Here is a 115343-nt window from a genome sequence, read left to right on the forward strand (position 1 = left end):
GCGCTGCTATTAGCCCCGGAAGCATCAGGGTTGGCGATAACTTCTGCGCTAGCGCCGCCAAAGCCTGTGAACTCGTAATTGATATCCGGAGACTCAAAATCCATAGGCAAGTTGTTCTCTGCGCTGCCATCCGTCACTTCTATATCATCAAAGTAGTAGCTCGCGCCAGTGCCATTCGTGCCAAAGTCGAAAAAGACCACTACCCGCTGATAAGTGAAAGAGAAATCTGCTTCCGCAAAATCGAATATCAGCTCTTCCCAGGCATTAGCCGCTGTGTTAGTAACCGTTACTTCGTGAAACAGCTCCCCGCCATTTTCCAGGTTTTCCAGCTTCAGCAAAATCGGTATGCCGGCTTGAGGCGACCAGACTTTCATCCTGATTTTTTGCCCGGCACTAAAGTCAATGGGCTCGCCCAATTCAATAAAAGACCCGGCCCAGACCTCGGAGCCTTCTCCCTTAGCCAGCTCTGCAACCCGGCTGCTGACATTGCCTTCAGATACATCCGGGTTATCGACAACTGCAGTACCTGCCCCTCCAAAGTTGGTAAAGGTGTAGCTGAGGGTAGGATTTTCAAAATCGATCGGCATCAGTACCGGATTGGAGACCGTGATGGTGCTAGATTGTGAAAGGCTTGCTGCCCCGCCGCTCCGCGCAGTCACCGTAATTTCATAAGTGCCCACCTCAGCATAAGTGTAGCGGACGGTTTCCCCTTCCATGAAAGGCTGTGGCACTTCATCCGCGATTTCGCCAAACGTCACCTCGAAGAACGTCTCTAAATCTGCCGTAGCGGAGACATCAAAAGAGAACGGGTCGCCAGGCACAGGCAGGATGTCCACCACCAAGTTTTGGGGCGCCTCAAAGGCTACGGTCAATTCTTGTGTATACTCAGCGACCTTCCCGTTCACGCCCATTGCCATGATGGTCACCGGGTAGCTGCCTTCCGTGTAGACATGCTCAGTGCTCTGCCCAGGGGCAAAAGGCTCAGAAAGGCCGCTGCCGTCGCCATAGTCTACCGTAAACTGCGTGACCCCACGCGCATCAGGCCGTATGCTTACCCGCCCGGAGTTGTCGTTGGCGATGGTAAAAAGGGCGGAGATATTGTCCGGTGCAGGGATCCCCTCCAACTGAGGGATTGAGTTGTCCTCTTCACATGCGGTGCCGAGCAGGCCGAGCAGGAAGAAGAAAGCGATATATTTCAAGATTTTCATAGTGGCTCGTTTTAATAGTTAGGGTTTTGCTGCCAGTTGCCGTTGGAAAATTGGATTTCCTCAAAAGGGACCGGGAACAGTTCGTGCTTTCCGGGCACAAACCCAGGGATAGCACCCGCTGCGCGGCCAGTGCGCACTAGGTCAAAGAAGCGGTGCCCCTCCCCCATGAGCTCCAGGCGGCGCTCGTTGAGGATAAAATCGGTAAGGGCAGCCCCGCTCGCGCTGATGTCATGGTCCATATCGCCAAAGGCCCGGCGGCGCACCTGATTGAGGTACTGCCGTGCCCGCTCATCGCTGATCTGTCCACGGTTCAGTGCTTCTGCAGCCATCAGCAGTACATCTGCATAGCGGATGGCACGGTAGTTATTGGGGTTCGTGAGGTTTTGATCGCCAATATTAGAGTCCCCTTTACGGGCAATATACTTGCGGTTGTAATAGCCGGTGTGCTCGTAGCCAACGCCATAAGTAGCACCAGTCTCCTCAGCCCAGGCTTCAATGTCCAAGATGGATGCGTCCTGACGGCTGTCCCCCACTTCGTAAGCATTGTATGCCTCTTCAACGGGCACGTTGAAGGAGAAGCCCCCGTCATATTCAGGGCCCGAGTAATTGCGGATCCCGTTAAAACCAACCGCTACATTGCCTTCACTGCACTGCAAGCAGCCAAAGCCAGCGCCCTCTGCATCTGAGTATTGTACCTCAAAAACCGACTCTGCACCGTTCTCACCGCTCATCTCCCAGATGCCAGCAAAATCATCTGCCAGCTGGTATTGCCCGGTATTGATGAGGTTTTCCAATATCGTAGCCGCTTCGCTGAAGCGCTCCTGATACAGGTACACCTTGCCGAGCAGAGCACGGGCAGCATTGGCGGAGGCCCGGCCCACTTGCGGTGCGTTTTCCGAAAGGTTCTCTACCGCATAGCCCAAATCGGCTTCTATAGCGGCATAGACTTCCTCTACCGGGGCACGGGGCAGGCTGGCCTCGTCCCCTACCTCAAAGCGGGCATCGCCTTTAAGGGGTATGGGGCCAAACCACTTGACCAATTCGAAGTGGTAATAAGCGCGCAGGAAGCGGGCTTCCGCCAAAATCTGGGTTTTGCCGGGGAAGTCCGTTTTATCGGCAAACTCCAAAATGTAGCTGGCGCGGTTGACCCCTGCGAACATCCAGTTCCAGATATCGCGCAGGTTGCTGTTGACCGGAGTATGCACCATATCGTCGATTTGCTGAAAACCAATAACATCCGTAGCGCTCTCACCACCACAGAGGGTATTGTCGGATGCGATTTCGCCCAGCATGACATTCACGTAAGTGGCCTGCAAGAGATCATAAGCCGCAATCAGGGCGTTGTAATAGTCATCTTCCGCATTGAAGTAGTTCTCTGAATCAATAGAGTAAAGCGGGGCACGGTCAATGAAGTCTTTTTCGCATGCAGTGCCTGCCAAAAGCAGGATAAGCACCGGCAAGATGCGTATAGCTATGATTTTTTTCATGTCTGATACTGGTTTTAAAGGTTCAGGTTAAGGCCGAACATGTAAATTTTCGGGATGGGGTAAAAGCCAAAGTCGATGCCTCCACCTATGGGGGCGCCACTGGAAGCAGCGGGGTCATACCCCTGATAGCGGGTCAGGGTCAGCAGGTTGTTGGCGCTGCCGTACACCCTGAGGGTAGATGCCCCATTTCGCCAAGGCAGGTTAAAGGTATAACCCAGCTGTACATTTTGCAGGCGGACAAAACTGGCGTCTTCCACATAAAAATCCGAAAACACATTATTGGAAGTAGCGGCCGTAGTCACCCTTGGCACTTCGTTGGTAGAGCCCTCGCCTGTCCAGCGGTCCAGCACATAGTTCAGGCGGTTGACATCGGAGAGGCTGCGCTCGTAATTGCGGACCATCTCCTGCCCCAAGGAAGCGAAAGTGTAAGCCGTGAAGTCAAAGCCCTTGAACGAGAAATTCACGTTGAAGCCCATGGTGACCTCAGGGATAGGGTCGCCAAGGTAAGTACGGTCATCCGGCGTAATCACCCCATCGCCGTTGATGTCCACAAAGCGGAGGTCGCCGGGTACAGCTTCCGCACCGAGCGCGGCTTGGGAAGGGTGTGCCTCCACCTCCGACAGGTTTTGGAAAATGCCGTCCGTTTGGTAGCCATAAAAATAGCCGATGGGCTGCCCGACTTCCATACGGGAAGGAGCCAACTGCCCTACGCCAAATGCGCCGCCTTCAATGAAGCCCGTCCCGTTGTTCACGCTGAGGACTTCGTTGGACAGGGTAGTGAAGTTGTAGCCCAGGCTCATCCGGAAATCATCAGAAAAGCGTTTTTTGTAAGTAAAAGCCATTTCCAGCCCCCGGTTTTGAACAGAGCCGGCATTGACGGTTGGAGAGGCCGCACCGGGCGCAGAGGTACCTGTAATACCAGATACCGGGATATTGGAAATCAAAAGGTTGTCACGGGTATTGATGAAGTAGTCGGCTGTAATGTTGAGCTTGTAGTCGAACAGGTCTACATCAAGCCCCACGTCAAACTTTTTAGCCTCCTCCCACTGCAAAGCAGGGTTTGGCAGTACGCCAATCGCTGTACCGTTGACTAGGGCGCCCCCAAAGACATAAGTCGCTTCCCCGCTCAGGGTGCCGATATAGCCGTTGTTCACAATTTGGTCATTGCCCAGTACGCCATAGCTCACGCGCAGTTTGAGGAAATTGAAGTTGCCATCTGGGTTGAAAAAGCCTTCATCAGAGATGATCCACCCGGCAGTGAAGGACGGGAAATAGGCTACGCGGTTTTCTGGGCCGAACTTGGTAGAGGCGTCCCTGCGCAACATGGCAGAGAGGAGGTACTTGCCGTCGTAATCATACTGTGCCCGGGCAAAATAGGACAAACGGCGCTCGTCGTAAGCATAGGAGCCCACGTCTCGCCCACCAGTTGGGCTGGTGCCCAAGGCTAAGGAAAGGTCTGCAAATGCCCAGTCGTTGTTGGGCACATCAAACCCGGAAGCGAACAGCCCCCGCCCAAACTCCTTGAAAACCGTCGTACCACCGGTAAAAGTCAGGTTGTTGCGGCCAAAAGCACTGACGTAGGTGGCGTAGAGGTCGAGCGTGTAGTTGTTGTCATTGATGGTGTTCTGATCTACCCGGCTTCGGGTCACATCAAATACTTTGCCGCCGTAGCTGAGCTCTTTGGAAAAAGTTTTACCCCGGCTGACACTCGTGTTGTAGCCTACCCGCCCGGTAAGGGTCAGCCCTTCTGCCGGCGTATAATCGAGGCTCACCTGCCCGTTGAGCTTGTTCAGGTCATAATCGTTGAAAGTATTGGCAATTTGCGCGAGGGGGTTGATCACCTCGATGCCCAGCCCCGGAGTATTGGGCACAAGCGTAAACTCGCCGCTGTCGTCGCGGACCTGCAGGGTGGGCGGAGCATTGAGCCCGTTGAACAGCACGGAGCCAAGCCCGCTCTCGTTCAGGGCATCCCGGTCTATGTAGGTGTAAATGTTGTTGACCTGCAGCTTGAGGTTGTCTGCCAGATCAATGCCAAGGTTGAGGCGGGCAGTATTCCGGCGGAATGCAGACTTCCTGCCGCCAATGATCCCTTCCTGATCGAGATGAGAGCCACTGAAAGAGTAGGTCACGCGGTCAGAGCCCCCGCTAATGGTCACATCGTGGCTCGACATAGGTGCGGTGCCAAACACCTCAGCCTGCCAGTCTGTGCCCGTGCCCAGGCCGGAAGCGTTGGGGTACGGCAGGTCTTGCCCACCTGCAGCATAACTTTCATTCAGCAACAGGGCGTACTCTGTAGCATTTAAGAGCGGCAGGAGGCGGCTGCTTTCCTGCAAGCCCAGATAGGCGTTGTAGCTGACTTGCGGGGCTTGGTTTTTCCGGCCAGATTTCGTTGTGACCAATATGACCCCGTTGGCGCCAATGGTACCATAAACCGCCGCCTGAGCATCTTTCAGGACGGTGATGGTTTCGATATCGCTAGGGTTAAGGGTGTTGAGGTCGCTCTGATAGCCATCGATAATGACTAAGGGCGCGTTCTGCCCGTTGGTCGATACGCCCCGGATGCGGATATCCAGCCCTGCGCCGGGCGAGCCGGACTGCTGTGTGACATTCACACCTGGGGTGGTCCCTTGCAATGCTTGCTCAATCTTTATCGGCTTGAGCTCTTCAATGGTCTCTGAGCCAACGAGAGAGACCGCGCCGGTTAGGTCGCGCTTGCGCTGCGTGCCATAGCCAATGACCACGACTTCTTCCAGAGATTCCGCATCGGCCAGCATTTCAACAATGATTGGGCCGCCCGTTTCAATAACGGCTTCTTTACGCTGGTAACCGATGTAAGAGAACTGAAGGCTAGCCCCTTTGGGCACATCGGCCAGCTCAAAGCGCCCTTCAAAATCGGTGATCGTCCCTTGGACGGTGCCGTCTGCGGCGGGCAGTACCACATTTACCCCAATCAGGGGGTCACCGTTGGCAGCATCCTGTACCACGCCCGTGACGGTAAAGTTTTGCCCCCAGGCAGTCGATGCCAGAAGCAATAAAGCGAATAAGGTAATCTGTTTCATACACTAATGAGTTTACAGCTGGCTCGTTCTGCCTGCCATTGGGTTGAATCAGGTACGCCAGGAGCAGGAGGGCTGCGCACATCCTTGTCCCTGCTGAATGGTATTGTCTACCGGATACAATATTAAAGATGCCAACCGGCAGGCTTGAAAAATCAACCACAACAAAAAACATACAAGACCAAATAAGTTTCGGAAAGCCCAGCAACTGATTATAAAACCTGACAGATTACAGCCCCCCTAGCCCTAAATGTCGATTATTGGCTAGCAGCAGGCTGTAGGCGGAAAGCGTGGGCATACCTGTGTTGTTGTGGTAATGTTGTGGTAAAATCAGGACGTGTTGTAGGCTGGTCAGATGCCTAAGATGTACTCAACAAGCCCTTCATCATGCTCTAGTTCCATTTTCTTGCGCAGGCGGTAGCGTTTCACCTCTACGCTGCGGACAGAAATGTTGAGCAGGGGGGCAATCTCCTTGGAGCTGAGATTGAGGCGCAGATAGGCGCATAGCTTAAGGTCGTTGGGGGTCAGTGCAGGGTGCCTTTCCTTTATCTTTTTAAAAAACTCCTGATCTGCATTTTCAAAAGCCTCCTTGAAAAGGTTCCAGGTATCTTCTTCGTTGGTATTTCGGTTGATGGTCTTCACCACCGCCCGGATGTTGCGGTTGGCATCCTCACTAGCTTTCAGCTCGTCTTTAATTTGGTTGAGCAGCTCATTCTTCTTGACCAGGCTCATGGTGGAGATGGCCAGCTCCCTGTTCTTGTTTTCGATGTCTTTTTGCAGCTGCTCATTGCGCAGGCGGACCAGCTGCAGTTCATTTTCTTTTTGTTGGCCCTCTAAGCGTTTTTGAGCCTCCTTTTTCAGTTGGGCCTGCTGCCGCTTGTAGTACCCCGTATACGCCCGGTGCGTAAAGAAGGCCAACAAAGACAAAAGTACGAAGTAGCAGCCAAGGGCAGGGTAAGACCAATACCACGGGCGGCTGATGTAGAAAGGGAACGAGAGCTCAGCAGCAGGCTTGCCGCCCCCAAGCCTGCTGCGCACACGGAGCGTGTACTTCCCGAATGGCAAATTTTTAAACTGGGCCTGAGCCTCCTCTGACCATTCGCTCCATCCTACATACCCTTCCAGCTGGTACTGAAACTCTGGCAAATCATATTTTTGAAAAGCAGGCACTGCGAAGCCGAAATTCAGGCTATTGAGACCATAGGGCACCTTTTGCCCAGGCTCCAACAGTAGCCGTACCGGCGCTTTGTCCAACGTATTGGCGCTTACCTCTGTGAGGGTCAGTTGATATGCCGATGGGGACAAGGCTCCGAGGTTGAGCAGCAGGTAGCCATCTGCCGTGCCAATCAGCAGTTGGCCAGGCTGCAAGATGGCAATGTTCTCGTACCCGGGCATGGCATTGATCAGGGACGAGGCGATAGGGATCTGATGAAGCTTTGGGGTAGGCAGCAGAGAGCTGTTGCTGAAATAATTGATGTACTGCCGGGTAAACAGCCATAACCGGCCAGCCGCATCCGCAATCATTTTGCCAGAATGATAATTGCCTTGCTGAATGGGCACACTAAGGCTAGAGTCGCGGACAAACCCAGCCGCCCAATCCTGCATCCGGAAAACGCCGTCCCGTGAGCAGTACAATATTGCCCCATCAAAGCGCTCTAAACTGGAATGCTTCCCTTTTTTGGGCTCAGGGTAAGTTTTCACCTCCACTGCGCGCTGATAGGCTTCGTCTATACGGATACCGAACACCCCTTTGTACTCATGGCTGACCACCAGCTCGGCAGGGCTTTGCCATTCAAAGAAACGGGCCGAATAATCAAACCCTTGCAGGCTGTTGCGGTAGGCCCACCCTCCTCCATTTTTTTCCAAAAAGGCAAGCCCCCGGTACGTGCCCACTGCCATGAGCTGCCCCTTGCCGCCAGGCACCGGCTCAAATTTCCAGGCTCCCACCTCGGGCCCAATCTTGCGGGCCTCCTCCCCTTCAAGCAGGAAGACCCCTTTGTCGTGCCCACACAACAAATCCTCCCCAAACCGGTACAGTGCCCAAACTTGGCCTTTCGTGCCGGGGATCAACCGGAACGGTGCCTGCCCGTACACTGCCCGCTTAAACAGCCCCTGATTGGTGCCCAGATAGAGCTGCCCATTATGGACTTCTGCCGCATACACCGTACCCAGCCGCCCGCTCTCATCGGCAAACCGGCGGATAGGTGATTCCAGATTGATGCAGTTGATGCCATTGTCAGTCCCAGCCCAAAGGTTGTGTTCGTCGTCTTCAAAAAGGGAAAGTACTGTGTTGTTGGCCAGCCCCTCCGATTGCGAAAAATGATAACGCAGCTGCCCATCCGGCCTAAAGAGGAATACCCCGTTTGAGATCGTGCCCACAGCCAGCTGCCCCCCGCTCAGGTGCCGGGCACTGTAGATGCTTTTCCCTTCAAGAGCAACAGCCGCTGCAGACCAGGCGGGGGCCAACGGAGCGGGCCAGCCCTGTACACCTTCACTGGCATCGAGCAAAAACAGCTGCCCGCCCTCCGCCTGTATGTCAATCCAGCGGGTTGAAGGCAGGGCACCAGGCGGGACCAGCAACTGCTGCTCCCCTTTTATCAGCTCATACACCGCTTGCCGGGGGTCTGTGAAGATCAGCCGCCCATCCGTCAGAAATAGCTTATCGACCCCGTGCTCAGGCCGGATGACTTCCATGCCGCCTGTGCCCGGGGTGTAGATGTAAAGCTGGTCAAGCGACTGGAACACAATCCGGCCTTCATATTCCAATATATTCCAAATGTGCTCGTCGGGCACCAGGGCATCTTGGTTTTCTGCACTGACAGAGCGATAAGACAGCTGGCCTTTTGCCCCCCGCTCCCAATAGCCAAACTCCATATAGCAGCCTGTATATACCCGGCCGCCAGCCGGGCGTACAGCCCTGATGATGGTCTCGTTTGGAGAAGGGTAGAGCGTCCACGCCGTACCATTGAACTCCAGCAAGCCTGCATTATTGGCTACATAAAGGAAACGGTCCTGCCCCTGCCCGATCATCCAATTTTGATTGCCCCCCAGGTAGATTTCGGGCTTGAAGCTGCGCACGGGTGGCAGCTCCTGAGCAGCCAATGGGCAGAGAGCAGACAAGGCCCACCACAGCAGCAAGCTGCGGAGAAGGCACCGCCCTTCATCCGTTTGGCGATAAGCCATGTTCAGTCCTCTTAGCATCTTCATCGCATCCAAAGTTACAAACTGGCATGCAAAGAAAGGGTTTCCATTGAATTGCCTGCCCGAGCTGGCATAAGCTTTTTATCTTTGCCCCCCTCAAAAGGTATTCACCAAAACAACACATGGCTCAACCAACTCCTCCTAATTGGCAATATCCCGCAGGCTTTTTCCTGCTCGGGGCGCTGTTTTTCCTGCCATTCCTTGGCGGGGTGCATTTGTTTGACTGGGACGAGGTGAACTTCGCCGAAATTGCCCGGGAAATGCTGATCACGGGCGAGTTTACGCGCGTGTATGTCAACTTTGAGCCTTTTTTCCAGAAGCCGCCACTGTTCTTGTGGCTGCAAGCCGGGGCTATGGCACTGTTGGGCGTAGGCGAGTATGCCGCCCGCTTCCCCAACGCTATTTGCGGGATGATTACCCTCCCGCTGCTCTACCGCCTGGGGCTCAAGCTCCGGGGGCAGCAGTTCGGGCTGTTGTGGGCGGGGGCTTATTTCGGGGCAGTGCTCCCCTTCCTCTATTTCAAATCCGGCATCATCGACCCCTGGTTCAACCTGTTCATTTTTTTGGGGCTTTACCACTTTATCCTGGCCTACTGGCAAAAAAGCAGCCCGGGGCAGGCTGGGCTGAGCAAGAGCCCTCTCTGGTACTTTTTCTGGGGCGGGTTCTGGATTGGGATGGGCATTCTCACCAAAGGGCCAGTTGCCTACCTGATCGCGGTATTGACAATGGGCGTGTATTGGGCAGCGCAGCGTTTCCGGCTATACATCAGTATCCCACAATTCTTATTTTTTTCTTTTGCTGCCAGCCTGGTCACTTTAGGCTGGCTGGGTGTAGAGACTTTGAAGAATGGGCCGGAGTTTGTGCGGGAATTCACCGTTTACCAATACCGGCTGTTCAGTACGCCCGATGCCGGGCACAAAGGGTTCCCTGGTTACCACCTGGCTGTGCTGCTCTTAGGCTGTTTCCCGGTATCAATCTTTGCCATCCGGGCATTTGGCAAAATGCCGGCTGAGGAGCACGCCTACCAGGCCGACTTCAGGAGATGGATGAAATACCTGTTCTGGACCGTGCTCATATTGTTCAGCATCGTGCAGTCCAAGATTGTCCACTACAGCTCTATGTGCTATTTCCCATTGACGTACCTGGCCGCACTGACCCTGGAAGGGATATTGTCTGGCCGCCTCTCCTACAGCAAATGGATGCGCAACCTCCTCTTTGGCATTGGCGGGCTATACGTAGCCGCCACCCTGGCCCTTCCCTTTGTGGGGATGCAGGCAGAAGTGCTCGCCCCACTGTTCAATGACCCGTTTGCTCAGGGCAACCTACAGGCTGAGGTATATTGGAGCGGATGGGAAGTAGTGCCCGGGCTTTTCCTGCTGGCCCTGCTACTGCTGAGCCACCGCCTGCTCATGAGGGCCCCGGCCAAAGGGGTGCGGCTGCTGCTGGGCGGGACTGGGCTGTTTGTCATGCTGGCCCTTGTTTTTTTCATCAAACGCATTGAAGGCTACTCGCAGCGGGCGGCTGTTTCCTTCTTTCAGGAGCATGCAGCCGAAGACGCCCACTACCTGGTCAGCGGGTACAAATCCTATGTGCATTTATTCTATACTCAAGTAGAAGAAGCCGGGCTGGCTTGTTTCCAGGATGAGGTATGCCAACAAGCGCTGTTGGAAGGGCCCATACAGCGGCCGGTCTACCTTGCGGTAAAAGTCCACCGGGCAAAGCCCTATCTTGAGCACCCCAACCTAGAACTGATCCGTGAAAAGAACGGGTTTGTCTTTTTTAGGCGAATGCCAAAGTAAATTTTTTACTTTTGGCTAGGAAACATTCCCCCTTCCCTATGCTGAAGTTTTTCAAAAGCGAACCGTTCAAACACCTCACCGATGAGGAGCTCTTGGCGCGTTACCGCCAAAGAGGGGGGAACCGTGTGCTCAATGCGCTCATAGACCGGTACCTGCACATTGTATACGGTGCTGCGCTGCAATACCTCAAAAACCAAGCTGATGCAGAAGATGCTACCATGGAGATCATGGGCAGCCTGGGCCCTAAACTCCGTAAATACGACATTCAGAACTTCTCCTCTTGGCTTTACGCTGTCGTCAACAATCATTGCTATAAAACAGTAAAAAAGCGGGCAGCCAGCCGCACAGAAGATATCGATGAAAATAATGAGCCCGGGTTTATGGAATTCATGCAGCACAACGCTCTATTGGAAAGAGAAGCCCAATTTGATAAACTGAGCGACGCCATTGACGAACTCAACCCGGAGCAACGTCAATGTATCACCGCTTTTTACTTGCAACAGAAAACCTATAAACAGATCGCAAGCGAGCTTGGCTATACCGAAAACCAAGTCAAGAGTTATATCCAAAACGGCAAACGCAACCTCAGAACCCAAATCGCCAAATGGTATGAAAGCCAAACAAAATAAACAGCCGGAAATCAGCAGAGAAGAGCTCTTACAGCAATTTGAAAAGCATCCGGGCGCTACTGCACAAAAAAAATTCAGCGCTTTTTCTCAGCGGGCCCTCAATGGCATGAAATACCAAGAAGGAGACCTCCGCCAATCCTTAAAACGGCTCGACGGGAAAATCAAGCGCAATAACCGGCCGGCTATCCTCCCTAAGCTCGCCGCAGCTGCCAGTATTGCCCTGCTGCTCGCGCTCAGCTATATCTACTTGCCCTACGCTCAGGAAGCGGGCGCAGGGCAAGGCTACACCGCCTATTTCGACTACCCTGTCTTAGTGCTTTCCAATGTAGAGCGGGGCAAAGCCGAAGCTCCACAAAGCAGCACGGCCTCCTTGCTGAGCCGTGCCGCGCAAACTTACCAAGCCGGATCTTATTCAGACGCAGAGGGCCTGCTAAGGGCATATATCAGCCAAGTGCCTGATGATGGGGAAGCCCAATTCTACTTTGCAGTCGTACTGCTCGGGCAGGACAAAGCTAGCGGGGCAAAGCCAATTTTAGAACGGCTGAAAAACAACCTGCCGGCCCCCAATTACAAAAGGCCAGTAGATTGGTACCTCGCCCTGTCCTACATAGCCGAAGGAGAACCTGAACAGGCCCGGGGGCTTTTGCTGTCGCTCAGCCAAGGGGATGACCGGTACGCAAGGCTCGCAAGGCTTGCCATCAACCAGCTTTTCTAAAGCGGGCGTACAGCCCGATGCTTGCCAATATTGCGGCCGCTGCTGCAAACAGCCCGAGCAGGGGCCAAGTGGGCCGCTTCCCTGAAATAGTTATGGGCTCTCTATTGCCCTGATAAACGAAGCCGCTCCAATAATAAGGATGGGCCAGCAAAGGCTCCTCCCTGATTACCTCCATTTTGGCTTCCCGCAAGGCCTCCGCCTTGTCTAGCCCGCGATTGATGTTGCGGTAAAACGCAGCTACCAAATGTGGGGCAGCCACATCGCCCAATGGCCACAGCGTCATAATGATGTTAGAGCAGCCTGCGTAAGCAAAGGCATGAGACAGGCTGATATTCCCTTCTCCAGCTTGTACTTCCCCTACTCCTGTGTTGCAGCCGCTCAGGAAGGCCAGGTCGGCCACTAGAGGCCAAGCGTATAGCTCATACGCATGAAGGGCTCCGTCTTCCCCCCCGCCGGCGTTCAACACCAGCTTGGAAACAGAAGGGGAACGGGGGTTGATCTCGGTGTGTGTCGCCAAATGCAGTGCGGCTGCCTGACTGCTCCTTCTGTACCATTCCGCTTCACGAGCTGCTGCCCTCCTAAGGAAAATGCCTTTATACCAACCAGAAAGAGAATCTAGCTCAGCCTGCGCTCCGGGCAGGGGCGGAAGCTGTTTTTCTGTACCATCAAACTCAGGAGCAAGGGCAAGGATATGCCCGTTGTGCTTTGATTGGGCAGCCTGCTGCTGCAAGGCGGCACTACCGGATAATAGCTGGCGGAAACTGAAACGCTCCAATAGGAAGGCCGGGCGCCCGCCCGCCAGATCGTAGACCAGCTGATCAAAAGGCACTTGGAACAGGGCTCCGTCCGGGATGATAATGACCTTCTCATGCCCGGCAAGCAATGGCTCCAAAGGTGCAAAAACCTGATGATACAACCTATGGCTCAATTCGTACACTTTGGGTGAGCGGGACCTCAAGGCCTCCGCTAGCGCTTTGGCTTGCAGCCCCCAATCATTGGCCGGTATAGCTCGCATTGCTATCTGCCCCCGGGTAAGGGCTACGGCTAACAAAGTATCGGCCGTGGCAAAATAGCTCACCATCGCTTCCCCCTCATACAATACCTTCTGCTGCAGGTCTTTCAGGCCGGCCTCCTCAATGCTAAGCCTGGCTTTGTAATACCGCGGGTAATCTTCTGCTATCCTGTTTAGCACAGCTTTGTGCTGTCTGATCAGCCGATTGAGCTGGGAAAGGACCTCTTCCCTGACCTCTTCTGCATCGGCCAGGTCTGCCTGCGCTTCGTAAAAGCGTATTTCAGCTCTAAGGTTGCGCTCCTCTTCCACCACATTGTCGGGTATATCATGGAAGGAACGGGCGTAAAGCTCATTAAGGTTTTCAAGGATGGACAGGGACCGGCTCTTTTCCATATACCGCAGGGCAAGGGCGGCGTACCGTTGCTCCCCGGTGCCCTGGTACAGCGCGTACAGGGTTTTGACCAGCTCTTCGTAAATATCTCTTGCCTCTACCGCAAACGCTTCCCGTGCACTTTGCCCCTGCATGTCGAGGCGGTTGTCCTGAATGAGAGAGTCCGCCTGCTGAAGTGCCAAAAGAGACAGCTGCCCATAAGCCAGCGCCCCAGATTGCCGATATGCCGTGCGCAGCGCCCTTCCCTTTAGCCCCCAAAGGGTAATGCCGTAGGGGACCGACTCCAGGTTGGGCCAGGCAGGGTTGGCATAATCGTCTGCCGGCTCATAGCCCTCTACCAAAAAGCGGAATGCCACCTGTATGGCCGCCAGTGCCTCGTCGAGGTCATTGCCCTCAAGTGCAATTTCGGCGCGTACCATTTGTGTGCTGGCATTGACGTCTATTGGTGCAGCCCCCACCGCCGCCGCTTTTTCAATTGCCTTTCGCGCGCACGCAAAGTCTCCAGATTGCAGACATTGCTTAGCCCGGTAGTTGTAAGCGATCTGAAGTGCTGCAGAGCCCTCCCCCACGATAGCCTCCAAGTCCGAGATCAATTGATCAAGGCTGGCTACCGCCTCCTCTGACTGCTCGGCGTCCATCTGTGCCCGGATGATGTTGAGGGTAGTGCGAAAAACGTAATAGTCCAGGCCGCCCGCCAGCCTTTTCCGGATTTCCAGCGCCTTGCCCAGGTACATTAGGGCTACAGTAGGCTCATCAAGATCGATGTAAAAAGAGCCGAGGTTGTTATAGCATTGAGCCATCAGCGCTTCATCTTCCAGCAGGCCAATCGCTTCCTCCAGCTGTATTACCGCTTGCTCCAAGTCACCGGTTTCTGCAAAAGCCTGAGACAGGTGCATGTGGGCAATAGCTTCTGTGCGGGGCAGGCCAGCCCTCTTTGCGATAATCAACGCAGTGTCTGCAAAGGAACGGCAGGTCTCCCATAAGCCACGCCGCCCATACGCTACTGCCACATTGCAGTAGGCATCTGCAGCAAAAGACGAGTAGAGGCCTCCGGTGGCTACGGCTACTCGCTGGCCCTCCTGATAATAATGCAGCTGCGCATTATAATTGCCCCGGCGGCCCTCACATATGCCTAGGTTCATTAAGGTGGTAGAATAAACAGCAGAGGTGTCAGGCTTCAGGAAGCGGTGGAAGGTCTCGCAAGCCAAGGTAGCCTCTGACATGGCCTGCGGGTAGGCCATGTCGTAAATAGACAGCTCGCTGAGCCAGGTAGCCGCCGCCGCATATAGGTAAGGGGAGCTTGATGGAGAGGACAAGGAGAGCACCTCTTCATATACAACACGGGCTTCGGTATAATCGCCTTCCTGCCGCAGAGAGTCTGCTGTCCTTAAGAGCAAGGCTTGCCCGCTGAGCACAGGCTGAGCATTGCTCTGAAGCGATGCAGCAATAACAATTGCCCATAAAGCTACTTTCTTGTGTTTCCCCATTTTCCCAATTCAAAGGTGCACTGCAGGAGCACCATTCTGTAGGGGAAGGTAGGAAAAATATCTTGCCTGTTGGGCCCGCCATCAAGGCATTGTACAAATGCTTGCCCTAACTGTGCCAAATCTATGCCCGAAGTACAAAAATGCAGCCCGAAGCCCAAAAATTTGCCCCCCCTTGAACAGGGCGTAAACCAAAAAGCCGCAGGCGTTGATGCTTTTCGGGCTTTATCGCCTGGAACTGGCCTAGCGCTGCGAAGGGGTGGCAAGCCCGATAGGGCCGAGCGGACAGCGAGCCCCGTAGCATAGCGGCACCTGCCATCGGGCAGGGGCAGGCCCTAAAAAATGACAATCTGGGTTGCCCCCCTTGAACATTATGCCAAGGCTGTAGTTACACTTGGCGTAATAGGTTTTAGTTTATTTGGGGTTGCACACGGTCCATCTGTGTGCAACTTTTTTATTGCCCTTCGAGCTGTTCGCGGCTCCACTTTTCCCACTCTTCCAGGTAGTACGCCAAAAGCGCGGGCTGATCGAGACGATTGGGCTGCAGCCCGGGCAAAGGGGCAGTGTCCTTTGGGAAGTGCATCATAGCCGCCACCACTTCTTCAGACAAGTACCTAACTGGCAAGTGGGTAGAAAATGGAAGTAGGGCGGGCAACTTCCGGCCTGCAAGCACAAACCCCCAATCCCCGAAAGAAGGCACATAAGTGTGGTACGGCTGCACCTCGCCAAAGCCAGAAGCTTTGAGGGTCTCTACGATGCACCAAAAAGCCTTGCGGGTGTGGAACGGGCTCGTAGCCTGCGTCGCCAGTAAGCCGTTGGGCGTAAGCCGCTGCCGGGCCAGGTCAAAAAACCAAGTGCTGTACAGCCGTGCGACAGCCTCATTGGAAGGGTCGGGCAGGTCTACCAAGATGAGGTCGTAATAGCTCTTGGCCGCTCCAAGAAAGCGGGAAGCGTCTTGTGCGACGGTTTTCACCCTGGGGTCGAAAAGGGCCCCCTCGTTGAGTGCTTTGAGCCTGGAGTTCTGCCGGGCCAGCTTAAAGACAGCGGTATCCAGGTCCACAATGGTCAACTGTTTTACCCGCTTGCTTTTCAGGACTTCCCGCGCCAGCAGCCCCTCCCCTCCTCCTAATATGAGGACGTTCTCAGCGTAGGGCGCTACGGACACGGGCAGCACGCCAAGGGCTTCATGGTAGCGGTATTCATCCGTTGAAGAAAACTGTATGATCCGGTTGATGTACAAACGCAGGTCGTCCCGGTTGAGAGTAAGGGCCAGGTTTTGATAAGGGGTCTGCTCGCTGTAAATGATACGGTGCGGGTACGCCCGGCTGTCCCAGCGTTCCAGCAGATGGCCTGATTGCCAGAGCAGGGCAGTGAAACAAAGCCCTACCCCAAACGCAAGGGCCGCCAGCCTGCGGGCAAAACGCTTGGATAGATGCCCTACAAAGTAATACAGCACCCCTATGCCCAGCACGATGTTCAGCAGCCCAAAAGCCACTGCACTGCGGAACAGCCCAAAAAATGGCAACAGCAAAAATGGGAAAAGCAGGGTGGCCGCTAAAGCGCCAAAGTAATCTAGCGCCATGACATTGGCCAGGTTGGTGCGCAGGGGGTAGTACTTCTTCATGATCCTGGCCAGCAGAGGGATTTCAAAGCCGGTCAGCACCCCAACCCCCAGCGTAACCCCCAAGGTGAGGGCCTGAAACCCCTCTGCGCTCAGCTGCGGGAAGGAAAAGTAGAGCAAGGGCACGCTGCAGCCTCCTAGCAAGCCCAACAGGGTCTCCACTCCTATAAACCAGGCAGGCAGGTGGGCGTCGCCCAGCCATTTGCTGAAATAAGACCCTAGCCCCATAGCCGCCATGTAAATGCCGATGATAAGCGAAAACTGGGTAATGCTGTCCCCAAGAAAATAGGAAGCAGTAGTACTGATGAGCAGCTCATAAACGATAGAGCACAGCCCGGCAATGAATATCGCGCCCCCAAGGGCTGCTTTTTCTGAGACCATCCGTTAGCGTTGTGTTTTAGCAGGCTTGCAAACTAAGTGAAAAATCTGCAATCCCCAGTGTCCGCCCAATCGGCCTCTTTGTCTATCTTTCCTAGCCTTTGAGCTCATTATTTTGGACAGCCGTGCAGTTTTCTTACATTGAGACAGATATGCTTCAGCCACCATCAATTCTCCGAATATGAAAATTTATTGGAATATGCTTGCCGGAGCGCTCATCGCCTTGCTGGCCCTGAGCAGCTGCGGTGGGGCAGAACGGGTCGGGCCTACCAGTTATGAGGACGGGCTCGTGACCACCGTAAGGGAAACCAGCGACGGCACCTTCAAAATCGAGGATGAAAAGCCCGTCAGCCAGAAAAGCGCCAGTGCCATTATCGCCAAATATGCTGATAATACCGTAGACACCATCCCGCTGAGCGAAGCTCAGCAGATCATGGCTGATTCTACGGCTCAGGCAAAAAACGACTCGACCAGCAGGCACCACAACAGCCATTACCGCCGCCGGAGCTCGCTTGTGTCTGTCGCCTACTATGGCTATATGGGCTATATGCTAGGCCGGAGCCGTTCTTACGGCCCCAGCCCGGGTGTGTACATGGACCAGCGTACTTATCAGCGGGTCAATAATACAACCGGCAGCCGATTCCGCAATGCCACATCAAGGAGTACGACTTCGAAGCCGAGCAAGTCCAAATCAGGCTATGGCAGTTCCCGCTCAACCCGTTCCTATGGTGGATAGCAGACTCGAAAGCCTGAAGGAGCTCCCGCACAGCGCTTTAGCCAAGCGCGGGCTGGAATGGTTTGCCCAAGGCGACAACCATGATTATCTGGCTCAAGAAGCGATCGGTGTATCCGCCCGAGAAGTCAGTGCATATAGCCAAGCCGCAGCAGCGCTCTACAACCTGCTCCTGCGCACCGCTCAGGCTGTTCATGCCCAAGCGCTTTGGAAAAATGCCGGGGTGCCTGAAAATGCAGTCGAAGCCGTAGCATGGTCTATGCGGCGGGAATGGGGCAACCACCTGATCGGGCGTTTTGACTTTGCGGGAGGGCTAGAAGGGCTCCCCCTTCGGCTCATTGAGTTCAATGCCGATACCCTTTCCCTTATGCCGGAGACGGAGACCATCCAATCCCTATGTACGGGGCAGCTCAGGGGCAGCCGGCCAACATGGGCTGCTCTCCGGGAAGCTATGGCCCGCAAGTGGGCGCAGATTTTGCGGCAGCACCCCGGGCGCGAACCCGCCTTGCTCCTTATTGGGCTTGGGCACGAGGAAGACTGGCTGAACCTTGACGTGGTGGAAATGGCAGCCCGGCAGGCTGGCTTCACGGAAGTACACCGGGCACCACTGGAAGAGGTGATCTTCTCACCGGACGAAGGGGTTTTCCTGGAAATCGAACAGGACGCCTACCTGCGCTACGATTTTGTCTTCAAAATGGTGCCTTGGGACTTCATTGCCCACGAAGAGCCTGAGCTCATGGACATCCTGACACAGATCATCACCCGGGAGCTGTGCGTAGTGTTCAACCCTGCTTATAGCCTACTGCTACAGTCTAAAGCACTGCTCACCCTACCGGCCGAGTTGGGGCTGCAGCACCCTGCTTTGCTGAGGTGCAGCTGGGACAAAGGTGCATTTACCGGCCAACGGTTTGCCGCAAAGCCAATTTTCGGCAGGACGGGCGATAACGTCAGCCTTTTCGATGGCAGCCCTCAGCCTATAGCGCAGAATGCTGGCGACTTCCCGTCTGGCCCCTTTGTTTATCAAGAGCTGGCCCCTTTCAATACCGACAGCGATGGCGCCCGTTATCAGCCCAGTGTTTTCATGAGCGGGGAGGAAGCTTGCGGGCTCGGCATCAGGCGGCAGGAAGGGCTTATTGTAGACGACGACGCTGAGTTCATCAGCCATTTTATAACCGACTAACCCTGAACGACGGCATGGCCAGCCCTATCTTTATCCCTAAACGCACTGCCCTGGGGCAGCACGTACTCTTGGAGCTCAGTCAGTGCCCACCTGGGCTGCTTTCGGATACCGGCCGGCTGGAAGAGGCCATGCAGGAGGCCGCTGAGCGTATGGGGGCCACTATCGTCAGCAGCCACTTCCATAAGTTTTCGCCCTATGGCGCCTCCGGTGTGGTCATCATTCAGGAAAGCCACCTCACTTTGCACACTTGGCCAGAGCACGGCTATGCTGCCGTGGACATTTTCACTTGCGGGGACATCGACCTGGGCACCGGGGCCAATTTCCTGGCCAAAGCGTTGCAAGCGGGCCAATGGGAATGGGCTGCCCACGACCGCGGGCCTTCCTGAAGTACTTACTTCTCCTGGTACATTTCCCAAGCGGGGCTGGCCTGCCGCACCTTGGCAACGGCCTCCCTGACCAATGCTACAGCACGTGCCACCTCTTCTGTTTGAGTAAACCGCCCCAAGCTGAACCGCAAGGAACTGTGGGCTTCGTCGGCTGAGAGCCCCATAGCTGTCAGGACGTGGCTCGGCTCCACCGAAGCGGAAGTGCAGGCTGAGCCTGAAGAAAGCGCAAGTTGCTGCCCGAAACGCATCATTACTGCTTCAGACTCCGCATAAGGGAAGCAGATGTTAGTAGTATGAGGCAAGCGGTGGGCGGAGTGCCCGTTGAGCCGGGCAAGGGGCACCTTCAACAGCTCAGCCTCCAAGCTGGAGCGCAAACCGTTCAGGCGCTCAGCGGTAGCAGCCATTTCTTCCAAAGCGATAGCAGCTGCCTGCCCGAACCCCACAATGCCAGGCACGTTGAGGGTGCCAGAGCGCAGCCCCTGCTCATGCCCACCTCCGTACTGTTGTGCTACGAGCCCTACCTTCGGCTGCCGCCGGCTGACGTAAAGCGCGCCAATGCCTTTGGGGCCATACATTTTATGAGCGGTAAATGCCATGAGGTGGACGCCTGCCTCACGGGGGCTGCAAGGCAGCTTCCCAGCCATCTGTGTGCCATCGCTCATCAAAATCAAGCCATGCCGTTCGCAAATATTGCCAATAGCCTGCATTGGCTGAAGGACGCCAGTCTCGTTATTGGCCCACATAATAGCAACCAATATGGTATCTGGGCGGATGGCCGCTTCCAGCGCTTCCAAGTCTACCTGCCCATCCGGGCGGGGCAAGAGCCGGGTCACGGTAGCGCCCAGCTGCTCCGCCCGGGCGCAAGCGTCGAGCACCGCCTTGTGCTCCGTTGCGAGCGTGATCAAATGAGCACCTTTGCGGCGGTACTGCTCGAGCACGCCCAAAATGGCCAGGTTGTCTGCTTCGGTAGCCCCGGAGGTAAAGATGATTTCTTTAGGATCGGCACCGATGAGGTTTGCGACTTGCCGGCGGGCCTTTTTGACCGCATCTTCCGCCATCCATCCCCAGGCATGGTTGCGGCTGGAAGCATTGCCGGGCTGATCGTAGAAAAAAGGCAGCATGGTTTCAACCACACGGGGGTCGCAGGGGGTCGTAGCGTTATTGTCCAGGTATATCATATGGCGTTTGGCTTAGGTTTTTGGCCAGGGGCAACAGCCCTTTGAACAAAACAACCAAATTTAAGGATTTTCGTTGCCTCGCCCCTTCGTACCACCGGTTCAGTTTTCCTACTTTTGCCCTTCTGCAATCTTAATCCATTCAGGCAGTGGGCCTTTTCCCGCCTGGCAAACCAAATGCTGCTATGTCTATCGTAAACGAATTTAACGACTACCGCGCCCGGATGAACGAAAAAATCCTGGCAGAAGACAACAAGGTGCTGAAGCGCTTCTTCAACCTTGACACCAATGCTTATCAGGATGGTGCGCTGCCCTCGAAAACCAAAGAGCTGCTCGGGCTGATCGCCTCTATGGTGCTGCGCTGCGATGACTGCATCCGCTACCACTTGGGCAAGTGCTTTGAGCAGGGCGTGTCCAAAGCGGAAGTGTATGAGGTGTTCGCTATCGCCAACCTTGTGGGGGGCTCTATCTGCATACCGCACACGCGCAGGGCTGTAGAGTATTGGGAAGCCTTAGAGGCAGAAACACAATCGTAGCCGCCATCACTTTTTTGGTTTCAAACCACCTTCTCAGTTCTTGAAGTAAGCAATAAAGTGTAACTTTAGGTACCTAAAGCCCTTTCTTTCTGTCAAACTAAACGATGTATGAGCAATTACCTGGACGGCCTGAACGATGTACAATACAAAGCAGTAACACATACCGACGGGCCGGTCTTAGTGGTGGCGGGCCCAGGCTCGGGGAAAACCCGGGTACTCACTTACCGGATTGCCCACCTGATTGAGAAAGGGGTTGCCCCTTGGGAAATACTGGCCCTGACCTTTACCAATAAGGCCGCCCGCGAAATGAAAGAGCGGATTGGGAAAGTGGTAGGGCAGCGCGCCAACCGGGTCTGGGCGGGGACTTTCCACTCCATTTTTGCCCGTATCCTCCGCTCGGAGGCGGAAAAAATCGGCTACCCTTCCAGCTTCACCATATACGACTCCGATGACTCCAAGAGCGTAATCAGCTCTATCATTCAGGAGATGAACCTCAACAAAGAGCACTACAACCCCAATGCAGTCCTCTCCCGCATTTCCTCTGCCAAAAGCAACCTCATCACGCCCAAGCTGTATGAAAAAGATGCCGAGCTAAGAGATCAGGACCGGCAGGCCAAGCGGCCGCATATCTATGCCATTTACGCCAAGTATACTGCTAAGTGCAAGCGCTCTGGTGCAATGGACTTTGACGACCTTCTGTACCGCCTTTATGAACTGTTCCAGAAAAACCCTGACAACGTACTCGACAAATACCGGCAGAAGTTTAAATACCTCCTCGTGGATGAGTTTCAAGATACCAACCACCTGCAATACTCCATCATCCGAAAGTTTGTGCAGTACCCTGGCAGTGCCCACAACATCTGTGTCGTAGGCGACGATGCGCAGAGTATCTATGCCTTCCGTGGGGCAACGATTCAGAATATCCTCGACTTTGAAAGCGACTTCAAGAAGCATGACATACAGGTATTCAAGCTGGAGCAGAATTACCGTTCTACAGAGCATATCGTGCAAACGGCCAATGAGATCATCGGCTACAACCGCCGGCAGATCAAAAAGACCATCTGGTCGGACAAAGGCGAAGGGCACCGGATAAAGCTCATCAAAGCCATGACGGATACTGAGGAAGGGCAGCGCATTGCGGATACCATACTCGAACAAAAAAACCGCTACCACCTGAGCAACGGGGAGATTGCCATACTTTACCGGACCAATGCGCAATCTCGGGTTTTTGAAGAATACCTGCGACGGTACAATATTGCGTACAAAATCTTCGGCGGGCTGTCTTTCTATCAGCGCAAGGAGGTGAAAGACATGGTCGCTTACCTTCGCCTGGCGGTCAACCCACAGGACGAAGAGGCGCTACGGCGCATCATCAACTACCCCAAACGGGGCATAGGCAAAACTACGCTCGATAAGATAGCAACTGTAGCCAGTCAGCTGGACAAGCCCATGTGGGAGTGCCTGGGCAAAGTGCAGATAGGCAAGCGGGCAGATGCAGCTATCGCCGACTTTATAAGCATGGCTAAGACTTTTCAAGTCAAAGCACAGCAGGGCGATGCCCACGAAGTAGCGACCTACATTGCCAAACGCTCCGGCATCCTTGATGAGCTCAAGGGGGACAACTCCGTGGAAGGCATGAACCGCCTGGAAAACTTCAACGCCCTGCTTGATGGGGTGAAAGCTTTTGTAGAAGAGGACACCGTCATTGACACAGAAAACATCGAGGACAAGTCCTTGAGCAGCTACCTACAGAATATTGCCCTGCTTACCGATTTGGACACAAAGGAGGAGGAAAATGGCGATTATGTCACCCTCATGTCGGTCCATGCGGCTAAAGGGCTGGAGTTCAAGTCTGTTTTCGTGGTAGGCATGGAGGAAAAGCTCTTCCCGTCATTTATGGCCATGGAGAGCATGGATGGCATTGATGAGGAGCGGCGCCTGTTTTACGTGGCCATCACACGGGCCGAACAATTCCTGACCCTATCGTACGCCAACAGCCGCTACCGTTACGGGCAGATGCGCTACAATGAGCCCAGCCGTTTCCTGCAGGAGATACCCCTTGAGCGGCTCGAAGAGGTCAGCGGCTCGCGCAACCCTACTGTCAGGCCGGGGTTCAGCACTAGCGAGCAGGCTGGCTCCGGTGGGGCCAAGGTTTCGGGGCATTTCCGAAAGCCAGGCCGCCCTGCTGTAGCACCGGGCATCGACCCCAAAACTTTCAAAGCCGATAACCCCGCAGACATACAAGCTGGCATGAAGGTCCTCCACCTGAAATTTGGCGAGGGCAAAGTCCTTGCGGTAGACGGCGCGGCCAGCAGCCGCATCGCCACCATTTTCTTCAAGGATGCAGAAGACCCGCAACAGCGGAAGATCATGCTCAAGTTCGCCAAACTCAAAATCATTGGCTGATGAATGCGACCCCACTAAGCGGGCTGATTGAGGAAGCTCAGCACCTGAAGCGGCAGTGGTTCAAACAGCTACAGGCGCTGGAAGGCACCCCGGCATGGCGGGAAGGCTGGGCGCGGTACGACCACCTTCGCAGCCTGCTCGCCCGTGCGCAAAGTGCACAGGGGGAGGAAGAAAAGGAGCTTGCAGCAAACCTCCTCCGCACCGCCCTACAGCTGCCCAAAGATTTGCTAGGCCCGTCTTCCTAACGCTGCTTGTTGATGGCTGTTCAAAGGCAGCAGCCCGGGGATGCCCCAAGCCACTGCTTTTGAACGGCTTTGCACCCCACGGCTAACGGTGCAGTAAAATTTTGCCTGCGCCCAGCAGCTCCGCTTTTTGGCTGGCAATCCGGTAAAGGTACAGCCCGCCGCTCAGCGCGAAAGGCAAAATAACTTGGGACCGCCCACCTTCAATGGCCTGCTCATAAGCCAACTGGCCGGAAAGGCTGTACACCTGAAGGATGGCAGGCCCGCTGCTGTCGGCCCGCTCCACCCAGAAAGTACCTTCTGTAACTGGATTGGGGTAAACTGTAGACCTCACCTTGTCCGGCGTTTCTACCGTGCTGATGACATCAACTACTTCTGCCGCGCTGATGACTGGCCGGCTCAGATTGCTGCTGTTCACATTGATCAGCGCACCTGCGGCACGGATGTTCGCCATATCGAAATCCTGCGGAATGGCGTAAGAGAACGTCTGTGTATACACCTCTCCCGGGCTGACAGCCCCGGGGATGGCACCAGGCACCCCAAATGGCCCGGAAGGCAGCGCACGGAGGACGTTGTCGTGCACATAGCCTACAATTGGGCTCACCCCTCCGTATTCGTCAGAAAAATTGACCTGATCGTAGCCACTTCCCGTACCGGTCACCCCATCTTCCAGCACCATAGGCACCATACGGAAATCGCCCGCTCCGTAGTCGGTGAAAGTAGTTTGCAAGGCTATATCAAGGGTCCGAGCGCTCTCGTTGACCTGATAAGAAACGGCTACCTGCGCTGGGGAAGGCACCTGCCGGGCGGCCTCTACCGCGCTGCCCCAGCTATCCCTTTGTAGAGGGATGGCCCCATCGTAAGGGCGCCGGTTGATGATGGCCTGGGGGAAAGCAAAGATATTGTAGGCTACCCTCAGCCCTTCCGGAAAATCCATGGCATCTGCATGGTGCACACTAATGATCTCTACCTGATCGCCAAAGCTGGTACGTATGTCATCCAGAATAAGCTTCCCGAATATACAAGCGCCGCACCAGGCACCGGAGAACTCTTCGATCAATACTTTGGGCACCTGGCCTGAGCCCTGCCCCACGGCCACATTGAGGCTGGCCTCATTGTTGCAGCTCTGGCCATCCGCCTGGGCCATGCCGTTGACTTTTTCTATATGCGCAACTACCGTTTTATGCCCTGCAGCCCCTGTCTCGAGCAGCTGTCCGGGGGCAAACGCCATACTTCCCAAAGCCGGCAAGTTGATGCCCTCCACTATAGCCGTTTGGACCGGGCCGCCCTCAAAGCCATAGTGGAGCTCAAAGGATTGGATTGCGCTCTGCCCTTGATTCTTGAGCAGGAAACTGGCTTGCTGCTGCGCCTCACTGAGGTAAAGCGGCAGGTTTATCCCCTGTAGGGAAAGGTCTAGCTCCAGCCCAGCCGGCTGGAAGCCAAACAAGCGGTCGTCCCCTTGGAGGAAAATATCGCTGGAGCCAAAACTGGCCATCCCACTGCCAGCAGCCACCACTGCTTCAGTGCCCTGCCCATTTTCGACCCCGATCACTCCGTCAGCATTATTGCCCTGGTAAAGCCCTACCTCTATACCGCCGCACTCGTACAGCCTCAAGGAGAAGTAGTAGGAGCCGGAAGTCTGATAACTAGCTACAGAGCGCCAAGTAACGGCATGCACACGGTTGGGGGCTTTGCCCCAAGTGCTGGCATACACCACATCTTGGGCAGAGGAATTGCCATTGAGGTAGAAATCGTGCCAGAATGCATAGACTGCAAGGTTGGGGCCTGCAGCTTGTGGAAGGGCAGAGGGGGCGTTATAACTCACTGTAGCACTGGGGTCGAAGGTGATGTAGCCGTTATCGCTGGCAAAGTAGCCGCTGACTGGCTCACCGAAAAAGTTGAATTCGAAAGGAAGGGGCTGCCAGTCGGACAGCACATCATCTTGGCTGCCGGTCAGCAATATGGCATCGAACTGGCCTTGGAAATTATCGGTTTGGCTGCTGCCTGTCCGCTGCACCAGATCGTAAGACTGGGCAAAGGCCGGGGCAAAAGCAAGCACACCCCCTAAAACTAGCAGGAAAGTTTTCATGGCTAAATTTTTTAAAAAAGCGAGCCCCACCCTGGAGCGGTGTGCGCTGAGGCCCAGAACAGGAAAAGGAATAAAAGCTAATAGCTGGGCGCAAACCAAAAATGCCGCCATCTTTTAGGCACTATCATGGCACCGGCCTAGCGCTGCGAAGGGGTGGCAAGCCCGACAGGGCCGAGCGGATAGCGAGCCCCGGAGCATAGCGGCACCTGCCCTTTGGCAGGGGCAGGCCCCCATCTTTACAGCAGGGGCAGGCCAAAAAATGAGGCTTTGGTTTTCGCCCAACCGTATAATGCGCTAGAGCGCCCCGTTGCAAGTGGCGCAATAGGACAGCAAAGCTCAGGCTTGTTTGGAGCTCGTTACAAAGCCACTCCAAACAAGCGCTAAGCCTGGGCTACTGCCGCAGCGCAATTTTGCCTGAGCCGACAGTTTGGCCAGCAGCATTGGTAAGCTGGTAAAAGTAGCTGCCGGCAGTCAGCTGGGCAGGGAGGGAAATGCGCTCCAATGGCCCCACAACAATCTGCTGATGAGCCAGGCGCCCGGCAGTATCAAACACGCTAAGGCCCCACTCTTCTGTACTGTTTTTATCCAGCTGCAGCTCAAATTGATGCCCGGCTACAGGATTGGGGAATACCTTGTGCGCGACCTGCGGCACCTGCTGCCAGCGGGTGCTGACTACAGGAGTGCCGTTTTGGAATAAGTCCTTGTTCTGCAGTGCAGTTTCCAGTTCGCCATCTGCCGAGAAGAAGTAGACGCCAAAATAGTCCAGCCCTGGCATGTAAAAATAATAATGAGTGGCATTGCTCTCACTGCCCTGCGTCAAGCCGAGGGGGGCGAGCAGCGCAGCCGGCAATGGGTTGTTAGCGGCATCCAAGAAGCTGTCCCTGCGGGTATTCTGCTCCGTCACCAGCAAGGTTTCAAACTCCAGGACTTCCTCCGTGTCAGGATCACGCAGCAGTATCGTCCCCCAGCCATTTACGGTAGTAGAAACGGTGCGGTCTATTTGTTGCCTTACCGCAAACCCAGCCAGCCCGAAGGTTGGTGCATTGACGACAAAGTTGATGTTGCTCCTGCTGTCCATTCCCCACTCATCTTCATAAGCCATAGGCAGCTGATAGATGGCCCGTGCAACCGACTCGGCCCGCTCGCCACCAACTATGATCAGGGTATCTGCAGGGTTGCCCGTAGCAGCTTGCAACGGCAGCTCAAGCGATAGGTCTACGAAGCCATCGATAGAAAAACCATCATCGGTAAGGGTAAAATACCGGTTGATGAGTACAGGTACACCTGCATATACAGATTCAATGGGCGCATACAAATTGGAGGACGGGAAAAACTCTGTATCGTTGGCAGAAAAGACGCCGATCTGGCTGCCATTGAAGGTAATATTGGAATAATCCCAAACTTTGTCTTCTCCGCCTTCCGGCAAAAGCACCTCGTTAATCGCCAATCTGGTGTAGTGGATGGTATCCCCATTGGGGCTCATGGTGATGTCGCCAGGCTGAAGGCTGATCTGGGCAAAAGCAGGGAGCGCCAAAGCTAAAAGGAGCATGCTAAGTACTAATGATTTCATGTTTGCTGAGTTTTTAAGTTGTAATGAATGCCTACATATGGGATGGGCAGGCAGGATGTGACACTTGGGGTCAACTTTTTTCTCCTTCCCTTCTTTTTGGGCAAAAAAGCTTAATTTTTAGCTGCATTTGTCACGAAGTGCTATTTCAATTCATAAGTGGGCATTGAGCGATACAATGGAAGAACAGGCGAAGCATGCATTCCCCTCCTACTGCGATCGGCTCCGGGCAAAAGACCCGGCAGCCTGGCAGTGGCTGATGGGGCATTTTGAAGAAAGGGTGAAGCCCTGGCTTTTCCAGAAGGTTGGGGCACTGCCCAAAGGCTATAATATGGCCAGGCAAGACTTTGTAGAGGAAGTGTTCGCCCAGGCTACTTATAAGTTCTACGACCTTTTCCAAAATGGGCACTTTGAAACCCTGGCGGATTTACGGGGCCTGATGTTCCGCGTAACGGAATTTGCCGTCAAGGAAGGCTACCAAAAAGTAAAAAGAGACCAGAAACTTTATTTCAGCGATGAGATTGCCCCTGAATCTATGAACGATATGAACGCAGAAGCCCAAGCTGAGAAACGCAAACAAGAAGCCCTTGAAATCGTCAGGGCATTCATCCGGCAGCTCCCCCGCAAAGACCAGGACATCCTAGGGCTTTATCTCGACGGGCTCTCTTTCCAAACCATCGCGCTGCGCACCGGGCTGACAGAATCCAACTGTAGAAAACGAAAACAACGGGCACTGGAACAAGTCAAGCATTTGTTCTTCAGCCGCTTGCATTGGATAGCAGCCCTAGTGCATGCCCTTGGGGGGCTCCCCTTACAATAACTTTGCTGCTATGGACAGAAACTACATCGACCGCAATAACATTATCGAGCGCTACCTCTTGCACCAGCTCACTGACGAAGAGCGGCACCGCTTTCGGACCGCCCTCTTGTTTGACCCCAAGCTCAGGGAGGAGGTGGAACATACCCGCCTCCTTCACCGTCAGATAAAAGCGAGCATTGCCCGTCAGCAGCCAAGGGCTTGGTACCAAAACCGCAGTTACCTGGGGCTGGGGCTTTTCGCCTTGCTGATGGCTGCCGTGCTCATTTGGCTGGCCCTGCCCGAGCCATCAGCTCCCTCTCCCTCTTCGCCCAGCGCACCCGCCATCCCCAAGAGCACAACAGCTCTGCCCAAACAGCCGGCAGCAGGGGCTGAACAAACAGCAGTGCCCAAACAGCCGGCAGGCCAGGCAGATGTTGAGCAACGAACAATACCCCGGACTAAAAGACAGCTCCCCCCCCCTATGCCTGAAAAGCCACAGCCCATCGCCCAATTGGAGCCGAGCTATGCGCCCCACCCTTACCTCGATCAGTTCACAGATAGCTACAACCGCAATAGCCAGTCTATAGCCAGCTTAACGCGCACCCCCGACAGCTTGTACCGCATCGGAGAGGATGACAGCCTGCTGTTCCAGCTTGGCGGGCGGCTCCGCGTAGAAGGGGCGGTGCCGGCCGAACGGTTTGTTGTACGGATTTTCAGCAATAAGCTGGAGGACTTCGAAAGTTTCCGCCCCCTGTACAACCTTTCTCCCGCCATCAGCATGGGTGAAGGCGAGCCCACATTCTCCGCTGCCGCCAAGCTGCAGCTACAGCCTGGGCTATACTACTACCTGCTAGAAGATAACGAGGCAGAAGACCTCATCTATACAGGCAAATTCATTGTAGAATAAATACCGCTTAACCTATGAAAAAAACACTCTTCCTCTTGGCCAGTTTATGCACGGCTGCAGTTGCCAGTTCTGCACAAATTGAGATCACCGGTGAACAAGGCAGCCCCCCCTTAGGCCAGCCGGTCCCTTACACTTACATCAAAAATCCTGGCACCGGCCTGCCACAGGGCGGTACTGGCCAAGTTTGGGATTTTAGCCATTTTCTACCGTGTGACGATTGCTTGGACGCTTCCCTATACCTGCCTGCCAACGAGCAGGAAGGGCTGCCAGAAGGAACATACCAAACGAAAACCAAGGTCTATACGCTCGGCCATATCACGCCATACACCATCTTCTACCATCAAAATGAAGAAGGGGACATTTACCAAGTAGGCGCCTCTTTCCCAGAGTCCATCCTATCCATGCAAGCCGTTTCGGGCCACCCCATGGACCAGCTCACGCTCACAGCCCAAAGCAAACAAACAGCTATCCTAGAAATGGACTATCCGCTCCATTATGGCAAACAATGGGCTACGGAGTCGAAAGACACCTTTATTTTTTATATCGATGCCCCTTCCATTAACATCAAAAGGCTCCCGCTGCACCAGTGGTCTTCTTACACTACACAATACGAAATCATTGGCAGCGGCCAGCTCACCCTGCCTTATTGGGAAGATGGGCAAAAAAGCACGCATACCTATGAAGCCCTGCTCTTAAAATATGACCCCGTGAGCCGTTTACGGTTTACAAGCCCCGCTATACCTGACGAAGAGCTGGCCCAGCTCCTGAGCCTGGCCGGGGTAAGCCTTGAATCAGAAAACCGGTGCGAGGCTTACAAATTCTACATACGCGAACACCCTCTACCTGTATTGATCTTCAGAGCGTGCAGCGGCAGGGGCACCACAGAAAGAGCCAGCTTACAAACCAGCCTTAGCCAATTCCCACCATTTGCCAAATGAGGAAGACCCTGACTTGCGCTGCCGTTTGCCTGCTGCTGGCCGGGCTTTGCGCACCCTGCACAGGCGCCGCCCAAAGCGAAATCCTGCAAGGCCATGCCTATGCACAGCGGGCCCAGGGGTATATGGCTTACCTGAATTTCCGAGAAGCCATTGACTATTACGAGCAGGCTATTGATATTTTCTTGGACCACCTCGACAGCCAACACCCGCTGATTGCTGCCAATTATGCTGCAATGGGGCAGGCCTACCTGGCTGCTGGCTTTGATGAGCAGGCACGCCTGTACTGTGAGACCGGGCTCAACCGCATCATGGGCAGGTACCCTTCCGGAGCCATCGCCGCCAATTGCCTGGCCTGCCTGGCCGAGGTCAGTGCTCAGGCAGGAGAACCCGCCATTGCCCTGGCCTATTTCAAAAAGGCGCTGGCCATTCATGAAGACCTATGGGGGCCGCTGCACTTAGCCTCCACAGGCTTGTACCTTCAGCTTGGCTATTTCCATATCAGGCAGCAACAGTACCCGGAAGCCATGGGCTTCTTCAGCCAGGCCGCCCAACTGGGGATGGAGGAAAATGCCGCGGGGGTACTGGGGCAGGCTTACCTGGGCATGGGGCAGGCTCTGTTGCTCCAAGAGGAGGTCGGAAAGGGCCTTGGGCAGTTGCAGCGAAGCCTTGAAGCCTTAAAAGAAGTGCATGGGGAAAGCCACCCCGATATTTCCCGTGCCTTTCTAGCTTTGGCGGAGGGGCAGGCTCAAGCCGGAGATACCACCCTCGCACTGTCTACCCTAGACAAAGCAGAACAGCACTTTAGGCAAACTGGCCAACAAACCCTGCTGATAGTAGGCTATGACAGCTGCTCGTGCAACCCTATATTCCTAAAAACAGCAGCCCTCAGAGGAGCGTATACAGAAAAAGCCAACCCTGCCGTAGCCTTTGCCCATTACGAAGAGGCCGTTTCCCGCACGCTGCGCCTTATCAAATATACCGCTAAAAGTGCTGCCCACCGGCAGGCTGTGCTACAAAAGCATAAAGCTACCTTTGTCGATGGCATCCGGCTGGCACACCAGCTTTTTAAGCAGACCAAAGACCAAGGCTATTTTTCAAAAGCTTTTGAAATGGCCAATGCCTATCAAGGGCTCACCCTTCAGATCGCACGGAAAGAAGCCGTTGCCTTTCAGGCCCTGCTGCCCGATACAGATTGGCCACAAAGAAGGCAGCAGATCAGGCAGGGGCTGTCCCTGGCAGAGCAGCGCCTGTACGAGGCCAGGCAAGACAGCACCTCCTCCCTAAACGAGCTAAGGAAAAACTATACTGGCCTGCAGAACGAGTATGCGCTTTGGCGAAATGACTTCCGCCGTACCTACCGCTTTGTAGAAGACGAGGTCTTTGCAGGCAAAAACAACCTGCTCAGCCAGGTACAGGCCGAACTCAAGCCCAATGAAGCCCTGCTCAACTATGTGCTCGACCTGGAGCACCGTGCCGCTTACCTCTTTGCTGTAAAGCCCGGCCGGCAGGCCTTCCTGCGCATACCATTGGATGATGGCTTCTCCGAAAGCGTGAAACAGCTTTACCGCCTTGCCCAAAGCGCGCTGTTGCCCAGAGCTGATAAAAAACAAAAATTCGTCCAAAAGAGCCAGCAGCTCTACCTTCAGCTGCTTGCCCCCCTTTCCGGCCTGACTTCAACCGGGGACCGGCTGATCATCATCCGTGACGATGAGCTGCATTACCTCCCTTTTGAAGTCTTGCTCCCCGAGGCCTTGCCCAGCCTGCCTTTTGCTGAAATGCCCTTCGCTATCCGCAAGCACGAAATGGTGTACCACTACGCTGCTGGCCTTTGGCTGCTTGGCCGGCAAGCCCCAGAAACCCATCAAAATGGGAAACTGCTCGCTTTTGCACCGGTATTCGAAACCGATGAGAATGGCACATCGGCCTTGGCTGACCACAGCCGTTGCTATACCCCGGGCCTGCCCCAAAGCCCCCTGCCCTACTCTGCTGTTGAAGTGCAGGCCATAGCCCGTCACCTGGGGCCAGCAGAAGGCAGCCAGATCTTATTGCGCCAGAATGCTACCGCCAATCAGCTCCTGGAAGCTTTGCAACAACCTTTCCAATTCGTCCATATCGCTTCCCATAGCTTTGCCAATACAGAACAGCCCGGCTTTTCCGGCATCGCCTGCGCGCCAGAGGAAGGATTATCCGACTGCCTGTTGTACCTGACTACCATTGAAAATTTAACCCTGAAGGCCGACCTCGTAGCGCTGAGCAGCTGCGAAAGCGGTATCGGCAAAAGCGTACGCGGGGAGGGCGTCATGGGGCTGAACCGTAGCTTCATGCACGCAGGAGTGCCCAATGCCCTCTTCTCGCTCTGGAAAGTCAACGATCAGCATTCCTGCCAGATCATGCAGCACTGCTACCGCTATATCAGCGAGGGGATGGGCTATGCACGTGCACTACAGCAAACGAAAATCGACCTGATCACGGACGGCTCCTATTCAACCCCCAATACCTGGGCCAGTTTTATCCTGATGGGCCGGTAACCGTTGCTACAGTCCGAAGCAGTAAGCCAAAACCTATAGTGGTCTGTCATGGCTAAAACTAGGGGTTGCCTGCGGCGACTTTTGAGGCTACTCTTCGTTGGACAACCCCTTACGTAGCGCTGCTATGCGCGGGAACATCCGCCTTGATTAGCCTCAAAATCCGCTCCCACTCAACCCATAAATTAACACTTGACAGACCACTAGCGCCCAAACCAGATTGCCCCTACGGTATGTATGGGCCTGCCCCTGCCCGATGGCAGGTGCCGCTATGCTGCGGGGCTCGCTGCCCGCTCGGCCCTAACGGGCTTACCACCCCTCCGCAGCGCTAGGCCGGTCCCTGCCTATTGCCGATAAGGCCTAACCCCATGCGGCATCTTGGCCTCGCCCAACTGGTTTGCAGTAGTCACCGCGCATGGGCCAATGCATTGGCTCGAAGCAACAGCCCTAAAGAAACGCCCCCTTCCGGAAGCTAACCGAGAGGGGGCCGTTGGCAAGGGCGGATAGGGCTACCGCCGCCCACAGATGATAGGCAGGACCGCGTCGTACCAAGTCACCAGAGAGATGGCACGGGCGGTGCGCAAGTCCGTACAAGCTTCGCTATACATCTGCTGATCTAGGTAAGCCTGCCCGCGCATCAGCAGGAACTCCGCGTTGTTGGGGAAAGCTTCGATCGCTTCCGTTAATTTTGCCATGCCCGCCTCGGTTTCTCCATCAGCAAAGAGCTGTGCCCCTTCCTGAGCCCTTTCGTTGGCTTGCTTGTAGCGGGACACCTCCTCCTTGCAGCTGCCGTAGTCGGGCAGGAAGGGCAGGCTGAGGTCGAATGCAGCATTTACCTCCCGCCCTTCGAAGGTAGCCGGCTCCCACCTTCCATAGGTAGATGTGGCCGCGGCTACGGCTTCATACCAAAAGTCGAAGCCCAAATCATTATAGTCGACCAAATCGAGGATGCGGACTTCGCCGCTTGGCCTGACCAGTAGCTGCAGCTCAATGCGGCCCATAATGCAGGTATCTTCGGGCACAGCCGGGTAGCCCAGCTCCGTTTCCAGATACGCGCGCAGGGCATCATCCCCACCTTTGAAATTCAAGGGCGTATCATAGGTGGTATAGATGGTATCCCTGCCATTGAGCACATAGGGCAGCGCTTCTTCCAGCTTAAAACGGATGGGCAGGGTGTACTGATAGCGCACGGGCTTGCCGTCTTTACGGCCAGGCACCCACTTTATGCCGGCTGAATTGATGGCGCCCGCCACCCGTAGCACTTCAAGCCCAGCTCCGCCGCCTATATCTTTCAACACAGCAAAATTGGACAGGCTGCCGTCTTTTTCTACTACGAAAGAGACAACCACCTGCCCTTCCAGGTTCTGCTCGCGGGCTTCTTGAGGGTACCGGATATTATCGTACATAAACTCTAGCAAGGCCTGCTCTGCACACTTCGCCTTAGCGGCCAGAGTCGTATCCAGCTGCTCGCAGGCGGGGAAGCGTGCGGGCTCCTCGAGCGCTTTGTAAATCGTGGTATCGCTCTGCGCTTCCTGAGCCGATAAGGTTGCAGAAAGAGAGAGCCCCAATGACCAATAAATAACCGACCGTATCACCTTCATTTTCTTGGTATTATTTGCGTGGTAAAGATGGCGGCTTACTGCCGAAGCCCCACCGTTTATTTTTTCTCCATCCATCCTTCCAACGTACTGAGCAGGTGCTGACGCTGCTCCTCCGTCATATTCCGGATACGGGCACTGCCGTGGTCTTTGCCCTCCATAACGAACCAAAGGGCATCCACTTTATCAGAAACAGGCACCCCTGTCGCCGTCCAGGTATCGATAGCCCCATAAATGTAGATCATCTTGTCCGCACCGCGTTGTGTCCAGTCATAAACTGCTTTCACCAGATCTGGCTTAAAGCCCATAGGGGCTTTGCCTGGCATGAAAATAGCCGTGGGCTCATCCTCCTTGATTTCCTTGAGCAGGCCTTTGAAGGGTGCCGTATCAAAGCCGTAGTAGCCCATTTCGCTCCCAGCTTGCCAGTAGTGAGATGCATAAGCCTCCATGGCGCCGTCTGCATAAAAATCGAGCCCTACCACACCGATGAAATGTTCCAAAAGGGCTTCTATACCGGCAGCCTTTCCAGGGATGTCAGCAAAGTCGTGGCCCAACTGCCAAAAAGAAAAAGGATATTCCAGCACGGCATACTCAAAAGCCCGTTCAATAGACATATAAGAAAACTTCAGCCCTGCCCCTTTGGCATGCCACCGCAGGAGCGGCAGCACCTCGTCCCGGCTGCGCAGCATGCGCAGCTGCACCTCCCGGATGGCAGCCCTGATGGCCGGGGTGCCTACCTGGCCCAGAAACTCATAAATGCGGTCGTCCGTCAGGTCCAAGTTGAGCGGGGCAACGTAGGGGACGGAAGCGGCAACGTCATCCGGATAGAAATAGCGGTAAAAAATGGTAGTCTGCCCGCCTTTGCTGATGCCTGTGCTGACCCATGGCTGCTCGTAAATGGCCCCAAGCAGTTCACGGATGTGGTGCAGGTCGGCAGTGGCCTGCCGGAGGTTGAGATAGGTATAATCCAAGCTATCGGGCACCGACTGCCCGAAGAAACGGTGCTCCACGTCCACCTGATTTGCACTGAGGTACCCTGTCAGCTCGTACATCCGGTTAGAAGGGCGGTTGTAGCCTTCAGTGGCCATGACCATAGGCGCGCCAAAGCTCCGGTGGGTAAGGTAAGCGCGCTGATAGAAGTAGCCCCGCTCAGGGTTTTCATGATCCAAAGGCTGCTTGATGCGCAACTCGTAAGCCGCAGCATACCCTTCCGGCGCTTTGATGGCTTCGAAGGCAACATCTGGCAATTCAAAAAGCCGCTGTTCCAGTTCGCTGGCCTGAGCAGAGCCGGCAAACGGCAGCAATAAGATGAGACAGCATACGAATAGGTTCCGCATAGGGTGAATATTTGGTGTAATGGTTAGGAATAGCCCCGGCATGCAAGAGCGCAGGAAAGGCCGGGCTCCGGCAAACATATAGCTTTTGGTTAAAATTCACCCCGCTTTTCGCTCCCTTTCCCCTCATCCCATCCTGTATTGAGCAGCTCACCGCAATTGCTTACCTTCATGCAAACCATCAGCCGATGCAACCACAATCTATCCCCGAAGTCCTGAACGCGCTTGACCTCATCATAGCAAGAGCCCTAGCAGAAGAGGATGCAGGGGGGCTTTTTGCCTACCTCTACCGCCGCACTACTGCCGAAATCGCCCGGGGGATAGCCCGGGGCGATTTTGAAGACGGCCCGCGGATGGAGGCTTTCGATGTCGTTTTTGCCAACCTTTATCTTGATGCTCATGCCCAATGGAAATCCGGCCGGGCAGTGCCCGGCTGCTGGGCGCTTGCTTTCGGGCAGGCCGCCCAGCACTTGGCGCTGGCACAGCATCTGCTATTAGGCATGAACGCACACATCAATTATGACCTCGCACTGGCCGGCAGCACCTTCATGAAAGGCAAGCCCCTCTCTTCTCTAAAGACTGACTTTGACCGGGTCAACCTTATACTAGCCAGCCTTGTAAACGAGATTCAGGAGCGGCTGGGCCGGGTATCGCCCCTGCTATTTTTGCTGGACTGGCTTGCCGATGACAAAGACGAGGCTATCGTCAATTTCAGCATGGCCAAGGCGCGCGCTTTTTCCTGGCAGCTCGCTGTTGAGCTCTGGCCCCTGCAGGGGGCCGCGTTGGAGCAGCGCCTTCAACAAGCTGACCGTACTGTCGTAAGCATAGGCAGGGGCATTGCCCACCCAAAAGGCTTCCTGCTCCGAAAAGCCCTTTGGCTCGTCCGCTCTTTTGAAAACCAACCTATGAGCCAGGCCATCGCCCAGATCAAAGCCTGAACATCAGCCTACCTGCCTGCCGCAGCCTCCACCGCATTCCATACCCGCCAGACATTGCCGTAGCAGATTTTTTCTATATCCGCTTCCGAATACCCCCGGCTCAGCAGCTCGTAAATCAAATTGGGGTACTGGGAGACGTCCTTCAGGCCAGTGGGCAGGGTATCCCCTACCCCGTCAAAATCTGAGCCAAAACCTACGTGGCCAACTCCAACAAGCGCTACGACGTGGTCGATGTGGTCAGCGACAGTTTTTACGTCGGCCAATAGCACCTCATTTTCTTCTTGGAATTTTTGAATGACGGCCTCGGCTTCCTCGTCCTCATAGCTCAGCCCTTTCTCCTTGAGCAGGGCATCGAGCTGTGCCCGCTTCTCATCAAAGGCCTTTCGTACCTCCCCGTCGAGAAAAGTAGAGCCAAAGTTGATTTGAATGACCCCGCCGTTCGCTGCCAGCCGCCGGATCATATCGTCGTTCATATTGCGCTCAAAGCCAGGAGTAAACTTCCGGCAGGAAGAATGGGAGGCGATACAGGGCACTTCGGTCAGCTCCATGACCTGCCAAAAAGTGCTGTCAGATACATGCGAGATGTCTACCATGATCCCTACCCGGTTCATCTCCCGGACGACTTCCCGCCCAAAAGGGCTGAGCCCGTTCCAAGTACCTGTGGTATCATAGGAAGAGTCGCAAATGTGGTTGTCCTTGCTGTGAGTGAGGGTGATATAGCGGATGCCACGATCGTACCAATATTGTACATTCTCCAGCTTGCGCTCAATGGGGGAACCATTCTCCATGCCCATAGGAAGGGAGATCAGCCCTTTTTCAAAATTGGCAGCCGCCTCTTGAGGTGTGCCAGCGAGCGCGAACTTATCCGGGTGTGCACGGGCAATGCCTTCCACCATATCGATGAGGGAGTCTGCCAAAAGCTTCGCTCCATTGTCTTCATAAGAAGCGGGGATATAAATGGACATAAAAGGGGCGTCCAGCCCGCCGGCTTTGGAGCGTACATAATCGAAGTCCCCATCTGCAGTCTCCACAGGTATGCCCAAATATTCCCGCTCAAGGCGGAAATTGCGCACTTTCAGGCGGTATGGCAAGTCCACGTGCCCGTCCGTGATCAAGTATTCTTTTGCAAGTTGCCGGGCCTTTTCCCGCATGTCGCTATCCTGTGCAGTCAGGGTGCCTGCCAATGGGGCAGCGCACAGCAGAAAGAGCACAACGTACACAATCCTATTCATGGCTTATTGATTTACAGGCTTTTAAAAGCACCACCCCCTTTTTTTTACACAGGCATTGGCGGTGCAGCGCTGACAATATACAAATTTTGGCGCCCCAGCCAGACTGACAAATAGACCTATATATTTGTTTATATCCTTAGTCTTGATTATATTTATATCTTTGCGCCTTGCTTGGCGCTAAAGCCGCCCTGACTACCCAATGCAGTATTTCGATGAAGACTCACTTTAATGTCCACTTCTTGGAAGACTCTACTGAGACCTTAAGGGCGATTGCTCATCCCATCCGCATTGCTATCATTGACCTGCTCAGCAATAATGGCCAGATGACGGTCACGGATATCTACCAGCACCTGCAGATTGAGCAGGCCATCGCTTCCCACCACCTGCGCATCCTCAAAAACAAGGATGTGGTGGTTGTAGAACGGGACGGCAAGAACTCCCTTTACTCCCTCACCCGGCCAGAGTTCCACGAGATCATCAAGACGTTGATCAAGGTGCTTTAAGGCTTGACTTTCCTTCCCCCGCGCTGCACAGCCCCTTGCGCCAAGCGCCCCCATATTGGCACTGTCCGCCAGCTACCTACCGGCATGCCATGCCCGCGGTGCATCCGGTTGGGCATAGCCCTAGCCCAGGCTTGCCGCATGTGGCCAGGCTCGCACCACATGCTGTACCTATAGCAGAGCAAATGCCCCTCGGCCCATTTTATGCCCACACACTGTGCTCTTAACGGTATCATGAACAGCCCAAATGCCGGAAGCATTGGCTTCAGGTGGGCAGCGGACTAGCGCTGCGGAGGGGTGGCAGCCCGTCAGGGCCGAGCGGATAGCGAGCCCCGCAGCATAGCGGCGCCTGCTTTCAAGCAGGGGCAGGCCCCATAAGAAACGATCATCAGAGCCTGTTCCCGCTAATCGTGCCGTGCCCTCTCCCCCACCTTGCTTAGTGTGTTTTCCACACCAAAGCAGATTTGCCGCCCTCGGCCCTACCGAAAGAAATATTGGTATAGCGCGCTTGGTTTGAAGTAAAATTCTGATGCTGCTGAAAAAAAACAAGCCAAAAAGTTGTAGACATATACATATCTATATACTTTAGCAGAAGTTTCGTTGATTGATTACTTTACAAAACACATCCACAGTTATGAAACGACTGACAAAACTAACTGCACTTTTGCTGCTGCTCATCGGATTTTCAGGGCAGGCACAGGCGCAGGACAAGCCGGAGGTGGACCATTCCTACAAGCCACTGAAGATTGACTTCAGCGAAGACGGGTCCAAGTACCTGCGGTTCATCATTTGGCATCAGCACTGGTCACAGACGAACAACCTGGCGGTTGAGGACTCCAAAACCCAGCTGACCCATTTTGTACGGCGCTCGCGCATGCTGGCGTACGCGCAGATCTCGCCCCGGTTCCTCATACTGACCCACTTTGGACTGAACAACCTCACGCCGGGCAACCTTTCGAGCCTGGGCAATAACGCGGATGCGCCACAGCTGTTCTTGCACGATGCCTGGACGGAGTTCAAGGTGAGCAACGACAACAGCCTCTACCTGGGCGGCGGGCTTCACTATTGGAAGGGGCTCACGCGCATGGCCAATGCCAGTACGCTGAACTTCATGACCATGGACAATACCCGTCCTTTTGTGCACTGGCACTCTTTGGCCGTGACCGATCAGTTTGCGCGCCACTTGGGCATATACGCCAAAGGCCAGCTGGGCAAGTTCGACTACCGCCTGGCCCTGAACAACCCTGGCCGCAACGGGCTGCAGGCCGACCGCAGCAGCAATGGCGTTGGGCTGGAGTACAATGGTTTTGCGGTACCGGATGAGAACGGAGACCCTGTGGGCAATTCTATCATAGAGGGCTACTTCCGTTACAATTTCTGGGATACGGAATCGACTAAGCTCCCCTATGCTGTAGGCACCTACCTGGGCAAGAAAAAAGTATTTGCAGTAGGCGCTGGCTTTTTTGCCCACCCCAACGGCATGTACAATACCACCTCCCAAGAGCACGAAAGCGTGAGCCACTTCGCGGTGGACGCCTTCTTGGATATGCCCTTGGGCGAGGGCGACTGCCTGAACGCCTATGCCTCTTTCATGAGCTTCAATTATGGCGAGAACTACGTCAGCCGTTGGGCGGGCACAGGCTCTGTATTTTATGGCCATGTAGGCTACAAGCTGCCCAACTCCCGCTTCATGCCTTATATAGCATTCCAGACTGGCAGCTACGAAGGGTATGAGGAGAACACACAGGCACTGGATATCGGCCTCAACTACTTCATCAACGGGCACAATGCTAAGCTGACGCTCGAGTACCATACCATCAGCAACGACATCCGCGAGGGCGGCCTGGACGCCAATGGGGAGATACAGGACGTACGGCAGATCCGCCTACAGGCCCATATCTTCTTATAGGCCCGCGGCCTTCAACCACGTTTAGCCGCGGGAAAGGCCTGTGGCACGACCATATCATTCATCACATTTAAAATTCGAGGCTTATGTCTACCGACAACAAAGCGCAAAAGTACTGGAAGGAGAACTTGGGCTACCTGTTCATCCTGCTGGCCATTTGGTTCGTCGCTTCCTATGTACTGGGCATCTTCCTGGCCGAGCCGCTCAACAGCGTGCGCATCGGCGGCGCCAAGCTGGGCTTCTGGTTCGCGCAGCAAGGTTCTATTTATGTGTTTGTCATCCTGATTTTCGTCTATGTACGCTTGATGAACAAACTGGACAAGAAATATGGGTACGACGAATAGCCTTCGGCTTTCCCTTGCCCCGGTATTACCTTAAACATTAAAAATTAGCGATATGAGTGTTCAAACCTGGACTTTCATCATAGTTGGCCTGACCTTTGCCCTCTACATCGGCATTGCGATTTGGTCACGCGCAGGCTCCACACAGGAGTTCTACGTAGCTGGCGGGGGCATCCCGCCCATTGCCAATGGCATGGCAACCGCAGCAGACTGGATGTCTGCCGCTTCTTTCATCTCCATGGCGGGCCTGATCTCTTTTATGGGCTACGATGGCGGTGTATTCCTTATGGGCTGGACCGGCGGTTACGTCCTACTGGCGTTAACCTTAGCCCCGTACTTAAGGAAATTCGGGAAGTTTACGGTCCCGGATTTTATCGGGGACCGGTATTACTCCAACGTAGCCCGGACCGTAGCCGTCATTTGTGCACTGATTGTTTCCTTCACCTACGTAGCCGGGCAGATGCGCGGTGTAGGGCTGGTATTCTCCCGCTTTCTCGAGGTGAACATCAACACCGGCGTATACATCGGCATGGCGATCGTCTTTTTCTACGCTGTGCTTGGCGGCATGAAAGGCATCACTTACACACAGGTAGCACAGTACTGTGTCCTCATCTTTGCCTTTATGGTGCCGGCCATTTTCATCAGCATAAATATGACCGGCAACCCTATCCCTCAGCTGGGCCTCATCGGCAATATGACAGACGGCAGCAATATGGCTTTGCTCGACAAGCTCGATCAGCTGCACCGCGACCTAGGCTTTGCGGAGTACACTAGCGGCACCAAGAGCATGATTGACGTATTCGCCATCACCTTTGCCCTGATGGTCGGCACGGCAGGGCTGCCGCACGTGATCGTCCGCTTCTTTACCGTTCCTAATGTAAAAGGCGCACGGATTTCTGCAGGCTATGCCCTGATTTTCATTGCCATCTTATACACCACTGCGCCAGCTATCGCAGCCTTTGCCCGTACCAACCTCATCACTACGGTGAGCGAGCAGCAGTATGCTGGCATGCCAGAGTGGTTCAAAAAGTGGGAAGAGACTGGGCTCATCAAATTCGAGGACAAAAACAACGATGGCCTCATTCAGTATGTAGCAGACAAATCAGCCAATGAGCTGACTATTGACCGGGACATCATGGTTTTGGCCAACCCTGAAATCGCAGACCTTCCGGCTTGGGTCATCGCCCTCGTTGCTGCGGGCGGCCTTGCCGCTGCCTTGTCTACCGCTGCTGGCTTGCTGCTTGTCATCTCCACGTCCATTTCCCGAGACTTGATCAAAATGCAGATCAACCCTAACATCTCAGAGAAGGGAGAGCTGCTGTCTGCACGTATCGGGGCCGTCTTCGCAGTTATAGTAGCCGGCTACTTCGGCATCCACCCGCCGGGGTTTGTGGCTGCGGTGGTCGCACTCGCTTTTGGGCTAGCAGCCGCTTCTTTTTTCCCGGCCATCATCCTCGGCATCTTCGACAAGCGCATGAACAGGCAAGGCGCTGTAGCGGGCATGATCGTGGGCATCACGCTGATGCTGTTTTACATGATCAAGTACAAGCTCGGTGGCTTTGGCGGCGGCACCGCAGAAGACTGGTGGTTCGGCATATCGCCGGAAGGCTTCGGCACAATTGCCATGGCAGTCAACTTCGTTGTGTCTTTCGCTGTGTCCAGAATGACCCCTCCACCTCCGCAGGAAGTACAGGACATCGTTGAGGATATCCGCCTGCCAAGTGGTGCTGGCGAAGCACATGCCCACTAACACAGATCTCTTTTTAGATAGCCAGGCAGGTGGACAGCCTGCCTGGCTAAATCTATTCAGTAAACTCATCCCTCATGAAAATCCGTATCGGCCGCAAGGCATCCGACTTTATTGTTTCGTTTTACATCATCGGCACGCTTGGGCTAAGGCTATACCTTGAGCCGCAGCTGCATGGCCACTTCCTTGTATCCGTCAGCCTTGGCGCCTTCGGCCTGTTGTTCCTCTGGGCCCTTATCAAAAGCGGCTTCCTCAACCCTGGCTTTTTCGGTATGTGGCCTGGGGAGGAAGAAGAGCAGGCAGCCGCCTGAGAGGCTTACGTAGGCAGCTTGTGCTTTTAGGGGCCATGAAATGCTTACTGCGGCCTAGGCCAAAGCCGGGCCTTTTCAGATCCAGCTATATCCGCTTTGTCCTTTTTATAGCTATTAAAGCAGGCCGTTCAGTTTTTGGGCACGTCGGGGCACCTTAGTTCAGCCCCCCTGCCAACAACACAAGCCACTGCCTTGCACCCGCCGAGCCAGAATAAAAAGCACCTCATTGGAGCTTTGAGCTAAGCACTAGTGCGGCTAGACCGGATTATTTGATAGTATTTCCACGCTTAAGCCTCTAATGCGTGGCCTTTAATTGTCAAAAAATTACGGCTCAATCCACTAGCCAGCCAAAATTGCTATATTAGCCAGCACAGCCAACCCACAGCGCTATGACTGAGCAAGACCGGAGCACCAAACTGCTGGGGCTGTTCGCCTTGGCTTTCCTGCTATTCAACTTTCCGATCATCAGCCTGTTCAGCAACCAAAAATTGTGGAGCGGGCTCCCTGCTTTGTACTGGTATGTTTTTGTGTGCTGGCTCGCCCTGATCGGGCTTACCGCACTAATTGTCAAGCCCCACTCTGCCAAGAACAAGCTCTGAGCCTATGTCAGCTGCCCTCATCGTAATCTGCTCGCTGGCTTATATGGGCCTGCTCTTCCTAATCGCCTGGTGGGCCGAGCAGCGGGAGAAATCGGGCAAAAGCCTGGTGTCCAACTCAGGCATATACGCCCTCTCGCTGGCCGTCTACTGTACCGCCTGGACTTATTACGGGAGCGTGGGCCGTGCAGCGACTAGCGGGCTCGGTTTTCTGCCCACCTATCTGGGGCCTGCTATTACCGCGCCGTTGTGGTGGTTATTGCTGCGCAAAATCATCCTCATCAGCAAGTCGCAGCGCATTACCTCCATTGCTGATTTCATCTCATCCCGTTATGGCAAAAGCGCCTGGCTGGGCATCATGGCTACCCTGATCGCTGTACTGGGCATCATCCCTTACATTTCCATACAGCTCAAAGCCATATCCACCAGCTTCGACCTGCTCGTCTATCAGGGGCAGAGCGGCAGCATATCCCACCACGACACCCCCTTTTTCGCCGACTCTACCCTCTATATCGCTATAGCGCTGGCCATTTTCACCATACTGTTCGGCACCCGCCACCTAGACCCCAACGAACGGCACGGGGGGCTCGTTGCAGCGATTGCGTTTGAATCCGTCCTCAAACTGATCGCTTTTCTGGCTATAGGCGTATTTGTCACGTTCGGGGTCTATGATGGTTTTGGCGACCTTTTTGCAAAAGCAGCTGAAGTGCCGCGCATAAGCAGGCTGTTCACCTTAGAAGCAGTAGGCTTAAATGGGTGGGAATGGTTTTGGCTCATCTTCCTGTCCATGTCCGCCATCATGCTCTTACCCCGTCAGTTTCATGTAGGGGTTGTAGAAAACACCAATGCGGACCAAGTCGCCAAAGCATCTTGGCTGTTCCCGCTCTACCTGCTGCTCATCAACATTTTTGTGCTGCCGATTGCCTTGGCCGGGCTGCTCCTGTTCCCAGAAGGGGGCGTAGAGCCAGACAGCTACGTCCTGAGCATCCCTTTGTCTATGGGGCATGAAGCCTTTGCCCTTTTCATTAGCCTCGGCGGGTTTTCGGCTGCTACCAGCATGGTCATCGTTGCGGTAATCGCGCTGAGCATCATGATAGGCAACAACCTCGTCCTGCCTATCCTGCTCCGGGATATGAGCTTCCGCGAAAGCGGGAATACCGACCTCAACCACCGCTTGCTGGGCATCCGCAGGGTGAGCATCGTCGTTGTGCTGTTGCTGGCCTATGCCTACTTCAAGGCTGTCGGGGAGCAGTACTCCCTCGTTTCGGTAGGGCTGATCTCCTTTACTGCGGTAGCCCAGTTTGCACCTATCCTGATTGGCGGGGTTTATTGGAAGCGGGCTACTAAAAAAGGGGCGATCTGGGGGCTGGCCACCGGTTTCCTCATCTGGGCTTACACCCTTCCCCTGCCTACCCTTACAGAGGCCGGGCTGATAAGCCCTGGCTTCGTAGCAGACGGGCTGGGCGGTATCGCCCTGCTCAGGCCGCATGCTTTATTTGGGCTCGATACTTCGAGCCCTATTGCTAATGCGGCATTCTGGAGCTTACTGCTGAACACCTCCGTTTTCATCATCGTTTCCCTAAATACCAGGCAGAGCCCACTTGAAGCTTCACAAGCAGACCTCTTTGTCAATATCAATAAATACGTGTTCCGCTCTGCTGATTACGAGCTCGTCAAACGGCGCGCCAAAGTGAGGGATCTGCGCATCCTGCTCAACCGCTTCCTTGGCCCTACCCGCGCACAAAGCCTCCTGACCGCCTACGAAAACAGGAAGCGGGTCAACCTCAGTAAACAGGAAACCGCTGGGGCAGACCTTATCAACTATGCGGAAACCCACCTGGCAGGCTCTATAGGGGCCGCTTCCGCTAAAATCATCATCAGCTCTATTGCCAAAGATGACCCCATCAGCCTGGAGGAAATGTTCCGGGTACTGGAGCAGACCCGGGAGGCTGTGCAGTACAGCAAAGCCCTGGAGAAAAAATCTGCCGAACTGGAAAAAACCACAGCCAAGCTCAAGGCCGCCAATGAACAGCTTCAGGAATTGGACCGGCTCAAAGCCGACTTCATCACCACCGTCACTCATGAACTCCGCACCCCCATAACTTCTATCAAAGCCCTCTCTAAAATCATGCTCGAAACCCCAGGGCTGTCGCAGGAGCAGCGGGCGGAATTCCTGGATATTGTAGTGAGCGAAAGCGAACGCCTGACCCGGCTCATCAATCAAGTGCTCGACCTAGAAAAAATCCAGTCCAGCCGGCTGGTTTTCGAGCCGCGCCCCATCCACCTCAATGCCCTGGCAGAGAAAGCGTTCCAAGGGCTGCAAGGGCTGATGAAAGAACAACAGCTGAACGGCCGGCTTTTCCTTCCAGAGCATGAGATCGCTATTGCAGGGCACCACGACCGGCTCACACAGGCCGTGATCAACCTTTTGTCTAATGCCATTAAGTTTGCTCGCTCTGAAGTGCAGCTGCACATCCATATGCTGAACGGGGGCAGCGCAGTCATCGAAGTGACAGACGATGGCAAGGGGATACCCGAAAAGGAGCAGCAACTGATCTTCGACCGCTTCACACAGATCAGCGACCACAAGCATGGCAAGCCCCAAGGCAGTGGCCTGGGGCTCTTCATCACCAAAACCATTGTAGAGCAGCACCACGGCAGTATCAGCGTAGATAGCCAGCCCGGGAGGCACACCACTTTCCGGGTAATCCTGCCCCTTGCCAAAGCGGCTGATATTCGCTGAATTATTTTTTAATTACAGAAAAAACTGTAATTTTAGCTGCTAACCCTGGCACCAGGCAAAGAATATTTTATCCAGGCATTAAGTTATGGACAAACAGAAAACCAAAGTATTACTGGTAGATGATGAGCCTAACATCCTTGTAGCGCTCGAATTCCTGGTCAAACAAGCCGGTTACCAAGTGTTTAAAGCTTCCAATGGAGAAGAAGCCCTGCTCGCTGCACAGCAGCAGGCTCCCCACATCATCATCCTCGATGTCATGATGCCTGGCATGGACGGCTTCGAAGTGGCCCGAAAAGTGCGCAGCCTGCCCGAGCTCGAGAACGCCCGTATCATATTCCTCACTGCAAAAGGGACCCCGGAAGACAAATCCAACGGATATGCCAACGGGGGCGAAGTGTACCTGACCAAACCTTTCGACAACAATGAGCTCATCAATACAATAAATGAGGTCGTAGAATTTGGATAACCGAATCTAATTTTTTTTCTTTACAGATATAAACATCTAAATATCTAGATATTTACTAAGCAAAGCCTTTCAATATGGCCCGACCAAATACAAAGGCTTACCAAAAAACAGATCGCATGACACTTCAGATCAATTCCTTTGACGAATACAAAGAGGTCTATAAGCGCAGCGTGGAAGACCCGGAGGGGTTCTGGGCTGAGCAGGCTTCATCCTTCACCTGGAAGAAAAAGTGGGACAAAGTCCTGGATTGGAACTTTAAAGAGCCCAACGTCAAGTGGTTTGTCGGCGGACAAATGAACATCACAGAAAACTGCCTGGACCGCCACCTCGAAGAGCGAGGCGATCAGGTAGCCATCCTCTTTGAGCCCAACGACCCTGATGCGCCCAATAAGACCTATACATACAAGGAGCTGCATGCCGAGGTAGGCAAAACAGCCAACGCGTTAAAAGCCAATGGCATAGGGAAAGGCGACCGGGTCTGTTTCTATATGCCTATGGTGCCCGAACTGGCTATCGGCGTGCTCGCCTGCGCCCGGATCGGGGCCATCCACTCGGTCGTATTCGCTGGCTTCAGCGCTCAAGCTCTCGCAGACCGCATCAAAGATGCTACCTGCAAAGCGGTCATCTGTTCGGATTATAACGCCCGTGGGGCCAAAAATATCCCGGTCAAGAAAGTCGTTGACGATGCCCTTGCTATGGGCTGTGACAGTATCGAGACCGTTTTAGTACATCAGAACACCGGCGGGGAGGTCCAAATGGAAACTGGCCGGGACAAATGGTGGCACGAAGAGGTGGATGGACAGCCCACAGACTGCCCGGCAGAGCCTATGGACAGCGAGGATATGCTCTTTATCCTCTACACCTCCGGCTCTACTGGGAAACCTAAGGGCGTGGTACATACCTGCGGGGGCTATATGGTTTACACCGCCTACTCTTTCCAGAACGTATTCCAATACAAGCCCGGCGACATTTATTGGTGCACTGCCGATATCGGCTGGATCACCGGCCACAGCTATATTGTCTACGGCCCGCTCTTGTCAGGAGCAACTACGGTCATGTTCGAAGGCGTACCGACTTACCCTGACGCCGGCCGCTTCTGGCAGGTATGCGAAAAACTAAAGGTCAATCAGTTTTACACTGCCCCTACGGCCATCCGTGCCCTTATGGCACAGGGTGATGAATATGTAGAGCAGTACGACCTCAGCTCCCTTTCTGTACTAGGCAGCGTCGGCGAGCCTATCAATGAAGAAGCTTGGGAGTGGTACCACGAAAAAATCGGGAAGAAGAACTGTCCTATTGTAGATACTTGGTGGCAAACCGAAACCGGCGGCATCATGATCGGTGGCCTGGGCAGCCATAGCCCTATGAAGCCCGCCCACGCCGGCTACCCATTGCCGGGCATTCAGCCCTGCCTGTTGGATGCCGACGGGAATGAGCTAGAAGGCAACGGCATAGAAGGCCTGCTGTGCATCAAATACCCTTGGCCCTCTATTCTGCGCACGACCTACGGCGACCATGAACGCTGCCGGCAGACTTACTTCTCTGCTTTTCCGGACAAATACTTTACGGGAGACGGCGCCCGCCGCGACAAAGACGGCATGTACCGTATCATTGGCCGGGTGGATGATGTGATCAATGTGTCTGGGCACCGGATGGGCACTGCGGAGGTAGAAAATGCCATCAATGAGCACCCAATGGTCGTTGAGTCCGCTGTAGTAGGGTACCCGCACGACATCAAAGGGCAAGGCATTTATGCCTACATCATTACTGCCGGCCCGGTCGAAGACGAAGAGGCATTCCGCAAGGAGGTACTGGCTGTGGTCACCAAAGAAATTGGCCCTATTGCCAAGCCTGACAAGATACAGGTGGTCTCTGGCCTGCCCAAGACGAGGTCGGGCAAGATCATGCGCCGCATCCTTCGCAAAGTAGCTTCTGGCGATACTTCCAACCTAGGCGACACCTCTACCCTGCTCAACCCTGAGGTGGTGGATGAAATCAAAAACAACGCCCTGGTTTAATCATGGAAAAACATAACTAATGCATTGTTGATCGGCAGGCAGGCAGCTCGAATAAAGCTGGCCTGCCTGCTTTTTTGACGCAACCTGCATGCCCCTAAAGCATAAACTATGACCTATCAAGCATTCTACGACCGAAGCATGGCCGATCCGGAATCTTTCTGGATGGAACAGGCGCAGGGCATTGACTGGATCACCCCACCTGCCAAAGCGCTTTACAAAGATGGCAACAACCTCTACCGCTGGTACGAAGGCGGGCAGCTGAATACGGCTTACCTGGCTCTCGACTACCACGTGGAAAATGGCAGGGCCGATCAGCCCGCTGTGTTCTACGATTCCCCCGTCACAGGGGTGAAGCGCAGCATCACCTACCGGGAGCTTAGAGATGAGGTGGCGGTGTTCGCGGGCGTGCTCAAAGCACAGGGGGTTGAAAAAGGCGATACGGTCATCATCTATATGCCGATGATCCCCCAAACGGTGGTCGCTATGCTGGCTTGCGCGCGCATTGGGGCCATCCACTCCGTCGTCTTTGGCGGCTTTGCCCCGCATGAGCTCGCTATACGCATCAACGATGCCAAGCCCAAACTTATCCTGGCGGCAAGCGCAGGCAAAGAGATCGACCGGGTCATTGACTACATGAAGATTGTCAATGCTGCTGTAGCTGAAGCAGAACACCAAATAGAAGGCTGCATCGTGTATCAGCGCGATTTCCATCAGGCAGACTTGGTGGAAGGCAGGGACATCGACTGGGAAAAGGCTGCCGCAAAAGCAGAACCGGCCGCTTGTGTGCCCGTTGATGCTGCAGACCCCCTCTATATCCTTTACACTTCCGGCACTACAGGCAAGCCTAAAGGCATCGTACGGGACAATGGCGGCCATGCCGTGGCGATGAAGTTCAGCATGAAGTACGTGTACGGTGTCGAGCCTGGCGAAGTGTATTGGGCTGCCTCTGATGTTGGCTGGGTCGTTGGCCATTCCTACATCGTTTATGCTCCGCTCATACATGGCTGCACTACAGTGGTTTACGAAGGCAAGCCGGTCCGAACACCCGATGCAGGCGCGTTCTGGCGGGTGATCGAAGAGTATAAGGTAAAAGTGTTCTTTACTGCCCCTACGGCCTTCCGGGCCATCAAGAAAGAAGACGCCTCCGCCAGCCTAAAAGCTCAGTACGACACGAGCCACCTCCGCTATCTCTTCCTCGCTGGGGAGCGCTGTGACGTAGCTACCCTGGAATGGTGCCAAGCAGTCCTTCAGGTCCCGGTCATAGATCATTGGTGGCAGACGGAGTCCGGCTGGCCCATGCTCGCCAACATGGCAGGGGTAGAGCTGCTGCCGGTCAAGCCGGGATCGGCCTGCAAGCCGGTATGCGGGTACGACCTCAAGGTGGTAGGCCCGGACGGAGAGCCGGTGCCCCCCAATACAGAAGGGGCGGTAGTGATCCGCCTGCCGCTCGCACCGGGCACACTGCCCAACCTCTGGCAGGATACGACCCGCTTTATTGAATCTTACCTGAGCCCTTACCCGGGCTATTACTTTACCGGCGACGGCGGGTATATAGACGAAGAGGGCTATGTGTTCATCACAGGGCGGATTGACGACATCATCAATGTGGCTGGGCACCGCCTCTCCACTGCTGAAATGGAGGAAGTCGTAGCCGCACACCCTGCAGTAGCCGAATGTGCGGTCATCGGTATTCACGACGACCTCAAAGGGCAGATCCCCGTAGGGTTTGTTGTGCTTAAAGCCGGTGCAGATACCGAAGAAGCTCAGCTCGAAAAAGAGCTGGTCCAAATGGTCCGCGACCGGGTCGGGCCAGTGGCTTCCTTCAAAAAGGCAACGGTGGTACAACGGCTGCCCAAAACCAGGTCGGGCAAGATCCTGCGCCGCATTATGCGGCATATTGTGGACGGGAAGCCCTACAGCCCTCCTTCTACCATAGAGGACATGAGCGTACTGCCTGAGCTGGAGGAAAAAGTCAAGAACCTTTGAAGCAAGCGAACCGCAGGGGAGGCTTTTTCAGCCCCCCTGCGGCAGCCAAAGCAATCAGCAGGAAACAGGCTAGGACTGCCGCTGCATTAGGCTTTCTGAAAGCCCCCAAAGCACCTTTTTGACGGCCTCATCCCCTTTCACTCGCTGCAGGGCTTCGTAAGCTTGGGCCTGGTACTTTGCTTTTAGCGCTTCCGCCCACTGTGGGATATCCAGCTGCCGGAGCAGGGCCGTCACCTCTTTTATTTTGCCGGCCTCATCTTCTGGGTAAGAAGACATCAGCTCAGCCAGGCGCTCCCGGTCTTTGCCCTGCGCAAGCTGCATGGCTTTCAGGATGAGGAAGGTCTTTTTGTTTTGGGCGATATCGCCGCCCACTTTCTTGCCGAATTTGGCAGGGTCGCCAAAAGTATCGAGTATGTCATCTTGCAGTTGGAAAGCAATGCCGATACTGCGGCCAAAAGAGCAGAGCGCGCTCACGCTTTCTGCATCTCCCTGTGCCGCCACGCCACCCATTTGCAGGGCGCCGCCAATCAGGGCAGCTGTTTTCAGCTCTATCATACGGATGTACTCAGGAATGGCCACATCTTCCCTAGTCTCAAAATCCACATCATATTGCTGCCCTTCGCACACCTCTATGGCCACACCATTGAAGATTTCGACCAGCTTGGCAGCCACCTCCGGCTTACCGGCCTCCAAGAGGAATTTGTATGCGTAAATGAGCATAACATCACCCGAGAGGATGCCTGCATTTAAGCCATATACGGTATGCACCGCAGGCTTGCCCCGGCGCAGAGGGGCTTCGTCCATGATATCATCATGCACTAGCGAAAAGTTGTGGAAGACCTCCACGGCCAGCCCTACGGCCATGCCCTTTTCCAAATCGCCCCCAAAAATCTGGCAACCCAGCATAGCCAGCACCGGGCGGACCCGTTTGCCGGTGCTTTTCATGATATAGTCAGCTGGCCCGTACAGCCCTTGGGGCTCCTGATTGAAAGCGCGCGCCTGCAGGTATTTCTCAAAGGCCTGCTGAAGGGAAGCAATCTGCTGCATAAACGATTGGTAGTTTTGCCAAAGATAGGCAAGCCCTTACGTTTTGCCAACCCAACGCCGTGATGCACTGCAAATTGGCAACGCTTTCTTCCACTGCTGCTAAATAAACCTTACATTTGGAACGGAATCTTCAACACTGCTCCTTTTGCTGGCGTTGACAGATCCCCCATTTACCCTCAGGGCCAAACTGCCCCAGCCATCCCAAAAACAAAATCATTCACGAAGTTCGGCTTTAGAGACGGCCTTGCCTAACTTGCATGGCTTTGCCATTTTCGAAAGCCCGGACCCTGTTCAACTATTTAGGTGACTTATGATCAACCAAGCCAGCATTCATCATATCTTGCTTATCGAGGACAACCCCGGGGACGTCCGGCTCACACAAGAGGCCTTCAAAGAGAGCAAGAACAAAATCCAGCTCGAAGTCGTTACAGACGGCGTAGAGGCCATCAACTATCTCCGTAAAGAGCCGCCTTTTGAGCAAATGCCAACACCTGACCTCATCCTCTTAGACCTCAATATCCCAAAGTGGGACGGAAAGGAGGTGCTCAGCGTCATTAAAGCCGATGATATGCTCAAGCGCATCCCGGTAGTCGTACTGACAACCTCCAATGCAGGGGTAGATGTTTTAAAAAGCTACGACCTGCATGCCAACTGCTTTATTAACAAGCCAATAGACTACGATAAGTTCTTCGATATTATCCATAAAATTGAGGAATTCTGGTTATCTACAGCCATTGTGCCCGGCAAAATCGCCTAACGAGAACAAACACTAGGAATATCGCTAAGATGATTATTCCCTCAAAGGGCCAACCCTTAAAGCGCTAAAGCGGCAGCAATGATCAGCAACCAGACAAAAATCTTAATCATTGAAGACAACCCGGCAGACATTACCCTGATCCGGGCTTACCTCGACGAAGCACGGTTCAAGTACCTGCTCTATGCCTCCGACTCCTTGGGCGAAGGCATAGACCTCTTGTGGGAGCACAACCCGGACCTCGTCCTGCTCGACCTCAACCTACTGGACGTAGAAGGCTTCAAGACTTTACAGCTTTTTAGGGAAAAAGCCCCGGATGTGCCTGTCATTGTAATGACTGGCTTCAAAAATGAAATCATGGGCATCCAATCGGTCAGGGCTGGCGCTCAGGATTTCCTCGTCAAAGGCGACTTTGACTCGAGGAGCCTTGTCAGGACGATCCGCTACTCCCTCCAACGGTTCGAAGCACAGGCCCGGCTACAGGAAAAAGCAGAGGAGCTGATACAGAAAGAGCGCCGGAACCGGCTGGCACACCAAATCGCAAGGTTCGGCCGTTGGGAAATGAACATTATAGACAACTCGATGAAGTGGGAAGATGACATTTTCGATTTCTTCGGGTTCCCGCCCAATAGCTTCTCCCCTTCCCTCTCGGAATACCTCAAGTACGTCCACGTGGAAGACAAAGCCGCTGTAGAACAATTTTTCGAAACAGCTATCAAAGACGGGGAGTCTCACAACATCAGGCACCGCATTGTCATCAATAATACCAAAATCAAGCATCTCCTGGTCAGTGCTCAGGTCAGCTATGTAGAGAAGGACAACAGCGTTGTATTGATGGGCAGCATTCAGGACGTCAGCGGGCAACAGCCGGCAGCACCGCCAAAAGCCAAACAGCCCCTGGCAGAAGAGAAGAAGCCGGAGGTCATCCCCCCCTCCCCTAAGGAGGGCAGCACTGCGCCCGCTCCCCAAAACTTCAACTTCGCTTCCTCCCTGCTCACCCCGGTCTCTGGCGTCATGAACTACCTTCACCTTTTAGGGGACACCCCCCTTAATGAAAGGCAGCAAGAGCTGCTGCAGGGGGCAACCGGCGCGCTCGAAAACCTTACTTTTGCCCTCCACAACTGGACCGCCTTGCATTCCTTTGGCCAGCAAGGCCTCAATGCACGAGTGGAAGCAGCCACATTGCAGGAAATCCTGTCCGCAGTGGAGTTTATCCGAGCTGCTCGGGCTTCGCAAATCAACGCCCCTGTCAAATGGTCGGTTTCTCAAAAATTGCCGGAGTACATCAAAGCGGACAAAGAAAAGCTCGGCCAGATTTTATTCAATCTCGTTGAGATCGGGACCGACTTCGGGCTAGCCGATAAAGAAGTGACTATCAATATCGGTGTTAAAGGCAGCCGGGATGCAGACCTCAAAATACTGCTCAAAGCACCGTTCAATTCCATGGCTTTCCCGCTCAGCCGCCTGCAAGAAATGCAGTGCAGCCTGGCCGCCAATGAAGCAGTAGCCCTGCAGGGCGAAAAGGAAATGCCTTTTGCTGCCATCTTTCAGATTACAGCCGCACTGAAAGGGAAGGTTGAGCTGCTGCGGAAAACCAGCCGCAAGGCGGAAGTACGGCTCGAAGTGCCTATCCTGACTGCAACAACAACTGCCCCAAAGGCGCTTTATCCCCCTTCTTCCCCTACCCGCATCCTTCTGGCGGAAGACCATGAATTATCCCGGCTGACCACGAGGGAAGTCCTGAGCCAGTGGTCTCCGCTCATCAACGTAGATACAGCTAAAGATGGGCAGGAAGCAGTGGAAGCTGCCCAAAGCCAGCTCTATCACCTCATATTGATGGACTTGCAGATGCCTGCCCTCAGCGGCATCGAAGCGGCCATCCAAATCCGGAAACAATCTGACACGCCTATCCTCGCCCTGACGGCTACCGCCTCACAAGAGGAGAGGGACCGCTGCCGTATGGTGGGCATCAACAGCTATCTGGCCAAACCGGTCCGGCCAGAGCACCTGCTGCAAGAAGTCTCCCAGCTTTTAGCCTAGGCGGGCAGAACTCCGCAGCCTTTTGCCTGTTCCATTATAGGCAAGTTTCTAGCAAGGCTTCTTTTTTTTGCATCAAACCCGCTCAGATACATGCAGCAGTACGACCTCGTTATCATTGGTGGAGGCCCTACAGGGCTCAACTGTGCCATTGCCGCTGCCCGTGAAGGCCTCAACTATATCGTCTTGGAGAAAGGGATGCTGGCCAATTCCATCTACCATTTCCCTGACAACATGACTTTCTTTTCCACCTCTAAAAAGCTGGAAATCGGCGGCGTCCCCTTTATCTCTCATACCGATAAACCTACCCGGCGGGAAGCGCTGGAGTATTACCGCCGCATTCAGCAGACATGGGGCATCCCCGTCCGCACTTATGAACCTGTTGTCCGGATGGAACAGCACCCAGATGGCGGCTACCTCATCCACAGCTCCCGGCAACAGTACCGTGCGCACAGCGTGGTTGTCTCTACCGGTTTTTACGATACCCCCAACCTCATGCAAGTGCCTGGAGAAGAGCTGCCTAAGGTCAAACATTATTATGATGACGCACACCCTTATATCGGGCAACGGGTGCTTGTGGTCGGTGCTGCCAATTCGGCCTGCCAAACCGCTCTTGAGCTTTGGAGGAAAGGGGCTGAGGTGAGTATGGCCATTCGGGGCAATGACATCTACAAGGGCGTCAAATACTGGATCAAGCCAGATATAGAGAACCGGATCAAAGAAGGCAGCATCTCGGCTTACTTCAATACCCGGGTGAAGGCTATCCATACAGACGATGTAGTCCTTGAGGGCCCCGAAGGAGCCTTCCGGATCGCCAACGACTGGGTAATGGCGATGACCGGGTATCAGCCCAACTATGGGCTGCTCCAAAAGCTGGGGCTGGAGGTTTCCCCTGGCAAAGAGCGCATACCCGCACACGATGCAGCTAACCTCGAATCGGCCAACCTGCCCAATGTATATCTCGCGGGGGTCCTTTGTGCTGGCATGGAGACCAACCGCCTATTTATCGAAAATACACGGGGCCACGGAGAGATCATTGCCCGTCAAATTGCCAGCCGGGCAGGGCTGCAGCCTGCCTAATGGCTTTCGCACTACATTACCAAGGGGCGCTGACAGACAAGCGGCAGCTTTCTGCTTTCCTTGAAGAAGTTGAGGACATCGCTGCTTCGCTGGGCTGGGGTGTGCAGTGGTACGATGCCCCCTGGAACACCCGCCCTTCCGCACATATTCAGCTCAGCACTTCTGGCCAGCCTGAAGTAGTTGGCAACCTCGGCCTCAAGGGTATAGCCCTAAAAATTGCCAGCGCACGGCAGCCCCTCCTGTTCTGCTTTGGGGCCTCAGGCGTGCTTACCTCCCCCGTGCAGGTCGCGCTCAGTGCCGCCCACAACTATGAGGTCACCCCGACTTGGATCGCAGCACCTACTACAGAGCTGCCGCCCGACAACCACATCGCTATCGTCCACCTCCTGCGCTACCTCCAATCCAAATACCTACACGACTTAGAAGTGGCTGATGAGAGCGGATACTGGAACCATGGCGACGCAGCAGCTGTCTTCGCAGGCCAGCCCGGGCTGGAAGGCTTGGCACACCTCGCACGTCAGGCCAGCTATTTGCGAAAGCGCGACAATTTGGATATTGTAGAGCAGATCGCACTGATTCTGCGCAAGCGCGCTGACTTAGAGTAGCTGAGAAGCAGTTCGCAGCCCATGGCTGGATAACCCCTACAAGCACCGATAGGGCTTGCCTTTGCAAAGGGCCTTCTCCATACCGCCGCCCGTCTGGGCACTTCGTATCCTCCTCTCCCTTTCTTTTTCAAAAATATCTGCGACCTTTACACCCTGAAACCGCCCTCCTGCGGATCAAGCCAGGAAATGACTTGCCAACTTTAGATATGACACAACAACAGAAAGCCTTCCTCATTCTGCTCTTACTGCCAGTCGTCGTAAGGCTGTTGTCTTTTTTCCCTTCGGTCATTGACCACGACGAGTCGACCTACCTCGTTATTGCAGATGCCATCAGCAAAGGGCATACCTATCAGGTAGACTACATAGACACCAAGCCCATTGGGATATTCCTGATCTTCGCTGCCCTCAAACCGCTGCTTGGGCACAGCATATTCGGATATCGGCTCGTAGCAGCCCTTACCCTTGGCCTGACGTCGTTCTTCCTCTACCGGGCCAAGCGGAGCATGGGCAGTACGCATGCGGCCGGTCTGGCTGCCGGCATCCTTTACATTCTGCTCAACTCCATTTATACCCGCTACGGGGTATCTCCGAATACAGAGACCTACTTCAACCTGTTCACCGCGCTATCTCTTTGGATATTCCTTAGCAAGCCCCCGGTATGGGGGTATTTCCTGGCCGGCATAGGCTTGGGGGCCGGCTTCGTCATCAAGTATGTCGTGCTGTTTGACGGGCTAGCCTGGGGGCTTTTCCTCGTGGTTTTGGCGCTTACACGGGAAGGCAATGTAGTCAAAGCCTTAGCCCGTGCATTTGTCATGGCCATTGGCGCAGCCCTGCCCTTCGCCCTAGTCATTTCCTGGTACCTCAAGCAGGGCCACTTCGATACGTTCTGGTTCCACTCCTTCACGGTTGCGGGCCGGTATCCGTCCTCTCGCGGGCTAGGGCATTACCTGGGTTTCTTTTTCCAATTTTTTGCCCGTTTCCTGCCGGCCACCTTACTCTATGTCATCGCCTTACGGCAAAAAGAGCTGCCGGGCGATACCCGCCTATTCGGCATCATCTGGTCAATAGCGACCCTTTGTTCTGTGCTTATCCCGGGCAATGCGTTCGGGCATTACTACATTCAGTTTATGCTTCCGTTCAGCTTCCTTGCCGGGGAGTTTTTCAGCCTGCCTGCCCAACAAACCCCTTCCTGGCTCCGCTGGGCCCGCCGGCCGCGTATCGGGTACCCTCTCTTAGGCCTGCTGCTCATCGGCCATCTGCTGCTGCAGAAAAAGGACTATCTCGACCGCCCCGATAATGTCAGAGCTGCCGCAGCGTATATTGACGCACGCCTGCAACCTGGGGAAGCCATCTACACCCAAGAAGATCAGGCCATCTATTACCTGACCGACCGCCTGCCACTGACCCGCTACGTCCACCCTTCCCTTTTCTGGCTCGACAAGCACATCGAAGCTATGGAAATCCCCCTTGACAACGAAATCCGAAAAATCACAGCCGCCAACCCCCGCTTCATGGTTTTCCGGGTGCCGGTTGAAGATGAGCGCTTTGCTGCCTACCGCACTAAATATTACGAACCGGTAGCAGACATAGGCGGCTACGTACAGATCTTTGAACGCAAAAAATAATTTTTATCATTTGTCTGCCGTAGAGGCTTGCACCTTTCAGCAGAAGGTTTTACTTTTGCCATCGCTTTATAAGAAAGGCGTGATTTACTCAGGGGGTATAGCTCAGCTGGCTAGAGCGCTTGCATGGCATGCAAGAGGTCGTCGGTTCGACTCCGTCTACCTCCACTGAATATCCTGAAAGGGCACCAATAGGTGCCCTTTTTTGTTGCCCCTCCTCCTCAAAAAGCCACAAGCCCACCTTGAAAACCAAGCGGCAAGCTTCAGATGGCTTTTGTACAGCCCTAACCGCACTTCCTTTGTTTATCCACAATGAGTTCGTAATTTCCGAGCGTACCAAAATGACGTACGATTGAGCAGGGCACCCATTGAGATTTTGCGGCAATACTGGGGGTACGAGCAGTTCCGCCCCATGCAGGAAGACATCATACAGTCTGCCCTCGAAGGGAAAGATACACTAGCCCTTTTGCCTACAGGAGGGGGCAAGTCCATTTGCTTTCAGGTGCCTGCCCTGGCCAAAGAAGGCATCTGCATTGTCGTTTCCCCTTTGATTGCCCTCATGAAAGATCAGGTAGAAAACCTGCGCAAGCGGGGCATCAAAGCCGAAGCCATATACAGCGGTATGCGGCACAAGGATATTGACCGCATCCTGGATAACTGTGTGTATGGGGACATCAAGTTTTTGTATCTGTCGCCCGAGCGCCTGAAGACCGATTTAGCGCAGGCCCGCATCAGCCGTATGCAGGTCAACCTTTTAGCTGTGGACGAAGCCCACTGCATTTCCCAATGGGGGTACGATTTCCGCCCGCCTTATCTCGAGATCGCCCAGATCAGAGAGCTCCTGCCCAAGGGGGTGCCTGTGCTGGCCCTGACCGCTACTGCCACCCCCGAAGTGGTGGCCGATATACAGGAGAAGCTGGGCTTCCCCGAAGAGCAGGTATTCCAAAAAAGCTTTTCCCGAAGCAACCTGTCCTATTCCGTGCTGTACGAAGAAGGCAAAGCCCAGAAAATGGTGGATATTTTCAAAAGGGTAAAAGGCAGCGGTATCGTCTATGTGCGCAACCGGCGGAAGACCAAGGAAGTGGCCATGCTGCTGCGCCGCCACGGCATTGCAGCTGATTATTACCACGCTGGCCTCTCTAGCGAAGGGCGCACAGCCAAACAGGAAGCCTGGATGAAAGGGGCCTGCAGGGTGATGGCCTGTACCAATGCATTTGGGATGGGCATAGACAAACCGGACGTGCGGGCCGTCGTCCATCTAGAACTACCGGACAGCTTAGAGGCTTACTTCCAAGAAGCTGGGCGGGCTGGGCGCGATGGGCAGAAATCCTACGCAGTGCTGCTTTATCAGCCCACTGACGGGGAGCGCCTCCTACGGCAGTTTGAGCAGTCCTTCCCTCCCTTGTCAGAAGTGAGGCGGGTATACCGGGCACTGGGCAGCTACCTGCAGCTGGCAGTAGGCAGCGGTGAGGGGCAGAGCTTCGACTTTGACCTGATCGCTTTCGCTCAAAACTTCCAGCTGGATATTTTCCAGGTTTACAGTGCCCTGCGCATTCTGGAGCAATCTGGCTGGATAGCCCTGACTGAGTCCGTCTTTGTCCCTTCCTCCCTCTTCATCAAGGTGGGCAAGGAGGTCCTTTACGATTATCAGCTGCGCAACCCAAAATTGGACAAACTGCTGAAGCTCATCCTGCGCACTTATCAGGGAGCTTTCAACTTTACCATCCGTATTCGGGAAGGGCAGCTCGCTGCAGCGCTGAAACTGCCCAAGGGGGAGCTGATCAAGATGCTGCGCAAATTGCATCAAGACGGGATTGTGGTGTACGAAGAACAGAAAGATTCCCCTCAGCTGCTTTTCCTTAAGGAGCGGGTAGATGCCGACAACCTCTTGCTCGATCATCAGCTGCACAACTTCCGTAAAAACCGGCAGTACGAGCGCATCCAACAAGCTATCCGGTACGCAGAGCTGCCACAGTGCAGGCCCCAACAACTGCTGGCTTATTTTGGCGAAACTTCAAGCGAGCGCTGTGGCATCTGTGATGTGTGCACCGGCCGCAACAAAGCAGCATTGAGCCAGGAAGACTACAAGCGCTATCAGGCGAAGATAGAAATGGTCCTCGTAAGGGAGCCCTTGAACGTGAATCAGCTTATGGAGTCTTTTCCGCCCAACCGGCACGAGCAGGTGCTGCGTGCCCTAGAGTACTTGCTGGATGAAGGCTACATAGATAAAACAGAAGATAAGCTGCATTGGAAAAAATAATCTGCACGGTAACCAATGACCTCACCTACGATCAGCGCATGATCCGCATTTGCAGAAGCCTGAGCCGTAGGGGGTATGAAGTGGTGCTAGTGGGCAGAGTGCGCACAGCCTCCCGCCCGTTGTCTAAAGAGCCCTTTCGGCAAATCCGCCTGCGTTGCCGATGGCAATCCGGCAAGCTGTTTTACCTGGAGTACAATATCCGGCTGTTCCTATGGCTGTCCGTACAGCGCTTTGATGCGCTGTGCGCAGTAGACTTGGACACCTTGCTGCCAGCCTGGCTTTGGTGCGCCCTTAGGCGCAAGCCTTGTATTTACGACGCTCACGAATACTTCACTGAAGTACCGGAAGTGGTGCGCCGGCCAATAGTACAACGGGTATGGGAAGGCTTGGCCCGGACACTGATCCCCCGTATCCAATATGCCTATACCGTAGGAGGTGAGCTGGCAAGGGTTTTCCAAGCGCGGTACGGGGTGCCATTTGAAGTGATCCGGAATGTGCCCCTCCCCCGGCCTGTGCCCGCAGTGCTCCCCCGCCCAGAGCCCCGCATCTTGCTTTACCAGGGGGCCTTAAACGAAGGCAGGGGGCTGGAAGTTGCGATTGCAGCCTTGCCCCACTTGCCAGGCACCACTCTTTGGCTGGCTGGCGAGGGCGATTGTTCAGATGCCCTCCGTCAGCAGGCCGCTACCATGGGGCTCAGCGGGCGGGTACGCTTTTGGGGCTACCTCACCCCTGATGCCCTAGCTGAGCTGACCCCTAAAGCGAGCATAGGGCTCAATCTCTTGGAAAATAAAGGGCTCAGCTATTACTTCTCCTTGGCCAACAAGACCTTTGATTATATGCAGGCGGGCTTGCCAGGACTGCACATGGCTTTCCCCGAGTACAAGGCCCTTTACAAACAGCACCCCGGTTTTGTACTGCTTGAGCAGCTTACCCCTGAGGCCATAGCTGGTGCAGTACGGCCTTTGCTGGACGACACCGCTTGGTATGAAAAAATACAGGGTGCAGCGCTGCACGCGGCCGAAGCCCTGCACTGGGGCAAGGAAGAGGAAAAACTATTCCGGTTTTACGATGCCGTCTTCGGGCATTGAAGTTGAGCTGCCCCAAAGGCATGAATAGTATGGCTTCGCTTTGAGGCAACGCCTATTTGCTGGGCGTAGCCCCCAATACCGAAGGCGCCTAGGACTCATCGGCTATACGATGGGACCGGACTAGCGCTGCGGAGGGGTGGCCAGCCCGATAGGGCCGAGCGAAGAGCGAGCCCCGCAGCATAGCGGCCCCTGCCATCGGGCAGGGGCAGGCCCCAAAGAAACAACGGCCCCATTCCCGCCCATTGGTGGCTATTGCCGTTTCACTTCCAACCGTATGCCTTGAGCATGGCTGCTGAACTCTGGCGCATACAGGCATTGAATTTGTGCGGTACCGTTGGAGAAATTGCCTTCATGGACTGCCCTAAGCGCGTATTGGAAAACGTGAGTGCCCTTTGGCAGGTAGTCCATGAAAAAATCCGTAGACGCATCCTTAGTCGTCTCGTAGTACCCTAGCCCGCCCTGCCATTTGTACTGGCTTAGGACGTTTTCAGGCTCAAGCCCGCTGCTCCGCATATCCTGCAGGTGGACAAACTCCATCGGGCGGTCTACGCGCAGTTCGATACGGGCCACGACTTTATCCCCAGGCTGTACTGTAGCCCCCTCGGATAATGCTTGCAAGCGCGGCCCTTCATCCGTATTCACCTCTAGGAAAAGCTGTTTGTTCAGCTTCAGAGGGGTGTCTTTGAACTCCTGAACACGGTCCAGTTCTTCAAAGTACTGATAATAAGCTGCCCCCCAGGCAATACCGGAGTTGGGGTTGGCCACCTCGATAGTAGCTAGTGATGGCGTGATGTCGGAAGCCGCCCAATTGGCCCGGAAGTAGCCGGTGCCGGCTTCTGTTTCAGCCATAGCCATTTCAAGAGCCCCCTGCGCCTGCCTTCCCCCTTTCGGGAAACGGATCTCTGCGGGTTGGGATTCAGCGAGCCAGTTGGGGCCAAAGCGGAGCAGCGCATAAACCGCATCGGCGGTAGCTTTTCCGGTCTTCCAATGGTTGGTTTGCTTGTGCCGCAGCAGCCAGGTTTTCATTTGGGCTATTGAAACCGTATCTGTAGGCGCTACCTCAGCAAAGGCCTCCATGAGCATAGCATGGGTAGCGATAGGCAGCTCGTGCCAGTGGTAGCCGCCCTGCTGCTTCCAGTACATTCCAAGCTCTTTATCCCACAGGGCCCTTTCCCGCAGGCTGTTCACTATCCCGGCAGCTTCTTTTTGCCAACCTTGGCGTTGGAAAACGAGGGCCAACATCGCTTCTTCGTACAGCCCCTGCTTCAGCCACTCCCCCTTGGCAAGGTTGAGGTAAGCATCGTAAGCGGTTTGTGCGCCCTTTGCCAGAGGGGCTTCCTCAAAAAAGCCCCGGGTATAGAGGTAGTGCACCATAATTGGGGAAAGGGAGAGCTGCTCCTCCTTCAACTGTCGCTCGTAAAAAGCTTCGGCCTGCTCATCCAGGAAGCGCAGGGCCTGCGGGAGTGCGTCAGAATGGGCAAGGGAGTGTTGGCTGCCCGCACCAAATGCTTGCAGGCGGGCAATGCCTTGAACAAGCGCCTGTGTGATGTACCAATTGGAGTAGCCGCCGGCAAACCAAGGGAAGCCGCCGTCGGGGTTCTGCAGCTTTGCAAGCTCCCGTACTGCAGTCTCCTGCTCGTAAGCCATACGGTTGAGGTCGAACAGAAGCGCAATGCGCTTGCGCTGTTCCGTTCCCCCCTGCGCATCCCTCAACCAAGGCGTCTGTTCGAGCACCAACTGTTTGAGGTCTTCATTGCGCTCCAGTTCGCTGAGCAGGGCATCACTTGCCCGCCATTGGTCAAAAACCCGCTGCAAGCCCGGGGTCTGTTGTGCGAGCGTACTGGCTAGCGCATTGGCATAGTAACGGTTGAACAAGAACTCCGTACAGGCATTGCCCTGCTCCATTAGATAAGGCAAAGCTTTAACCGCGTACCAAGCAGGGTTGGGCGTGTACTCCAGGCTGAATTGATGAGGCGTAGCGGTAGTGGACTGCATGGCGGCCTCCATGCTTTCAAACCGGAAGGAGCGCTCTTCGGAGCCGCCCAAGGGGAGCGGCATAGATTCCGTGACGAGCATGCGGTTGGTCAGAACAGGAAGATATTGTTCTTCCCCATCGGTAAACGCCCCAGCCTGAGCGGTTATGCGGTGGACGATGGCCCCGGCGCTGCCTTTGGGCACAGCCAAGTCCCAGTACAATGTCTGAGAGCCCTCTGCCTCCAGCTGAAAGCCCTTCTGAGGGGCCAGATTGCCCCACTCCAGGTCTATGGGCTGCATCGTCAGGGCATCGAAGAGCTCCAGCCGGGCCTGGCCTTTTATGGCTTTCCCGGATAAATTGCTGACTTTAGCCGGAAGGCGCAGGCGGTCGCCCTCGCGCACAAAACGGGGAGGGTTAGGCAGCACCATCAGTTCCTTTTGGGTTACGACCTCCCTTGCTGAAGAAGCATAAGAAAGGTCTTGGGTATGGGCGAGCACTTGGAATTTCCAGCGGGTGAGCGCCTCGTTCATACGGAACTTCAGGATGACGCGCCCATCCGCATCTGTACGCAGCTCTGGGAAAAAGAAAACCGTCTCCTTGATGTTGGTGCGGGGCGGGGGCGGCGGCAACGCTTCCTGCCCGGAATAGCCCGTTTCTTCAGGTGGCTGCCCGCCGCCTGTTGCTTCTGCTTTTTTAGCGCCCGGAGCGAGCATGACAGTAGCGGCCACTTCCTCCATAGCGGCAGCGCTGTCCATCATAGGGGCCATTTCGGGCTGTGGCATATTGCGCTGCTGCACAGCCCCCCGGTAATAGTAATTCCCCCAACGGAACCAATTGAGCTGAGGGTAAGTACGGGCACCTGGCCCGGGGGCGATGCCAGGCTGTTGGTAAGCAATGCCGTAAATGCCGGTAAAAGACTGTGCAGACCAGTAATTGCGGCTATAATTAGAGGGGTAAGGCGATAGCCACCACGAGTTGGGCCGGAAGACATCGAGAGAGGCATCGTACATGGAGGCCAGCACCTCTGCGGAAACTGCTTCTCCTCCGGGGCCTTCAATGATGAGCGACCATTCTTCTTCACTTCCAGGCTGCAGTTTATCCCGGAAGGTGCCGTAGCTGATTTGCAGCTTTTTATTGCTCCAAGGCACCTCTACCCGGTGCTGCCAGGAAAAGGCCCTATTGAAGCGAACGGCCTGGAAATGCAGGAAAGCGCCGCCCCGGTCTGCTTCTGTCAGAGGTAAGGTGTATCGGTACCAAGAGGCTCCCTTGAGCCACTCTCCTACCTGTTCCCCGCCACTTCTTTCAGATTCTGCCCAGATGTGCCATTGGCCGCCCGCAGAGGCCAGCAGCACGGATGCGGCCTCTCCGGGCTCTAAGGGGTTCGGGGTTTCGGGAGCCATCCACGCCGCAACAGCTTCGCTGACCTGCCGGGCCTTGGCATCATAGAGATGCACGATAGCCTGCGTGCGGACCGCTTTCCCGTCAGGGCCGATGAAAGCTGCTTTTATTTTGTAATAACCTGGCGCCCAATCTTGTACAGGAATAGACAGGGAATCACTGCCTTTGGTCTCCATCTCTGTTTGGTAAGCCAGCTGCCCTTCGGGCCAAAAGGCGGGCTCGGACTCCTGTTCATAAGGAAGGTTAGGGAACTGCTCCGCAAAATCTTCCCGGCTCAGCAGAGGCAGATCAGGCCGGGGCCAATAGCGGTTGACCATAGGCCGGCCTGGCCCTTGCAAGGCATAAACCTCTACCTGCCCTTGCGCTGCTTGCGGCTGGCCGTCTAGATTTTGGGTGGCCACCCCAATAGAGAGGCTGCCGGCAGATCGGTCGGCTTGAGCCGCCACCTGTAAGCTGGCCTTCAGGCGTAGGTAAGCCAGGCGTACCGTACGGACGGCAGCCTGCGTCTCTCCTGTACCATCAGTAACTTCGGCCTGGACAGCATAGGTAAATTCAGGAAAGGCCGTTGCAGGCACCGTAGGGTCCGGCAGAGCCGGGAAGGTGATTTCGAATGCTCCATCCACAGTAGTCGCCGTTTCGCCCTGAGCGATTTCCTGTTCCTCTCTCCCGTAAGGCGGCAAAGGGCGCCACCAATCCCACCACGGGAACCGGGTTTGCCGGACAACCCGGTAGCGTACCGTAGCCTGGCCTACTGCTGGGCCAGCATAATCTTGAGCTTTCCCTTGTATGGCAACCGTATCGCCCAAGGATGGCGTGCCAGAAAGCGGCAACAGGCTGACTTCAAACTTGGGCCTTTTATAAGACTCCACCGAAAAAGAGATGCTGCCGCCTACATCAGCTTGCAGTTGCATTTGCCCTTGCAAGCCATTAGAAGGAGCGGTGAAACTGCCCTGTACCGTCCCGTACTCGTTGGCCCTCAAGTTGAGCTTAGCTGCTTCCTGATAGTTCGCATCTCTCAAGGTGACGACAACAGGTTGTTTCGCGGCGACTTGGGGCAGCCCGTCCTTGTCCCGTTTCATGACAAGCGCCTTGAAGTATATGGTTTGCCCGGGGCGGTAGATGGCACGGTCCAGGAAAAACCGGGCCTCCAAACCAGACTGATCGGCCTTGGAATTAGGGTAGAACGACAAACTGGAGGGCAACAGGATATCCGTCTGCCCTTCCTTCAGCATCAGGTAGGTGCCCCGGCGGCCATAGGCTGTCAGGTCAAGGAACCCGTCGGGGCCAGATTCTCCCTGCCCGATTTTCTTCCATTCGCTTTGCCGTTTTTGGGGGTTGTACTCCTGCCGGTAAAAAGCAGCCGGTATGCCCCGCAGCGGCTCGCCAGTCAGGCGGTGGGCAAGAAGGAGCTGCCCTGTGCTCTGCTGGTAAAGGGCGCCGGCTTGGGTGACGGTAAAAAAGAGCGCGCCAGAGAGCGCTTCCTGCCCTTCAAATCCGGGGTTATCGCTGTAGAGCATAACATAGTGCCCGGCTGCCGGTGCGGGCAGTGCAAACTCCGTACGGTGGTGCTGATAGTCGGCGGGGCTGGGCAAGGCTATAGCCTTTTCAAATTGTGGCTCCTGCCGAGCCAGCTGCTGCAAGGCTTCACTATTCCGGAAAGACTGCTGTTGTTGCCACTCCATAGCTGGCAGCACAATCAGCCGGGTGTAGAGCTTGGGCAGGTTTTTGTAATGTAGCCCAATGAGCACAGGCTGCCCGGGCAATACCACTTGTTCGCCGTGTACGGTCAGGGAAGGCTGTCGGATCTGGCTGATGAGGCTCTCGCACTGTTTGGCGCCATAGCTCTCTGGGAAATCTGCTATCGCCTGTTGGGCGGTTTTCAGCGCCAGGGCAGCCTTCCAACGGTAGGCAGTGTCCTGAAAGGGCTCATAAGACAGGCTTTGTTGATAATAAAACCGGGAGAGGGCGTGCAAGGCCATGGCCTGCTCAGATGTTTCAGGGTAGGCCTGCACTGCCTGGGACAAGGCCTTCTCGTATTGGGCTTCTTTATCCGGGCCGGTATATTGCTGATAGACGAATTGGAGCCGTTTGAGGTCAAGATCAGCCAAGGCGGAAGGGCTGTTGCCCGATAGCCTTAGCCGGAGCCCTTTCTGGAAGAGCTGTAGGGCCCTAAGGCTCAGCGCGGAAGTATCCTGAGCAGCCCAAGTGTGGCTGGCAAATGCCCTGGCCGGAGCAAATGCGGCGCTATCCCGGAGGACGAATTGGTAAACCGGCTCAGAAAGGAAGGACCGGTCATTGGAGAAATAATCTACCGCGCGGTGCAGCAGAAAATCATAAAGCGTAGGGCGCAGCGCGACCGCTTCTTCCTCCAACTGCATAGTGATCGGGCGCCACTCGGTGATGGGTATATTGAAAGTGGAGGTATCTTCTACGGATGCAAGGTAGTGAGCAGCAGCAGCATCGAGCAGCTGTGGTATGTCCCAAAGTTTTATATCATCTGGCCGCTCGCCCGTTACCGGGGTACGGCCGCGCAGCTGCCAATACCGCTCTTGCAGGTAGCGGCTGTAGAGCTCTCCTAACAGGCTGTGGACGACCGGTTTGAGCGGGGCCGGGGCAGCTGCTGCTTCACCTTCCATCCGTTTGATGGCTTTGGCCATGCCATCTTCTTCCAGCTGGCTCTGGTACTTGTTTTCATAAATAATAGCACGGGCAATATGCGGAAGGGCTTGGTCCTCGCGCAAGCGTTCGCGCAATGCTTGCACCTGTTCTAATGCAGATCTTACAAGCCCTTGATTTTCGAGGGAGTCGATGGCCCTCCAAGCTTGCTGATAGCCGGGGTCTTGAGTTGGCATAGGTATGGGGTTGGGGTTGGAGCTAGGCGCTGTTGTCGGCAGCCCCAAAGCGGCAGTGAGCACAATCGAGATCAGCGCAGAGAAAATATTGGGTAACATAGTATTGATTTTTGGCAGCATAAAAGCCCGTTATGTCCTAAGACGATGCATCAGCCGGGCGGATTGCACAAACCACAGGTATATTTTCTTCTTTCGGAAAAGATAGGCATTAAGCGTTTGTCTGGAGCGGTTCTATTATGAAAAACAAGGATTTACGCCTACCTGCAGTGCCAGCATAGCCAGATGGTATGGGGCCTGCCCCTGCCTGAGGGCAGGCGCCGCTATGCTGCGGGGCTCGCTATCCGCTCGGCCCTACCGGGCTTGCCACCCCTCCGCAGCGCTAGGCCGATGCCATCATAAAGCCAATAACGAACTGCCCCCTGCCTGCCATGATAGATGACAAACAGGGGGCAGCTAAAGCATAATGCTTTTTTACCGGTAGGGCACTAAGGCAGCTGTTCTCTGAAGGTAAATGTAGCCGCGCCAGCCCCATTGGAAGGGTTGAGAAGGACCGCATTAAATATCAGGTCTACCTCGTTGGCTGAACCAGAATACTTGGCGACGCCGTCCATGTTCAAATCAAAGGTCAGATAGCCTGGCACTATAGCGCTTTGACTGCCATTTGGATTGGAAGGGTCGTTGACAATGGCAGCATAGACCCCATCGGAAGAGTTGTTCTGCCCAATATAGCTGACCTGGCCGAGGGTACTGCTGATTTTCCCGCCCCATAGTGCCGCTGAGCCGCCTCCAAGAGGGTAGCGCTCTGCGCCGTCTACATTGGCACTGCGCTCGTATACATCGAGCCCCGCATCTGTGAAGTCGATAGGGACCGAAACCTCGCTGAGGGAAAGCGGGGATTTAGTCATCACGCCCAGATGGTTTCGGTGCCTCACCGCTACCTGGTAACTGCCAGGGCTGACATTGAAAACTACTGGGGAGGCCCCATCCACATCGACAATATCGCCATCGCGCTGCAAGAGCGCAGCCCGGGTAGCGAGTATGGTGGCGGGGCTGCCGGGGTCCCTGAGCTCAACGAGCACCCAATCCACTATGGCATCATTGCCGGTTTGGGAGAGCACAAGCGGATCGGTGATCTCCTCTGCCCCAGAATGGTTCAACCCGGCTATAGCAGCATACGGCTGCGCCAGGGGTATCCTGCCAGCAACGCGCAAGTCGTCTTTCATGAGCACAGGGTTGCCGGGTGATAAGAGGTTGATGCTGCCCATCAGCAGAGCCTTGGGGCTAACGAGGACCTCATCCGTAGGAGCCTCGATACAAAAAGAAGTAGACTCCTCCTCATCAAATGCTCCGCCGGCAGCGATGATGGCCCCACTGCCGTCTATGAGCTCATAGGAGCCACTGCCAAAATTACAGCAAATGCCATCGCCAAAGGTATCCGTGATGGTAAAGGTATAGTCACCGCCCGGCAGAGTGATGTTCTCGATAATGGTAGAGCCGTCAGGCTCGCTTCCGTAAGTACCGCCAGAGGCTACTACTGCAGCTGAGGCATCGGTGATCTCCCAAGCCGTTTCCTCAGGGTAATTGTCAAAGGTGATAGTGAGGGTCAGGTTAGCGTCATTGCAAGGGCAAGGGGCACAATTGGAGCCGCCACAATCTACGCCGGTCTCATCGCCATTTTGAATACCATCGTCGCAAGTGGGCGGCACTGGCGGGTTGCAGGCGGTGGAGTTCAGCAAGCTGGCGCGGGGGCCGCCGGGCTCGAACAGGGCGCGCATGCGGGCTTTCTGCCCTTCAGTGAAGAGGTTCATGCAGCCATCGTCGGAATAGTCCATGTAGTTTTGGAACATATCCGGCTGATCGCCTGCGCCTTCATCACAGGTATTTGGGCCGGGGAAAGAGCAAGGGGCCCCGGTGTAGTTCGGTGCGCCGGCAAGGGGCGTATCTGCTACCAGGTCGTCTACACCACAGCCGCCGTCTCCCCATACATGGCGAAGGTTGAGGTAATGCCCCACCTCGTGAGTGCCTGTACGCCCAAGGTCGAAAGGAGGCGTAGCTGTGCCAATGGTGCCAAAATACTGGTAGTCAATGACCACGCCGTCGGTTGCAGCAGGGCCACCGGGGAACTGTGCGTACCCCAAGATATTGCCGCTGATGTTGCACACCCAAATATTGAGATAAGCTGATGCCGGCCAGGCATCTGTACCTCCCGTTGCACTAAACTTCATGTTGTCGTTCGTGGGAAAGGAAGTGGTTGAAGTGAAAGTACGGGTGATGCCATCTGTGGGGTTGCCGTTGGGGTCTGTGGCGGCCAGGCAAAACTCGATCTCCACATCCGAGGCTACGCCTTGGAATATAGCCGGGGTGCTAGATGCGTCACCGTTGAGCCGGCGGAAATCGTCATTGAGCACATCTATCTGAGACTGTACCTGTGCGGCGCTGACATTTTCAGCCGGGGCATTGTAAATCACATGGACCACGACAGGGATGGTGATGGTGCCATTGACGGCACGGGACTGCCGCTGAAGCACGCGCGCGGTATGCTGCTCGATAGATTGCAGCCGCTGAATGCGCTCGGGGTGTGTCAGCTCTTGCTGATGCAGATGGTCCATAGTAGCACAATTGCGCTGTGCCTGCACCGAAAATGCAGACACTAGGGCTAGCGCACACAGCAAAATTGTAATCGTCTTTTTTTTCATACGGATCAGGAGTTAGTTACATAGTAGATAAATACCCTTACGGGAGGCCTTAGGGAGGCTCAGTTTAAGAGAAAGATGGTAATTATCAGTTAAGAACGGTAGGCAAGAGGAACAAAAGTAGCAAATTAAGATGGAGTTTTCAGGCTGGGGCTGAAAACGACAGGGCAGACACAAGAGTGCCCAAGGCATTAGCATAGTCAGATACCATGAGGAATTTAGGCCCTTGTAAGAAAGGGGCTTGACCGTACGAAAGTAAAAATAAAGGGTATGTGGATGTCCAGCGAAAGCTGCTGGTACTGTTTTATGCGCTTTACAAAAAAAGCTGCCCAACGGCCCGGCTTGCTCTAAAACCTTGGCTGTCTGTCAAAAGGGGTAGGCAGGACACAATGCCTGCCTACACTAGATGATCATTCTCGAAAGAATGACCTCTTTCGGTAGCGCTAATATACATTTTTTTTTCAAAACCCTGCCTGTATGCTAACCTAACTTTTCTCTCAGCGTTTCCGCGACTGCCACATGGCAAGGGGCTGGCCTTTTCCAGTACCTGTCAACTGCGGTACCAAAGCGCTTGCTGCCCAAGGCCCTATCAAGGCCACACCTGAATTTTACCTACCTTCGATTTTCAGGCTGGCCCTTCGGGCAGCCGCTATCGACAAACACGATACAGATGGCCATCAAGAACAAGATAAGCAGTTTGCTGAGCGAGTACTTACAGATTGGATTTGCGGTACTCCTGGCCAGCATTGGGCTAAAGGCCTTTCTACTGCCCAATGGCTTCCTAGATGGAGGCGTCACCGGCATTGCCATATTGATCGGGGAGTTTTTGCCAGTAGAAATTTCCTATATACTGCCCATTGCTTCTATCCCTTTCTTTATTGCCGGTTGGCTCACACTGAGCAGGCGGGTCATGGTCAAGTCCATCTTGTCTGTGCTGGCCCTGGCCGTAGTGCTCCACTATGAAAACTTCGAAGCAGTGACCGAAGAGAAACTGCTCATCGCCATATTTGGAGGGATTTTCTTAGGGGCCGGCATTGGGCTGGCCATCAAAAACGGCACGGTACTCGATGGGTCGGAAATACTGGGCATCTACCTGCACGACCGCTTCGGGCTGCCTATTGGCACCATCATACTTGGGTTCAATACCGTCTTGTTCGGCATCACGGCCTGGCTTATTTCCATCGAAGTGGCCCTTTACTCTATCCTTACTTTTATCGTAACGGGCAAAGTCATCGACTTCATCTTCGAAGGCTTCGAAGACTACATTGGGCTGATGATCGTCAGTGAAGAGCGGGAGGCCCTGCAAGAAGCCCTGCTGAAAGAAGCCGGGATCGGCATGACCATCCTTAAAGGGTTAAGAGGGTTCGGCAGCCGAGGGGAAATGCAGGATGCCGACGTGATACAGACTGTGCTCAACCGGATTGATTCCAAAAAGGTGCACCGCATTATAGATGCCATAGATGAAGATGCATTCATCATCGAATTTGACGTCAACAACGTCAAAGGGGGCGTACTGCGCAAGTACCTGAGCAAGGGCAAAAGCAAAACCCTCTCTCCTGACTTGTATCAGCAGCAGCATAGGCCCAATAAGCCGTTTGGCGGCTGACGGCCTGTCCCTTAGCATTTGCTTAAAGCGGTTTAGTTTTGAAGATCAAGAATTTACGCCTACCTACAGTACAGGCAGGGCTATGGCGAAGCCACTTCCTTTGAGTTTAGCGGGCGAAATGAAAATTCAGGGAGGAAGCCAGGCCCATACAGCGTTGAGGCCTTACCAGCTATAGAGTGGGACCGGCCTAGCGCTGCGAAGGGGTGGCAAGCCCGATAGGGCCGAGCGAAGAGCGAGCCCCGCAGCATAGCGGCTCCTGCCATCAGGCAGGGGCAGGCCCCATCCCCTTGGCTCAAAAAGCGACAAGCTGTGCTCAGGTTTAAAATAGCCGGCCAGTTAAGAGCGTATCGGGACTTTAGTAATCGGCCTGTCCCACTAGACAGCGGGACAATTTTTCGACTAGAAGACCTAAATCCCAACACGCTCTATATAAACAGGGCAGTACTCGGCGGGGGGAGCCGTGCCAGCGATCCTAAGGCAGCAATTTCCAAATACTTGCACAATTTACGCCCATGGTCTGTAACCAAAGCGCGCAAGCAGTATTATGCCAGCAAACACCCCCTGGCCGGAAAAAACTATAAGTGGATGCTTTCGAATTTGCAATTAAGCCGTACTCTTGCAAAAAACGTCCTTATGAGCGAGCCTAAAAGGACCGTCTCTGCCGAAGCGATGCAGGAGGAGTGGCTTGAAGTGCAAGCTGCTCAAGCAGATCCTGCTATGTTCGAGCCGCTCTACGAACGTTACTACGAAGCCATCTTCCTTTATGTTTTTCGCCGTACTACAGACCAAGCGCTGAGTGCAGACCTGTGCTCCCAAGTTTTCCTGAAAGCGCTCCAACAGCTGCCCCGCTATCAGTTCAGGGGGGTCCCATTTTCTGCGTGGCTCTACCGGATTGCAGCCAATGAAATTGCCCAGCACTTCCGCCGCAACCGCCGCAGACAGATCGTGACACTGGAGGAGGAGGCTTCTGCGCACTTGGCAGACGAGCTTGGCGGGCTGCCTGCCCCCGACCTCATGCCTGCTCTGGTAGCAGCATTGGATACGCTAAAGCCTGATGATTTACACCTGATTGAGCTGCGTTTCTTTGAGGGCCTGCCCTTCCGGGAAATTGCTGCCATTTTGGATATAACCGAAAACAATGCCAAGGTTAAAGCTTTCCGCATCCTGAACCGGCTTAAGAAAAAAATCGCCGCTTCCTGAGGTTGGCACCCGGCTTAAACCAGACGTGTATGAGCAAAAACTACCAATTCATCATCAACCCTCGGATCCCTTCCCGGGAAGAAATCCGGAAGCACAAGGATTTCAGCCAACTGCTGGCGCAACACCGACAAGGCAGGGCACTTAAAGTGCGCCCGCTGCGCCGGGCTCTCTACATCAGCAGTGCCGCTGCCGCTGTGCTCCTCCTCCTGTTTGCAGGCTTGCAGTACCTACAGCAGCCTGATAGCCCCCCAAAGGCCGTCAGTGCAGCAGCGCATTTTGCCAGCCAGCCGTTCGTTTCCCCTCCCCTTCCGGATTTGCCCAAGCCGGCTTTCGCAAATTTCCGGGTCAATACAGCTGTAGGCGGGGTCTACAATTACCCGAGCGGCTCCCGGGTGACGGTGCCGGCCGCTGCTTTCGCAGATGACTACGGCCGCCTTGTCGAAGGGGAAGTCGATGTGTTCTTTCGGGAAATGTTCGACTATGTAGACTTCTTCTTGGCAGGCTTGCCTATGCAGTACGACTCTGCCGGGCAGTCCTATCAGCTTGAGTCTGCAGGGATGGTAGAGCTCTATGCCGAACAGGACGGCCGGCCGGTCAAGCTTGCGGAAGGCAAAGCCATCGATGTAGAATTGGCCTCCGAAATCCTCTTGCCAGGGCATGAGCTGTTTGCCCCTCCTTCCTTCAATGTCTATTTCCTCGACACCTTGGGCGAGCAGTGGAGATACCAAGACATCAACCAAATGGCATTCCTTGGCGATCCGGTTGTGCCGAAAGGAGAGGCTGATGCCGAGGCTGACAAAACTGAGCTCCTCAATGCGCTAAAAGAGATCGAACAGCGCAAGGTGAACCGGCTGAGCAGCGTAGCCAACAGCATCCCCAAACCGGTCAAACCGCTGCGGCCAGAGCCAGCCAGCCCAGAGCGCCCTACCCTAGAGCTGAACTTCCTCGACGGCAGCGTTGCCATCGAAGATACGGAGGGCGGGGAAACGGAAAAAGAACTGCAACAGCTGCAGCAAATGTACGAAGGGGTCATCTGGCAAATCACAGAAGACAGCCCCGCCTATGACCCTAGAGCCTTTGGGGTGGAATGGGAGTCGGTCCGCATCCGCCCGGTCAATGGCCGGGACTATGAGCTGGCACTTGTACACCCGCAGAACAGCCTAACCCTAAAAGTGAGCCCTGTGCTCTACGGAGAGGACTACCAGAAAGCCCTGAACCGTTACAGCATGGAGCTGCAGGCTTATGAAGCCGCGCTGAATGAAAGGGCGGCACAGCTCGAAGAGGAGATTACAGAGATCGAAACGATTGCAGCAGCAGAGCGGCAGGCACGGCTCTCTGCTTATGAGCAGGAAAACAAAGGGGCTATGGCGCAGCTGTTGTCCCGGAAAGTCGTCAACCGGTTCCGTGCAGACAAACTCGGGGTTTGGAACTGCAGCCAGCCTGCAGTCAACCTGCCCCGCGGGCAGCGGCTGAAGCTGGAGGACCAATACGGCCAGACGTATGACAGCCAGACGGTCTATCTTGTTGACCGTGCGCACAATACCATCTATCGCTTTTATGCTGGCGGAGAGGCTTTGTCTGGGCTTCAGGACGGCACTTCTGCCGTGCTTTGGCTGGTGACTCCAGAGCAAAAGCTGGCGGTACTGAAAACCACCGACCCCCGCCGCATCAATCAGCCTAAGGATGAAGCGCTGCAGCTCCGCTTAACTGGCGAGCGCCCCAAAAGCGAAGCTGAGGTACGGCAAATGTTGGAATATTGAAAGGGGGCTTTTGTACCTACCAACGTGCGGGGCATTTTTCAAAATACCCCGCACGTTGGTTTTGAGCCTCACTCCTCTTCTGCATAAAGCCCGACATAGCGGCCGTCCGGGCGTACATACCCGCGGTACATGCCTGGTGTATTGAAAGGCATAGCAATATTGCCGTTTTTGTCTACTGCAATGAGCCCGCCACCGCCGCCAGCAGGCTTGAGCTTGCTGAAGATAATGTGATCAGCGGCATCAGACAGAGCCATGCCCTGATAGGACATCAAGGCGTGCAGATCATGAGCTACCGCATAGCGGATGAAGAACTCTCCATGCCCTGTACAAGATACCCCACAAGAGGCATTATCTGCGTAAGTGCCTGCGCCAATGACTGGCACATCTCCAAACCTGTTGTATCGTTTATTCGTCATGCCGCCAGTAGATGTGCCCGCTGTGATATTCCCCTCCTGGTCCAGTGCCACACAGCCTACTGTGCCAAATTTGTAGTCGGCGGGCGTTTCTAACGCTCCTGTCTTCTGATCAGCTGAGGCTTTTGCCCGTTGTAGGGCATCCCAACGGCTTTGCGTGAAGAAATAACTGCTGCTTACCGTGTCAATGCCCTGCTCAATGGCAAACTGCTCGGCGCCTGCACCTGTGAGCAGTACATGTGGAGAATTTTCCAGCACCGCCCGAGCAGCCCGGATGGGGTTTTTCACCTGCCTCAAACCGCCTACCGCCCCCGCTTCCAGCGTAAGGCCGTCCATGATAGAAGCATCGAGCTCGTTCTTCCCTTCATGGGTGAAGACAGCCCCTTTTCCGGCATTGAAAAGCGGGGAGTCCTCCAGGTACATAATGGCCTGTTCCACTGCATCACGGCTGCTGCCGCCACTGCGCAGGACTTCCTCCCCAATATCAAGGGCGGCATTCAGTGCAGCCTTGATCTCCGCCTCTTGCTCCGGAGTGATATTTTCCCTGAGTATGGTGCCTGCCCCCCCGTGAATAGCCATGGCATAAGCCGGGCGCTCAGCAGCAGGAGCTTGTTGCCCTCCAGCGCTATTATCCGGCTGAGGGCCTCCACAGGAAGCCAGCCACAAGGGCAAGGCCAGTATCAGGTATCGTAATGTTCGCATCTGTCGAAGTTTTATCTGATTAGGGTGGTCTGCCCAGAGAAGGCCTCAATCAGCCCATCGGGGTATTCCAATTCGATATACCAGAGGTATACGCCGGGCTGAAGGGGCTCGCTGCGGTAATTGCCGTCCCAGCCGGAAGATGGCATATTGGGCGCGATATCACGCTGCTCAAAAACCAATTCCCCCCAGCGGTCAAATACCCGGAATACCCCTATCGCGATGTTCTGCCCTTCGCGGCCCAAAACATAGAGGACATCGTTATTGCCATCTCCATTTGGCGTAAAGCCGGTAGGTACCTCCACCGGGCGTATTTTCTCCGCGTAAAGGTTGAAGTCGTCCTCACCGGTACACCCGGCAATATCCGTAACGACCACGCGTATATTCTGCTGGAACTCCACCGTGGCCAGGGGGTCGCTACAGCCAAAACAGCTCAGGATGGAAGAATCTAGTGGGAACCAGTCGTACCCAAAAGGCGCTATGCCCCCTGTGATAGCCGGGACAAGGCGGATGGTATCTCCGTAAGGGATCGCGCGGGTGCCGCCAAGGTCCACCACAATTTCCTCAGGCTCCCCAACAGTAACGGGGTCTGAAAAGAAAGCACAACCATTGGCATCGGTGACCGTCACGCGGTAGCTGCCTGGCGCCAGTGCGATAAAGGTACTGCTGCCCGAAAAGAAATCGCCATCTATGCTGTAGCGGTAGGCCGGGGTGCCACCGTTGACACCTATGTCTAACCGGCCATCTTCTTCTCCAAAACAACTCACATCAAGCGGGGCCACCTCTGCGCGAAGCGGGGCATCGGGCTGAACGACTGTCAAGTTTTCCGCTACTTCACAATTGGCAGCATCGGTGATGGTTAGGCCATAAACACCAGCCTCCAGGTTGGCGAGCTGAGGGGCTGTAGCCCCATTGGACCACTCGTACTGATATGGGGGCAGCCCTCCTGTGATACTGACGGAAGCAGAACCAGTCCGCTCGCCGAAACAGTCTACATCTTCTGTATCAGAAGAAACGATGATCGGGCTAGCTTCTGTTATTTCTACAGCCGCCATTTCTTGGCAGCCATTGGCATCGGTGACTTGGACGGTGTAGGTACCCAAGCTCAGGTTGGTGTTCTCCAAGCCTGTAATGCCATTGCTCCAAGAAGCGGTATACGGGCCCGTGCCGCCACTTACCTGAATGGCCGCCCGGCCGTCCGCCCCACCAGAGCAGGTAATCATATCTACTTCAGGCACGATCAGGATAGCGCCCGGCTGCTGTACGGTTACAGCAGCTACTGAAGTACAGCCCAGCCCATCGGATACGGTGACGGTATACCCTCCTGCAGTCAGGTTGCTCAAGCTGGGCTGCCCAACACCGTTGCTCCAGTTGTAGGTATAATTGCCGTCGCCACCAGTGGCGGATACTGAAGCAGTGCCATCGGCCCCTTCAAAGCAGCTTGCCGGGGCAGCTGTGGCTTCTAGCTCGATTTCTGGTATGCCCGCTACTTCTACAGTATCAGAAAGGGTACAGCCATTCGCATCGGTGACGGTGACGCTGTAAACCCCTGCTTCTAGCCCTTGCGGCCCAGGCACAGTCTGCCCATCGCTCCATTCGTACTCATACCCTGGTGTGCCGCCACTAACGGTGACCTGTGCGCTTCCATCTGGCTGTGGCAGGCAGGAAGCCGTTTCGGATTGTATCATTGACGAGAGCGGATCCGGCTCTGTCAGCTCGAGCGAGTCCATTAGGGTACAGCCATTCGCATCGGTAAGGGTGACGCCAATGACCCCTGCGGGCAGATTGCCAGCAGCTGGCCCAGTCTGCCCATCGCTCCAATTGTATGCAAATCCGCCAGCGCCGCCAGCGGCAGTTATTTCTGCCATTCCATCGGTAGCGCCCGCACAAGAAGGCCCTTCGCCTGCCAGGGCAGCCTGCAGCGGGCTGGCATCCGGCACAAGCACACTGCCTATAGCCTGACAGCCATTGGCATCGGTAACGGTGACCGCAGCCTGCCCGGCAGCAAACCCCAAAGCGAGGCTGTCCGCTTGACCACCAGACCACAGATAAGCATAGGGAGCAGTGCCCCCAGTTGCCATGACTTCTGCTACGCCATCGGTGCTCCCTACACAACTAACCGCACCGGCAGTGAGACTGACAGAGACCGAGGCAGGAGCAGTGATTGCAAACCCTTCAACCAAGGAGCAGCCATTACCATCGGTAATGCTGACCTCATAAGTGCCAGAACTCAAGTCGTTGCGCAGCCCGCTAGCTGTGTTCGTGCCATCTGGCCAACTGTAAATGTAAGGCCCTATACCGCCGCTCGCCTGAACACTTACGCTACCGTCTGAAAGCCCGTTGCAAGAGGCCGGCAGGGTATCTACTGTAGCGGTCAAAGCTGCTGGCTCGGCAATGAGGAGAGAATCCGTAGCCACGCAGCCATTTTCATCGGAGACGGCAAGGTAATACTGCCCTGCGCCCACGCCTGATGCCAGGCTGTCGCCGCTCACTACTGCGCCCGCGCTGTCCTCCCAAATATAAGAAAGCCCCCCTGTGCCCCCGGCTGCTATTACGCTCAAGCTTCCACTGAGGCTATCGGCACACAGCGCATCCTGCCCAGACAGCTGAAGCGTAATGGGCGCAGGCTCGGCAACTTCAGCCGGCAGCGCAAGCTCGCAATTATTTTGATCTGACACTATGATGGAATAGCTGCCCGCAGGCACATTGGCCACGGCCGTGCTATCGCCCGGCTCAGCCAAAAGCCCTCCGCTGTACGAAATTGCGTAGGGAGCCGTGCCTCCGCTAAAAGACAGAGAAATGGTGCCGGTTGAATCTCCGGCACAAGCCACATCCCCAATCAGCACATCGCCGAGCAGGCTGTCCGGCTCTGTCACCGTGACCGTAAAATTGTAGGTACAACCGCTGCCGTCTGTGATGGCCAAAGGGTAATCTGCTGCGGAAAGGCCCGTGCGTACAGGCGTGGTAATGCCTCCGCCCCAATCATAGCTATAGGGCGCCGTGCCGTTGAGAATATTCAGGCCCGCCTCCCCATCAGACAGCCCGGCACAACTGACCGGTTGTACCAGCTCCTCGGTCACCAATGAGTCTGGCTGTACGATGGTGACAGGCAATACACCGCCGCAGCCTGTCCCATCAATCACGGCAACTTGATAAGTGCCTGCCGCGAGCCCGGTGAACTGTCCGGTGGTGTTTTGCTCGCTGCCAATTGCATAAGCATAAGGGGGCAGCGTGCCACTACCCTCAACGGTCAAACTGCCATCGGCACCGCCAAAACAAGTGACATCCTGCTGGGACAGCAGGGCAACATCGGGCGGCGTACAATCTAGTGTAGTGCAAATCGCAGTGCCAATAAAGCCTGGGCATTCGCCCAGCCCCCTAACCTGGATATGGACTTCCGTAAGGAATGGCAGCCCGGTAATGGTGTGCTCGTTCACCCCATTGGCAGGCACCCAGCCTGTGCTGTCTATATTCACTTCATAACTGCTAGCCCCAGCAACATCTGGCCAGGTAAAAGTAATGCTGCTGCCAGTTACTGTGCCACAATCTACCATTGGGGCATCAAGGGCCGGCAAGACTTCAATGACGACCGTATCCGATGTCGTACACCCATAAGAATCCGTTGCGGTCATGATATATGTGGTGGTCGTATCAGGCGTAGCGACCGGGTTGGGGCAGTCTGCGCAGCTCAGCCCTGCAGCGGGCGCCCAACTGTAACTGATTTCATAAACGGGGTTGAACGTGATGGTCCAACTATAGAGGGTGCCGCCTGCACTGTTGGTATCATCTGTAATCTGTAGCTGCCAAGTGCCGTTGGTATTTTTGTCAGAACCATAAAGGTCGCTCCACGGGCCTTCCGGCTGCCAATTGCCGGTAAAGGGGTTATCTGTTGGCTGTACGGTGTTGATATTGACAGTGGCTTCTGGCGTAAAGCAAGTGTTGATGAAGTAATCTATGCCCAAGCTATTGCCCCCGTTACCTCCGTTGTCGGTTGTCAATTCCAGAAACTGCCCATCAGGGGCGATGAGGAAAACATCGAGGTCGTCTATCCAACGGTGGTCGAGGCTATCGATACAAACCGATCGGATGACACCAGGCCCTAGCGTAGGCGGTATCACCCCAATGACATCGACCTCAGAGGTGATGGAAATATTCCCAGGGTTGGCGGGTATGCCCACGGGGGTATCATTGGTAAAGGATGGCGGATCGGGCAAGGGGACCGGCAGGGTGGCGTCCAGCAAGACCGATTGGCCTTGGCAGATGGTGGTATCCGGGCCTAAGTCTGCGGGGACAAGGGGGTTTTCACGGACTAGGATAGTGATGGTATCCCGGTTGCAAGGGTCCCGCTGAATATCTATCAGTATAGTCTCTTCGCCTTCTTCGATCCCATCCTCGAAAGCAATGATCGGCACACTGACCATCGTATCCCCTGCGGGGATGAATAGGTCAGGCGGGATAAATGCGTAGTCGACCCCATTCTCTGCGGTGCCCAGCACCTGGTAGTCAATCGGGTAGTCTGCTTCCGGAGGATTGGGCAGTTTGAACGTCAGCAACCCTTCCGCACAGCCTTCGGCTACGGAGCCATCGAGGCTTACCGTTGCGGCTTCTACATCAAGGGAGCCCGTGCCGAAGCTTTTGGCTTGCAGGAAAACCCCGGAATCCCAGCCGCTGTCGCTCACATCGGCCACAATCAGCTTGATGGTGTAGGTACTGCAGGGCTGAACCACGGCCTGAGCTTCAAGCACTGTGGTAAAGCCATCGAAGACCGGCTGATTGGCCGTGCCTGTATTGGGCACGTAGAAGTCTGAGAAATCCAATGAGCCACTGGGAGGCTGGCAATTAGCTAGGGTGCCATTAGCCCCAACCTGGCCAGGGTTGACGTTGTTGATGGTCACCGGCAAGTTGCTGCCTGGTATCAGGGCGATGTTCTCTGCGTTATTAGAGTACGGGCCATTGATGCCGGGGCCGCTGATGAAGAAACCGAAAACATCGTTGAAATCAGAACAAGCGTACTCCGGGTATTCTTCTGAGCCGAAAACATAATTGAAGCGCAGGGTATCTGCAATGGGGACGAAAGTAATGGTGTAGCGCACTGCGTCGTTTATGCCGACCCCGCCCGTGATGTCAAGCAGATCGGGATCAGTGAAAGTGGTGCCCATTGCCGAGCTAGACTGCACGTTCCCGTTTTGGTCTACCCCTACCCCTCCTTGAGAGGTAGCCCGGCCTGTCGTCATGACCAAGCCACGGCCAATGCCTATTTCATCGTCTGCATTGCTAAAGAAACCGACCGACTGAGCATTGCCCTCAAAAGTGACATCGAGGACCTCCACCCCATCGCCGAGGAAAATATTCGTGATGAGGTTTTCTGGAGTAAAAGGCCCGCCATTGGCTACTTCCATGGGCTGTGCCCACAGTAGTATGGGGCTGCACCAAAAGAGTGCGAATAATAGGTTGGAAAAACTAAGCGTTAGATTTGACTTCATGATGCAGGGTGCTTGTCTAAGATTTTGCTGTTGCTGGTATTTGGGGTGAGGTTGTATTGTAGAAAGAGCGTACAGCGCCTGCGCGAATATTTGGCTCTGCGGCTGATCTTTAAATCAAAAATAGGGCCTTTATCCCAGAACCGAGTGGTTCTTTGCCGGTGATTTGCTCAAATGGTAGCTGACTGTCCTTTCTGGCCTTGGCAAGCCCTATTTCTAATAAAACTGTGCATTTATCTATTTCTTGCCACTGCTGGGCACCAAGTTCAGTAACTTTGAACATTCGGCAACAGCCATTTTGAACCCTATCGTCTGTACTTGCATTTCCTATAGCCCGACAGCTGCACCAACACCTTTCTGCCCACAAACCGTTACAATAACCACAATATCGTTATGCCTCAATTCCTCAAATCTTTGCTCGCTTCCTGCCTTGGCATTTTTATCGCTTTCGCCCTTCTGTTTGGGATAGGCAGCATAGCTATCGGCCGGATGGTCGCCTCGGCAGACCAGCCAAAGCCGGTAAAGCCCAATTCTGTCCTGCACCTGACTTTCAAGGATGCTATCCCAGAACAGACCAACAACCTAGAGATCGACCCTTTTGCGTTCAACAAAGACAATACGCTCGGGCTAACTGCCATCACTGCGGCTATCGGGCGTGCTGCGGAGGATGACCGCATCAAGGGGGTTTTCCTAGAGCCGGACATGCTGCTCAGCACCGGGCTGGCTACGAACAAAGTGATCCACGATGCGCTGCTGAAGTTCAAAGAAAGCGGCAAGTTTGTGGTCGCCTATTCCAACTATTATGTGCAGGGGGCTTATTACCTGGCAGCCACTGCCGACGAAGTCTGGCTCAACCCCTTGGGCATAGTAGACTTCCGGGGCTTTTCCAGCCAAATCCCTTTCTTTAAAGATATGCTGGACCGGGTGGGCGTAAATATGCAAGTTTACTATGCTGGCAAATTCAAGGGCGCAACGGAGCCCTACCGGTTCAATGAGCTTAGCGAAGAAAACCGCCTGCAGATCCGTACTTACCTAGATGATATCTATGCAGACTTCCTCTCCGACCTAAGTGCCGACCGGGGCATAGAAGACAGCCAATTGCGAGCGCTCGCCAACGCCTATACCGGCATGGACCCTGAGGCTGCCTTGGATGCCGGCCTGATCGATGGCCTGGGGCATCGGGACGTGGCGATCAGCGCCCTGCGGGAACGCCTTGGCCTGGACAGCGATGAAAAGATCCCTCAGATTGGGCTGACAGACTATGCCAAGTCCAACCCTGTTGAAAAAGACTATAGCGTAAAAGACAAAATTGCCATCATTTATGCGGAAGGGGCTATTGTGGATGGCAAAGCCAACCCTGGCACTATAGGCGACAAAGACTATACCAGCTACATCAAGGAAGCCCGTGAAGACGAGCGGGTGAAAGCGCTTGTCCTCCGCGTAAACTCCCCCGGTGGCAGTGCGATGGCATCGGAGAACATCTGGCGGGAAATACGGCTCACTCAGGAAGCCGGGAAGCCGGTGGTGGTGAGCATGGGCGACTATGCGGCTTCGGGCGGCTATTACATTTCGGCCTCTGCCGACTCCATATTCGCAGAGCCCAATACCTTGACGGGCTCTATTGGCGTCTTTTCGCTCATACCGGATGCCAGCGAGCTGCTGGAAGAAAACATGGGCATTCATTTCGACACCGTCAAAACAGGGGCATTCTCTCTTGGCATCACCCCTTTCCACCCCATGTCTGCGGCAGAGTCCCAACTGCTGCAAGCCCGTACCGAGCAGATGTACGAAACCTTCCTTAGCCGTGTAAGCGAAGGGCGGGGCATGAGCCGTGATGACGTACATGAAATTGCACAGGGCCGGGTATGGACAGGCAGCCGTGGCGTGGGCATTGGGCTGGTGGATGCCATTGGCGGGCTAAGCCGGGCCCTGCAAGCTGCAGCAAGCCTAGCCGATCTGGAAGCTTACCGAACGACAGAGTACCCGCGCGTAAAGGACCCTATTCAACAGATTTTAGAGGAGTTCATGGGGGAAGAGTCTGTTCGGTCAAAGGCTATCCTCCGCTCTGAACTGGGCACCTATTACCCATACTATGAGTATGCTAAGCAAATGAGCGGCACCAAAAGCCCTCAAGCCCGGCTGCCATTCCTGATCAGTACACAATAGTGTTTACAGCCTATCAGCCTTCGACAGGCTGTAAAGGGGCGCCCCTTTACAGCCTGTTGTTTATTGTGGGCGGAGCTTCGCCATCTGTTTGGTAATGAAACCAACGGCCCACCGTGGTGCCAGGCGGTAAAGCTTGTCCAGCATCCGGGCATCGGGGCCCACCAAGACCCTAAAGCGGTTGCGCTCAATGCCAGTGAGGATTTCACGGGCCGCCTGGGCAGCGGATATCCCTGGGCTTTCCTGCCCAAGGGCAGGCTCCGGGCTGCCAAGCCCAGAATTAGCCATAATCTTTGTTTGGACCGCCCCGGGGTGGACCACCGTTACACGGACATTGCTCTCTTTCAGCTCGGCGTAGAGCCCCTCCGTCAACAGCTTGACCGCTGCCTTGGAAGCCCCGTACAGGGTCTGACCTGGAAAAGGGATAAACCCGCCCATGCTCGACACATTGACGATATGCGCTTCGGGGCGTTGCCTCAGGATTGGCAGGAAGGCCTTGGTCAGGTAGAGGGTGCCCCAAAAATTGACCTGCATGACCCGTTCAGTGGCAGACATGGGCAGCTCCTCTACCTCTACGAAGGGCTGTATGATGCCAGCGTTGTTGATCAGCCCGTCTACCTGCCCGTGAGCGGCCATCACTGCTCCGGGGAGGGCGGCTGCCGCTTCTGCATCGCTCACGCTCATCACATGTACCGACGTGCGCCCCTCGCCCAGGGCGGCAGCTGTAGCCAACAAGGCTTCCCGGTCGATGTCCACCAAAGCAGCCCGCCCGCCTTTTCCCACAATCTGAATGGCCAGCTCTTTGCCCATGCCGCTTCCTGCACCGGTGACTACCCATACTTTATCTGAAATCTTCATATGCTCTTTTCTTTTTTTGCCTGGCTTGTTGAAACTCAGCTTGAAGCGAGGCAGGCCCAAATTATACGTAATCGTAACCCGCGCAGGCTCTGGCTTTTTGATGGCAGCGGACTAGCGCTGCGGAGGGGTATTAGAGCTTGTTTGGATTTTACCCTTCGGGCTGCTCTTGCCAAATTTTGTCCTGCTCTTCGTTGTTCTTCGGTCACGTAGCTAAGGCTATGTTTCCTCAGAACGCCTCGATCAGGGCAAAATTTGGCTGCGTTCGCTCCAAAAGCAAAATCCGAACAAGCTCTAAGCCCGATAGGGCCGAGCGTACAGCGAGCCCCGCAGCATAGCGACCCCTGCTGACAGGCAGGGGTAGGCCCCGCCCAGAAGAAACGATAATTTGCCTTGCGCATAGCAATATTAAGCAAAGCCGCCAGAAAAAAAGGTAGCAAAAGTCAGTGATAGAGGGTAAGAAAACCACAAGGGCAAATATCTGTGTATGTAATCTTTGCCGCAAGCGCTCTTCCAAGAGACAGCTGGCACTGAAACCTCTCCACCAACAAACTTGAAGAACATGAAAAATGCGGTCTTTGCCCTTCTCGCCCTCCTATGCATAGCCTTTTCATCCTGCGGCACAGCCCATCATACCACCTTGCTCCTGCCCGCCATGCACCAGCCGCTGCCCGAAAATGCCCCGGTAACCGTATTGGAAGGCCCTGCGCAGCTCCCTGAGGGCGCGCAATGGGCTGGGGAATATCGGATGCAACTGACCGACGTGGACAACTGTGACATGGGCTTGCTGGTGGAAACCACCAAAGTGCTGGCCCGCATGATGGGCGGCAACGTGATGACTATAGAAACCGTCACCCCGCCTCAGGACGGGGAATGCTTCCAGATCGAAGGGAATTTTTACCGGCACAATTTGCAGGGGGCTTCCCCGGGGGTGGCCTCAAGCCCCAATTGAGCCCATAGGCTGTAGTAGCACCTCAGACAGCCAGGCCTTTGCTCTGCAAATGGAATGACAAAGGCAGGGTTAAGCGCCTGCTTGGATCGTACCATAGCATCTCCAAGCTGCTGCGCTACGCTAAAAATCAACAAACCGGCTGGCGTGTTCAGACAAGGCCTTGAGCGTAGCCTCGTCTGCCACCTCTCCGTTCTCGGCACGCAGCGCGCTGATGCGAGAAATAGGAAGCTTATCCGGCATCACCGTAGTGCCCAGGTAGTTGAGGATGCCTGTGAGGTGCTCCATGCCCCGGAGGTTGCCGGCCCTTCCTGTAGCTACGCCCACAAGTGCAGCCTTTTTCCCTCCAAAATTCTTGCTGTACTCCCTTACCGAGCAAGCGTCGATGAACAACTTGAGGGCACCGGGGAAGCTCCCGTTGTACTCGGGCGATACGATGACCAACTTGTTTGCAGGCAGGATGAATTCGTCCTGCAGGGTAGCCAGGCTGGGCGCCTGCTCGGTGTACATGGCTTCGGTGAACCAATCGTGCGGGATGTGCTCCAAGGCCAACAGCCGGACTTCCTCGGAAGTTTTCTCGCGCAGCAGTGCCTCATACTGTTTGGCAAAAGCCAGGCATGCGCTGCCAGAACGGTTGGTGCCTGAGATTACGGTTATCATAAGCCGGAGTTCTACTTTTGTTTTTTTTAGATTCACCATCAAGTCTATCCGCCCTGCCACAGGCCCTTTCAGCTGAAGCCTGACAGGCAGTGCTGCACACAGGATATAGTACACAGCTGACGCGGCAAAAGGTTGTCTGCACTTGCTTTTTTTATCTGCTTGAAGCCCTCGCCTTTGCCCGATTTATTCTGTATATTCCCCCCTATTCTTCACTGTAGAGACTTCAAAATCCTAATTCTAATGAAATTGACCTTCTACGGGCACGCCGCCTTTGGGCTGGAAACCATGGGGAAGCACGTCCTGATCGACCCTTTCATCAGCCCCAACGGGAAAGCCGGGCATATTGACGTCAACACTTTGCCCGCCGACTACATCCTGCTGACCCACGGGCACCAAGACCACGTGGCAGATGCGGAGGCCATCGCGAAGCGTACCGGCGCCACATTGGTTTCCAACTTTGAAATTGTGAGCTGGTACGAAAGCAAGGGCGTAAGCGGGCACCCGATGAACCACGGCGGCAAAGCCAAATTCGATTTCGGCATTACGAAATACGTCAACGCGGTGCATTCCAGCGTACTGCCGGACGGCACCTACGGCGGCAACCCCGGCGGGTTCGTCATCTGGAACCAAGAAGGCTGCATTTACTTCGCAGGGGATACCGCCCTGACGATGGACATGAAGCTCATACCGATGACCTGCCCGCAGCTTGACATCGCCATCCTTCCTATAGGGGACAACTTCACTATGGGCTATGAAGATGCCCTCCTGGCCTGTGACTTTATCAGCTGTGACCGGGTGGTCGGCTGCCATTATGATACCTTCGGTTACATTGAGATTGACCAAGAGGCAGCCATAAAAGCTTTTGAAGCTAGAGGAAAAGAGTTAATTTTGCTGTCCGTTGGCGAAACCCTTAAACTTTAAACACCTGTTTTTCAATACATTGCCTAACAAAAGCTGCCAGCCTGCTGTCTTGGTGCCTGCTAAAATCCAGCTTGCAAGACAGGCAGTCATTGCCTTTTTGGCCAGCCCAACAGCCTAAACCTGCTTTTTTGTGGTTGCTGGGGTTCCTCTTTTAGTAGAAGGCTCCAACAAGCGCTCAGCGGTACAAAGCACACTTTACAACCAAATTTCAGGCCAGGCCCCTGCAAAATCAAACAATCAGCGATTCAACGACAACATTATGGGAAAAGTAGTTGCCATTGCGAACCAAAAAGGCGGTGTAGGAAAAACCACAACCGCCATCAACCTCGCAGCCTCCCTGGCCATACTCGATAAAAAAGTGCTGCTCATTGATGCAGACCCGCAAAGCAATGCCACTTCCGGGGTAGGCGTCATGCCCGATGATATCGAAACCACCCTCTATGATTGCCTCGTGGGCGGCCTTGATACGATTGAGGCCATCTATGAGACCGACACGCCCAACCTCCATATCATCCCTTCTACCATAGATCTAGTAGGCGCGGAGATCGAGCTGGTCAGCCAAATGAAGCGGGAGTTCTTGATGCGGGAAGTCGTAGAGCAAGTCCGGCACGATTATGACTACATCTTCATCGACTGCCTGCCTTCCCTCGGGCTCATCACTGTCAATGCCCTCACGGCTTCTGACTCCATACTGATACCTGTCCAATGCGAGTTTTTTGCCTTGGAGGGGCTTTCAAAGCTGCGGGAGACTATCGACTTGGTGCAAAAGAAAATCAACCCGAACCTCGACATCGAAGGCATATTGTTGTCTATGTATGACGCCCGGCTCCGGTTGGCGAATATTGTGGTAGAAGAAGTACAAAATATGTTTGGGGAAGAGGTCTTCGAGACCATCATACACCGCAATTCAAAAATAGGGGAAGCGCCCAACCTCCACATGCCGGTCGTCATGATGAATGCCGGCAGCCGGGGCAGCATCAATTTCCTCAACCTGGCTAAGGAGTTCTTGAAGAACAACAGCGACCCCATCAAGGCGCAATCTGGCATCCGGGCCGATTAGACGGAGGCCTGTACCTAAATTTGATCAATAACCCTACCTAAGAATTATGGCAAAAAGGATCAGCAAGACGCGGAAAGCAAGTGCGGACGATTTGCGCAGCTCCCTGCGCAGTGCTGCAGGGAAGAACAGCTCAGGCGGGCGGTTGTCCTACTTCAACATCACAGAAGAAGATATACAGCAAGACCCGGAGGGCATCAGCAAAGAGCTGGCCAATACCGTTGCCATGATCCCGGTGGCCCAAATTTCGCCCAACCCTGATCAGCCACGCAAAGACTTTGAGCCCGAGGCCTTGCAAGAATTGGCGGATTCACTGAAAACCTATGGGCTGATACAGCCCATTACTGTGCGGAGGTTCAGCGCGGAGTCTTACCAGATCATTTCCGGCGAGCGCCGTTGGCGGGCTTCCCAGCTGGCGGGCTTGTCCGAGATCCCCGCCTACATCCGCATAGCTACCGATCAGGAGATGACGGAAATGGCCCTGGTGGAGAATATCCAACGGGAAAACCTTAACCCTATGGAGGTCGCTTTTTCTTATCACCGCCTGATTGATGAGTTCCACCTTTCTCACGAAGAACTGGCCGAGCGGGTGGGCAAAAAGCGGGCGACCATCACCAACTACCTCCGCTTGTTGGATGTGCACTTGGAGGTCATGAAAGCGCTCAAAGACAACCGCATCAGCATGGGCCACGGGCGGGCCCTCGCCGGCATTGCCGATAAGCTGCTGCAAAAGGATGCACTCGACAGGATCCTTGAGCAGGACCTGAGCGTCCGCGAAGCGGAACAGCTGGTCAAAGCTTATGGGAAAAAACCTGCCCGCAAATCCAAAATACCTGACAATTACCTGCATATCCTAAACGAAGTGCGCGCCAAATTGGGGTCCAAACGGATTGACCTCAAGCTCAAGGATGAGAAAGCTGGCAAAGGGCAGATCATCCTCCCTTTCCAATCTGTGGATGAGCTCAATCAGCTGCTTGAGCAATTGGATATTCAGCTTTAGCTCAATTGCAGGTGGGCCGCACAGGCCTAGCGTGTTTTCCAGGCCGGCCAAAACGGTAGGCAAAGCTCAGGCTTGGCTGAAGCCGGATCCGGAAAGAAAAGGCCAAGAAAAAGCTAAAAGCGTGCCGGGCTGCATCTGGCCTTGCCCCCCAGGCGTTTAGCAACTGTTTGAACATTACTGCAAGCTGCCAAGGTAGGGCTCAGGGGTTCCGCTAACAAATGCTCCCCAATACCGAAAGCAGCTGCCAACCAATCTCTTAAATAAGAGGTTTTAAACGAGTTAGAACTTTAAACACGTTCTTGCTCTCCCAAATGCCACCCGCTCATTTATGAAGGCTTTGCCCGTTTGTTTTACTGCCCTCTTATCGCTCTGCTTTGCTATTGCAGCCCTTGCCCAGTCGCCGGCGGTAGATACCCTGCCTGGCTTGAGCCAAGCTATGCTAGGCCAGGAAGAAGCGCCTAAGCCCCCCAACTGGTTTCAGCAAGATTACCCAAGCCCTAAAAAAGCAGCGCTGCTCTCGTTGGCACTGCCCGGGGCGGGGCAAGTCTACAACAAAAGATGGTGGAAAGTCCCTTTCGTATACGGCGCTATGGTAGGCATGGGGATCACCATTGACTACAACCAGGACCGGTACCGCAGGCTGCGGGATGCCCTTGAGCTGAAACGCGACAACCTGCCCCATGAATTTTCAGGCACTTCTCTGGATAACACCCGGGCCCTGCGCTCGCTGCGCGATGAGTTTGACAAGAACACACAGCTGGCTTATGTAGGGCTCGTCATCGTTTATGGGCTGCAAGCTATGGAAGCCTTTGTAGATGCCCACCTGAAAGGGTTTGATGTCAATGACGACTTGGGCGGCATCCGCCTAAAGCCCACCGCCGAGTATTATGGCTTTTCCACAGCCCCAGCTATCGGGCTAGGGCTCAGCATCCCTATTCAATCTGGCCGCGGGAAATAAACCGTAAACTGAGCCCCTTTCCCTACCTGGCTTTCCACCTCAATGCGCCCGCCCATTGAGACCACCTGGTTTTTGGTCATATACAGCCCAAGCCCCTGCCCGTCAGCGCTGGAAGCATGCAGGCGGGAGCCAAGCTGGAACAGCTTTTGGCCAAAGCGCTCCATGTCTATGCCCAGCCCATTATCTTTGACCTGCAGCACCGCGCAGCCCTCCTCCTTGAAAGCCTTCAGCTCCAAGTCTTTCTCCTGTGCTGTAGTCCCGTATTTAATGGCATTCGTAAGCAGGTTATGGATGATGCTATCCAAATGGGCAGGAATGGCCATGACTTCCAGGCTGGGGTCGGCATCTACTTTGACCGCTACGCCTTTCTGGCGCAACAACTGATTGTTTAGGCTGATCACCCCATTGATGGTTTCCAGGATATTGCACGGCTTTTTCTCTACCTCGTTCACCTCCCGCTCAAAGTGCAGGAGATAGTTGATATTGGAAACGGTCGCATCCAGATTGTGCACCGTTTGGTCGAGCATTTGAAAATACTCCTTATTGCCTGGGTCAAGGTTGATCATCTCGGTCAGGGCCAGCAGGTTGGCCACAGAAGACCTCATATTGTGAGAAGTCAGGAAAGAAAACTCCCGCAACCGGTTGTTCTGTGCAGTGGTGGTATCCAAGAGGTCACGGAGCTCAAGCTGCCGCTCCGTCCGCAGCCGTATATTGACCAGCATTTGGCCAAATACCTGCAACAAGCGCAGCTCCCGTTCTGTGTACTTGTGGTGCTTGCGCACCGAGTCGAAACCGACAAAGCCAATGCAGGCATCCCCTTTGATCAGGGGCATGGCCAGGATGCTCTTTATGCTCTGGCTCTCTAAGACTTCACGGAGGGCTGGGTTAGGGATGGCCGCCACATCTGGATAGTTCAGGTTGTCCCCAGCAAGGTGGGCTTCTACCCAATCGGAAAGCTCATCGAGCGGCACTTCCTGTAAGTTTTCGATCTGAGGCGTGATGCCTTCGCCACACCACTCGTAGGTATTAGAACAGCTGTTGTGCTCAAAATCGTAATCAAAAATATAGACCCGGTCTGCCGAAACAAAGCGCCCCATTTCTTCCAATGACTGCTGAATGGCGGCTTCTACCTCAGATAAAGGCAGGTTGATGTACTTAGAGGAGATGGCCATGAGGATATCCTGCATATCGTATAGGTAAGCCAGGCGCTCTTCAGAAGCTTTCCGCTCTGTGATATCCCGGCTGATGAGCACTACCTCTTCGCTTTCAGGGGCGAGCTCCCCTTTGGTCTCCACCCAGCGTATGCTGCCATCCCTGGCTTTAAGCCGGTGCTCCGTCTCAAACGATTCCTTCCCGGGAGCATCGGACAGAGCAGCAAGAGCAGCCCTGAACCGGGGCTGATCTTCCTCGTGCAGGAAAGGAAAAAGCGATTGGGCAATGGTATCCCCCTCCTCATAGCCGAAGTTGGCCGACCACGAAGGGGAGACATAAAGGATGGCCCCATCCTGCTTCACTTTCAGTACGCTGTCTCCGATGTAGTTCACCAGCATTTGATAGTCCTGAAGCCCGGAGCGGACCCGGGCTTCCAAAGCCGCATTGTGCTCTGCAAGCCGGCGGCTCTTCCGCTCAAAATGCCGGCGGCGCAGATAGTTTACCCCTACAACTAAGAGCCCCAAAACGCTGAGCACCCCTAGTATCCCATACCATGCTTTGTACCAGACCGGCCACACCTCAACGCTCAGCTCCAACGGGGCACTCCAATGATGGGCCGTAGATTGGCGCGCAAAAATCTGCACTTTTGTCTTCCCCAAAGGAAGGTTGGAAAAGTCAAACACCCCATTCTCTGCGGTACGCTCCAACAGCCCGCCTTTCGACTCCAACACCGCGCGGTAGGAGGTCAACATATTGGGATAGCCAGCGCTCAGCACCTTGACAGCAAGGTAATCACCGGTGTTTTTATTGATCCTGCGGCCCCCATCAGCAGCAGATACACCTTCCGAGGCTTCTATATTCAAAATAAAAGGGCGAAGGGAGGCCATGACAGGCATTTGGGAAGGTGCACAGGCCAGGCCGTCCGGAGTGCCCGCGTACAATTTGCCAGCCGTGCTTGCGTGCAGTGCCCTCCAATTGACCTGACGGGAGGGCAGGCCATGCATATTGGTGTACGTATGCACCTGGCCTCCGCGCAAAAGGTTCAGCCCGTTAGCATTAGCGAACCAGATACTGCCGTCGGAAGTTGGGGCAATGGCTAATGCAGACATGCCCTCCGTTTCTGGCAGGGCCAGCTGTGCCATGTGGCTGGAATCTGGCCAATAGTGGAACAGGCCTAGCGTGGTCCCAAGAAAAAGCCCCCCATGCCCATCTGACTCCATGTCGACCAGCCGAAAGGTTTGGTCTGGGGTCGCACCAACTGTGGCCGAGACATTCTCAAAGCGGTCTGCAGCAGGGTTGTAACGGAACAGCAACCGGGACTCATCCTGGCCGCCAGCGTATAGCACGCCCAACCCTGGGTCAAAATAGACATACTCCACGTTTGCCGTTTCCAGCCCCTGCACTGCGGTATAAGTACGCAAGGAACCATCTATCCCCAGGCGGGCCAAGCCTGGGGCATCAGCCTGGCAAAACCAGATGCTGCCGTCTGCGCTTCGCGCACCTGCATATACTTCTTTGCCTACCCCAGACAAATCCGCCTCCCTTAAGATAGCGCCGTTGTCATAAGACAATAACCTGACCTGTCCGCCTGCACCCATAGCCCAAAGGCCTTCCTCCTCCGCAAGCAGCCCATAAATATCAAAACCGGGATCCGCAAAGAGGCCGAATGAGCGCCCACCGCTCTTTGAAGCAAAAACCTTTCCTGCCCCTGCATAAAACACACGGGCCCCATATTCGGCAATCGAATTGATGTATACCTCCTGATGCCGTACCGGCTCAAAAGCATTGGGGGCCAGCAGGGCAAGCCCATTGTCTGTCCCTATCCATATTTCCCCGTTCTCCTCAAGGCTGGCGCTGGTAAATGACAGCTCTTCAAATGCTAAAGGGACAAAACGGGGCGCTCCGCCCCCCGCCATCAAACGGTAAACACCAACGTTCCGAATGGCCGTCAGCACCTGCCCGCCCCCCTCCTTGGCCATGCTGATGCAGTGCTCATCCAGCAAAAGCCTGGTCCGGGCCAAAGTGCCGTCAGGGTTGAAGTATAAGGCATAAACACCGCTGTAAGTGGCAATCCATACCTCGCCTTTGCCTAAGCTCATAGCTTGGTTCACCCCCCTTGGCAATTGCTGCAACGGGCCTTCGAAAGCCCCCTGCTCTTCACGGAAACGGAACAGCCCCCCATTCTGTGAGATCGCAAAAAGATGGCCCTGCCCGTCCTCCACTATTGAAAAAGAGCGGATGAAATCTGTACTGTGCCACCGGGCCGGAAAGGCAAAAGCCTCAAAGCCACCCGCTTCTGAATACCGATAGACCTGCCCGTTGTTCGAGGTCCATAGCTTGCCGTGGCTATCTATATAGATTTTTTTGGTTAGCCTGGGGCCGTTTTCTCCCAGCTCCTTTACAGCAGGCGCATGAAGGTCCGGATCGAGCATAAAAAGCCCTTCATCAGAGGAAAGGAGCAGCTGCCCCTCCCACGGGGCGATATCCTTGATAAACTTCACCGGCAGCTGATCAAAGAAATGTTCAAACTCCAGCCCGTTGTACCGGATGAGCCCACCGTCTGTGCCTATCCACACCAAGCCATTGGGGTCTTTGGCCACAGCCTTCACCAGCGTGCTCCGCATGCCGTCGAGCTCGTTGTACTCAAATAGATTGTAATGCTGTGCCCCAGCTGTAGAAGTGGCGAGTAATAGCTGAAACAGCACCGCCGTATAAACCATTACTGCCCGGCAAACCCATGGGCGCCCCTTAAAATGAAGCCCCCCTGCGCCCAGCCTTAGCCCAGGTGCCAACTGCACGTTTTGCCCTCGCCTGCGGGGCAGGGTACGAGCACCGAAAATTAGCTGCGTCATACGATCATGAATCTTGAAAAGGCATGCCATTCGGCATCAAAGGCTTGTACCATAATGCTCCAGATTGGCACATCGGCCGCTCGGTGGCTGTCCGGGGCAGGATAGACCGCTTTTTTGGGGGCTCCCCCCGCCTGACAGCGTGGGGCGCTACGCTCCGGGGCTCGCTATCCGCTCGGCCCTGATGGGCTTCCACCCCTGCGCATCGCTAGCCCGGTGCCAGCCTTAAGGTGCATTATCCAATATTTGCCGCCTTGGGGCCTATACGCCCTACACTTTCTCTCTAAATGTAGGTTTTTGAAGGTGAAAATCACAAAATCAGGGCGTATAGCTGTGCCAATTCCACTAATTTAGTGCAAAACCAACCGCTTCCTAACATGATACGCCTGATTTGCTTTTCAATAATCGCCCTCAGCATGGCCAGCTGCCAACAGCCAGCCTCCGCCGACGGCAGCAAAAAACCGGCAGCACTTACGCCCTCCCCTGATGAGGCAGCCCTGCTCGCACAACAGTACGCGGCCTTTGCCAAAGCACGAGAAAACCCGATGCCAACAGCACAGGTCATGGAAAAAGGCAAGCTCTACCCGGTAGATGAAGCCCCGCTCGATACCGCTTTCTTTGTCTACCGTGAACAGCTCCGACAGGCCTTGGCCCAGCATGATGTCCTCAGCCTGCTCGACGCAGTAGCGCAAGACGTGAAAATCCACTACGCTTCAGAAAATGGGGTAGCTGACTTCATCAGCCGGTTTGGGCTCGACAGCAACGAGCCTGATACGCTAGAGGTTTGGGCTTTGCTCGAAGGCGTGCTTGAACAGGGCGGCACTTTCTCTCCAGGCCAAAAATCCTTCTCGGCCCCCTATTACTTTTCCCTTTGGCCGGAAAGCGCCGATGCCGCAACTGAGATCGCCATCACTGGCAAAGGGGTGAGAGTGCGTGCCCAGCCAAGCCTGAACAGCGAGGTCGTTACAACCGTCTCCTACCCTATTGTTGAGCTCCTGGGCTTTGAAAAGGAAGAAGCCATTGGCGGGCAGGTTTTCCCTTGGCTGCACATCCGCCTGCGAGATGGGAAAGAGGGATATGTCTTTGGGCAATTTGCCGGCTACCCTATGGGCCACCGCGCAACCTTCGAACAGCGGGAAGGCCAGTGGGCACTGACTTATCTACTGACGGGCAGCTAGCAGAACAGCTAATTCCGCTGAGCTGTATGCCTCCCCTAAGCCCCTGCAGGAGGAGAAAGGCGGCGCTGAATAAGCCGGACTGCCAACAGCAGGCAGACGATCATCAAGGCTCCACTCCCCAAGTAAGGCAGCTGATAATGCAGGCCATAGAGCCAGCCCCCAAGAAATGGGCCAATGACCCGCCCCAATGAACTCACCGACTGCCCAAGCCCTAGTATGCGCCCTTGCTCCCCCTCCCCTGCCGCCTTCGACAGCAAAGATGTGATGGTAGGCGTCAAAGCCCCATTCCCCAGCGCAATGACCACAATCGCCAAAAGTTCTAAAGGGATAAAAAGGGATACGGGAATAAATGGAAGGGCAGTAAGGCCAACAAACATCAACACATAGCCCGCCACCAAAAGCTTGCGGTCGCCAAAAGTGCGGGAAGCCCACCCCACAAGCCCGCCCTGTACAATGGCCGTGACTACCCCGAGGAAAGCAAAGGTGTAGCCTACCTGAGCTTCGCTCAGCCCATAGTGCTCTTCCCAAAGCAGTGCCACTGAAACGGTCATTAGAGAAAAGGCAGCTATAAAAATAAAGTTGATCGTCAACAGCTCTCCAATGACCGGCTTGCCCAGGCCATAGCGATAATCGGCCAATGGGTTTTCGAACAGCGGCCCGGCTGCCTTCCGGGGCTCCTTCAGGCTTTCGCCTAAAAGGAAATAAGCCATCAGCAGATTAGCCCCGCAGAAAGCAGCAGCCGTGTACCCGACCGAAGCAATGCCGTAAGCGCTCTTGAGGAAGCCCCCAAGGGGCGGGCCAAAGATGAAGCCCAGCCCGAAAGCTGCTCCAATGATGCCAAAAGCCCTTGCCCGCTTGTCGGGCGGCGTGATATCGCTGATGTATGCCTGAGCAGCCGAAATATTGGCCGAGCCTATGCCTGCCACAATACGGGCCAGGAACAGAAGGCTCAGGGTGGCAGCATGCGCAAACACCAAATACCCTATCCCGGTGATCAAAATGCTGATGAGCAGAATGGGCTTCCGCCCCATTCGGTCGCTGAGGTTGCCCCAAAATGGGGCGATCAAGAACTGCATAAACGAAAAACTGGCTGCGACCAGGCCGATCTCTGCGCCTGATGCCCCAAGCTCGTTCGCATAAATAGGAAGGATAGGTATGATCAAGCCAAACCCCAACAAGTCGATGAATATCGTCACGAATAAAACAAGTAGGGGAGATTGCCTCATAGGTATTGCATTTGAACGGAAAGTTAGCCAATTTGACCCCGTCTACGTAAGCACCGGGCCATACTTTTGCCTGAACAGCAATACGAAGCGCTTGTTTGGAGCGGTTTCGTCATAAAATCAAGTATTTATGCCCCCTGCTGTGCCAGCATGGCAGCAGGGTTCTGGCCAAACCGCTAAATTTGAGTTTAGCGAGGAAGCCATATTCATAAAGCATTGATTTACAATAGAAACAAACTCCTGATATACGCTAAGGCCTGGTTCTAACTTCGTAGCAGAGATTGCATGAAAAATGACCTTAGCGTACTGGTCCTGACCGACCACCGCAATCATTCGGAGCACAACTCCGTGTATGCCCTCTGCAGCGAGCTGCGCAAGCTGCCGGGCATTTCTTCCATTCATGTGGCCAGCCGGGGCAACCCTGCCAATGATGGCTTCTTCTACCATTTTTCCACTACATCGGTGCGCGCTTGGAGCCTGGAAGGGGAAATGGCGTTTCAGCACGGCCCTTACCGGTTCATGCAGGAGACCGTCCCCGCTGACATCCGTGAGTACGATTGGGTCTGGCTCCGCCTCCCCTATCCTATACCAGACGGTTTCTTCGCTTTCCTGCGCAATACCATCGATGAGCAGCGGATCTTCAACCGGCCTAGCGGTATTGAAGCTACCTCCTCCAAAGCCTTCCTGACGCAGTGGCCTCAGCTCAGCCCCGATACCCGCCTGTGCCAGAACATGAGCGATGTGATGGATATGCAGTCCGCCTTCCCCATTGTCCTCAAGCCTCTGCACAGCTATGGCGGCCAGGGCATCCTCAGGATAAAAGACGGGCGGGTAATGGACAACCGCCGCTACCGCCCCCTGGAAGCTTACCGGCATGTGCTGGAAACCGGCTTTGGCCAGGGCGGGTACCTGGGCATGCGCTACCTGCGCAATGTCCGGAAAGGCGATAAAAGGGTCATCGTCATTAATGGCCAAATTTTAGGGGCCGTCCTCCGCATCCCCCCAAAAGGGTCTTGGCTCTGCAACGCCGCACAGGGGGGGCAGGCCGTGCTTTCACAAGCAGACGAACGCGAGCAGTGGATGGTGAAGGAACTGTCGAGAGCGCTCCTCCCCTTGGGCATTGTGATGTTCGGAATGGATACTCTAGTTGACGATGAAGGGCTCCGTGTGCTCTCTGAAGTGAATACCCTGAGCATAGGCGGCGTCAAACCCCTGGAAGACCTCTCCGGGCAGCCACTAGTCAGGACTGCTGCTCAGGGCCTGCTACAGTACATGAACCGGAACACGCCTGCACCTACCGCAAATACTCCGGTTTTTAAAGGGCCTGCTGCCTATGCCCAGCCAGAATTGTTATTTAGGGCGACATTTTCGTAACTTGGAATCTGCCCGCACTAAAAGAGCGGGCAGGTCCCCGGATATGGATGCTGACACCATAAAACAATACATTGCAAAAGGGCAACTCAAAAGGGCTGTGGATGCCTACGCCAATTGGCTGGGCACACCGGAGGCCCTCTCTTTTCAGCGCCTCCTCGCTGAAAAAGAGCAGAACTACCTGCTCGGGCTGCTCCCAGCCGAACACCTCGACCATGCCAGGAACAAAATCAGCATGGGCGTGCTGCAAGCCCTTGCCCACCTCGACAAAGGACAAGGGGGCACTCCACGCAAGCAGTTGGCGGTAGATCTGTTCCTGCTCGCCCAAAAAGCGCAGCAAAACGGCCGCACAGAACAAGCCATTCAATTCCTGACCCGCTGTATTGATGCTGCTCCCGATTTTACAGAAGCCTATATCGAAAGGGGCGTTGCCCGCTGCTCCTTAGAGGCGCCTGACCCCGCCGGAGCCCTCGAAGACTACGCTCAGGCATTGGCACAAGTGCCGGGGCACCCGCTCGCCCTGCTCAACCGGGGCATCGCTTATGCCCGCTACCTCGAGGATATCCCCGCTGCAGTCAGCGATTGGGAGGCTGCCGCCGGACAAGGGCTGGACATCGCAAAGCACTACATCGCCCAATACAAACCGTACTTATGAAAAGCCTCCTGACCAGCCTGTTGGCGGCATGCCTCTTCCTTGCTTGTGGCGGGCCTACGCCTGCCCCCCCAAAGCCGCCGCCCTTACAACCTGTCTCGACCAGCGACCTCCTCATCTGGGCCGGACAGCAAGAGCAGGTATACAAAAGCAGCAGCTATTCTGCCTACTATAAAGAAGCGCTGAAACGAGGCACCCAGATCAGCAACAGCCAGAAAATCGCACAGCTGCCGGCACAGGCCAAAATTGGTTTCGTCCTTCCTAAAGGGGCTGCCGCTGCCACAGCGGACGAGATGGGGCTGCTGCTCAAGAGCATCATGCGCAAGCCCAACCGCAATCAGATCATTGCCGGGCTTGTCGCAGCGGGCGCGATCGGAGGGGTTTACCTTTTGGAAGAAGAAGGGACAGCAGAGCCCTCAAAAATAGGGGCAGGGGCGTCAGCAGTGCCCCTGCCGGCCAACTCCCTTTCTGATGAGCAGATCGCCCGATTGCTCAAAAGCTACAAAATGCCTCAGGCCCAAGCCGAAGCGCTCGCGGCCTCCGCTGAGCAAAGTGCAGCCCAAAACCTCACGATCAAACAACAGCCTCGTCCAGCACGCATTGAGGAAGCCAATGTCTCTATCGCATTTAGGTTTGGCCAGAAAGGGGCCGAGCTGCAGGTGAAGCCATTTCTCCCTGCCCACCCCAAAGCCAGCTGCTTCGTGCAGGTGCGTGCTGCCTTCCCAAACGGGCTGCCAATAAAAGATACAAATGGGCTGATGGCACTGCCGGATGGCAGCGTGGGCGCCCGGCACGAAATCCCGCCTGCTTCTACTCCGGTCTCTTTTGCGCTGTCTCCCATCCGGCTGTTTTTCCCCCTGGCCGAGCTGCACACTCCTTTGCGCCCAGTTCAGTTTGTAGTGGAAATTCTGGATGAGGAAAACAATAGCCTGGCGGAGCCCCAATTTGTTTTATTGAAATAAATCTGGCTTATGCAAACCTTTGTAGTTTTTTTGAGGGGCATCAACGTTGGCGGGCAAAGGCCTGTGAAAATGGCCGAGCTACGGGAAGCCTTGGAGCAGGGAGGCTTCCTTAACGTCCGCACCTATATTCAAAGCGGCAATATAGCCCTACAGTCCACAGAAGGCAGCCCCGCTCAGGTCAGCCAAAAGGTGCAGCAGTGTATCTTAAACCGCTTTGGCTTTGAAGTCCCCGCCTGCACGCTCAGCCGGCAAGCATTGTCGGTATTGCATAAAAAGCTGCCCTTTGCCGAAGCAGCAGCGCAAGCGCCTACCAAGGTCTTGGCCAGCCTATGGCAGGCCCCGCCTCCACCTGAACACTTGCAGCGGCTGCAAAGCCTGGACTGCGGCAGGGAAGAGTTCGAGGCTGGCGCCCATGGTGTTTACCTGCATTGCCCGGACGGCTATGGCAGGGCAAAGCTGAACAACAACTACCTGGAAAAAATACTCGATGCCCCACTCACTACACGCAACTGGAAAACCATCCGGAAAATGCTGGATGTCGCTTCGCTTTAAATAAGCATTATGTTGTCTATCCCACACCGCCCCACCGTTATCTACCTAATGGGCGTTTCCGGCAGCGGCAAGACTACCGTCGGGAAGCTGCTCCAACAGCAATCGGGCATCCCTTTCTATGATGGGGACGACTTCCACCCTCCAGCCAATATCAAAAAAATGAGCTCGGGCTATCCGCTCGACGACCAAGACCGCAGCGGCTGGCTGTCCGCTATCCACTTGTTCGTGCAAGAGCATTTGTCCTCTGGGAAATCTTTGGCTGTAGCCTGCTCCGCCCTTAAAGCCCGGTATAGGGAACAGCTCTCGGCCGGACTGCCCGGGCAGGTACACTGGGTTTACCTGGAAGGGACTTTCGAGCACATTTCCGCGCGGCTCCAATCCCGCCAAGGCCATTTCATGCCGCCCGCCTTGTTGCAATCTCAGTTTGACGACCTGGAGCCCCCGCACATAGCCCTGCGTTACAGCATTCAACAGCCCGCAGCCGATATCGCAAAGAGCCTCCTTCAACACTTAACTGCAACTCGACAATGACAATGACACCTATAATGGGCACCCTGGCCGGAATTGCCCTGCTCCTGGCCCTCATTTTGCGGTTCAAGCTGCCGGCTTTCCTCTCGCTCCTCATAGCCAGCATGGTGGCGGGCATCCTCGGCGGGCTGCCGGCTGCAGCCCTGCTGCGCAGCATGCAGGAAGGCATGGGCGGCACCCTCGGCTTTGTGGCCACTGTTGTGGGGCTGGGCGCTATCTTCGGCAGCCTCCTCGAACAGGCGGGCGGGCCGAAGGCTATTGCCAGTTTCCTGTTACAGCGTTTTGGGGCAGGCCAGGCCCCGCTAGCGATGGTACTCACTGGTTTTGTGGTAGCCATCCCTGTTTTTTTTGACGTTGCCTTCATCATACTCGTGCCCATTGTTTACGCACTACAGCGCCGTACGGGAGAGTCGCTACTGAAATACGGCATCCCACTCCTCGCGGGGCTGGCTGCAACCCACACCTTTATCCCGCCCACGCCTGGCCCAATCGCTGTAGCAGACATCCTTGGCGCAGACCTGGGGTGGGTCATCTTAGCCGGTGCCCTTGCCGGGCTGCCCGCAGTGCTTGTAGCAGGGCTATTCTATGGCCGGTACATCAGCCGCCAAATCAAGGTGCCTGCCCCACCGGCAGCAGATGAAGGGCCCTCTGCTGCAGCCGCCACCTCTTCCCCCGGGCCTTTTTTTGCAATTATCGGCCTGCCGATTGTACTTATCTTGGCGCAGACCATCTCCGGCAGCCTACTGCCTGCACCTCCCCCGCTTGTCGTTTTTTTGGGGCACCCCTTTACAGCCCTCCTGCTGGCCAACCTGCTGGCCTGGTACTGGCTTGGCATAAAAAAAGGGAAAAAACCTGCCGAGCTGCTGCAAGTGAGCGCCCAATCTTTACAACCCGCAGGGAGCATTATCCTGCTCACCGGGGCAGGGGGGGTGTTCAAACAAGTATTGGTCGATACCGGGGCGGGCGAACAAATTGCCAGCGGCATGGCGGCCTACGGGCTGCCGGTCATACTGTTCGCCTTCCTGTCCGCAGCCTTGGTCCGGGTAGCACAGGGCTCTGCCACGGTTGCTATGATCACAGGGGCTAGCCTATGTGCCCCCTTGCTGGCCGGCAGCAGCCCGTCTCCTGGCCAACTGGCCGCACTGGCCATAGCTACAGCATCCGGGGCTTCTGTCCTCTCCCATGTCAATGACAGCGGCTTCTGGCTCGTAAAGTCTTACCTCGGGCTGGACGAAAAACAAACGTTCCAATCTTGGACGGTGATGATTACCCTGCTTGCGCTGACCGGATTTGCCGGTGCCTGCCTTTTGTACTGGATTTTTTAGCCCGGCAATTTATTCACCTGCAGGCACTTGCAAGGCGCTCTGCTTTTTTTGAGAATTATTTTCCACTGGCCCTTGTAGCTTTTCAGCAAACCCTTTATCTTTGCCATCGCTTTCGAAAAAAAGCACTCAGGAGGAGTGGCAGAGCGGTTGAATGCACCGGTCTTGAAAACCGGCATGGGTTTACGCCCATCGGGGGTTCGAATCCCTCCTCCTCCGCCCAAAAGCCTGCAGGCATAGCCTGTGGGCTTTTTTTATGCCTTATACTACCCTCCTATCTCGCAACTTTCGAACCCCAGCTGCCTTCCTTTATTATTAACTTTGCGTTTCAAAGTACTTTATGGATACAATAGACCAAAATTTGCGGGCTATCCGGTCGCTCATGGAGCGGAGCACCCGATTTACTTCCATATCTGGCATCTCCGGGGTATTGGCCGGTGCCTACGCATTGGCAGGCGCTTGGGCGGCGGAGGTATACTTCCTGCCTGCTGGAGCAAAAGGGGCTATGGTATTTACCGCCCTGCTCATCCTCAGCTTGGCACTTTTGACCGCAGGGCTGCTCAGCTACCGGAATGCGCGCCGGCATGGGGAGCGCATCAACAGCAGGCCGGTGCGGCTACTGCTCAGCAGCTTAGGCTTGCCGCTGCTGGCCGGCGGGGTTTTTACCCTGCTCCTGCTGGAACAAGGCTATCTGGGACTGCTTTCTGGCAGTATGCTGGCCTTTTACGGGCTGGCGCTGATCAACGCCAGCAAGTACACCGCCGCTTACATAAAGAAGCTGGGCGTATTGCAGACCGCCCTAGGGCTGATGGCTGTGGCCTGGCCAGCCCACAGCCTGCTGCTTTGGAGCCTTGGTTTTGGCTGGCTGCATATCGGGTTCGGCTTTTATGTTCACTGGAAGCATGAGCCATGAAGAGCCCAATAGAAGGATTGCGCAAGGAGTTTGAGAACCGGGTAAAGCTCGGGGCCATGTCCATGCTGGCCGTTAATGATAATATGGGGTTCAATGAGCTCAAGGCCCTGCTCGAAGTAACGGATGGGAACTTGTCCAGCCATTTGCACGGATTAGAAAAGGCTGGGTTCATCAGGGTCAGCAAAACTTTTGCAGGGCGGAAGCCACAGACTACTTATGCCATGACCTCTAAAGGCAGGGAAGCGTTTGAGAGCCACCTGGCTGCACTAGAGGCACTGATCCGGCAGCTCAAATAATTTTTTTACTCTTTACTTTGTTTTTCAAAGTAGTTTAAAACCTAAAGTATGAAGATTGCCACGTTTTCCCTTTACCGGCTCCTGCAGGAGCCTGCGCTTTGGAGAAGCGCAACAACTGGCGCCCTGATCGGGCTTTTCCTGATCGCAGCATTTCTGTTCTCAGCGGATGAGGGCAGCCCAGGATGGGGCCCATATTGGATGGCAAGGCCGTTGATCGTTGTGCCTATTGCAGGGGCTGCCTGTGGCGTATGCGCCTACTTGCTGGCCCCATTGAGACAGGCTGAGGGCTGGAAGGGGGCAATGGGTTTTTTACTCACCTTCCTGGTTTACCTGATCGGGCTGTGGCTGGGCACTGTGGCTGGGCTGGATGGCACCTACTGGAACTGATGGGCTATGTATTTAGCAGCAAATCCTGTTACTGCTGGGCTGCGTACAGGCGCTTTCACCTTTAGCGGGCCAAACGTTGACTGCGGCCGGCAGCCTACGTTTGCCCGGCCTTTCCGTAACAGGGTAGACAGCGCGCAGCCGGCAAGCCGGATACATGCGCGCTCTCCACTGGGAAGCCCCTCCCCTTTTGGCCTTGAGCTGCTTCTACCATGGCATCGGACTAGCGATGTGGAGGGGTGGCAAGCCCGGCAGGGCCGAGCGGGCAGCGAGCCCCGGAACGTAGCGACCCCTGCCCGTCAGGCAGGGGTAGGCCCCAAAGAACAATGGCAGATGGGCTGTGCCTGCGATCGTTGTAAAAGAAAAAGCCCCAGCTTGTCAAGAACAGGCCGGGGCAAAAAAGTCTATCTAACTATCAAAAGTTCACCGGTGAGCAAGTCTGGGCTTTCATCCGGGAAGACACTGTAGGCGATGACGTAGGTGTAGGTGCCTGTGCCAGCGGGCGTGCCGTCTGCTGCCAGCCCGTCCCATTTAGCATCTGGATCTGTAGACTCAAAAATCATCCCGCCCCATCGGTCATAGATATTGAGCTGGTACCCATAAAGCAAGCCTATATAACCAATGCCGAAATAGTCGTTGACCCCGTCGTCGTTGGGGGAAAAAGCGGAAGGCGAATAGATGCGCACTGCGTTATCGACGGTTATGAGCTGAGTGGTGCTGTCTTGGCAATTGCCTGCAGCTGTGACGACCAAGCCCGCTTCGTACTGGCCGGGCTGCAGATAGGTGTGCAGGGGGGCGGGAGATGAGCTGAAAGCGCCATCACCAAACGACCATTCCCACTGGTAGACCAAGGCCTGTGTCTCATCTATGAAGCTCACCTCGTTGTTGACGCGGTCGGGGGCTTCAGGGGTAAAACTGAAAGCTGCTTCTGGCTGAGGGTAAACCCTAACTGCCTCGGGGATGGAGTCCTGCACGGTACAGCCTTCGAAGTAGGTAACGCTCACCCTGAGGTCGAAGGTGCCGGTATCAGCGTAGGTATGCACCGCGGCAAGCGGGGTTTCTGATACACCGCCATCGCCGAATGCCCATTGGTAGGACATGCCGGGCTCCTGGCCTTGGTCAGAAAAGGAGACTTCGAGCGGGGCACAGCCCGAAACAGTAGTGAAAGACCATACCGGGGAAGGCGCTTCCAATATTTCGACACTGACTACCCGGTCTGAAGCGCAGCCTGCATCTGCATCAAAAAACACATCTACTACCCCTGGGCCGGCAGCCTGAGGGTCGAAAACGCCATTGGCCGGGCCTGAAACCCCTGGCCCAGACCAGGTGCCGGCCTCGCCGCCCCCGAGCTGTACCGCCTCCGAGGCCGTGCACAGGAGCGCTGAATAGGTTTCCAGCTGGGGCGGTATAATAGAAAGCTGTACAGAATCAACAGCCGTACAGCCCCACTCCCCTGTAGCGGTCACCCGGTAGGTCACAGGCCCGTCAGGAGCGGCCCAAACCGTGCTGGCGGTACCTGATGAAGCCCCATTTTCCCAGCTCAGGGGATAATTGGAGGCGAACTCCAACTGAATGCTGTCGCCAGGGCATAGGGCTTGGTCTTCCGGTACTTCTACCGAGACCTGCCGAACGGAGACTTCATCGAACCAAGCGTAGAAGCCGATCATGAAGGCATCCGTGTAAGCGTTGTAAGTGGCATCCGCCACATTGCCCATAAAACCGATGAAGAGGTAGCGGTAAGGCGCGTCGGCTGTAAAAGTCAGCTCTACCTTTTGCCACTCGCTCCCAGCAATGACTTGAGGAGTAGCGACCCATTGGTTCTCGTAGAAAGAAAAATCTGAGAGGTTGGGGTTGAAAGCCGGCAGCTGGGACTCAGAGAAGCAAACGCCCCATTGGTTGGTCTCCATGAGCTGGCCCGGGCGGTCTTTTTTATTCTGTACCCAGAACGAAATTTCGTAGCACTCGCCGGGCACGAGGGGCTCAAGCAGTTCTGTGCCTGCCCACTCTTTGGACCCGTCGGGCCCATTGCCTTTCCAAGCGCCGAGGACTCCCCCCCCGGCAAAAGGGAAGCCGCAATTGGTGAACCCCTGGCCCACAGCGCAGGTAGTATCCAGCCCGGTCAGGTTGGAGCCTGCGCCGTTATCTACATGGTGATGATCTGTAGTACCGTTGGCATTGTACCAATGCGTAAGCCCAGACATGGTTGCCGGGAAGCCCGTGGTGCCGTCCCAGTCTTCAAACCCTGGGTCCGGGATGAGGTTTTGTTGTGCAGGCAGCTGCACCCATGCGGCGGATAAAAGGATGAGGTATAAACAGGTTCTTAGCATAGCATACACTTTAGCTGCCCGCAAGCTGGGCAATAGCCCTCAGGCATTATTGGATGTGCCCAGAGTGCTCAAATGGAAGAGGCAGCGGCAGGAGCCAAGCCCCCGGAAGCTGCGTTTGGTTTCAAAATTACGGATTTTGATGAGCCCTCTCCCTGTTGCTATAAAGGGGCTGGCACAAAAAGCCAGCCCCTTTTATGTGCCTATTTGTGTGTTTCCTATTCTACGATCAGCCGCTTGGCAGCTACGCCTTCTGCGGTTTGAATAGCCAGGATATATAAGCCGGCTGGCAGGCCAGCAATATTGATCACGGCCTGGTTTTGATTGAAATCAAGTGCCAGCTGCTGCAACTGACGGCCGGTAGCATCCAAGAGCTGTACCGCCTGGGCCTGTACGGCTGGGCCAGTTACCTCGAGTACTACTTCAGTGCCGCTTGCAGGGTTGGGGTAAAGCTCGAAACGGGACGCCAGCGCTGTCTCCCGGACGCTGACCACCAGGTCCATGCCATCACAATCTTCATCTACGCCGTTGTTCGGGATCTCTTCTGCCCCGGGGAAGATATCGGGGTTGTCATCATCACAATCATCACCTGCTGATTCTTCAGAGAACCCATCAGGGGCTGTTGTGCCAAAACATACTTCCTGCCTGCCATTATCATAGCCATCGCCATCTGCATCGACAAACAGGAGGGCCAGCTGAAACGTCTCCGGATCGGTATCGTCGCAGTCACTGCCTGCTGATTCTTCAGAGAACCCATCAGGGGCTGCTGTGCCAAAACACACCTCCTGCTGTCCATCATCGTAGCCATCGCCGTCTGCATCGACAAACAGGAGGGCCAGCTGAAATGCTTCTGAGTCGGTATCATCACAGTCGGTGCCATTGGTCTCCATTGTGTAGCCTGCTGGCACCTCGTCTCCCATACAGATTACCGCCTGCCCATCGTCATAGCCATCGCCGTCTGCATCGACAAACAGCTCCACCTCTTGGAAGACCGCAGCATCGAGGTCGTCGCAGTCTTGGTCAAAGCGTACGCCGTCCATATCTTGGTCAATGAAGTTGCCGTAGCGGATGAAGGTGAGGTCGTTGCCCGTCTGCGGGGTAGCGGTAGCGCCTACGAGCAGCACTTTGCCGTCGGGCTGTACAGTGCAGCCATTGGAAAAAGCGAAGAAATCAGAAGTGGGGGTAGTCACAAAGCCGTTGTCGCCCCAAGTAGAATCCACAACGCCCAAGGCGTCAAGGCGGGCAGAGAAGAAAGCACGGGGCGGGCCAAAGAAGAAGGTACCCCCGCTTTCTCCCCCGACGATGATCTTGCCATCTTGCTGTACCGCAATGGAGAGGCCGACATCGTTGATGCCATAGTTCATGAGGGTAGCCCCATTGGTGCCGAACGCCATGTTGGGCGTACCATCTTGGTTATAGGCAGCAACTACGGCATCAAATCCTTGGCCTCCGAGATTGTTGCCAGCGACGAGTATATTGCCATTAGGGTGCACCGTCATACCGTAGCCTTTGCCCTGAAAAGGGGCCAATACCACACCGCCTGTGCCGAAGGTTGTATCCAGGCCAGTGCCATCTGCAAGCACTTTGTACAGTGCAATGCGGTCTGAGCCGGCAGGCACTGCACGGCCAGAGACCACGAGGTTGCCATCGGCTAATATCTCCAGCTGCAGGCTCTCGTTGCGGGTGCTGTCTGTATTCCAAAAGAACGCCCCCTGATCGGCCCAAGTGCTATCTACATGGCCATCGGCATCCAGCTTCACTACGGTATTGCTCGCAAAGGAAAAACCGGGCACGCCAGTATCTCCGGTCAAGAAGATGGTGCCGTCTTCACTGACCGCCATGGCGCGGGCATAATCGTTGCCGGCCCCAGTGCGGATAACCCGTGCGCCATTCTCTGCGAACGTAGAGTCCAACAAGCCATCCTTGGTCAGCTTGTAAACAAAGAAATCCGTATCAGCTGGCTCAAGCCCGAAAGAGCCGCAGGCCAGGATACTGCCATCTTCGAGCAGCTTGATGTCATAGCCGAGATCGGACACACCGGGGTTGTCGTACAAGAAAGCGCCATTGTCTGCGAATGTAGAATCCAGGCTGCCATCTTCGTTGATACGGACGACGCCCAGCTCGAAGTTGTTGTCGCGTGTCATAGAGGCAACAGCAAGGATTTTGCCGTCAGGCTGTACTACAATACCGTTGCCCGTTTCGGTCTGCCCGAAGAAATCGAGCAGGGCAATGCCATCACCGGCAAAAGTGGAATCAGGAGTGCCGTCCTGAGCAGAAAGCGGCAGGTAGGGGAAAAGCCCTATAGCCAGTAGTGTAATGATCTTTTTCATGTGGTGTGCTTATACAGTTGATGTTAAACAGAACTTTTGATTTCCTCATCCGCCACAGTTGGGCAAAGGAAATATTGGTTTTTAAAGACTTGGCAAAATTAGGGGCGGGAAAGGAGGAAAAGCAGTACACTTTTTTATATTTTTATCTAATTAAATTTGTTTAAAAATATATAAACATTTGATAAACAATATTTAAAGAGCTTATTAGCTATAAATTTTTCAGAAAATGAAGCGCATTGCAAAAAGCAAGTTGATCCGCAGCCTTTCCGCACTGCCCCCTACTGAGCTCAGCCGATTCCGGGATTTCGTCCATTCGCCCTTCTTCAACAAGCACGAGCCTACACAATACCTGGCGGATTATCTGCTCCTCCATCAGTCATCCTGGGGGGAGGTGACCAAGCAGGAGCTGTCTTCGGAGCTATTCCCCGGGGAGCCTTTCCGGGAAGCACTGGTCAACAACATCATGTCCAACCTGACACAACTGCTGCATCGGTTCCTTGCACAACTGGGGCTGGAAGATGAGGATATGGAAGAGGAGCTGGCGTTGGAAGCGGCCTTGAGCAGGGAGGTCTTCCCAATTTTCCGGGCTGGGCTGAACAAAGCCCGCAAGGGGCTGTCTCTTGCTGACCCCTTCGACCCTGCCACCCACCGGAAACGGCACCGTTTCGCCCTGCTTGAGCACAAGTTCCTATCTAGCCTGGAAAACCAGTACACTGTGCCTTCAATAACGGCATCCATTTCCGGGCTTGACGCCTGGTATACCCACCTGCGGCTCCGGTATGGCGTAGCATTGAAAAGCCTTAGGGTGGCGCACGGGGCAAAAGACACCGACGATTGGCTGCCGATATTACAACGATATGTGCAGGAGCGCTCCGAAGGGGAGTGGGGCACAGCGGTATGGCCTTTGCACCAACAGGCGCTCGAGGTGCTTTCAAATATGGAGGATGAAAGCCAATACAGAGCCCTGGCCGATCTGATCACTGAGCATGAAAGCCGCCTTCAACTGGAAGACCTGGAGCAGCTCTATAAGGTAAGGTTAGACTTTTGCATCCGGCGCGTCAACGCCCACAGCCCTTACTTCCAAGAAGAGCTCTTCCGGATATACCAGATGTTCTTGACTACGGGCACCCTCATCCAGAGGGGGCAGATGCTGCAGGTCAACTACAACAACATCACCTCGGTAGCCTGCAATGTCAGGGAGTATGAATGGGCCGCCCGCTTTGTGAAAGATTATGCAGATAAACTGCCGGCCCACGGGAGGGAGAATGCCTACCGCTACAACATGGCCAACGTTTTTTTCCACTTAAAAGACTACGATTCAGCCAGGAGCCTGCTCCTGCAGGTTGATTTCACCAACATCTATTACAAGCTCAAGACCAAGTTTTTGCAGGTGAAGATCTACTACGAGCTTGGCGAAACTCAGCTGTTGGAGTCTACGATGGACAGCCTCCGGATATTCATGCTGAGGGCACGCCGCCTGTCCTCAGACCTGCGGATCGGCGTCAAGCACTACCTGCAGTTTGGCAAACGGCTTTCAGAAGCCTCTAATATGACGGGCAGGCAACAGAAGAGCGCTGTAAGGCGGCTTCGGAAAGACCTCAATGCAGTACAAGCCCCTGTGCTCAACAAAGCGTGGATAGAGGAACAGCTAAACATTTTACTGCCGGAAGAAGCTGAAGCATAACGCCCCAACAGCGCAGGCTGCCCCGCTAGGATAGCGCAGACGGCCTGCTCTGTTGGGCAGGCCGCTATGCTTCCTCCCCTTCATCCTCTATCGGCAGGTCCTCGTCTTCCTGCAAGTACACCTCAATGGCGATATCTTGGCCGGTAGTCTCGTTCTTGCCGATACGGAACTCCACAATGTCCCCGACTAAAAGATCATTGTAATCACAGTTCTGTACTTCAGAATGGTGGAAAAACAAATTATTGGGCGGGTAGGCAATGAAACCGAAGCCTTCCTTCAGAGATAAAATCGTGCTGCTGTGGAAAGTGCCATCCTCGGACACGGTGATCTTTGGCTCTTCGTACTCCTGCTCTTCGGCCTCTTCCTCATAGCTACTGCTGCTGCTGTGGCCATTATCCCGCTTGTAGGTATCGGTTTTAGGCACAAAGAGGTTGTTCACGATAAAGGAATCCCGGGTCACGCGGTTGTCTATGATTTCGTGCATCGCCAGGGGGTAAGTCACCTCCTCGAGAAGGTCTTGCGAAGTACGTGTAGACCGGCGGTTGCCGTAGTCGTCGGTGTATTCAAAATCCCAGGACAAGACCATGACCCGGGTGCCCCGGGAGTTGACTTTACGGATGAGGGGCACGTAATCGCTATCCGAAGCGATGAGGACAAGCACGTCGAACTGTTTGTGGATGACCTGCTCAAAAGCCTCCAGTGCGAGCCAGACATCAATCCCTTTCTCCGCTTTGCGGCCATAGCCATTATTGCGAAGGGGCAGGTAGTGCGTTGTCACCCCTTCAGACATGAGGATGTCGTCAAAAACACGCTCGTAATACAGCTGTTTGCCTTTGTGGCTCACCTCAGAAGCGCTGAGGCGCCCCCGGAAGTAGTGTGCATCTACGATCTGACAGCGGTTGACGTTGGTGCCGTCGCTTTCCAGCTCTGCTACTTTATGGCGGACAAACTCGTGCAGCCCCTTGATACTGATCCGGGTCTTGCGCTCGTGTACGTAATTGTAAAAATTGCTAACGTGGTAAAAGTAATTGCCATCGTAAAACACCCCAACTTTTAGCAGCGGGGCTCCATTTGTAGTATTCATCTATTAGTCGAATGATTTTAAAAAACTTTATATTTAAATACCGTCTTGTTTGTCTTTCTGTTATGGGTTCTTATCGCTTGTTGGGCTTTGGCCTTCTTGCCGAAAACCAGCATTTTTTTAGTCAGCACAATCTAAAAACAGGATCCCGGTTTTCATTTATAAAGCGGGAAGCCTCCCCGGGACGGAGCACCAACACAAAAGTGCAGTTTTCTGGCCGGTTGCCAACGCCCCAATAAGCGCTTAGAATAAGAAAAGGCTTATGGCTTTTTCGAAAGTGTTATTGTGGGGTATAAATTTGGGCTGCAATTTTAATAAAAAATCTGTACGAAAAAGCCTGTTGTGGCATAAAGTTAGTCCTTCTTTAGCCACCTTTGCCAGCATTGTTTACTTCAGCCCTGAAGTCTCTAAGATAAATGAAGACACATCCTCGCGGAATTGTTGCATTGAGGGCTTGTGAGTGTACATCATATGGCCGGCCTCATAATATTTCATGATGATGTTGTCCCGGATATGTGCCGGCAGGCCGAGGTGGTTTATGGTGTGCTCTACGCTGTAAAAAACCGTAGCGAGGTCATAGTAGCCATTCAGGATAAGCACCTTCAAGTTAGGGTTTTTTGAAAGCGCATCGGCCATATCCGGAGCAGTGCTGATGACCGCCTGTGCGTTCCAACGGTAGTTGCCTTGGTGGCCCCAATCCCATTTGAAGCCCTCCCTGCCGTAAGCGCCCGTAGTGTAGGTAAGGGCGGGGTCTACCCCAAGGCCCTCGTACAGGTAGTGCTTGAAGGCCGTGATATAAGGTGCCGAAATGGCATCGCTCTGTGGGTCCCGGTCTGCACGCTGCCCAATACCATCCGGGCTCACCCCGGTAAACCGGGAATCTAGGCGGCCTACGGTCTGCCCCTCTCCGCGCAACAGCTCCTGGAAAAACTCCCCGGCTTCTACCCGGAAATTAGCCCTTTGCCAGAAATCGGCAGAAAGCCCGGTATAAGCCGACAGCTTTTCGCCAAGCGATTGACGCTCTGCAGCGGTCAGCCGGTCTCCTTTGAGCAAGGCAGGCGCATAGATTTCTTCTGAAAAACGCCGGGCCTCGTCCAGAAAAGCTTCGAGCGGCTGATCCTGAAAAGCGGTTTTGCCGTGGTACCAGGCCGTGGCCGCATAAGTAGGCAGAAAAACGAGATAGGACATATCGTAACCGGGCGCAAACAACAAGTGGTTCAGCTCAAATACAGCAGATACCATAATGACCCCGTTCATGGCTATGCCTTTGTCCTGCAGGTATTTCATCAGGCCAGCGTTGCGGAACGTCCCATAGCTTTCCCCCAAGAGGTATTTGGGGCTGTTCAGCCGCCCTTCCTGAATCAGGAACTGCTCAATGAACAAGCCTATACTGCGGATGTCCTGGTCTACGCCCCAAAAGTCTTTCCACTTGGCCTTTCCCACCGGCTTGCTCAGCCCCACCCCTACAGGGTCGATCATCACAAGATCTGCGATATCAAGGGTTGCATATTCATTATTGACCAGCGCATAGGGGGCAGGGCCAGTGTAGCCGGGGTCGTTCACTACCACGCGCTTAGGCCCCAAAATGCCAAGGTGCAGCCAGATAGAAGCCGACAAAGGCCCGCCATTGAAAGCGAAAACAATGGGCCGGCTGGGCGAACCGCCCTGCCGCTGATAGTATGTATAACCAAAATGGGCTATCGGCTCGTCGTTCTCGTCCCGTAGCAGGAGCGTCCCCGCTTCAGCATCTAAGCTGATGCGCTGCCCCTCTATCGTCACTTCCTGCACACTCTCGAAAACCCTTGCCGGGGGTACCACACCGGCAGTATCGCCCTTTTGGCTAAAAGCCATTGCCGAAGACAAGGCAAAAACTAAGAAAAGCATAGACTTTTGCAACATCGCTCGAAAAGATTTGCAATGGAACAACAAAGGCGCAACAGGGTTTAAGCCGTATCCTTAGATTTTGAGCTGCTGCCATCTTGCGGCTGCAGAAAGGGTGCCTATGCCGCTTAGGCGCAGCCCAAGCGGCCTACAGCAGCCCCCGGGCGTCCCTCAACCGGGCTTTCACCGCCGGCTTCAATTGTTCAGCAGCTTCCAGCAGAAGCGCTTCTCCCGGCGGGAAAGGGACTGGCCGGCCCAATGTGAGCCGGGTGGCTTTGCTAAGGGCGCGCTCATCGCCCCGGAAAGTGGCCGCCACATGCTCAAAGTGGGCTTCTGCAAACAAGGGCTGCGTAGCCAGCAGGGTGCCGCTGCGCAAGTCCCGAAACTCCAACCGGCCCGAAAGGCGGGCAGACTGTTGTTGGGTCTGCTGCAGCACCTCAGCTACAACCTCCACATATCTGGGCTGTTTGATGTCATTCCCCAAAGAATCTTTGGCCACATTGCCTCGCTCGTCCAAAACATACTCCAGCCCGTCCTGCACGGTAGCGGTTTCTTGGAAAGCCCGCTCGCGCACCAGCCCGGGAGTGACCTCCACCCGGTCAATGCGCACCACTGCCTCGTAATCGAAATCCAGCCCTTTCACCGGGGCCGTATGCCAGCTTTCCCAAAACCGGTTCATCTCTGCTACGCCAATCGCCTTGAGCTGTGCCGACAAGCGCGCAGGCAGTGCAATAGCCGGCGAAGGCTCGACCTGCATCAGCACCCGGGTGGTGCCGAGCTGCCGCGCCCGCTGCATAAGGACAGCTGCATCCCGGTATTCAGAGAAATAACTGCGGGCCGACTCTAGCCGGCCAAAGGCTTCGCGGGCAGCCTGCTTATCGCCTTGCTCCGCCCGGGACAACAGCTGCTGTGCCGATCCGTAATAATAGGCAGCAGCTTTTTCCCGGCTTTCCAGCTCCAGCTCGTCTATGCGGGCAAAACGGAAATCAGCCTGTATGCCCGATTTGGCAACCAAAGGCAGCAAGGGGGCCACTGCTTCCTGCCGTTCCCGGATGCCCCGGTAGAGCCGGTTGATCGCTGCCCAGTTTTCTGGCCGCCCCTCCAGCTTGAGGCGGCCGGCGGCAGACAGGTCGCGGCTGTTGGCCTTTGCAAAAGCTTCTTCCAAAGCCAGCACCAGCTTTTCTTTCTTGTGCTTCTGCCCAGCGAGCCGGCGCACAGTTTGGGCAATGGCATCGTCATAACGCCCCTGATCTACCAATTTGTGAGGGGCAGCGCAAGCGCCCAATAGCATTATTGCCAAAAGGGGGAAAATAAGGGATGGGTAACGCATAGCTCAAAGGTTTTGGTCAACAGCTGCGCAACAGCTGCACTTTTGCCTTCAAATTAGCGGCTTCCCGCCCTCCATACCACTAAGGCGCTGTTAATCGGTATTAGCGAAGTGTTAAAATTGGCGCCCAGGAAAATAACTCTGCCCACCGCACAGCAGCCTGTCGCCGAGCTTACTATTCTAGCCTAAATACAATCGGCAGATCGAATTGTACCCTCACCGGCCTACCGTCCTGCGTAGCAGGCACCCACTTGGGCATCTTTTGCAGCAGCCGTATGCACTCGCGCTGTATAGCAGCACACAGGCCCCTCAAAAACACCACATCGACTACATTGCCGTACTCATCGATCACAAAACGGACCAAAGCGCGCCCTTCTACATGCAGCCTCCGCGCCATATCCGGATAGCGCAGGTTCTCGTGAATGAACTCCATCAGTTTCTTGTCCGCACAGTCCTGTTTTTCCTGATCGCTGCCCTCAAGCCCTTCACAACCGGACAGCCGGGGAAGGGACGCTACCGTTTCAGCCCTTTCGTCCAGTACCACCTCTGCCAGCTCCCCCATTTCGTAGCGCTGCTCGAGGGCCAGCCGCCCTGCCGTATCAAAGGCCATGGCCCTTCCATGCAGCACCCCATCTTGGTAATGCTCTTTCCGCAAAAGCCCGCCTTGAGGGCCTGTACGGGACCACACCCCATTCTTCAGCCCGCCAGTGTACGTGCCCGACCAATCGTGCTCTACCCATTGGCCTTCTTTCTGCCCCTTGGCAAAAGTGCCCTCTACCACCAGCGCCCCGTCGTCGAACCACTCCCTGTAGATGCCATCTTTCACCTGCATCTTTTGGTTCTCAAAGGTGATGAAGTGGGTCATCTGACCCGTTTCCGGATAATATTGCTTGTAGATCGCCTTGCCAGATGGGGTGCGCTCCAAGGTGAAGTGGTAGCCCGCTTCAATCATCTTCGAGCCAGCCTCCAGCTGATCTTTGTACTTATAGTAGTAGACTTGGCTTTCCCCAGCATTGAAGAAGGAGAGCAATGTGGATAGCAAGAAGTACTTTTTCATGGCTATGGGTTTGTTGGTTCAGCAATATTGCAGCCCCCCCGCCCGGCTCAATACAAAACTTTTGCCCGTGCAGCCCCTACCGATATTGAGCTGCAGACTCCGTAAGCCCAGGTACTGCTTTTTGGGGGCTCCCCCGCCTGAGGGCGTGGGCCGCTACGCTGCGGGGCTCGCTGTCCGCTCGGCCCCTCGCCCTGCGGGCTTCGGGTCTGGCCTTGAGCCACCCCTGCGCATCGCTAGCCCGATGCCAGCGCAAAGCCTCAGCAGGCCCGGCACTCGGCATTTTGCTTTGCCGCCCGCCAGGCGCAAGGCTGTCTTTACAAAGGAAGGCACCGAGCATTGGGCCGGATCAGCTGCGCTCTTCCCAGACCCGCAGCGTTTCAATGATGGTACGGACAGCCGCTTCCATATCCTGCACAGAAGACCATTCTTCCCGCGAATGAAAAGCGTACTCCCCTGCAAAGATATTAGGGCAAGGCAGGCCCATGAAGGACAACCGGGAGCCATCCGTCCCGCCTCTGATGCTGCCGCGCTGTGGCTCCACGCCTGCACGGCGCATGCCTTCCATGGCATTGTCCACAATCTGCGGGTACTGCCCGACTACCTGCTTCATATTGCGGTACTGCTCCGTGACCTTGAAGCCTGCATGGGAATTGGGGTAGTGCTTCATCACCCCGTCGAGCACCTCTTTCAGAAAGGCTTCGTGGGCCTGCAGCTGCGCATCCTCAAAATCACGGATGATGAAGGAAATCTGCGCCTGCTCTGCCCCGCCTTGCAGGCTCACCGGATGGATAAAGCCCTCTTTACCGCTTGTAGTCTCTGGGGAGAGCCGGTCTTTGGGCAGAGCAGCCACCACATCCGCTGCAATCTTCAATGCGCTTTCGAGCTTGCCTTTGGCAAAGCCCGGGTGGATGCTCACGCCCTGAATGTCTATAGTAACGGCATCTGCTGAGAAGGTTTCGTCTTCC

Annotated in this window: 80 protein-coding genes and 2 tRNA genes (2 of these 82 cut by a window edge); 53 read left to right on the forward strand and 29 right to left on the reverse strand. The window is 54.9% G+C overall.

What is annotated here, in order from left to right; genetic code table 11:
* The 4 genes from FRY97_RS00190 to FRY97_RS00205 all read right to left on the reverse strand — a co-directional run.
* Nucleotides 1-1208, reverse strand: partial view of a PKD domain-containing protein gene (locus FRY97_RS00190; protein WP_147165389.1) — the 5' portion only. The gene continues 349 nt to the left of window position 1, outside the view; 1208 of the gene's 1557 nt are visible here — the first part of the coding sequence; its start codon is at nt 1206-1208; its stop codon lies off the left edge, out of view.
* A gap of 11 nt (nt 1209-1219) precedes the next feature.
* A complete protein-coding gene (locus FRY97_RS00195) occupies nt 1220-2695 on the reverse strand; it encodes a RagB/SusD family nutrient uptake outer membrane protein (RefSeq protein ID WP_147165391.1) in 1476 nt (491 codons plus the stop codon).
* 14 nt (nt 2696-2709) lie between these two features.
* Nucleotides 2710-5754, reverse strand: coding sequence for a SusC/RagA family TonB-linked outer membrane protein (locus FRY97_RS00200; RefSeq protein ID WP_147165392.1), 3045 nt, complete (start codon nt 5752-5754; stop codon nt 2710-2712).
* A 348-nt stretch (nt 5755-6102) separates the two neighbouring features.
* Nucleotides 6103-8958, reverse strand: coding sequence for a two-component regulator propeller domain-containing protein (locus tag FRY97_RS00205; RefSeq protein WP_147165393.1), 2856 nt, complete (start codon nt 8956-8958; stop codon nt 6103-6105).
* Nucleotides 8959-9074: 116 nt separating this feature from the next.
* Here FRY97_RS00205 and FRY97_RS00210 point away from each other — a divergent pair, with 116 nt between their 5' ends.
* From FRY97_RS00210 to FRY97_RS00220, 3 genes are read left to right on the forward strand one after another with little or no spacing between them, the layout of a single operon-like run.
* Nucleotides 9075-10751 (forward strand): ArnT family glycosyltransferase, encoded by a 1677-nt coding sequence (locus FRY97_RS00210; protein ID WP_147165394.1) that lies wholly within the window; start codon nt 9075-9077, stop codon nt 10749-10751.
* Nucleotides 10752-10762: 11 nt separating this feature from the next.
* Nucleotides 10763-11380, forward strand: coding sequence for an RNA polymerase sigma factor (locus FRY97_RS00215; protein WP_147165395.1), 618 nt, complete (start codon nt 10763-10765; stop codon nt 11378-11380).
* A complete protein-coding gene (locus FRY97_RS00220) occupies nt 11361-12095 on the forward strand; it encodes a tetratricopeptide repeat protein (protein ID WP_147165396.1) in 735 nt (244 codons plus the stop codon). Before FRY97_RS00215 ends, FRY97_RS00220 begins: the two co-directional genes overlap by 20 nt.
* Here the strand turns inward: FRY97_RS00220 and FRY97_RS00225 are convergent.
* Nucleotides 12079-14985, reverse strand: coding sequence for a CHAT domain-containing protein (locus tag FRY97_RS00225; RefSeq protein ID WP_147165397.1), 2907 nt, complete (start codon nt 14983-14985; stop codon nt 12079-12081). The genes FRY97_RS00220 and FRY97_RS00225 overlap by 17 nt on opposite strands.
* Nucleotides 14986-15436: 451 nt before the next feature.
* Nucleotides 15437-16984 carry a polyamine aminopropyltransferase gene (locus tag FRY97_RS00230; RefSeq protein ID WP_147165398.1) on the reverse strand — a complete coding sequence of 516 codons (1548 nt, stop codon included), beginning with the start codon at nt 16982-16984 and terminating at the stop codon, nt 15437-15439.
* A gap of 178 nt (nt 16985-17162) precedes the next feature.
* Here FRY97_RS00230 and FRY97_RS00235 point away from each other — a divergent pair, with 178 nt between their 5' ends.
* The 3 genes from FRY97_RS00235 to speD are packed head-to-tail and all read left to right on the forward strand — an operon-like array spanning nt 17163 to nt 19280.
* Nucleotides 17163-17717: a hypothetical protein gene (locus FRY97_RS00235; RefSeq protein WP_147165399.1), complete on the forward strand. Its 555-nt coding sequence runs from the start codon at nt 17163-17165 to the stop codon at nt 17715-17717.
* Nucleotides 17707-18894, forward strand: a complete 1188-nt coding sequence (locus FRY97_RS00240) for a glutathionylspermidine synthase family protein (RefSeq protein ID WP_170254426.1) — start codon at nt 17707-17709, stop codon at nt 18892-18894. The genes FRY97_RS00235 and FRY97_RS00240 overlap by 11 nt, the downstream gene beginning before the upstream one ends.
* A gap of 14 nt (nt 18895-18908) precedes the next feature.
* Nucleotides 18909-19280, forward strand: a complete 372-nt coding sequence (gene speD, locus FRY97_RS00245) for an adenosylmethionine decarboxylase (protein WP_147165401.1) — start codon at nt 18909-18911, stop codon at nt 19278-19280.
* A 5-nt stretch (nt 19281-19285) separates the two neighbouring features.
* Here the strand turns inward: speD and FRY97_RS00250 are convergent, their stop codons facing one another.
* On the reverse strand, nt 19286-20458 hold the full coding sequence (locus tag FRY97_RS00250) for a cysteine desulfurase family protein (RefSeq protein WP_147165402.1): 1173 nt from the start codon (nt 20456-20458) through the stop codon (nt 19286-19288).
* 182 nt (nt 20459-20640) lie between these two features.
* Between FRY97_RS00250 and FRY97_RS00255 the strand changes: the two genes are divergently transcribed.
* The 3 genes from FRY97_RS00255 (at nt 20641) to FRY97_RS00265 (ending at nt 23642) form a co-directional block, all read left to right on the forward strand.
* Complete coding sequence (locus tag FRY97_RS00255; RefSeq protein ID WP_147165403.1) at nt 20641-20991, forward strand: carboxymuconolactone decarboxylase family protein; 351 nt, start codon at nt 20641-20643, stop codon at nt 20989-20991.
* Nucleotides 20992-21099: 108 nt separating this feature from the next.
* Nucleotides 21100-23397: an ATP-dependent helicase gene (locus tag FRY97_RS00260; RefSeq protein WP_147165404.1), complete on the forward strand. Its 2298-nt coding sequence runs from the start codon at nt 21100-21102 to the stop codon at nt 23395-23397.
* The gene (locus tag FRY97_RS00265) at nt 23397-23642 is read left to right on the forward strand and encodes a hypothetical protein (RefSeq protein ID WP_147165405.1); all 246 of its coding nucleotides are present in this window, start codon (nt 23397-23399) and stop codon (nt 23640-23642) included. Before FRY97_RS00260 ends, FRY97_RS00265 begins: the two co-directional genes overlap by 1 nt.
* Before the next feature lie 82 nt (nt 23643-23724).
* On the opposite strand, the gene FRY97_RS00270 is transcribed toward FRY97_RS00265, so the two are convergent.
* Nucleotides 23725-25728 (reverse strand): Omp28-related outer membrane protein, encoded by a 2004-nt coding sequence (locus tag FRY97_RS00270; RefSeq protein ID WP_170254427.1) that lies wholly within the window; start codon nt 25726-25728, stop codon nt 23725-23727.
* A gap of 391 nt (nt 25729-26119) precedes the next feature.
* Nucleotides 26120-27298: a T9SS type A sorting domain-containing protein gene (locus FRY97_RS00275; protein ID WP_147165407.1), complete on the reverse strand. Its 1179-nt coding sequence runs from the start codon at nt 27296-27298 to the stop codon at nt 26120-26122.
* Nucleotides 27299-27461: 163 nt separating this feature from the next.
* Here FRY97_RS00275 and FRY97_RS00280 point away from each other — a divergent pair, with 163 nt between their 5' ends.
* From FRY97_RS00280 to FRY97_RS00295, 4 genes are read left to right on the forward strand one after another with little or no spacing between them, the layout of a single operon-like run.
* Nucleotides 27462-28115 (forward strand): RNA polymerase sigma factor, encoded by a 654-nt coding sequence (locus FRY97_RS00280; protein ID WP_147165408.1) that lies wholly within the window; start codon nt 27462-27464, stop codon nt 28113-28115.
* A gap of 10 nt (nt 28116-28125) precedes the next feature.
* Entirely contained in the window at nt 28126-29001 is an 876-nt protein-coding gene (locus tag FRY97_RS00285) for a hypothetical protein (RefSeq protein WP_147165409.1), read from the forward strand.
* Between the two features lie 14 nt (nt 29002-29015).
* Nucleotides 29016-29939, forward strand: coding sequence for a thioredoxin domain-containing protein (locus FRY97_RS00290; RefSeq protein ID WP_147165410.1), 924 nt, complete (start codon nt 29016-29018; stop codon nt 29937-29939).
* The gene (locus tag FRY97_RS00295; RefSeq protein WP_147165411.1) at nt 29936-32467 is read left to right on the forward strand and encodes a CHAT domain-containing protein; all 2532 of its coding nucleotides are present in this window, start codon (nt 29936-29938) and stop codon (nt 32465-32467) included. The genes FRY97_RS00290 and FRY97_RS00295 overlap by 4 nt, the downstream gene beginning before the upstream one ends.
* A 506-nt stretch (nt 32468-32973) precedes the next feature.
* Here FRY97_RS00295 and FRY97_RS00300 read toward each other — a convergent pair.
* The gene (locus FRY97_RS00300; protein WP_170254428.1) at nt 32974-34065 is read right to left on the reverse strand and encodes an energy transducer TonB; all 1092 of its coding nucleotides are present in this window, start codon (nt 34063-34065) and stop codon (nt 32974-32976) included.
* A 56-nt stretch (nt 34066-34121) separates the two neighbouring features.
* Complete coding sequence (locus tag FRY97_RS00305) at nt 34122-35399, reverse strand: S28 family serine protease (RefSeq protein ID WP_170254429.1); 1278 nt, start codon at nt 35397-35399, stop codon at nt 34122-34124.
* Between the two features lie 185 nt (nt 35400-35584).
* On the opposite strand from FRY97_RS00305, the gene FRY97_RS00310 reads away from it, so the two are divergent.
* Nucleotides 35585-36334, forward strand: coding sequence for a DUF5995 family protein (locus FRY97_RS00310; RefSeq protein ID WP_147165414.1), 750 nt, complete (start codon nt 35585-35587; stop codon nt 36332-36334).
* Between the two features lie 8 nt (nt 36335-36342).
* On the opposite strand, the gene FRY97_RS00315 is transcribed toward FRY97_RS00310, so the two are convergent.
* Nucleotides 36343-37566, reverse strand: a complete 1224-nt coding sequence (locus FRY97_RS00315) for a dipeptidase (protein WP_147165415.1) — start codon at nt 37564-37566, stop codon at nt 36343-36345.
* Nucleotides 37567-37778: 212 nt separating this feature from the next.
* On the opposite strand from FRY97_RS00315, the gene FRY97_RS00320 reads away from it, so the two are divergent.
* From FRY97_RS00320 to FRY97_RS00365, 10 genes are all read left to right on the forward strand, one after another.
* On the forward strand, nt 37779-38069 hold the full coding sequence (locus FRY97_RS00320) for an ArsR/SmtB family transcription factor (RefSeq protein WP_147165416.1): 291 nt from the start codon (nt 37779-37781) through the stop codon (nt 38067-38069).
* 631 nt (nt 38070-38700) lie between these two features.
* Nucleotides 38701-39975 (forward strand): porin, encoded by a 1275-nt coding sequence (locus FRY97_RS00325; RefSeq protein ID WP_147165417.1) that lies wholly within the window; start codon nt 38701-38703, stop codon nt 39973-39975.
* Nucleotides 39976-40058: 83 nt separating this feature from the next.
* Complete coding sequence (locus FRY97_RS00330; protein ID WP_147165418.1) at nt 40059-40316, forward strand: DUF4212 domain-containing protein; 258 nt, start codon at nt 40059-40061, stop codon at nt 40314-40316.
* A gap of 52 nt (nt 40317-40368) precedes the next feature.
* Nucleotides 40369-42063, forward strand: coding sequence for a sodium:solute symporter family protein (locus FRY97_RS00335; RefSeq protein ID WP_147165419.1), 1695 nt, complete (start codon nt 40369-40371; stop codon nt 42061-42063).
* A 74-nt stretch (nt 42064-42137) separates the two neighbouring features.
* Entirely contained in the window at nt 42138-42371 is a 234-nt protein-coding gene (locus tag FRY97_RS00340) for a hypothetical protein (RefSeq protein WP_147165420.1), read from the forward strand.
* A 389-nt stretch (nt 42372-42760) separates the two neighbouring features.
* Nucleotides 42761-42970 (forward strand): hypothetical protein, encoded by a 210-nt coding sequence (locus tag FRY97_RS00345; protein WP_147165421.1) that lies wholly within the window; start codon nt 42761-42763, stop codon nt 42968-42970.
* A gap of 4 nt (nt 42971-42974) precedes the next feature.
* Nucleotides 42975-45710, forward strand: coding sequence for a sensor histidine kinase (locus FRY97_RS00350; protein WP_147165422.1), 2736 nt, complete (start codon nt 42975-42977; stop codon nt 45708-45710).
* 85 nt (nt 45711-45795) lie between these two features.
* The gene (locus FRY97_RS00355; RefSeq protein WP_147165423.1) at nt 45796-46176 is read left to right on the forward strand and encodes a response regulator transcription factor; all 381 of its coding nucleotides are present in this window, start codon (nt 45796-45798) and stop codon (nt 46174-46176) included.
* Nucleotides 46177-46292: 116 nt separating this feature from the next.
* Nucleotides 46293-48194: an acetate--CoA ligase gene (gene acs, locus FRY97_RS00360; RefSeq protein WP_246141491.1), complete on the forward strand. Its 1902-nt coding sequence runs from the start codon at nt 46293-46295 to the stop codon at nt 48192-48194.
* A gap of 108 nt (nt 48195-48302) precedes the next feature.
* Nucleotides 48303-50180, forward strand: a complete 1878-nt coding sequence (locus FRY97_RS00365) for an acetate--CoA ligase (RefSeq protein ID WP_147165425.1) — start codon at nt 48303-48305, stop codon at nt 50178-50180.
* Between the two features lie 69 nt (nt 50181-50249).
* Here FRY97_RS00365 and FRY97_RS00370 read toward each other — a convergent pair whose 3' ends face one another.
* A complete protein-coding gene (locus FRY97_RS00370) occupies nt 50250-51227 on the reverse strand; it encodes a polyprenyl synthetase family protein (RefSeq protein ID WP_147165426.1) in 978 nt (325 codons plus the stop codon).
* Nucleotides 51228-51537: 310 nt separating this feature from the next.
* On the opposite strand from FRY97_RS00370, the gene FRY97_RS00375 reads away from it, so the two are divergent.
* The 8 genes from FRY97_RS00375 (at nt 51538) to FRY97_RS00410 (ending at nt 60673) form a co-directional block, all read left to right on the forward strand.
* Nucleotides 51538-51984: a response regulator gene (locus FRY97_RS00375; RefSeq protein ID WP_147165427.1), complete on the forward strand. Its 447-nt coding sequence runs from the start codon at nt 51538-51540 to the stop codon at nt 51982-51984.
* A gap of 78 nt (nt 51985-52062) precedes the next feature.
* Nucleotides 52063-54021 (forward strand): response regulator, encoded by a 1959-nt coding sequence (locus FRY97_RS00380; RefSeq protein WP_147165428.1) that lies wholly within the window; start codon nt 52063-52065, stop codon nt 54019-54021.
* A 90-nt stretch (nt 54022-54111) separates the two neighbouring features.
* The gene (locus tag FRY97_RS00385) at nt 54112-55098 is read left to right on the forward strand and encodes a YpdA family putative bacillithiol disulfide reductase (RefSeq protein WP_147165429.1); all 987 of its coding nucleotides are present in this window, start codon (nt 54112-54114) and stop codon (nt 55096-55098) included.
* Nucleotides 55098-55703 (forward strand): hypothetical protein, encoded by a 606-nt coding sequence (locus FRY97_RS00390; RefSeq protein ID WP_147165430.1) that lies wholly within the window; start codon nt 55098-55100, stop codon nt 55701-55703. The genes FRY97_RS00385 and FRY97_RS00390 overlap by 1 nt, the downstream gene beginning before the upstream one ends.
* A 206-nt stretch (nt 55704-55909) precedes the next feature.
* Complete coding sequence (locus FRY97_RS00395; protein WP_147165431.1) at nt 55910-57328, forward strand: ArnT family glycosyltransferase; 1419 nt, start codon at nt 55910-55912, stop codon at nt 57326-57328.
* Nucleotides 57329-57419: 91 nt separating this feature from the next.
* Nucleotides 57420-57493 (forward strand) — tRNA-Ala (locus FRY97_RS00400).
* Between the two features lie 184 nt (nt 57494-57677).
* The gene (locus tag FRY97_RS00405; protein WP_147165432.1) at nt 57678-59585 is read left to right on the forward strand and encodes a RecQ family ATP-dependent DNA helicase; all 1908 of its coding nucleotides are present in this window, start codon (nt 57678-57680) and stop codon (nt 59583-59585) included.
* The gene (locus FRY97_RS00410) at nt 59573-60673 is read left to right on the forward strand and encodes a glycosyltransferase family 4 protein (protein ID WP_147165433.1); all 1101 of its coding nucleotides are present in this window, start codon (nt 59573-59575) and stop codon (nt 60671-60673) included. Before FRY97_RS00405 ends, FRY97_RS00410 begins: the two co-directional genes overlap by 13 nt.
* Before the next feature lie 249 nt (nt 60674-60922).
* Here FRY97_RS00410 and FRY97_RS00415 read toward each other — a convergent pair whose 3' ends face one another.
* Nucleotides 60923-66997, reverse strand: coding sequence for an alpha-2-macroglobulin family protein (locus FRY97_RS00415; RefSeq protein ID WP_170254430.1), 6075 nt, complete (start codon nt 66995-66997; stop codon nt 60923-60925).
* A 386-nt stretch (nt 66998-67383) separates the two neighbouring features.
* Nucleotides 67384-69594, reverse strand: a complete 2211-nt coding sequence (locus tag FRY97_RS00420) for a zinc metalloprotease (RefSeq protein ID WP_147165435.1) — start codon at nt 69592-69594, stop codon at nt 67384-67386.
* Between the two features lie 667 nt (nt 69595-70261).
* Here FRY97_RS00420 and FRY97_RS00425 point away from each other — a divergent pair.
* The 3 genes from FRY97_RS00425 (at nt 70262) to FRY97_RS00435 (ending at nt 74157) form a co-directional block, all read left to right on the forward strand.
* A complete protein-coding gene (locus FRY97_RS00425; RefSeq protein ID WP_147165436.1) occupies nt 70262-71197 on the forward strand; it encodes a YitT family protein in 936 nt (311 codons plus the stop codon).
* Nucleotides 71198-71830: 633 nt separating this feature from the next.
* Nucleotides 71831-72397 (forward strand): RNA polymerase sigma factor, encoded by a 567-nt coding sequence (locus FRY97_RS00430; RefSeq protein WP_147165437.1) that lies wholly within the window; start codon nt 71831-71833, stop codon nt 72395-72397.
* Between the two features lie 29 nt (nt 72398-72426).
* Nucleotides 72427-74157 (forward strand): hypothetical protein, encoded by a 1731-nt coding sequence (locus FRY97_RS00435; protein ID WP_147165438.1) that lies wholly within the window; start codon nt 72427-72429, stop codon nt 74155-74157.
* Nucleotides 74158-74225: 68 nt separating this feature from the next.
* Here FRY97_RS00435 and FRY97_RS00440 read toward each other — a convergent pair whose 3' ends face one another.
* From FRY97_RS00440 to FRY97_RS22245, 3 genes are all read right to left on the reverse strand, one after another.
* Nucleotides 74226-75272, reverse strand: a complete 1047-nt coding sequence (locus tag FRY97_RS00440) for an isoaspartyl peptidase/L-asparaginase family protein (RefSeq protein ID WP_147165439.1) — start codon at nt 75270-75272, stop codon at nt 74226-74228.
* Nucleotides 75273-75283: 11 nt separating this feature from the next.
* Nucleotides 75284-80752, reverse strand: a complete 5469-nt coding sequence (locus FRY97_RS00445) for a choice-of-anchor L domain-containing protein (protein ID WP_147165440.1) — start codon at nt 80750-80752, stop codon at nt 75284-75286.
* A gap of 109 nt (nt 80753-80861) precedes the next feature.
* On the reverse strand, nt 80862-81032 hold the full coding sequence (locus FRY97_RS22245) for a hypothetical protein (RefSeq protein WP_170254431.1): 171 nt from the start codon (nt 81030-81032) through the stop codon (nt 80862-80864).
* 110 nt (nt 81033-81142) lie between these two features.
* On the opposite strand from FRY97_RS22245, the gene sppA reads away from it, so the two are divergent.
* The gene (gene sppA, locus FRY97_RS00450) at nt 81143-82915 is read left to right on the forward strand and encodes a signal peptide peptidase SppA (protein ID WP_147165441.1); all 1773 of its coding nucleotides are present in this window, start codon (nt 81143-81145) and stop codon (nt 82913-82915) included.
* Nucleotides 82916-82975: 60 nt separating this feature from the next.
* Here the strand turns inward: sppA and FRY97_RS00455 are convergent, their stop codons facing one another.
* Entirely contained in the window at nt 82976-83770 is a 795-nt protein-coding gene (locus FRY97_RS00455; RefSeq protein WP_147165442.1) for an SDR family NAD(P)-dependent oxidoreductase, read from the reverse strand.
* Between the two features lie 559 nt (nt 83771-84329).
* On the opposite strand from FRY97_RS00455, the gene FRY97_RS00460 reads away from it, so the two are divergent.
* Complete coding sequence (locus tag FRY97_RS00460; RefSeq protein ID WP_147165443.1) at nt 84330-84719, forward strand: hypothetical protein; 390 nt, start codon at nt 84330-84332, stop codon at nt 84717-84719.
* Nucleotides 84720-84839: 120 nt separating this feature from the next.
* On the opposite strand, the gene FRY97_RS00465 is transcribed toward FRY97_RS00460, so the two are convergent.
* Complete coding sequence (locus FRY97_RS00465) at nt 84840-85376, reverse strand: NADPH-dependent FMN reductase (RefSeq protein ID WP_147165444.1); 537 nt, start codon at nt 85374-85376, stop codon at nt 84840-84842.
* Nucleotides 85377-85616: 240 nt separating this feature from the next.
* Between FRY97_RS00465 and FRY97_RS00470 the strand changes: the two genes are divergently transcribed.
* From FRY97_RS00470 to FRY97_RS00485, 4 genes are all read left to right on the forward strand, one after another.
* Nucleotides 85617-86297: a metal-dependent hydrolase gene (locus FRY97_RS00470; protein ID WP_147165445.1), complete on the forward strand. Its 681-nt coding sequence runs from the start codon at nt 85617-85619 to the stop codon at nt 86295-86297.
* A gap of 259 nt (nt 86298-86556) precedes the next feature.
* The gene (locus FRY97_RS00475; RefSeq protein WP_147165446.1) at nt 86557-87357 is read left to right on the forward strand and encodes a ParA family protein; all 801 of its coding nucleotides are present in this window, start codon (nt 86557-86559) and stop codon (nt 87355-87357) included.
* A gap of 46 nt (nt 87358-87403) precedes the next feature.
* Nucleotides 87404-88354: a ParB/RepB/Spo0J family partition protein gene (locus FRY97_RS00480; protein WP_147165447.1), complete on the forward strand. Its 951-nt coding sequence runs from the start codon at nt 87404-87406 to the stop codon at nt 88352-88354.
* A 328-nt stretch (nt 88355-88682) separates the two neighbouring features.
* The gene (locus tag FRY97_RS00485; RefSeq protein ID WP_147165448.1) at nt 88683-89312 is read left to right on the forward strand and encodes a DUF5683 domain-containing protein; all 630 of its coding nucleotides are present in this window, start codon (nt 88683-88685) and stop codon (nt 89310-89312) included.
* On the opposite strand, the gene FRY97_RS00490 is transcribed toward FRY97_RS00485, so the two are convergent.
* On the reverse strand, nt 89291-93316 hold the full coding sequence (locus FRY97_RS00490) for an ATP-binding protein (RefSeq protein WP_170254432.1): 4026 nt from the start codon (nt 93314-93316) through the stop codon (nt 89291-89293). The two genes, FRY97_RS00485 and FRY97_RS00490, sit on opposite strands and share 22 nt — an antisense overlap.
* Before the next feature lie 374 nt (nt 93317-93690).
* Between FRY97_RS00490 and FRY97_RS00495 the strand changes: the two genes are divergently transcribed.
* The gene (locus tag FRY97_RS00495; protein ID WP_147165450.1) at nt 93691-94491 is read left to right on the forward strand and encodes an SH3 domain-containing protein; all 801 of its coding nucleotides are present in this window, start codon (nt 93691-93693) and stop codon (nt 94489-94491) included.
* Nucleotides 94492-94526: 35 nt separating this feature from the next.
* Here the strand turns inward: FRY97_RS00495 and FRY97_RS00500 are convergent, their stop codons facing one another.
* The gene (locus FRY97_RS00500; RefSeq protein ID WP_147165451.1) at nt 94527-95717 is read right to left on the reverse strand and encodes an MFS transporter; all 1191 of its coding nucleotides are present in this window, start codon (nt 95715-95717) and stop codon (nt 94527-94529) included.
* A 282-nt stretch (nt 95718-95999) separates the two neighbouring features.
* Between FRY97_RS00500 and FRY97_RS00505 the strand changes: the two genes are divergently transcribed.
* From FRY97_RS00505 to FRY97_RS00550, 10 genes are all read left to right on the forward strand, one after another.
* On the forward strand, nt 96000-97088 hold the full coding sequence (locus tag FRY97_RS00505) for an ATP-grasp domain-containing protein (RefSeq protein ID WP_147165452.1): 1089 nt from the start codon (nt 96000-96002) through the stop codon (nt 97086-97088).
* Between the two features lie 97 nt (nt 97089-97185).
* A complete protein-coding gene (locus tag FRY97_RS00510; RefSeq protein ID WP_170254433.1) occupies nt 97186-97740 on the forward strand; it encodes a tetratricopeptide repeat protein in 555 nt (184 codons plus the stop codon).
* Nucleotides 97737-98699: a hypothetical protein gene (locus FRY97_RS00515; RefSeq protein WP_147165454.1), complete on the forward strand. Its 963-nt coding sequence runs from the start codon at nt 97737-97739 to the stop codon at nt 98697-98699. The genes FRY97_RS00510 and FRY97_RS00515 overlap by 4 nt, the downstream gene beginning before the upstream one ends.
* Nucleotides 98700-98708: 9 nt before the next feature.
* Complete coding sequence (locus tag FRY97_RS00520) at nt 98709-99251, forward strand: DUF1697 domain-containing protein (protein ID WP_147165455.1); 543 nt, start codon at nt 98709-98711, stop codon at nt 99249-99251.
* A 9-nt stretch (nt 99252-99260) separates the two neighbouring features.
* A complete protein-coding gene (locus FRY97_RS00525) occupies nt 99261-99782 on the forward strand; it encodes a gluconokinase (RefSeq protein WP_147165456.1) in 522 nt (173 codons plus the stop codon).
* A gap of 2 nt (nt 99783-99784) precedes the next feature.
* A complete protein-coding gene (locus FRY97_RS00530) occupies nt 99785-101104 on the forward strand; it encodes a GntP family permease (protein WP_246141492.1) in 1320 nt (439 codons plus the stop codon).
* Nucleotides 101105-101233: 129 nt separating this feature from the next.
* Nucleotides 101234-101320, forward strand: a tRNA-Ser gene (locus tag FRY97_RS00535).
* Between the two features lie 121 nt (nt 101321-101441).
* Nucleotides 101442-102014, forward strand: a complete 573-nt coding sequence (locus FRY97_RS00540) for a hypothetical protein (RefSeq protein ID WP_147165458.1) — start codon at nt 101442-101444, stop codon at nt 102012-102014.
* Nucleotides 102011-102310: a winged helix-turn-helix domain-containing protein gene (locus tag FRY97_RS00545; protein WP_147165459.1), complete on the forward strand. Its 300-nt coding sequence runs from the start codon at nt 102011-102013 to the stop codon at nt 102308-102310. The genes FRY97_RS00540 and FRY97_RS00545 overlap by 4 nt, the downstream gene beginning before the upstream one ends.
* 48 nt (nt 102311-102358) lie before the next feature.
* The gene (locus FRY97_RS00550; protein WP_147165460.1) at nt 102359-102697 is read left to right on the forward strand and encodes a potassium transporter KefB; all 339 of its coding nucleotides are present in this window, start codon (nt 102359-102361) and stop codon (nt 102695-102697) included.
* 401 nt (nt 102698-103098) lie between these two features.
* Here the strand turns inward: FRY97_RS00550 and FRY97_RS00555 are convergent, their stop codons facing one another.
* Both FRY97_RS00555 and FRY97_RS00560 read right to left on the reverse strand, forming a co-directional pair.
* Complete coding sequence (locus tag FRY97_RS00555) at nt 103099-105021, reverse strand: PKD domain-containing protein (protein WP_147165461.1); 1923 nt, start codon at nt 105019-105021, stop codon at nt 103099-103101.
* 215 nt (nt 105022-105236) lie between these two features.
* Nucleotides 105237-107348, reverse strand: coding sequence for a T9SS type A sorting domain-containing protein (locus tag FRY97_RS00560; RefSeq protein WP_147165462.1), 2112 nt, complete (start codon nt 107346-107348; stop codon nt 105237-105239).
* 226 nt (nt 107349-107574) lie between these two features.
* Here FRY97_RS00560 and FRY97_RS00565 point away from each other — a divergent pair, with 226 nt between their 5' ends.
* A complete protein-coding gene (locus FRY97_RS00565; RefSeq protein ID WP_147165463.1) occupies nt 107575-109032 on the forward strand; it encodes a hypothetical protein in 1458 nt (485 codons plus the stop codon).
* A gap of 64 nt (nt 109033-109096) precedes the next feature.
* On the opposite strand, the gene FRY97_RS00570 is transcribed toward FRY97_RS00565, so the two are convergent.
* The 5 genes from FRY97_RS00570 to pepT form a co-directional block, all read right to left on the reverse strand.
* A complete protein-coding gene (locus FRY97_RS00570) occupies nt 109097-110116 on the reverse strand; it encodes an NYN domain-containing protein (RefSeq protein WP_147165464.1) in 1020 nt (339 codons plus the stop codon).
* Nucleotides 110117-110500: 384 nt separating this feature from the next.
* Nucleotides 110501-111997, reverse strand: coding sequence for a S10 family peptidase (locus FRY97_RS00575; RefSeq protein ID WP_211356776.1), 1497 nt, complete (start codon nt 111995-111997; stop codon nt 110501-110503).
* A gap of 145 nt (nt 111998-112142) precedes the next feature.
* On the reverse strand, nt 112143-113324 hold the full coding sequence (locus FRY97_RS00580) for a hypothetical protein (RefSeq protein WP_147165466.1): 1182 nt from the start codon (nt 113322-113324) through the stop codon (nt 112143-112145).
* A 172-nt stretch (nt 113325-113496) separates the two neighbouring features.
* A complete protein-coding gene (locus FRY97_RS00585) occupies nt 113497-114378 on the reverse strand; it encodes an energy transducer TonB (RefSeq protein ID WP_147165467.1) in 882 nt (293 codons plus the stop codon).
* Nucleotides 114379-114724: 346 nt separating this feature from the next.
* Nucleotides 114725-115343 carry the 3' end of a peptidase T gene (gene pepT, locus FRY97_RS00595; protein WP_147165469.1) on the reverse strand. The gene runs 629 nt beyond the window's last position, so 619 of the gene's 1248 nt are visible here — the last part of the coding sequence; the start codon falls outside the window, past its right edge; its stop codon occupies nt 114725-114727.

The sequence above is a fragment of the Phaeodactylibacter luteus genome (assembly GCF_007993045.1).
Classification (GTDB): Bacteria; Bacteroidota; Bacteroidia; order Chitinophagales; family Saprospiraceae; genus Phaeodactylibacter; species Phaeodactylibacter luteus.

What these genes read in the sequence shown, in the direction of transcription:
- FRY97_RS00515 (WP_147165454.1), top strand. Translation starts at nt 97,737, where the DNA reads ATGAAAAGCCTCCTGACCAGCCTGTTGGCGGCATGCCTCTTCCTTGCT.
- FRY97_RS00295 (WP_147165411.1), top strand. Translation starts at nt 29,936, where the DNA reads ATGAGGAAGACCCTGACTTGCGCTGCCGTTTGCCTGCTGCTGGCCGGG.
- FRY97_RS00575 (WP_211356776.1), bottom strand. Translation starts at nt 111,997, where the DNA reads ATGCTTTTCTTAGTTTTTGCCTTGTCTTCGGCAATGGCTTTTAGCCAA.
- FRY97_RS00320 (WP_147165416.1), top strand. Translation starts at nt 37,779, where the DNA reads ATGAAGACTCACTTTAATGTCCACTTCTTGGAAGACTCTACTGAGACC.
- FRY97_RS00545 (WP_147165459.1), top strand. Translation starts at nt 102,011, where the DNA reads ATGAAGAGCCCAATAGAAGGATTGCGCAAGGAGTTTGAGAACCGGGTA.
- FRY97_RS00195 (WP_147165391.1), bottom strand. Translation starts at nt 2,695, where the DNA reads ATGAAAAAAATCATAGCTATACGCATCTTGCCGGTGCTTATCCTGCTT.
- FRY97_RS00230 (WP_147165398.1), bottom strand. Translation starts at nt 16,984, where the DNA reads ATGGTCTCAGAAAAAGCAGCCCTTGGGGGCGCGATATTCATTGCCGGG.
- FRY97_RS00470 (WP_147165445.1), top strand. Translation starts at nt 85,617, where the DNA reads ATGAAATTGACCTTCTACGGGCACGCCGCCTTTGGGCTGGAAACCATG.
- FRY97_RS00385 (WP_147165429.1), top strand. Translation starts at nt 54,112, where the DNA reads ATGCAGCAGTACGACCTCGTTATCATTGGTGGAGGCCCTACAGGGCTC.
- FRY97_RS00460 (WP_147165443.1), top strand. Translation starts at nt 84,330, where the DNA reads ATGAAAAATGCGGTCTTTGCCCTTCTCGCCCTCCTATGCATAGCCTTT.
- FRY97_RS00475 (WP_147165446.1), top strand. Translation starts at nt 86,557, where the DNA reads ATGGGAAAAGTAGTTGCCATTGCGAACCAAAAAGGCGGTGTAGGAAAA.
- FRY97_RS00350 (WP_147165422.1), top strand. Translation starts at nt 42,975, where the DNA reads ATGTCAGCTGCCCTCATCGTAATCTGCTCGCTGGCTTATATGGGCCTG.
- FRY97_RS00560 (WP_147165462.1), bottom strand. Translation starts at nt 107,348, where the DNA reads ATGAAAAAGATCATTACACTACTGGCTATAGGGCTTTTCCCCTACCTG.
- FRY97_RS00485 (WP_147165448.1), top strand. Translation starts at nt 88,683, where the DNA reads ATGAAGGCTTTGCCCGTTTGTTTTACTGCCCTCTTATCGCTCTGCTTT.
- FRY97_RS00520 (WP_147165455.1), top strand. Translation starts at nt 98,709, where the DNA reads ATGCAAACCTTTGTAGTTTTTTTGAGGGGCATCAACGTTGGCGGGCAA.
- FRY97_RS00420 (WP_147165435.1), bottom strand. Translation starts at nt 69,594, where the DNA reads ATGAAAAAAAAGACGATTACAATTTTGCTGTGTGCGCTAGCCCTAGTG.
- FRY97_RS00255 (WP_147165403.1), top strand. Translation starts at nt 20,641, where the DNA reads ATGTCTATCGTAAACGAATTTAACGACTACCGCGCCCGGATGAACGAA.
- FRY97_RS00530 (WP_246141492.1), top strand. Translation starts at nt 99,785, where the DNA reads ATGACACCTATAATGGGCACCCTGGCCGGAATTGCCCTGCTCCTGGCC.
- FRY97_RS00200 (WP_147165392.1), bottom strand. Translation starts at nt 5,754, where the DNA reads ATGAAACAGATTACCTTATTCGCTTTATTGCTTCTGGCATCGACTGCC.
- FRY97_RS00445 (WP_147165440.1), bottom strand. Translation starts at nt 80,752, where the DNA reads ATGAAGTCAAATCTAACGCTTAGTTTTTCCAACCTATTATTCGCACTC.
- FRY97_RS00525 (WP_147165456.1), top strand. Translation starts at nt 99,261, where the DNA reads ATGTTGTCTATCCCACACCGCCCCACCGTTATCTACCTAATGGGCGTT.
- FRY97_RS00290 (WP_147165410.1), top strand. Translation starts at nt 29,016, where the DNA reads ATGAAAAAAACACTCTTCCTCTTGGCCAGTTTATGCACGGCTGCAGTT.
- FRY97_RS00555 (WP_147165461.1), bottom strand. Translation starts at nt 105,021, where the DNA reads ATGCTAAGAACCTGTTTATACCTCATCCTTTTATCCGCCGCATGGGTG.
- FRY97_RS00550 (WP_147165460.1), top strand. Translation starts at nt 102,359, where the DNA reads ATGAAGATTGCCACGTTTTCCCTTTACCGGCTCCTGCAGGAGCCTGCG.
- FRY97_RS00315 (WP_147165415.1), bottom strand. Translation starts at nt 37,566, where the DNA reads ATGAATAGGATTGTGTACGTTGTGCTCTTTCTGCTGTGCGCTGCCCCA.
- acs (WP_246141491.1), top strand. Translation starts at nt 46,293, where the DNA reads ATGACACTTCAGATCAATTCCTTTGACGAATACAAAGAGGTCTATAAG.
- FRY97_RS00335 (WP_147165419.1), top strand. Translation starts at nt 40,369, where the DNA reads ATGAGTGTTCAAACCTGGACTTTCATCATAGTTGGCCTGACCTTTGCC.
- FRY97_RS00345 (WP_147165421.1), top strand. Translation starts at nt 42,761, where the DNA reads ATGACTGAGCAAGACCGGAGCACCAAACTGCTGGGGCTGTTCGCCTTG.
- FRY97_RS00435 (WP_147165438.1), top strand. Translation starts at nt 72,427, where the DNA reads ATGAGCAAAAACTACCAATTCATCATCAACCCTCGGATCCCTTCCCGG.
- FRY97_RS00395 (WP_147165431.1), top strand. Translation starts at nt 55,910, where the DNA reads ATGACACAACAACAGAAAGCCTTCCTCATTCTGCTCTTACTGCCAGTC.
- FRY97_RS00210 (WP_147165394.1), top strand. Translation starts at nt 9,075, where the DNA reads ATGGCTCAACCAACTCCTCCTAATTGGCAATATCCCGCAGGCTTTTTC.
- FRY97_RS22245 (WP_170254431.1), bottom strand. Translation starts at nt 81,032, where the DNA reads ATGTTCAAAGTTACTGAACTTGGTGCCCAGCAGTGGCAAGAAATAGAT.
- FRY97_RS00260 (WP_147165404.1), top strand. Translation starts at nt 21,100, where the DNA reads ATGAGCAATTACCTGGACGGCCTGAACGATGTACAATACAAAGCAGTA.
- speD (WP_147165401.1), top strand. Translation starts at nt 18,909, where the DNA reads ATGGCCAGCCCTATCTTTATCCCTAAACGCACTGCCCTGGGGCAGCAC.
- FRY97_RS00365 (WP_147165425.1), top strand. Translation starts at nt 48,303, where the DNA reads ATGACCTATCAAGCATTCTACGACCGAAGCATGGCCGATCCGGAATCT.
- FRY97_RS00340 (WP_147165420.1), top strand. Translation starts at nt 42,138, where the DNA reads ATGAAAATCCGTATCGGCCGCAAGGCATCCGACTTTATTGTTTCGTTT.
- FRY97_RS00285 (WP_147165409.1), top strand. Translation starts at nt 28,126, where the DNA reads ATGGACAGAAACTACATCGACCGCAATAACATTATCGAGCGCTACCTC.
- FRY97_RS00355 (WP_147165423.1), top strand. Translation starts at nt 45,796, where the DNA reads ATGGACAAACAGAAAACCAAAGTATTACTGGTAGATGATGAGCCTAAC.
- FRY97_RS00580 (WP_147165466.1), bottom strand. Translation starts at nt 113,324, where the DNA reads ATGCGTTACCCATCCCTTATTTTCCCCCTTTTGGCAATAATGCTATTG.
- FRY97_RS00325 (WP_147165417.1), top strand. Translation starts at nt 38,701, where the DNA reads ATGAAACGACTGACAAAACTAACTGCACTTTTGCTGCTGCTCATCGGA.
- FRY97_RS00565 (WP_147165463.1), top strand. Translation starts at nt 107,575, where the DNA reads ATGAAGCGCATTGCAAAAAGCAAGTTGATCCGCAGCCTTTCCGCACTG.
- FRY97_RS00440 (WP_147165439.1), bottom strand. Translation starts at nt 75,272, where the DNA reads ATGCGAACATTACGATACCTGATACTGGCCTTGCCCTTGTGGCTGGCT.
- FRY97_RS00430 (WP_147165437.1), top strand. Translation starts at nt 71,831, where the DNA reads ATGAGCGAGCCTAAAAGGACCGTCTCTGCCGAAGCGATGCAGGAGGAG.
- FRY97_RS00505 (WP_147165452.1), top strand. Translation starts at nt 96,000, where the DNA reads ATGAAAAATGACCTTAGCGTACTGGTCCTGACCGACCACCGCAATCAT.
- FRY97_RS00270 (WP_170254427.1), bottom strand. Translation starts at nt 25,728, where the DNA reads ATGAAAACTTTCCTGCTAGTTTTAGGGGGTGTGCTTGCTTTTGCCCCG.
- FRY97_RS00380 (WP_147165428.1), top strand. Translation starts at nt 52,063, where the DNA reads ATGATCAGCAACCAGACAAAAATCTTAATCATTGAAGACAACCCGGCA.
- FRY97_RS00205 (WP_147165393.1), bottom strand. Translation starts at nt 8,958, where the DNA reads ATGAAGATGCTAAGAGGACTGAACATGGCTTATCGCCAAACGGATGAA.
- FRY97_RS00220 (WP_147165396.1), top strand. Translation starts at nt 11,361, where the DNA reads ATGAAAGCCAAACAAAATAAACAGCCGGAAATCAGCAGAGAAGAGCTC.
- FRY97_RS00490 (WP_170254432.1), bottom strand. Translation starts at nt 93,316, where the DNA reads ATGACGCAGCTAATTTTCGGTGCTCGTACCCTGCCCCGCAGGCGAGGG.
- FRY97_RS00425 (WP_147165436.1), top strand. Translation starts at nt 70,262, where the DNA reads ATGGCCATCAAGAACAAGATAAGCAGTTTGCTGAGCGAGTACTTACAG.
- FRY97_RS00415 (WP_170254430.1), bottom strand. Translation starts at nt 66,997, where the DNA reads ATGTTACCCAATATTTTCTCTGCGCTGATCTCGATTGTGCTCACTGCC.
- FRY97_RS00275 (WP_147165407.1), bottom strand. Translation starts at nt 27,298, where the DNA reads ATGAAATCATTAGTACTTAGCATGCTCCTTTTAGCTTTGGCGCTCCCT.
- FRY97_RS00455 (WP_147165442.1), bottom strand. Translation starts at nt 83,770, where the DNA reads ATGAAGATTTCAGATAAAGTATGGGTAGTCACCGGTGCAGGAAGCGGC.
- FRY97_RS00305 (WP_170254429.1), bottom strand. Translation starts at nt 35,399, where the DNA reads ATGCGGAACCTATTCGTATGCTGTCTCATCTTATTGCTGCCGTTTGCC.
- FRY97_RS00375 (WP_147165427.1), top strand. Translation starts at nt 51,538, where the DNA reads ATGATCAACCAAGCCAGCATTCATCATATCTTGCTTATCGAGGACAAC.
- FRY97_RS00300 (WP_170254428.1), bottom strand. Translation starts at nt 34,065, where the DNA reads ATGAAGGTGATACGGTCGGTTATTTATTGGTCATTGGGGCTCTCTCTT.
- FRY97_RS00480 (WP_147165447.1), top strand. Translation starts at nt 87,404, where the DNA reads ATGGCAAAAAGGATCAGCAAGACGCGGAAAGCAAGTGCGGACGATTTG.
- FRY97_RS00225 (WP_147165397.1), bottom strand. Translation starts at nt 14,985, where the DNA reads ATGGGGAAACACAAGAAAGTAGCTTTATGGGCAATTGTTATTGCTGCA.
- FRY97_RS00310 (WP_147165414.1), top strand. Translation starts at nt 35,585, where the DNA reads ATGCAACCACAATCTATCCCCGAAGTCCTGAACGCGCTTGACCTCATC.
- FRY97_RS00585 (WP_147165467.1), bottom strand. Translation starts at nt 114,378, where the DNA reads ATGAAAAAGTACTTCTTGCTATCCACATTGCTCTCCTTCTTCAATGCT.
- FRY97_RS00570 (WP_147165464.1), bottom strand. Translation starts at nt 110,116, where the DNA reads ATGAATACTACAAATGGAGCCCCGCTGCTAAAAGTTGGGGTGTTTTAC.
- FRY97_RS00235 (WP_147165399.1), top strand. Translation starts at nt 17,163, where the DNA reads ATGAAAATTTATTGGAATATGCTTGCCGGAGCGCTCATCGCCTTGCTG.
- FRY97_RS00250 (WP_147165402.1), bottom strand. Translation starts at nt 20,458, where the DNA reads ATGATATACCTGGACAATAACGCTACGACCCCCTGCGACCCCCGTGTG.
- FRY97_RS00370 (WP_147165426.1), bottom strand. Translation starts at nt 51,227, where the DNA reads ATGCAGCAGATTGCTTCCCTTCAGCAGGCCTTTGAGAAATACCTGCAG.
- FRY97_RS00540 (WP_147165458.1), top strand. Translation starts at nt 101,442, where the DNA reads ATGGATACAATAGACCAAAATTTGCGGGCTATCCGGTCGCTCATGGAG.
- FRY97_RS00265 (WP_147165405.1), top strand. Translation starts at nt 23,397, where the DNA reads ATGAATGCGACCCCACTAAGCGGGCTGATTGAGGAAGCTCAGCACCTG.
- FRY97_RS00330 (WP_147165418.1), top strand. Translation starts at nt 40,059, where the DNA reads ATGTCTACCGACAACAAAGCGCAAAAGTACTGGAAGGAGAACTTGGGC.
- FRY97_RS00390 (WP_147165430.1), top strand. Translation starts at nt 55,098, where the DNA reads ATGGCTTTCGCACTACATTACCAAGGGGCGCTGACAGACAAGCGGCAG.
- FRY97_RS00495 (WP_147165450.1), top strand. Translation starts at nt 93,691, where the DNA reads ATGATACGCCTGATTTGCTTTTCAATAATCGCCCTCAGCATGGCCAGC.
- FRY97_RS00465 (WP_147165444.1), bottom strand. Translation starts at nt 85,376, where the DNA reads ATGATAACCGTAATCTCAGGCACCAACCGTTCTGGCAGCGCATGCCTG.
- FRY97_RS00240 (WP_170254426.1), top strand. Translation starts at nt 17,707, where the DNA reads ATGGTGGATAGCAGACTCGAAAGCCTGAAGGAGCTCCCGCACAGCGCT.
- FRY97_RS00500 (WP_147165451.1), bottom strand. Translation starts at nt 95,717, where the DNA reads ATGAGGCAATCTCCCCTACTTGTTTTATTCGTGACGATATTCATCGAC.
- sppA (WP_147165441.1), top strand. Translation starts at nt 81,143, where the DNA reads ATGCCTCAATTCCTCAAATCTTTGCTCGCTTCCTGCCTTGGCATTTTT.